Genomic DNA, 92,996 nt, shown 5'->3' with positions numbered 1-92,996 from the left:
TCCGATTGGCAGCTTAGGGGCAAACCCGAACTCGGATGCGCGGCACGACCACAGTGGACCGCAGTGGAACGCAGTGAAGGCCAGTAGGAATCGCCGTCGGTGCGAGTTCGGGTTTGCCCCTAAGCTCAGTTTTCGCACATGTGCACCCCGGCGGGGGATGTGGCCCGGTGTGGACGCTCCGGGGTGGAGGGGTCGTCGACAAGCAAAATGCGCGCAGTGTTTGAGGAAGAAGGGGTCACGCTGGTCGCGTAACCACGCACGCGTCATCTGACGGGTCGAGCCACTCCAACTCTTTGCAATCAACCCCCTCGGCTATAGCAGTCGCAGTTTCCTTCCATGCTGTGAACTCGGCTGCCAGCAGGCTGGGGTCTTCCGAAGTAATCGCTTCTCGAAGGTCACGCGCGCACGCCTCTCGGTCGTCCGGGGAAAGCGAGACCATCCACGGAAACGCTCGAGTCATTCGTTCCACGCGATCAAACAAATGCCTTCGCCTTTCGATACAGCTAGAAAAGTTCTACTACGCAAACTTATGCGGTCATCGCGCGGAAGTCGAGGGGTATCAGACATCCCGCTCACGTAATACAGCGCATAAAAACACCCCAAATGGAAACTTAAAAGTGTGCTGTGTGTCATAATTCGCAAACTGTGAACCACGACACGAATGGAGGACGCCCATGAGCTCGCTCATCCTAGTGCTCGTCGGCCTCGCGATGATGGCCGCCGGCTACCTGCTGTACTCAAAGTTCCTGGGCAAAAAGGTGTACCAACTCTCGGACGCCTACTCTACGCCCGCCCACACCATGGAAGACGGCGTGGACTACGTCCCCACCAACAAATACGTCCTGTGGGGCCACCACTTCACCTCCGTGGCGGGCGCAGCACCGATCATCGGCCCGGCCGTCGCCGTGATTTGGGGGTGGGTGCCGGCGTTCCTCTGGGTGACGCTCGGCACGATGTTCTTTGCGGGGATGCATGACATGGGGGCGCTGTGGGCGTCGCAACGCCACCGCGGGCACTCCATTGGCACACTGTCCGGCCGCTACATCGGCGCGCGCGGACGCAACCTGTTCCTCATCGTGATCTTCCTGCTGCTGCTCATGGTCAACACGGCGTTCGCGGTGGTGATTTCCAACCTGCTGATCTCCACCCCAACCGCCGTCATCCCAACCTGGGGCGCGATCCTCGTCGCCCTGCTGATCGGCCAGGCGATCTACCGCTTCAACTGGAACTTGCCGCTAGTGTCCTTCGTCGGCGTCGCCGCGCTCTACGGCCTGATGATCCTCGGCGACCGCATGCCGCTCGCCCTGCCCGAAGTCATGCTGGGTATTCCGGATCGCGGCTGGTGGATCATCTTCCTGTTCCTCTACGCCTTCATCGCCTCCCTGCTGCCGGTGTGGGTGCTGCTGCAGCCGCGTGACTACATCAACGGTCTGCAACTGTTCGTCGGGCTGATCATTCTGTACGGCTCGTTCTTCGTCGTCCGTCCAGAAGTTGTCGCCCCGACACTTCGCGACACCGTCCCCGACGGCACCCCCGGCATCTTCCCGCTCCTGTTTGTCACCATCGCCTGCGGCGCGATCTCGGGCTTCCACGGCATTGTGTCCTCGGGTACGTCGTCGAAGCAGATCGATAAGGAAACCGACGTGCGCTTCGTCGGCTACTTCGGCGCCGTCGGCGAAGGCCTGCTCGCGCTGGGCACCATCGTTGCGACGACCGCCGGCTTCAAAACCATCACCGACTGGGAAACCATCTACAGCGAATGGAACGCCGGCGGCGTCAACGCCTTCATCCAAGGCGGCGGCGCACTGATGAACGAAGGCTTGGGCATCCCGCAGTCCCTGTCCGCAACAATCTTGGCGACGATGGCCGTCCTCTTCGCCGCCACCACCATGGACTCGGGTATTCGCCTGCAGCGCTTCGTCGTCACCGAAATCGGCGACCTGATGGGCTTCAAACTCTCCGGCCTCGTCGCCACCATCATCGCGGTCGGCTGCGCACTCGGCCTGACGTTCTCCATGGGCATCGACGGCTCCGGCGGCATGCTCATCTGGCCACTGTTCGGCACCACCAACCAGCTCATGGCCGGCCTGACCTTGTCCATCGTGGCGATCATGCTGACCAAACTGCGCCGCCCCTCCTGGCCGGTGCTCGTCCCGCTGGTGTTCGTCACCGTCATGTCTCTGTGGGCTGCCGTGCTGCAGGTGCGCACGTTCTACAACTCCGGCAACTGGCTGCTACTCGTCCTCGACGTGATCATCATCTGCTGCGCGATCTGGGTCATCGTCGAAGCGTTCACGGCGATCTCGAAGGCACGCCGCGAGCCCGCAGTGGTCTGGCGTGACGACGAAACCATGCCCGGCGAACACGCTGCCGATGCTGCCGATGCTCGAGCGATTTAAAACCTTCGCGGCCGGCCTGGACGAGTTCTACAAGGCACCCTATCGTCGAGAATTTGCCCGCGCCGCCCGCGAAGAAGACGACCTGTTTACGCTGCTCGTCGCCTCCGAAACGCTTGGCATCCCCAACCCCGCCTCCTTCTACACCCTCGAGCTCATGCCATTGCTTTACGACGAATTCCACGCCTGGCACACCCGCATGGGCATGTCCCACTCCCCCTTGGACGGCGTGCGATGCTGCTAGAAACCGCACCCGTGATGTTCTTCGGCGGCAAAGGCGGCGTGGGCAAAACCACCGTGTCGGCCGCCACCGCGGTGCGCCTCGCCGAAGCTGGCCGGCGCGTGCTGCTGGTGTCCACCGACCCGGCGCACAACCTCGGCCACATCTGGTCCGTATCGCTCTCCGACACGCCCACCGAACTCGAACCTGGCTTGAGCGTCGTCGAACTCGACCCCGCCACCACCACCGAACGCCACCTCGCCGAAGTCGAGCAGTCCATGCGGGCGATGATGCCCGAGCGCATGCACCCCGAAATCCGCCGCCACCTGGACCTGTCACGCAACTCCCCAGGCATGCACGAAGCGGCGATGCTGGAACGCGTGGCGGAACTCGTGGACACGCAAGGCGTCGACCACATCATTTTCGACACCGCCCCCTCCGGCCACACCTCCCGCCTGCTCGCCCTGCCCGAGTTGATGGCGGCATACACCGGCGGGCTGATGCAACGGCGCGAACAGTCCGACAAGTTCTCCCGCGCCCTGCGTGGCCTCGGCGGCGCGGACGAGGACCCGGTGCAGCGCCGCAACCAGCAGATCCGCACCACATTGTTGCGCCGTCGCCGCAAGTTCGAGCGCCTGCGCGACATTCTCACCGACCCGGCCCGCTGCACGTTCACCATCGTGCTCACCGCCGAGCGGCTTCCGGTCCTCGAGAGCACCGAACTTTACGACGACCTCACCCAGCACCACATCCGCGTCTCCGGCCTCGTCGTCAATCGCCGCAGCCCCGCCGACACCGCTGGGGCTGGCGCTGGCTCGAGCGCTGGCGAGTTCTTGGCCGCCCGGCGCGCCGTGGAAGACGAAGCGCTGGCTCTTCTGGACGCGAAACTGCCCAACGTGCCGCGCGTGGAACTGCCGTGGCTGCCCGGGGAGATCGGCACCCGCGCCGCGCTCGCCGACATCGCCGCGCGCCTGTAGCCTCCCCGAGCCCCGCTCCGAGGAGTGGAAGGTGTCCGATTGGCAGCTTAGGGGCAAACCCGAACTCGCTTCGAAGCCCTTTTTCATCTGGCCGGCTGAGTTCGGGTTTGCTCCTAAGCTCACTTTTCGCCGTATTCCACCTCGGCGCGGGTTAGGCTCACTCGCAATATCTGCGAGCGAGAGGAGCACCCATGTGCGGTCCCGTCCCCTGCACAACCTGCGGCAAGCGGCAACGGCCGCGGGCCTAGTAGAAGCCTTCGAAGGCGCTGGCTTTCTTCGCGGTGCGCTCGAGGCGGGACTCGGTCATGGAGGCGATCTGGTCGATGATCACGCGCTCGCGCTCGGCGTCGGTGTCGGCGGCTTCGAACCAGGCACGGAACATCGTGTCCAGGGTGCCCGGGGCGCCTGCGCGCAGGTATTCGTGGACGCGGTAAATCCGGTCGCGCTGGCGGTCCTGACGCGCGAGATGGGCGGGCACATCCATGACGTAGAGCACCGCGACGGTTTTGAGCAGGCGGACTTCGGCCTCGACGTCGGGAGGAACGATGAGGCGGCCGTGCTGGCGCCCCATCAGGCCCGAACCGGCGCCCGCGCCGCCTGCACCCGAGCCCGCGCCGGCAACAGCGTCGCCCACGCCGCCCACGCCGCCCGCGCCCGCGCCCGCGCCGGCAGCAGCGTCGGTGCCTAAGTTCCCGTCGAGGGTCGCCTTGGTCACGCCGCCGATGTAGCGTCCCACCAACTGCGACGTCAGCCCCTTCAGGCGAACCCAAGAGGACAGGGTGTAGTCGAAGTCGGCGGCGGCTGCGATGGCGGGAAGGGCGCGGAGGCGGTCGGCGGCGTCGACGAGTGAGTCGGCGTCGCCACCAAAGGCGGCGGCGCCCTTCTCGGCAAGGGCGGCGAGTTCGACGAAGTCCCACAACACCTGCAGGGAGACGCGCCCGGAGACGATGCCGTCTTCGACGTCGTGGACGGAGTAGGCGATGTCGTCGGAAAAGTCCATCACCTGCGCTTCCATCGGCGGCATGTTGTCGGTGTGGCCTTCGCGCGCCCACGCAAGCACCGCTGCATCCTCGTCGTAGGCGGAGTACTTCCGGTTCAGGGTGCCGTCGGGGTTCGTGCGGGTCACGGGGTATTTCACGGCGGCATCTAAGGAGGCGCGGGTGAGGTTGAGGCCGTAAGAGTGGTCGTCGATAAGCACTTTCGGCTCAAGGCGCGACAGGATGCGCAACGTCTGCGCATTGCCCTCGAAGCCGTCGGGCGCGACCTCGTTGAGCGCGACTTCGCCGTTGTGACCGTAGGGCGGGTGGCCGATGTCGTGGGTGAGGCCGGCCATCTCGCACAGGTCGGGGTTCAGGCCGAGGCCTTCGCCGATGCCGCGCGAAATCTGGGCGACCTCCAGCGAGTGCGTCAGACGCGTGCGCGGGGTGTCACCGTCGCGCGGGCCAACAACCTGGGTCTTGTCTGCTAATCGACGAAGCGCCGCCGAATGCAGCACCCGGGCCCGGTCACGCGCAAACGCACCCCGCGAATCCGGCGCAAGCTGCGCCCCCTTCGGACCCTCGGCGGTGCGGCGTTTCGTATCGTCGGCGTTATAGGCGTACACGAAGCGCTACCCTAGTCGCATGACTAGCCGTTACCTTCGCGTCCTCGCCGTCGGCGGCATGCTGTTTCTCGCAGCGCCCGCCTCAGGTTTTGCCGAAACGCCCGCGCTTGCGCAAGGCGTGGCCACGGAAACCACCGTCCAGCCAGGGCTTTTAACCAAGCCTGTGACCGACGACGCCGGCGTGCTCACCGATGGCGAGCGCGCCGAGATTGAGCAGGCGATTCAGCAGGTCAGCCAGTCGCAGGGCAAGTCGGTGCGTGTGGTGTTCCTGCGTACCTTTGGCGACATCAGCCCGTCCGACTGGGTCGACCAGGCCGTCGCCGCGAACGGTTCCAACACCGCCGTGCTGGTGATTTCCCCCGACGAGCGCGCCTACAACGTCGGCGGTGGCGAAGAATGGACCCAGGCCGAGATCGACCGGATGAACGACGCCGCCTACGCGCAGCTAACCCAACTCAATTGGTCGCAGGCGGCGCTGAATGCGGTTGAGTCGGTAGGTGGGTCGTCGTCAAGCAACGGTGACGGCGTGGGCTGGGTCGCAGGCGGCCTCGGTGTCGCGGCACTTGCCGGCGGCGGCATGTACGCGGCGGCGCGCAAGGGTTCGCGCAAGCAGCAGGCGAAGCAGATCGCCTCTGCGAAGGCGCTCGACCCGGCGGATACTGACTCGCTCGGCCGCCTGCCCACCGCGACCCTGGAGGAGGTCGCGCGCGACGCGCTCGTCTCCGCCGACGAGTCGATTACCCAGGGCAAAGAAGAACTGAAACTGGCCACCTCCGAATTCGGCGCGGAGCGCGTCCGCCCGTTCACCTCCGCCATGAACGAGGCCACCCGCACCCTGCAGCGCGCGTTTTCCACGCACCAGAAACTTTACGACGCCATCCCCGAAACCGAACCCGAAAAACGCGCCATGCTCGTCGACATCATCTCCTCGTCAGGAAAGGCTGAACAGGCACTTCGCGACAAAACCGCTGAGTTCAACGACATGCGCGGCGTGCTCATGCGCGCACCCGACGAGGTAGACAAGATCCTCGCCCGCACCGTAGACATCCGCGCGCGCCTCGAGCCGGCCCGCGCCACCCTTGCGCAACTGCGGGAGACGCACGCGCCGGAGATGTTGTCATCGATCGTGGACAACGTCGATGTTGCGCAGGCCTCCCTCGACGAAGCCGAGAAGGCACTTACCGACGCCCGCAGCCTCGCCGCCCAGCCCGCTGGCCGCCAAGGCGCGCTGCTGGACACGCTCGCCGCGGCGTCGCACGCCGTCGAGGTCTCCGACACGAACCTCAACGCGATCGAGCACGCGGAAGAGAACATCCGGGCGGCGAAAACCAATTTGCCAGCGCTTATCGACGAAATCCGCGCCGAACTCCGCGACATCGAAGCAGTCAAGGGCGCCCGCGAGCAGGGCGCGCGTATCGACGTCGCCGCCCTGGACGCCGTCTCCGCCAAGGCCCAGCGCATGCTCGACGCGATGGGCAACCGCGCCGACACCGACCCGCTTGCCCTCTACGAGGAACTGGCGAACATGGACGCCGAAATCGACGACGCCCTCGACCGTGCCCGCGGCGTCGCCGGCGACCAAGCCCGCGCGCTGCAACTGTTGGACCAACAAATGCAGGTCTGTGCCGCGCAGATCCAGCGCGCCGAAGACCTGATCCGCTCCCGTGGCCGCATCATCGGCTCGCACGCGCGCACCTTGCTCGCCGAGGCGAAGCGCCAGCACGCCCAAGCGATCCAGCTGCGTGTGCGCGATACGCGTAAAGCTATCGACGCCGCCCGCACCGCCACCGACACCGCACGCCGCGCCGAGCAGGCCGCTAACGACGACATCCGCCGCTACCAAGCGGCCCGCAACCGCGAAACCGCCGACTCCCTGGCCAGGGCGGTGCTGTGGGGCACGCTGCTCTCCGGCGGCGGAGGCGGCGGAGGTGGCTTCGGGGGAGGCGGCGGTGGCTTTGGCGGCGGCGGAGGCTTTTCCGGCGGTCGCCCCTCCAACCGCGGCGGCACGTTCTAGGCGGCACGTTTTAGACCCGCGCGACTGGGTTGGTCGCGCGGGTCTGGAGCAGCGCTAGTAACGGGTGCGGCGCTAGATGCGGGTGCGGCGCGCGGGCGTGTCCACGAAGGTCAACGCCCACGTCATGAAAACAAGATCCTCCATGGGCAGGTCGGCTTCGACCGCAGCGTCAACACCGGCCTTGATGTCGACGTGGAGGTCGCCCGAGGCCTTCCCGCGGGTCACGGCGACGAGGGTTCCGGCGGCGTCGCGGATCTCGCGGTGCAGGCCGGTGCGGTTCAGGGTGTAGCGGCGCCCGTCGCAATCCGCGGTGTAGCGCGCCACCGTAAACCCAGCCTTGCGCAGAACATACTCCCCGCCCGTATCCGCATCGACGGCCTTAAACCGGCGCGCACTGCCGGCAGTGATGCGCAGCACGGCGCTCGGCAATGCCCCACCGACGGTGATGGTGTCGTCGGTGGCGGTGGCGCGGGTGCGGGAGTCGTCGAGAAGCGTGGCGCCCTGCCAAATCACAGCAACGCCACCACAACGATGAACAGCGACAAGAACACCAAAGTGCTGATCAGCGCGGTCGAATTGACCATCTTGCGGGCCTCAAGCACCTCGCGGGTCAACCACGCAAGGCCGGCAACCTGGGTGGGCGGCAGGTCGGTCTCGCCCTCGAACTCGAGGATCGCCTTGCGCACACCGTTATGGTCCTGGGTGAACTGGGCAACCTTCTCGCCGCTCGCATCCTCGACCACCCAGTTCTTGGAGGTCTCGGGGATAAAGGCGTAGGCGTGGCCCTCGATGACCAGGTCGATGCGCTTCGCGCGCTTCAAACTGTTCGACGTGCGCACGATCTCCTCGCCGCGGCGCGTCGCCACCGCACCCGATTCGGGGTGCGACACCAACTGCCACTCGTCGCCGCCCACAATGGCGTGGTCGTGCGAGAACACGCCCAACACCTCGGGTCCGGCCTCCGCGAGCAACTTCGGCGCGTCGCGGTCCGTGCGATCCCAGCTGACGTAGTGCATTAGCAGCCGATCAGGCGGGCGGCCAGGTAGGCCTCCAGCTCGTCGAGAGGCACGCGCTCCTGCTCCATCGTGTCGCGCTCGCGAACGGTCACAGCGTTGTCCTCAAGGGTGTCAAAGTCGTAGGTGACGCAGAACGGGGTGCCCGTCTCGTCCTGGCGACGGTAACGACGACCAATCGCACCCGAGGTGTCAAAGTCCACGTTCCAGTACTGGCGCAGCTTGGTGGCCAGCTCCTCGGCGGGGCCGGCGAGTTCCGGCTTCTTCGACAGTGGCAGCACGGCAACCTTCACCGGCGCGAGGCGACGGTCCAGGCGCAGCACGACGCGGGTGTCGGTGCCGCCCTTGGCGTTGGGTGCTTCTTCTTCATCGTAGGCGTCGATAAGAAATGCCATCATGGCGCGGCCCAGGCCAGCGGCCGGCTCGATGCAGTACGGGATCCAACGCTCCTCGTTCTGCTGGTCGTAGTACGACAGGTCCTCGCCGGACGCCTCGGAGTGGGTCTTCAGATCGTAATCCGTACGGTTGGCCACGCCTTCGAGTTCGCCCCACTTGGAGCCGGTGAAGCCGAACGCGTACTCGATGTCCACGGTGCGCTTGGAGTAGTGCGACAGCTTCTCCTGCGGGTGCTCGTACAGGCGCAGGTTCTCCGGGTTGATGCCCAGGTCGACGTACCAGTTGAAGCGGTTTTCAATCCAGTACTCGTGCCAGGTTTCGTCCTCGCCGGGTTTGACGAAGAATTCCATCTCCATTTGCTCGAACTCGCGGGTGCGGAAGATGAAGTTGCCCGGGGTGATTTCGTTGCGGAACGACTTGCCGATGTTGGCGATGCCGAACGGCGGCTTGAGGCGCGCGGACGTCATCACGTTTTTGAAGTTAACGAAGATGCCCTGCGCGGTCTCCGGGCGCAGGTAGTGCAGGCCTTCCTTGTCGTCGACGGGGCCGAGGTAGGTCTTCATCAGGCCGGAGAATTCCTTCGGCTCGGTCCAGTTGCCAGGCTGGCCGGTCTCCGGGTCGTTGATGTCGGCGAGCCCGTTTGCTGGCGGGTGGCCGTGCTTCTCCTCGTAGGCTTCGATCAGGTGGTCGGCGCGGTAGCGCTTGTTGGTGTAGAGCGACTCAACGAGCGGGTCGGTGAACACCTCGACGTGACCGGAGGCTTCCCACACGCGGGTGGGCAGGATGATAGAGGTGTCGACGCCGACGGTGTCGGGGCGGGAGGTCACCATGTGCTTCCACCACTGGCGCTTGAGATTTTCTTTCAGCTCGACGCCGAGTGGGCCGTAGTCCCACGCGGAGCGTGTTCCGCCGTAAATCTCACCTGCGGGGTACACCAAACCACGGCGTTTGCAGAGGTTGACGACGGTTTCGATCTTGGATGCGGGCATCACAATCTCCTGCGTGTAATACGGTTGCCAAAATACGTCGATCAGTCTAGCCGTTTCACTTTGCGACGACGCAGACGACCCTTTGGACATAAGTCCCACCTTTACGCCTGCTTCGAGTAAACTGTGTGACAACTGTGTAGGACTGTCGTCGAAAGGGGCCGCCCATGCGTGACGACCTTCGCTTTTCGCCGGAGGAGTTAGACCACACTGCCGCACTGATCCGAGTGCTGGATTCGGAGATGCGTCTTCGGATTTTGCTGCTGCTGCACGATTCACAGCGCGCGGTCCATGAGTTGGTGGGAATTTTGGGGAAGTCGCAGCCGCTGGTGTCGCAGCATTTGCGGGTGCTTCGCGACGAAGGCCTCGTCGCCGCCAAACGCTGCGGCCGCGAAGTCGCCTACGAACTTGCCAACCCCACCGTGATCCGGATTATCCACGCGCTCGTAGACCATGCCTGCGAGTTCTACGCGCCGGCCGCTGACACAACCCGGCGCACGTCGGTGCCGGGCCAGGACTAGCCCGAATCAGCACTAGGCAAGATCCGGCTAGGCCTCGTCCCAGCCGAGTGCCATCCCCGGCTAAGCTGGCCCGGTATGAACCGCCCACACAGCACGCGTCCGGTCCCGAAGCTTGGCCCGAGGATGACTAAGCAGCGCGCGGCGGTCGTCGATACGCTGCGTGGCTTAGACAAATTCGCCTCCGCACAGACCATCCACGAGATCCTCACCGACAACGGCGAATCCGTCGGCCTGACCACTGTCTACCGCACGCTGCAATCACTCGCGGAGGTCGACGCGGTGGACGTGCTTTACTCCCCCGAAGGCGAAACGCTCTACCGCGACTGTCTCGCCGACCACCACCACCATCACCTGCTGTGCTCCAAATGCGGGCGCAGCGAGGAAATCGAAGGCGGCCCGGTAGAAAGATGGGCCGAGGTGATGGCGAAGCACTACGGCTACGAACTCGTCGGCCACGACGCCGAAATCTACGGCGTGTGCCGCGACTGCCAGGCCAAACGCTAGCTATCGAACTTATCTACCGCGCCGCCAAAGCGCCGGTCGCGCTTCGCGTACTCCAGCACCGCGTCCCACAGGTCCTGCTTAGTAAAGTCCGGGAACAGCACGTCCTGGTACACCATCTCCGCGTAGGCCGACTGCCACAGCAGGAAGTTTGAGGTGCGCTGCTCCCCCGACGGGCGCAAGAACAGGTCCACGTCCGGCATGTCGGCGCGATACAGGTAGCGCTGGATGGTTTTTTCGTCGACGTGGCGCACGTTGTCGTCGATAAGCGCCTGCACTGCGTCGGTGAGCTCGGCGCGACCGCCATAATTCACGCACATCGCAAGGGTGAGCCCCGTGTTGTGCTTCGTGAGCTCCTCAGCGACCTCAAGCTCCTCAATCACGCTGCCCCACAGTTTCGGGCGGCGCCCACACCACACCACGCGCACGTTCTTCTCATGCAACTCGTCGCGCTGACGGCGCAGCACATCGCGGGTGAAGTTCATCAAAAAATGCACCTCGGAAGGGCTGCGCTTCCAATTCTCCGTAGAAAACGCGTACGCGGACAGCCACTCCACCCCACCAAGTTCGATGCAGGCGTCGACGGCGTCCATGAGCTTCTCCTCGCCCACCTTGTGCCCCTCGGTGCGCTTGAGGCCCCGTTGCTGCGCCCAGCGGCCGTTGCCGTCCATCACCAGTGCGATGTGTTTCGGGATGAACTTCTTGTCAATCTTCGGTGCGCCCATGGGCGTTAATTATGCCTGCTCCATGATCTTCAGACTCTTCAGCCCGGCCTCAAGGTTGTGCTGCACGTGTGCCACGGTCGCGCGGTGAATCTGCGCAACGCGTATCGACGACACCCCGTAGCCTCCCCGCAACAACCACATATCGTGCAGCGTCTCCGGATCCACATCCATCGAGCCGGTGGGCCGGCAGTTGTTACACACCGCCCCGCCGACGGTGGCGTTAAACGCCTTGTGCGGGCCTGGCGCCTGGCAGTTCGCGCAGTTAAACAGGCTTAAACCCCAGCCGGCGTGCTCGGTGGCCTTGAGCACGAACGCGTCGAGCACCAGCGTCGGATGCTGGTCGGTCTGCAGGTTGGTCAGCGCCTCCTGCACGAGCGCGAACAGTTCCGGATCACCCTGGTCGTAGGAGAGCTTCTCGGCGACCTCCATGACGGCGCAGGCGGCGGCGTAGCGGTCGAAGTCGTCGATAATGCGGGCGCCGAAGTAGGTGACGGTGTCGGCGCCGGTGATCGTCGATAAGCCTCTGCCCGGATAGACCTGCACATCCACATCCACGAACGGCTGCAGGCGCGAGCCGAAGCGGCTTTTCACCTTGCGCACGCCCTTCGCCACCCCGCGCACCAGGCCGTGGTTGCGGGTCAGCAGGACGATCACGCGATCCGCCTCACCGAAATCGTAAGTGCGCACCACAAAGGCGCGATCGCGCCACGACGGCCTAGAAGCCAAGCCGGCCCAACGCCTTCGGATCCTGCTGCCAGTTCTTCAGGATTTTCACGCGCACATCCAAGTAGATGTTCTGGCCAACCAGGTCGATGATCTGCTTGCGCGCACGGTGCACAATGCCGCTTAAGCGCCGCCCGTCCGGGCCTTCGATGATGCGCTTTTGGCCCGGGCGCTCCAGATACAGCACCGCGTAGATCATGGTGCGCTCCGGGTTGTTCGGGTCCGGGTGCATTTCGTCGATTTGGACGGCGACGGAGTGCGGGAGCTCGTCGCGAAGACCGCGCAGCGCCTCCTCACGGATCAACTCGGCGATACGCGTCTCCACATCCTCGTCCGTGGTGTGGCCCTCCGGGTAGAACCGCGGACCCTCCGGCAGATGCTCGATCAGGATGTCCAGCAGCGTGTCCGTCTGCACACCTGCGGTTGCGGAGACCGGCACGACCTCGCAGTCGGGGCCGAGCATGTCGTGCAGTTCGAGCAGGCGCTCGCCGACGGTGTCCTTGCCGGTCTTGTCCAGTTTGGTCACGATGCCCACGATCGGCGTGTTCGGCTTCGTTTTGCGGATCTCCTCGAGGATGAAGCGGTCGCCGGGTCCGATCTTCTCGTCCGCCGGCACGGTAAAGCCGATCACGTCGACGTCCGCGAACGTGTCCTTGACAATGTCGTTGAGGCGCTCGCCCAGCAGCGTGCGCGGGCGGTGAATCCCCGGCGTGTCCACCACAATGACCTGCGCGCCGTCGCGGTTGATCACGCCGCGGATCGGGTGGCGCGTGGTTTCCGGCTGGTCGGCCATGATGGCGATCTTCTCCCCCACCAGCGCGTTGGTCAGCGTGGACTTGCCGGTGTTCGGCCGCCCGACGAAGCTGACAAAGCCCGACTTGAACCCTTCCGGCGTGTTTGTGAAACCGCCGTCAGCGATCGCGTCTTCTGGCAGGTTGTCCGGGAAATCAATCATGGTGCGCATCCTACCGTTGTGGATAACTTTTTCGGTGGTGTGGGAGTTATCCACAGATTTTTTGTGGGGTCTTGTGGGGGTTGCGGTGGGTTTCTAGCGTCGGGTGCATGGATTTTTTGGAGTTTTGTCAAGCGGGCGTGGGGATGCTCGCGGGGTTTTCTCGGGAGGCCGCAGTTGCAGCTGGCTTATCGACGACACGAGCGCGCGACCTCGCCCGCGTCTTCGACACGTACTATGGCCCGACCAAGTTCACCCGCAAGCAGGCTGATGCGCTGGCGTTGGCGGAGGGGTTGCCGATCGACCAGTTGGTGCTCATCGAGAAGAAGTTGGTTGCGGTGGCGTCGGCGGCTGAGCGGTGGCGCATCCGGTTGGATCTGGTGCGGCATCGTGGTTCGTTTCGCTCGCTGTCGAAGCGCATCAGCAGGCTTATCGACGTCCCCGTGACCGCCCCCAAACCCTCCTGCCGGTTCACGCGCTCGCGTGAGGGCATGCGTACCATGACGCTGACGTACAACGAGCGCGATCTGGCCGACTTGGAGCACACGCTGCGTTCCATGATCGATGAGGTTCGGCCGGCTGCGGAGCAGATGGCCGGCTCACTGTTCCGCCTGTTGCGCGAGGGCGGCGGGGTGCCGCGCGCGGCGCTGAGGCCGATGATTTTGGTGCCGATCCAGGCCTACACCCGCATCATGGACGGCTGCGGCGACGACGTCGAACTTGTACTTACCGACGGCACCACGATGACCGGCGCCGAGTTTCTCACCCGTGAGTTCGGCGACGTGCTCGAGGTGGCCGCCTTCCACCCGCAGAAAGGTGCGGTGAACCTGTACCGGACGCAGCGGCTGGCGAATGGGAAGCAGCGGACGATGTCGAAGTTGATGTCGCCACGTTGCGCCTTCCCCGACTGCCGGCATTCCGCCGAAACCACCCAAACCCACCACATGCACGCCTGGAAGCACGGCGGGATGACCAACATGGACAACCTGGCGCAACTGTGCGCCTACCACAACGGAGTCAACGACGACGACCGGTGGCGGGCGATCCGCGGGCACATCGACAACCCGAACGGGCGCATCTGCTGGATCGCACCCAACGGGACCGAAGTGCCGACCGTGACGGGGGCGATGGAGCTGCTGTTCGACTGATCGATTCACCCGGCCCCGAAAACGCAGCAAATACAAAACCCGCCCGGGTGAGCGGGTGACGCGGTGTGCCTGAAACCGGTTAGAGGGCTTCGACCTCGAACTGGAGTTGCGGGTTGGCGTAAAACTCCTGGGCCTCGACGAGCTGGAGTTCGTTGGTCTCGGCCTCGAAGGTGAGGCGCAGCATGTCGTAGACCGAGGAGGCGGTCTTTGCCAACGCGTCCTTTGCGTCGTGGCTGCGCACGTAGTGGCCGGTAAACAGCGCTGCGGTGACGTCACCGGAGCCGTTGCGCTTAAACGGCAGGCGCGGGGTGCGCACGATCCACTTGCCGTTGTCGTCCACGGCGATCATCTCGATCGCATCCTCGGGCGTTTCGGGACGCTCCACCGAAGTCACCAGCACGGTCGACGGGCCCATCTCACGGGCCGCATCCACGGCGGCAAGGGTCGAATCCAGGTCGGTGACGTCGCGCTCGGTGAGGTAGCCCAACTCGAACTGGTTCGGCGTAATGATGTCCGCCACCGGCACGATCGTCGAGCGGAACAGCGGCGGGATCGTATCCGCCACGAAGCAGCCCGACTTCGCCGAACCCATCACCGGATCGCACGCATAGAGCGCATCCGGGTTTTCAGCCTTGATGTCGCGCACGGTGCCGACGATCACGTCGGCGATTTCCGGGGAGGCCTGGTAGCCGGTGAGGATGGCGTCGATAAGCGGGAACGCATTGCGGTCGCGGATGCCCTTGAGCACCGCCGCAACGTCGGCGGCCGGAATGATCGGCCCCTCCCACGCACCGTAACCCGTGTGATTGGAGTAGTTTACCGTGTACACCGGCCACACCTCGTGGCCGATGCGCTGCAAAGGAAAGACCGCCGCCGAGTTGCCAACATGGCCAAACGCGACGGCGGACTGGATCGAGAGAATATTGCTCATACGAGCATTTTAGAGCTCCGGCGACACCAGAATCTTCACTGCGGTCTCGTTGCGGTTAATCAGGGTGTCGAAGCCCTCGTCAACAACACCGTCGAAACCGATCTTGCCGGTGATAAACGGCTTCAGATCAATCTTGCCGGACTCCACCAACTTGATGGTCTGCGGGTGATCGTGGGCGTAGCCGATGATGCCGCGGATGGTCAGTTCCTTCATCACGAGCGCGTGGATGTCCAGCTCGGCCTTCTTCGACCAGATGGACTCGACGACCAGGGTGCCCTTGAGCTTCAGGCAGTCGATCAGCTGGTCGAGCACAACGTTGACGGAGGTGCACTCGAATGCGACGTCGACGCCCTTGCCGTCGGTGATCTTTTCGATCTCTGCCTTGAGGTCGGTTGCGCTCGGGTCGATCGCGTAGTCTGCGACACCTGCGTCGAGCGCCTTCTGGCGACGCAGCTCGGAGAGCTCGGAGACGATGACGGTCAGGCCGTATGCCTTCGCCACAGCTGCGGTGAGCACACCGATCGGGCCGGCGCCACCAATGAGGGCGACGTCGCCTTCCTTCGCCTCAGACGCAACGAACGCGTGGTGGGCGACGGACAGCGGCTCGATGAGCGCAGCCTCGTCGAGCGGAACATCGTTGGAAATCGGGTGAACCCAGCGACGCTGCACAGCGATCTTCTCGGAGAGGCCGCCGCCACCACCTGCGAGGCCGATGAAGTTCACGTCCGGGTGGAGGTTGTACGGGCCCGGCTCCTTCGGGTCGACGTCGTCCGGCAGAACGTACGGCTCGACGACAACGTGCTGGCCGACCTCGAGGTCGTCGACACCCTCGCCGAGCGCCGAAACAACGCCGGAGAACTCGTGGCCGAGGGTGATCGGCGGCTCCTCACCGGTGATGGGGTGCGGATGGCCAGGCTTCGGGCAGAAGATCGGGCCTTCGAGGTACTCGTGCAGGTCAGTGCCGCAGATGCCGCACCAGGCGACGTCGATGAGCACCTCTCCCTTGCCTGCAACCGGGGCGTCGATTTCCTCGACGCGGATGTCCTTCTGGCCGTAGTAGCGAACTGCTCGCATGGTGGAACTCCTTTCGGTTGGTTACAGGTGCTACGATACCCCGTTTTCGGGTTCCTCGCCGACGGCGACGAGGACGGTCCGGGTCTTGATACGCCCGCGTCGGTCGCGGCCGCCTTCTGCGGTGTAGCGGATGCCGTCGCGCAGGATGGAGGCGCCGGGAAGGGGCACGCGGCCGAGTTCGTACGACAGCAGGCCGGCGACGGTGTCCACATTGTCGACGACCTCCTCCGAGTACTCCAGCGTGTAGTCGAGGTGGTCGGCGAGGTAGTGCACGAGGTCGTCGAGAGGCAGGCGCGCTTGGACGCGGAAGACGCGCTCGTCGATTTCTTCGATGGGGGCTTCTTCATCCTCGTCGTATTCGTCGGTGATCTCGCCGACGATTTCTTCAAGCAGGTCTTCCATGGTGAGCAGGCCTGCGACGTTGCCGAACTCGTCGATAACCACCGCGATGTGGGTGTTCTGCTGCTGCATCGCGCGCAACAGCAGGTCGAGCGGCTTGGAGTCCGGGATGAACATCGGTTGGCGCATCAACTCGGTCAGTGGCGTGTTCGGGTCGACGGGCGCGCCGCGGTCGGTGAACATGTCTTTGAGGTAGGCGACGCCGATGATTTCGTCGACGTTTTCGCCGATGACGGGCACGCGCGAGTGGCCGGAGCGCACCATGAGTGCGGTGGCTTGGCGGGCGAGTTTTTCGCCTTCGATCCACACCATTTCGGGTCGCGGAACCATGACTTGGCGTGCGGTGGTGGAGGCGAGGTCGAAGATGTTTTGGATCATGCGGCCTTCGGTGGTTTCCACCACGCCTTTTTCTTGGGCAACTTCGACCATTTCGCGCAGTTCGATTTCGGTGGCGTATGGCCCGTTGCGGAAGTCTTCGCCTGGGTGGAACAGGTTGCCGATCCAGATGAGCAGTTTCGCCACTGGTCCGAGCACGGTGTGGAAGATGTGCAGGCCTTGGGCGGCTTTGAGCGAGATGGTGTACGGGTTACGTTTGCCGGCGGTGCGTGCGAACACGCCGATGATGGAAAATTGCAGCAGCGTGACGACGATTACCGCCACCGCAATCGCCCACGCATCTGACGCGATGACGTCCATGGCCAGCATCGCCGCTGAGACTGCCGCCATGACGTCTAAGACGGTGCGCAGCAGCACGAGGGTGTTGATGTGATTCGCGCGATTATCGACGACGCGCAGCAACGCATCTGCACCCGGCGTCTCATCCTTGACCATGCCTTCCACGCGGGCACGCGAGATGGGTGCCAGGGCGGATTCGACGGAGCCGAGCAGGCCGGAGAGCAGTAGCGCAACGACGGTGATCGTTGCGAAGGTGATGGTCAGTGTCACTCGGCGCCCTTCATCAGCTTGTCGAGCTCGTCGCGGTCAGCGGCGGACGGGAAGGCGTGTGGGCCGGTCGGCTTCGGCTGGTATGCCACCCCGCGACGGGCCAGGTCGTCGTACCAGTCGGCGAGGATCTCGTTTTGCAGCGCGAACATTTCACGCTCATCCTTCGGCTCGATGTGGTCGTAGCCGAGCAGGTGCAGCACGCCGTGGACGGTCAGCAGTGCCATTTCGTGGGCGAGGTCGTGGCCGGCCATCTCGGCCTGTTTGCGGTCGTAGGCCGGGCACAGGATGATGTCGCCGAGCATCGCAGGTCCCGGCATGTCGGCGTCGGGCCGTCCCCCACCCGGGGTGAGTTCGTCCATGGGGAAGCTCATCACGTCGGTGGGGCCGTCGAGGTCCATCCAGCGGACGTGGAGGTCGGCCATGGTGGCTTCGTCGACAAGCGTGATGGTTGCTTCGGTGTCGGGGTGGACGTCCATGGTGCGTAGGGCGTAGGAGGCGACGTCGATAAGCATTTGCTCGTTGACTTCCGCCTCGCCGGACTCGTTTAAGACTTCAATGCTCACTGCGCTGCCTCCGCTTCGCGCTCTGCTTCAATCTTCTGCTGCCGCTTTTCGTAGCGCAGCGCGTTCTGGGCATCGTGGTGGTCATAGGCGGCCACGATGCGGGAAATCAGGTGGTGGCGCACAACGTCGTCGGCGCGCATCTCCTGGAAGGAAATGTCGGGGATGTCGCTCAGGATGCGACGCGCCACGCGCAGGCCCGAAACGGTGCCGCGCGGCAGATCCACCTGAGAGGTGTCACCCGTGACCACCATCTTCGAACCAAACCCGAGGCGGGTGAGGAACATCTTCATCTGCGCCCCGGTGGTGTTCTGGGCCTCGTCGAGGATGACAAACGCGTCCGACAGGGTGCGCCCGCGCATGTAGGCCAGGGGCGCGACCTCGATGATGCCGGCTTCGATGAGTTTCGGGATGGCCTCTGGGTCCATCATGTCGCGCAGCGAGTCGTACAGCGGGCGCAGGTACGGGTCGATCTTGTCGGAAAGCGTACCGGGCAAAAAGCCGAGTTTCTCGCCGGCTTCCACGGCGGGGCGCGTCAGGATGATGCGTTTGACCTGCTTGTTCTGCAGCGCCTGCACCGCCTTCGCCACCGCAAGGTACGTCTTGCCGGAGCCGGCAGGCCCGATACCGAAGGTGATCGTGTTCTCGTCGATCGCATCCACATAGCGGCGCTGACCGGCAGTCTTCGGGCGGATAACCTTGCCGCGCCGCGCAATGATCTCCTCGCCGAGGATGTCCGCGACCGAGCCGGGGGCTTCCATCTCCATGAGTTTCACCGCCTCCACGACGGTGTCAGGGCGAAGCGGCACGCCGCGTCGCGCCATGGACTCCAGCTCCTCCACCACGCGCAGCGCGTGCGCCACGTGGGCGGCCGTGCCGCGCACCGACAAGGTGGTGCCGCGGGCGTGGAAACTCACGTCCAGATAGCGGTCCAGCAGTTGGAGGTTGTTGTCGTTGATGCCGAGAACGGATTGTGCGTACGCCGAGTCGAGTTCGACCTTGCGCGTCACCATTTCTTCCATGTGCGTTTACCCTACCAGCGGTTTGTCAGCGCGCCGATCGCGCTGAGCGCCGCGAACGCGGCCGTTGCGGTGCGCAGGACTTCGGGGCCGAGTTTCACGGCGTCCGCGCCGAGCAGTTCGAGTTCGTCTTGCCCGATGCCGCCTTCGGGGCCAACGATAAGCCAGACGTCCTCGCCGAAGGTGACCTCACGCAGCGGCACGGTGGCGTCCTCATGGAGTACAAGCGCGTGACCCTCGTTCCTCGGGTCACGGAGGAGATCGGACAACTGGTTCGTGGTCACCGGCTCGTGGATCTGCGGCACCCACGCGCGGCGCGCCTGCTTCGCGCTCGCCAGCGCTTGCGAGCGCCACTTCTCCACCTGCTTCGCCTGCTTGTTCGCCGGCCAGCGCGCAATGGTGCGGTGCGAAATCCACGGCACGATCGCATCCGCGCCGCCTTGGACAGCGAGGTCGACGGCAAGTTCCGCACGCTCGCTTTTCGGGATCGCCTGCACAACCGTCACGCGCGGCGTGGGACGCTCCACGAACTCATGCTTATCGACGACCCCCTCAACCCTTGAGGCATCCACCCGCGTGACGGTGACTTCGGCCTGGTTGCCGGCGCCGTCGAAAAGCATGATGCGCTCCCCCGGCTGGATGCGCTTAACGTGGGCGTGTTTGGCCTCGGGGCCTTCGATGATGCCGGAGGTGGGGTCGTCGCTAAGAAAATAGGGCAGGCTCATCGGCGGAAACGATCACGCATCCGGGAGAAGAAACCATCGCCGTGCTCGCCGCCCTCGGAGTGGACCTGAGGGTTTTCGGGGTGGCCGGCGCGCAGGTCTTCGAGCGCGGCGCGTTCCTCGTTGGACAGCGCGGTGGGCACGGTGACCTCGATGTGCGCGATCATGTCGCCGGCACCTTCGGCGCGCAGGCGCGGCATGCCCTCGCCGGAAAGCACGACGCGGTCGTCCGGCTGGGTGCCGGCGGGCACTTCGATGCGGGTCTCGTCGCCCGTGAGGTGTTCCACAGTGAGTTCGGTGCCCAGCGCCGCGTCATACATGGGCACAGTCAGGCGCAGGTGCAAGTCGTTGTTGTCGCGCACGAACACCGGGTGCGGCTCGACGTGCACCTCGACGTACAGGTCGCCGGCGGGACCGCCGCCGTGGCCGACCTCGCCCTGGTCCGCCATGCGGATGCGCATGCCGTTATTAATGCCGGCCGGGATGTTGACCACCAGGTCGCGGGAAGCACGCACGCGGCCGTCGCCGGCACACTGGGCGCACGGGTCGGTGATCACTTCGCCGAAGCCGTGGCACTTGGGGCACTCGCGGGTGGTCATCACATTGCCCAGGAAAGACTGCTGCATCTCCTGGACCGCGCCGTGGCCCTGGCACACGTCACAGGTGACCGGCTTAGCCCCTGACTTAGAGCCGGAGCCGTGGCACTTGTCGCACAGCACCGCCGTATCGACGGTGACGTCCTGCTTCACGCCCGTGAACGCCTCCGCGAGCGTGATCGAGGTGCGCAGGAGCGCGTCGTTGCCCGGCTGCACGCGCGAGCGCGGCTGGCGAGCACCACCACCGCCGCCGAAGAACGCCTCGAAGATATCGCCGAGGCCACCTCCGCCAAAACCGGCGCCGCCCATGCCGCCGCCGGCCTCCATCGGGTCGCCGCCACGGTCCACGATGGAACGCTTCTGCGGATCCAGCAGCACCTCTTGCGCTGCCGCGATCTCCGCGAACTTCTCGGCAGCTTCCTCGGACGGGTTCACGTCCGGGTGGTATTTGCGTGCGAGCTTGCGGTACGCCCGTTTAATTTCCTGCTCGGTGGCGTCCTTGTCCACGCCGAGGATGCCGTAGTAATCGCGAGCCATATCTTCCCTTCTATTCACCCCGCAGTGTGCGGCTGATGTAACGAGCCACGGTGGCAACCTTCTGCATGGTACCGGGGTAGTCCATGTGGGTTGGACCGACTACCCCGAGGCCGCCGAGTGCTGCATCGCCTGCCCCGTACGCTGTTGTAACAATTGAGGCGCTGGATAATTCCTCGTCTTCGTTTTCGCGGCCGATGCGCACGGAGACACGTTCGAGTTCTTGGGCGCCGGCGAGCAGTTTCAGTACGACAACTTGCTGCTCGAGGGCGTCGATGACGTCCTGGAGGCCGCCGGAGGGCACGAGCAGGTTTGAGGAGCCTGCGATGATGAGGCGGTCGGGGGCGGCGTCGACAAGTGTGGTGATGAGCACTTCGGCGGCGCGCGTGGTGGGTTCGGTCAGGTGCGGCGGGGCGCTGACCGCCACGCCGGCGAGTGAGGCGGAGGCGTCGCGCATGTTCTTGCCCACAAGTGCGTCGTTGAGGATGTCGCGAAGGATGCGCACGCCGTCGTCGCCAATTGGCGCGGCGAGATCAACGTTGCGTTGGTCGACGCGGCCGGCGTCGGTGATCAGCACGAGCAGCAGGCGCGTTGGTGTGAGTTCGACAACCTCACAGTGTTTCACGCGCGAGGCGGACAGGTTCGGCAGTTGCACCACGGCGGCTTGGTGGGTCAGTTGAGAGAGCAGTTGCACGGAGCGGCGTAGCACGTCTTCGAGGTCCACCCCGTCTTCGAGGAAGTCCAAAATCGCGTGGCGCTCGGCGGCGGACAGTGGCTTAACGTCGTGGAGCGCATCCACGAACTTGCGGTAGCCGGCCTCGGTGGGGATGCGCCCGGACGAGGCGTGCGTCTGCGAGATGTAGCCCTGCTGCTCAAGCACCGCCATGTCGTTGCGGATCGTGGCCGACGACACCCCCATGTTGTGCCGTTCCACCAGCGCTTTGGAGCCGACGGGTTCTTGGCTGGCGATGTAGTCCGCCACGATCGCCCGCAGCACCTTTTGGCGCCGCTCGTCTGCTGCGCTCATGATCGCCTCCTTACTCGGCTGCCAGGATATCGGTGATGATGCCGTCTGCAAGCAGTCTGCCGGTATCCGTCACGCGCAAGCGCTCTCCCCGCTCTAGAAGCCCCGCGCGCACATGCTTATCGACGACACCACGCGCCCGCTCCCCAACCCACTCGGCCGGAATCCCCTCACGCAGGCGAAGCCCCAGCATGATCGCCTCGGTGTGGGCCTCGTCGGGCGTGATGGTTTCGGTGTCCTGGATGGGCAGGGTGTCGTCGTGAAGCAGTTGTGCGTAGCGCTCGGGGCGCTTGACGTTGAAGAAGCGCTTCCCGTCGACGAAGCTGTGCGCGCCGGGGCCTGCGCCCCACCAATTCTGGTTGTGCCAGTAGATGAGGTTGTGGCGACACTCGCCGCCGGGTTTGGCCCAGTTGGAGACCTCGTACCAGTCGTATCCGTTGCCCTCCAGCGTTGCGGCGATGATCTCGTAGCGGTCCGCGTAGACGTCCTCTTGCGGTGCGGGCAGTTCGCCGCGGCGGATCTTGCGCGCCATGGCGGTGCCGTCTTCCACGATCAGTGAATAGGCGCTGACGTGGTCGACGCCGGTTGCAAGGATGGCATCCAGGGTGCGGCGCACATCGTCGTCGGTTTCGGTGGGCGTGCCGTAGATCATGTCCAGGTTCACGTGCTCGAAGCCTGCGGAAAGGGCCTCGCGTGCGGCGGCGACGGCGCGGCCCGGGGTGTGCTGGCGGTCTAGGACTTTCAACACCGGCGTGGAGGCGGACTGCATGCCGAGCGAGACGCGGGTAAAGCCGGCATCGCGCAGGCCCGCGAAGTAGTCGGGGCTAGTGGATTCCGGGTTGGACTCGGTGGTGATTTCCGCGCCTGCCGCAATACCGAACGTGTTGCGGATGGCGTCCAGGATGCGGCCCAGCCCGTCCGCGCCGAGCAGGGACGGGGTGCCGCCGCCGATGAACACGGTCTGGGCTTGAGGCAGCCCCCGGGCAGCCGCGAGTTCGAGTTCACGCTCGAGGGCGTCGAGGTACTGCGCGTGCGAGGAATCCACCTCGGTGGGCGTATACGTGTTGAAGTCGCAGTAGCCACAGCGCGTCGCACAAAACGGCACGTGGATGTACACGCCGAAGGAATCCATCACGGAACCCCCACCTAAGCCCCGCGCAGAGAACGCTTCGCCGCCACCTTCGCCACAATGCGGTCGATGCGGGCGCGCTCCTCCAAAAACTCCGGCGGGTTGGATCCGCGCATCGTGCGCACGAACGCCGGGTGGTCCAGGCAGACGGTTTCAATCCAGCCGATCACGGCTTCTTCGACGATCTCGCCGACGCGTGCGTACAGGTGCGGCAGCGAGACCACACCGAGTTCGCGGGCAACCATGTCAGTTTGCTCGAGCGTGAACGAGACGATCTCCTCCAAGTGCTGCACCACCAGTTCGGTGCGGCCGACGAGTGCGTCGTGCATCGTCTGCACCGAAAATGGTGCTTGCAGCGGGAAGAGGTCTTTGAGGCCGGCGGCGTCGAGAAGTTCAGGCTGCGGGATGCGCTCCTCCGGGCGCACCCCCACCGACAAGTAGCCGGCGGCGCGGCCAGACGTTAAAGCTTGGCGCAGGCCGATTAACTCGGCGACGATGCGGCGGGCGTCCTGGCGGGCGTCGTCGACAATCTCCTCGAACTCTGCCAGGCAATCTTCAGTGAGCTCACCGTCATAGTCCGCAATCGACTCGGCGACGTGCTCGATGTACTCCGCAACCTCGTCGCCGATGTTGTAAATCTCCTGGGTAAGTTCACGGTGACGCAGCACGGCTGCAGTTTTGTGCACGGCGTGAACCCCCTTAAAACGGACTGTGGAAGTGACAAAGTGGGATGCTATGTCACAGCGTGAGCCGATGAGGTTAGGCGCGCCGTTAACGCTGATACAGCTTGTCGATGTCCTCCTGGAAACGCTGGAACACCACATTGCGCTTCACCTTCATCGTCGGCGTCATCTCGTCGTGCTGCTCCGACAAGTCGCGGTCGAGGATGCGGAACTTCTTAATCGCCTCCGCACGCGAGACGGTCGCGTTTGCCATGTTCACCGCGTCTTGCACCTCGGCGCGCAACGCCGGGTCCTGCGCCAGATCCGACACCTTCTTGTTCGCCGGAATGTTGTGGTTCGCCTTCCAACGCTTCAGTTCCTCCTCGTCGAGGGTGACCAAAACGCCGACGAACGGTTTGCCGTCGCCGACCACCAACGCGTTAGAGATCAGCGGGTCCTGGCGGATAATCTCCTCCATCGGTCCCGGGGAGATGTTCTTGCCGCCGGCGGTGACGATGAGGTCCTTCTTGCGGCCGGTGATGGACACGAAGCCGTCTTCGTCGACCTCGCCAAGATCGCCGGTGTTGAACCAGCCGTCCGTGAGCGCTTCCTCGGTCGCGGCCGGGTTGCGCCAGTACTTGGAGAACACGCCGGGGCCTTTAAATTCGATCTCGCCGTCGTCGTTAATCCGCACCGAATAGCCGTTGACAGGGCGCCCGACGGTGCCGATCTTGTTGCTGTGCGCGTTGTTCACACACGCCGCAGCGCACGTTTCGGTCAGCCCGTAGCCTTCGTAGATCGGCACGCCCATGCCGCGGAAGAAGTGCGACAGGTCCGCGCTCATCGCCGACCCGCCGGTGATGCCGTACCAGACGGAACCACCCATGGCCTCCTTGATCTTGGCGTAGACCAGTTTGTCGTAGAGCTTCACCTTCGCCTTTTGCACGCGCGACGGGCCGTCCGGCGTATCCAGCGCCTTGGAGTACTCAATCGCGGCCTTTTCGGCCTCCAAGAAGACACGTTTGCCAATCGCGGAGCCATCCGCGGCCTTGTTGTAGGCACCCTCACGCACCTTTTCAAACACGCGCGGCACGCCGATGACCAGGTTGGGGCGTGCGCGCTGCAGCTCCACGGTCAACGTCGAAGTATCCGACCAGTGCGACTGGGTAGCGCCCGAAATCGTCCACGCCAGCGCCACCGCGCGCGCAAGCACGTGCGCCAGCGGCAAAAACGTCACCATGCGCTGGCCAGGGAAGGACACGGAGCCGATTTCGTTTTCCAGCAGCGCCCACGCCTGGTACGCCCAGTTACCGTGGGTGATCTCCACACCTTTGGGGCGGCCGGTGGTGCCGGAGGTATACACGATGGAGCCCAGATCGGGGTGGCGGGTGGCGGCAACGCGGTCGTCGATAAGCGACTGCTCCACCTCGCGGCCCTCAAACTTGATCTGCTCCACGGCGGCCGAGTTGAACTCGTAGATGCGCTGCAACTGCGAGGTCGAGTCGGCCATGCGCGGGGTGCCGTCCTCGCCGAGGAGGAACGGGCTCATAAGCATGGTGTGGTCGCGCGTTTCCGTGAACGCGATTTTCGCGCCGGAGTCCTCGAGGATCCACTGGATTTGGTGCATCGAGGACGACGGGTAGATTGGCACGGATGCGGCGCCGGCGGCCCAGATGGCGAAGTCGAGCAGCGCCCACTCGTAGCGCGTGCTGGACAGGATGGCCACGCGGTCGCCGGGCTCGATACCTGCGGCAATCAGCCCCTTGGCCACGTCGTAGACTTCTTGCAGGAACTCCCCTGCCGTGACCGAGATCCATTCGTAGTTGCGGGGCCGCGAGAACAGCACGAGGTGCGGGTGCTTCTCGCACATTTCGATGAGTCGGCTCAGGCACGTCTCCGTGTCGTTGAGGGTGAATCCAAGTTCCGTCGTGTGAGAAGTCGATGGCATGGTGCCCAACATTACCGACGTTTTGGCAGAATGCGGAAGCGTGACCAACGTGGAACTGCTGCACGCCCTTGCCGAGTCCTATGGCTTTGGCACCTCCTATCGCGCGACTGACGGCCGGATGGTGTCGCCGCCGCCGGAGTCGTTTGTGGCGTTGTTGCGGGCGTTGGGACTCTCGCTTGACGACGACCCCACCGACGAGGAACTCCACTTCCACCTCGATGCCCGGCGCGAACACTGGGCGACGCGCCCCTTGCCGCCGACGGTGGTGGCCACCGAGGGACACGAGAAGCACTTCAACGTGCACGTGCACGACGGGCATCCGGCGCACTGTTGGATCCGGATGGAGGATGGTTCCTCGCGGGATTGTTACCAGGATGAGAATTGGGCGCCGCCGTTTACGGCTTCAGATGGTGTGGTGTGGGGTGAGGCGACGTTCCATACGCCCGGGGATCTGCCGCCGGGCTGGCACGAGCTGCACTTGGAGTCGGACAATTTTGATGCGGTGTGCACGTTGCTCGTGGTGCCCGATTGCTTGTCGACGAACTCCCGAGTCGTCCAACACCCTGTCTGGGGTGTGATGGCGCAGTTGTATTCGGTGCGCTCTGCGTCCTCGTGGGGGTTGGGCGATTTTGGGGACCTGGCGTTGTTGGCGGAGACGGTTGCCGCGCAGGGGGCCGATTATCTGCTGATCAACCCGGTGCACGCCGCCCAGCCGGTGCCGCCGGTGGAGGATTCGCCATATTTGCCCACCTCGCGTCGGTTTATTAACCCGCTCTACATCGCGGTGGAGCAGGTGCCGGAGTTCGAGCTGGTGGATAGTGATTTGCGTGCGGCGATCGCCGAGTTGGCCGCGCCGCTGAAGGACCTGAACACTTCGCCAGCGCCACTGGATCGCAACCGTGTGTTCGCCGCGAAGTTGGCGGCGCTGCGCGAGCTGTTCTGGGCCTCGCAGGCCGATGCCGCGCGCACCCACGACTTTGAGCTGTTCTGTCTGGACGAGGGCGAGGGCCTGCGCGAGTTTGCCACCTGGTGCGCCGCGCAAGCCGCCGAGTCGGAGCATCACTCGGATCATCACTCGCGGCACGCCGGCGGCGACATCGAGGACCTCGTGCAGTTCTACATGTGGCTACAGTTCATCGCCGACGAGCAACTGCGCCTCGCCCAGGAGCGCGCGACAGCGGCCGGGATGTCGATCGGCATCATGACGGACCTTGCGGTGGGCATCCACCCTGGCGGCGCGGACGCGGCGACACTGCGCGAGGTGTTGGTGTCCGATGCGTCGGTGGGAGCTCCCCCGGACCAGTACTCGCAAAAAGGCCAAGACTGGTCGCAGCCGCCGTGGAACCCGCAGCAACTCGCCGAGTCCGGCTACGGGCCGTGGCGCGACCTGCTGCGCACAGCGCTGCGCCACAGTGGCGGCATCCGCGTCGACCACGTGCTCGGACTGTTCCGCCTGTTTTGGGTGCCACGCGCTGGCACACCCGCTGGCGGGGTGTACATGAACTACGACTTTGAGGCCATGGTGGGCACCCTCGTGTTGGAGGCGCAGCGCGCCGGGGCAGTCGTCGTCGGCGAGGACTTAGGCACGTTCGAGCCGTGGGTGCAGGACTTCCTTCGCGACAAGGGCATTTTGGGCACCTCGGTGCTGTGGTTCGAATCCATCCCGCCGGGCGTGCCGCGCCCCTCGCAGCAGTACCGCCACCTGGCGCTTACGGCTGTGGGCACGCACGACCTGCCGCCCACCGCTGGCTACCTCAAGGGTGCACACAACGAATTGCGCCATGAGCTCGGGCTTGTCGACGACCCCGTGGAGCACCTCAACGCCACCGACCGCACCTGGATCGACCAGGTGCTGTCACTCGCGAAGGAGGAAGGTGCGCTGACCTGCGCCGGGGACACTGACGCACTGATCACGGGACTGACGCGCTTCGTCGCCTCCACCCCATCGGCGATGACGTGTACGAACCTGGTGGACATGGTTGGCGACGAGCGCATTCAAAACCAGCCCGGCACCAACGGCGAGCAGTACACCAACTGGCGCATGCCACTTTGCGACGCCACCGGCACCCCCGTGCTCATCGAACACCTACCGGAGATGGAGTTGTTTAAGGCGGTGGCGGAGGCGTCGATACGCAACTAAAGCGCGCCGATCACCGCAGCAACAATGACAAGAGCGATGAGCACCCACATTGCTTGGGTCACCCGCGACTGCGGGTACTTACGCTGCGGCTTGGGCAGCTGTTGATCCTGCTTGCGCAGCTCTTCAGGGTTGGCCATGGTGCCCAAGCCTAGACCGAGCCGGTCGACGACCCAAAGCAGCACATAGGACACCGCCGCGCACGCCGGCAGCGCCAGCACCACAATCAGCGGCACCTGCAACCACGGGCTCAACCCCATTAACCAGCTCATTTAGACCGCTTTCAACGCCATCATCACGATCGGGCTCACCGCGGCAACAACCACCAAAATGCCGATAATGATCCCGATAACTTGCGACGCCGACGGGCCCGACGGCGCCTGCTCCACCGCCTTCTGCCTTGGTGCCACCGTCGGCACACTCGTCGGCGTCGCGGCACCAGACTCAAACGTCGCCTGCGCAGGCGTCCTTCGCGGCACCAAGGTCGGCGTCAACGTGATCGTGCCACCCGGCGGGTTGGTGATCGTCGTGGAGTAGCGCAGCGAATACTGGTACTCCAAAAAGTCGTCGACCTGCTCCTCCCCGTACACCGGGCCACTGTCGAGCGAACTGGCGCGCTGGAACCCAATCAACTGATGGTTATCCTCGCCCGCGACATAGTTCGCGCCCGAGATCACCCCCACCAGGCCGCGGCCCGGGATGTACACCGGCCCACCGGAGTCACCTGGCACCGGCATCTGCGGCGCGTCGAAGTACGTGGTGTTTTCAACCGTGCCGACGAACTTGCCGCACGTCGAGGCATCCGAGCGCCCGTGGGTGGAATAGCCGCGGAAGCAGATCGTGTCGGTGCTGCTGATCTTTTCCACCGGCACAACCGTCCCGCCATACGGGTTGCCGCCAACACGAACGTCTTCGAACCAGTAGATCACCGCCCAGTCGTTGGCGGACGTCTTCGGCGAATACGCCCGCGCGGGGAAGATCAACCCTGCGGGCTCGTCGATTTGTTTGCCGGCGCTATCTGCAAGGTAGACCAGCGCGCCCTGGGGGAAGTACTGCTCGTTTTGCACCACGCAGTGGGCGGCGGTGTAACTGCGACGGTGCTCGACGTCGTTGAAGCCAAGCGTGCAGGCGGTGAGGCGGTCCGAGCCTAAATTATCGACGAAAATCCGCCCACCCTGCGCCGCATTCAACGCAGGCGAAGCAGGCGCGACTGCAGGAACCACCGACGCCGCAAGCGTCGTGGCAACCACCGCAGCCGCGCACCAATGCTTCACACTTCCGCGGGACATGCCGCCAGCGTAGCGCAGGCCGTTAACCGGCTATGCCGATACGTCGGAGCCCGCCAGGCCGCGACGCTCCAGCAACGGACGCGTGTCCTTGTCGCGGCCACGGAACGCACGGTAGGCCTCGGCGTAGTCGCGCGAGGACCCCTTGGACAGGATGGTCTCGCGGAACTTCGCGCCGGTGTCGCGGTTGATGCCTTCCTGTTCGACCAACTGGTAGCCGTCGGCATCAAGTGCTTCTGCCCACAGGTAGGAGTAGTAGCCCGCCGAGTAGCCGCCGGCGAAGATGTGGTTGAACCAGGTGGAGCGGTAGCGCGGCTCGAGCCCGTCGATGTCCAGACCGACCTCGCGCAGGGCTTCTTCCTCGAAGGTTTGGATGTCGGACGGGGTGTCCTCGGTGATCGAGTGCCACGCCAGGTCGATCGCGCTGGCCGCGAGGTACTCGGCGGTGAGGAAGCCCTGGCCGAACTGACGCGAGGCCTTCAGTGCGGCGAGTTGCTCGTCGGAAATGACCTCGCCGGTGTCCACGTGGCGCGCGTAGTTGCGGGCGATCTCCGGGGCAAACGCGTAGTTTTCGTTGATTTGGGAGGGGAACTCCACCCAGTCGCGCGGCACGTTGGTGCCGGAGTTCGACGGGTAGCGCACGTCCGACAGCAGGCCGTGCAGCGCGTGGCCGAACTCGTGGAACAGGGTGGTCACTTCGTCGATAGTGAGCAGGTTTGAGGTGATCGACATGACGTTGACCACCACCGGCTTCGTGCCCGCCAGGTGCGACTGGTCCACAAAGGAGCTCATCCAGGCGCCGCCGCGTTTCGACGAACGCGCGTTGTAGTCCGTCAGCAACAACCCAATGCCAGTGCCGTCTTCTTCCTTCACCTCCCAGACGTCCACGTCGTCGCGGTAACCGTTGAGGTCCTCGCACTTTTCCACCGTGATGCCGTAGAGGAGGTTGGCGGCGTAGAACACGCCGTCGGTGAGCACCTGCTCGAGCGGGAAGTACTTGCGGATCTCCGCCTCGTCGATGCCCAGTTCCTGCTCGCGACGCTTCGCCTGCCAGTAGGGCCAGTCCGCGCCGTCGAGGTCTTCACCGGCGAGTTCGGAGGCGAGCTTGCGCTCCGCCTCGGCGTTCGCAGCGGCGGCAGGCGCCAGGTCCGCGATCAGTTGGCGGGCGGCGGCCGCGTTGCCTGCGGTCTCCTCGGCGATGACGTAGTCGGCGTGCGAATCGAAGCCGAGCAGCTTCGCGCGCTCGAGGCGCAGCTTCACCGACTCGGCGACGATGTCGGCGTTGGTGTCGCGGCCGCGGGCGCGGGAGGCGTCGAAAAGCTTGTGGCGCGCGCCCGAGTTTTCGAGTTCGGCCTGCAGGGACTGGGTGGTCGGCAGTTCGATCGGCACGACGAAGCGCTCGCCGTCCTGGTAGGCCTCGATCTGTGCCTCGGACAGGCCGTCGAGTTCTTCGCGGGTCAGTTCCACGGCGAGTTTCTTCGTATCCGCCAGCAGGTTGCGGCCGAAGAGTTCGGACAGTTCGGACAGGCGCTGGTTGATCTCCTGCAGGCGCGTCTTGCCGGCCGCGTCCAAATCGGCGCCGCGGCGTGCGAACCGGCGCTTGAGTTCGTCGTGAAGCCGCTGCGATTCCTCATCCTCCGGCGCCGTGACCTGCTTGATGCGGGAGTAGAGCTCGCTATTTTGGTAGATAGAGTCCACGTGCGCGGACAACTTGGGCACGATCCGGTCGGCGACGGCGTCGAACTCGTCGGTGGAATCGGTGCCCTGCAGGTTGAAGAACCACGCCATGACACGGTCCAGGTCCGCACCGGCGAGCTCGAAGGCCTCGACGGTGTTCTCCCAGGTTGGGGTGTCTTGGGTGGTGATGTCCGCGATTTCCTGCGCGTGGTTGACCAACGCCTGTTCAAAGGCGGGTTCCACGTGCTCAAGCCGGATTGCGGCGAAGTCCGGCAGGTTGTAGGGCAACGTCGATGGCGCAAGCAAAGGATTTGTCATGCGCGACAGTCTAATAGCTCAAATTGCCCTTGAATGTGACATTGCCAACAGTGAACTCTGCATCCCACAGGTTGCCCTGCGCGACCTCGAAGGGGAACTTCGCGTTCGTGGTGGCACCCGGGCCGAGCGGCATATCGATGCCGACGACATCCACCTGGGCCTTCTCCGCATTGGAGATATACGTGGCGTCGGTGTAAGAGGAGCCGTCGGTGCTGTAGCGCAGTTCCGGCTTCAGGGCGTCGACAGGCAGTGGCGCGTCGGACGTGTTGGTCACCGCGATAACGACCACGGTGCCCACGCCTGTCGACGACGTCCCCTGCCACTTGTACGACAACTCCATCGCCGGATCCTTGACGGACTTGCCGGTGAGCTCGTCGGTGACCTTCGGGTCGGTTTCCTCAACGTTGAAGGTGGGCTTGTCGTTGACCTTCGATTCGACGGATTCTTCGAGGTTCTGGCTGGTTTCGTCGCCAATCGGGTCTTCTTGTTGGTCCACGCAAGCTGCCAGCGGCATGGTCGTGGCCAGGATGACGGCGGCAAGCCGGGTGCTCGTGCGGATGGACATGTGCGCCTCGTTTTCTGTCGCGTAACTAGTGCTTCGCTGCACACAATACCGCGCAGGTACCCTGTGGAAATTATGCAGTCTTTGATGCGCGTCGTTCGCAGTGCTTCCGCGTTGTGGCCGTTTTATATCGCGGTTGTGGTGGTGTCGTCGATAGTCGCGGGGCTTGGGCTTATCTCCCCGTTCCTCATTCGGGAGGCAACCGACACGATCATTGCGGCGCTTGGCGACGAGCCCGTGCCCGACGCAACCCGCACCGTCGTCTGGCTCGCCATCGCGCTGTTTGTCGCAGAGGCGTCCGCTTCCATGCTGCACAACGTGTCCGGATACCTGGGCGATGTGATGGTGGCGCGCATCCGCCAGATTCTGTCTACGCGCTACTTTGCCAAGTTGCTCGCACTACCGCAGCGTTACTACGACAACCAGGTCACCGGCACGATCATCGCGCGGCTGGACCGCTCGATTGCGAACGTCACGCAGTTCATCCAATCCTTTACCAATAATTTCCTGCCGATGCTGCTGCAGGTCGTGGCCATTTTAGGCATCACGGCCTACTACTACTGGCCGCTGACGGTGCTGCTGGCGCTGCTGTTCCCGCTGTATACGTGGCTGACGGCGTTGACGTCGAAACGCTGGCAGGTTTTCGAGCAGGAAAAGAACGCCAATATCGACGAGGGCAACGGGCGTTTCGCCGAGGTCGTTGGCCAGGTGAAGGTGACCAAGTCCTACGGTGCCGAGGTGCGCGAGTTAGAAAAGTTCGGCCGCCACTACACCAACACCGTGGACATCACGCGCCCGCAGTCGCGCTGGTGGCACTCCATGGACACCGCGCGTGGCGTGGCGATGAACCTGATCTTTTTGGGGATTTACCTGATCCTGTTCACGCGCACGCTCGATGGGCATTTCACGGTTGGTGAGATGGTCATGCTCATCCAGATGGTGACCATGGCGCGCCAGCCGGTGACCATGATGAGCTGGATCGTCGATTCCGCGCAGCGCGCCATCGCCGGCTCGCGCGACTACTTCAAGGTGATGGACGAGCCGGTCGAGCCGACTGCGAACCGCCAGCTGGTGGCCGCGACGGAAGCCTCCGGCATGCCGGCGCTCGACGCAACGCAGCAGACACCGCTGAGGGTGCGCGAACCGGTCGTCGCATTCGACAACGTCACCTTTGAGTACATGCCGGGTGAGCCGGTGCTGCACGATGTGACGTTTACCGCCCGTGAGGGCGAGAAGATCGCGCTGGTTGGCGAGTCCGGCGGCGGCAAGTCCACGATTGTGAACCTGCTGCTTGGCCTCTACCCCATCACGCGTGGCCGCCTTGAGGTGTGCGGCGAGGAGATCTCGCACCTGGACGTGGAGAAGCTGCGCGCCACCACGGGTGTGGTGTTCCAGGAGGCTGCGCTGTTTTCCGGCTCGGTGTTTGAAAACATCGCCTACGGCAAGCCGGACGCGACGATGGAAGAGGTCGTTGCCGTGGCCAAGCGTGCGAACGCGCACGACTTCATCATGAAGTTCACCGATGGTTATGACACGATCATCGGCGAGCGCGGCCTGCGCCTATCCGGTGGTCAGCGCCAGCGTGTGGCGGTGGCGCGCGCGATGCTCAAGGACGCCCCGCTGTTGATCCTCGACGAGGCCACCTCCGCCCTGGACACCAAAGCCGAGCGCGCCGTCCAAGCCGGCTTGGATGAGCTCATGCGCAACCGCACCACCATCATGATCGCGCACCGCTTATCGACGATCGCCGGCGTGGACACCATCATCACCCTGCGCGACGGACGTATCGACGAGATCGGCTCGCCGGCAGATCTGGCTGTCTCTGGCGGTATTTATTCAGAGCTGTTGCGCCTGACGGCATCCTCTTCTGCTGCAGATAGGAAGCGGTTGAAGGCATTTGGCTTCGCCGCCGACGGGGGCGATGACGACGAGTACGACGAAGATGAAGACGAGGGCGCAACGGACTAAACCGAAATCACGTTCAAAAGTTCTTCAAGACCTCTAAAGTCCTGCGGATTCCTCGTATACAAATCAAGCCCTTCCGCCACAGCAGTGCTTGCGATCAAGAGATCAAACGCACGCCCTCGTGGCTTTCGCCCGGCACGGATCACTGCCCCATATACAAGGGCATAGGCTTGTGCTGCACGATCGTCGAACGGAATACACTCAACTAGTTCAGCGATTGCACGGGCCTGATTTGATCGGCGGGCACGCTCCAAAGGATCCTGCGCTGCAACAGGGCCGACAGCCAGCTCAGCGAAAGCGATAGACGAGATTGTCCACTGCTCTGGCAGTAGATTTGGATCTATTTCATCGAGATCGAAGAGCACTGATGTATCCAACAAGCCTCTGCTAGTCACGCGGATCAATTCGTTGGTCTACATACTCGTCAATATCGGCCCGGAACTTTTCAAAATCGACTTTCGGAAGCCGCTTGACCGTTGCTAACAAGTCTTCTTTTCGAGCGAATCGTGGCTTTCGTAATGGTCGCAATTCACCCACCGGTTGCGAGTTGCTCGTAATCACAAATGTCTCCCCCTCATCGAGCGCTCGCATGATACGCCCGCTTTCATTGCGCAGCTCTCGCTGGCTGATTGTCTCCGTCATGTACTGACCGTAGCACCACGCGCTACGGCATAAAAGGGTCCGCAAAGGAAAAATCTCACTACCGTAGGGCGCATGCAATTTCCCAGCCTTGAAAACCTGCAAGCCCGCGGCACGCGTAAGTGGACACAGTTCGACGCTGACGTGCTGCCGTTATTCATCGCGGAAAGCGACTTCCCCACCGCCCCGGCGGTAAAGGATGCGATTGCGGATGCGGTGGAGCGCGAGATGTTCGGCTACACCCCGGCGCCACATGCGCACCATTTGGGTGAAGCGGTAGCTGGGTTCTACGAGCACCGCTACGGCTGGCGCCCGGATGCAGCAAAGATCTTCCCGGTTGCGGACGTGGTGCGCGGCGTGATGCTGGCGATCAAGTACTTCACCGAGGGCGATGTGATCGTGCCGGTGCCGGCGTACTTCCCGTTCCTGGAAGTTGCCCAGGTTGCGGGCCGCAAGCGTGTGGATGTCTCCAGCGCAGGCGGGCTCGAACTGGATGAGGTGGACGCGGCGTTTGCCAACGGTGCCGGTAGCATCATCGTGACCAACCCGTTCAACCCGGGCGGCTACATCTTTACCGCTGATGAGTTGGATGCCGTCTGCGAGGTCGCCCGCAAGCATGGCGCGCGCGTGATTGTCGACGAAATCCACGCGCCCTTAGTCTTCGACGGCGCCCACGTCTGCGCCGCAGAGAACAACCCGGACGTGTGCATCACGGTGACGGCAACGTCGAAGGCATGGAACGTAGCGGGCTTAAAGTGCGCGCAAATGATCTTTACCAACGACGAGGACGTCCGTACGTGGAATGCGTTGTCGGGGGTAGCCAAGGACGGCGTAGGTACCCTCGGCATTGTTGCCGCGGAAGCCTGTTACACGCACGGCCGCGAGTTCCTCGACGAGGAGATTGAGCAGCTGCGGGCGAACCGGGATTGGCTCGTCGAAAACCTGCCAAAGGCGGTGCCGGGTATTGCGATGGAGGTCCCGCAGGCGACCTATTTGATGTTCCTGGATTTTAGAAACACCAAGCTTGTGGACGAAAAGCCGGCGGCGTGGCTTCGTCGTCACGCAAAAGTTGCGATGAATGAGGGCATGGACTTCGGCCCCGGCGGGGAGCATCGCGCGAGGATGAACTTTGCTACTTCCCCGGAGATTCTCCAGGAGGCGGTCCGGCGGATCGGGGACGCGATCGACGCGCTCTAACATCCCACCTACTGGAACTTAGTTCCCATCTGGCGGGCGTGTGGTTTATGCTAAGACAACTGCACACTAGCTAGAGAGGTTCTCCCAATGGGTTCCACAGCGATTTCGCAGGCAGATGGCCAGTCAACGAATGGGCGCTCCACCAGCGCAATCATCGTGACGGCGCTTGCCCTGTTCTCAATGTTCTTTGGTGCGGGAAACCTCATCTTCCCGCCGATGCTGGCCGTCCAGGCCGGTGACAACTTCTGGCCGGCACTCATCGGCTTCCTGGTCACCGCATCGCTGCTGCCGGTGCTCGCCGTCATCGCGATTGCCCTGTCCGGCTCGAACCTGCGCGACCTCGCACAGCGCGCCGGCACCGCCTTCGGCGTGGTCTTCCCGGTCCTGGCATACCTTTCCATCGGCGCGTTCTACGCACTGCCACGTACCGGTGCCGTGTCGTTTGAAACCGCGATCACTCCGCTGTTCGGCTTTGACTCGCTGGTTGCCTCGGGCATCTTCAACGTCGTGTTCTTCGGCATCGCCCTGGCGCTGTCTTGGAACCCGACCACCATCATGGAGAAGCTGGGCAAGTTCCTCACCCCGGCGCTGCTCGTCCTGCTGATCGTCATGATCTCCGTGTCCGCATTCCGCTGGAGCGCCGAGCCGGCCACCCCGCAGGAGCCGTACGACAACGGCCCGCTGACCTCCGGCCTGCTCGAGGGCTACCTGACCATGGACTCCATTGCCGCACTGGCGTTTTCCATCGTGGTGATTTCCACCCTGCGTGGCCGCGGCTTCAAGGAAGGCGCCCCGCTGGTCAGCGGCACCATCTATGCAGGTGTTGGCGCCGGTGCCATGCTTGCGCTGGTGTACGTCGGTCTTGGCGTCATTGGCCGTGTCATGCCGGGCGCATCCAACTTTGACAACGGCGCAGGCTTGCTCGCTGAAGCCTCCAACCTGACCATGGGTGGTGCTGGACAGGCAGTGTTCTCCGCCATCGTGCTGCTCGCCTGCCTGACCACTGCTGTCGGCCTGATCACCGCAACCGCCGAGTACTTCTCGGAGCAGTTCCCGGGTTCCTACCACGTGTGGGCTGTCATCTTCGCTGTCGCTTCCATGATCATGGCAACCCAGGGCCTGGACTTCGTTATGGCGATCGCTGCTCCGGTGATCGGCTTCCTGTACCCGCCGGCGATTACCCTGATTGCCCTGACGCTCATCGAGCCGGCATTCCGCGCACGTACTCGCTTCAGCTGGGCGTTCTTCCTGCCACTGTGGGTCGCCGTGGTGTGGTCCGCTATCGAGACCTTCATCTCCCTCGAGTGGGCCGCCGACGCACTGCGCCCAATCGTGCAGTGGGCACCGCTGGCCGCCGAGGGCCTCGGCTGGGTGGTCCCGGTTGTCGTGGCGTTCATCATCGGTTTGATCGTCGACTTTGCTAAACCGAAGCCAGCGATGATCCCCGGCACTATGGAGTCCGTCGAGGGTGAGGACCTCTCCGCGGAGGGCGACGCGAAGCCGGTGCTGCAGTCGTAGTCGCACCTGGCTCTCCTGCGAGGCCCCACTGTTCGCAAAACGCGTACGGTGGGGCCTTATGCGTACGCCACTTTCTCTGATCGATTTTTGCACCCGCTACCCCGACGAGTCCGTCGGCGAGGCGATGAAGCGCTCCGTTACTTTCGCGCAAAAGGCGGAAGGGTTGGGCTACGACCGGATTTGGTACGCGGAGCACCACAACATGTCGAGCATTGTGTCGTCGTCACCCGCAGTGCTCATTAGCCACATCGGCGCGAAGACCGAGCGCATCCGCCTCGGTTCGGGCGGTGTGATGCTGCCAAACCACTCCCCGTACGTGATTGCGGAGCAGTTCGGCATGCTCGAGGAGCTCTATCCCGGCCGCATCGACCTTGGCTTGGGCCGCGCGCCCGGTACTGATCAGCAGACGTTGGGCCGTGCTTTGCGACGAGACCCTGCCGCCGCCGAACGCTTCCCCGAAGACGTTCTCGAGCTGCAGGCGTGGCTGTCCAACGAGTCCCCACTGCCAGGCGTGACCGCGATGCCCGGGTTTAACACGAACGTACCGCTGATCATTCTGGGTTCGTCCATGTTCGGCGCATCCCTGGCCGCAAAGTTGGGCCTGCCGTACGCGTTCGCCTCCCACTTCGCGCCGCAACACTTGGAGCAGGCCACCACCTACTACAAGGAGAATTACCAGCCGTCGGAGCGCTACCCGGAGCCGTACTGCATCGCCGCGGTCAACGTCACGGCTGCCGATTCCGAGCAGGAGGCCGTGGAGGAAACCCGTATCGTGCACCGCAACCGGGTTCGCGCGTTCATGGGGCGGCGCGGAACGATGCTTTCGGACGACCAACTTGACGCCGTGGTCAATTCCCACCAGGGCCGCCAGATCACGGACATGCTGCGCTACACGGCGAAGGGCACCGGCGAGCAGGTTGCGGAATACCTCGAGGCCTTCCAAAAACTGGCCAATGCGGACGAGTTGATGATTTCGCTGCAGTCCGGCAGCCACGATGCAACCCTGCGCAACATGGAAATTCTTGCCGGTTCCTGGGGAAAGTAAAATTCTGGTGAACAGTGGTCTAGGATTTGGCTATACAAATCCGCTTCGACCACGAAAGAACTGACCCCCATGGCTCAATTGCCCACCGGTCCACTCCGTCGCCCACAGCAGCACGAGGAGATCGCCGATTACCTTCGCGACGAGATTTTCGCAGGCCACATCCCTGCAGGCGAATCGTTGCCAAGCGAGGTCGAGTTGTGTGAGCAGTTCAACACCTCCCGCGGACCGGTACGCCAGGCGGTAGCGACGCTGCGCGCGGAGGGCCTGCTCTCCTCGGGCCGCGGGCGTCGCTCCCTGGTGCTGTCCAATACCCGCACCGAGACGTTCGAGGAGATCCTGTCCACCACCTCGTGGCTGTACCGGATGGGCAAGAACCCGGGCGAGGTGGTCAACCGCCGCGGCATCAGCCAGGCCGACGAGACCCTCGCCGAGAAGATGCGCATCACTCCTGGCACAGACGTCTACGTGCTCGACCGGGTGCGCAGCGCCGACGACGAGCCGCTCGTGGCCGAAGTGATGTACTTCGACGCTTCGCTGACTGACGTGATTGAGACGGTGGACACCTCCGAGGATTCCATCCACCGCGAACTCATTCGCGCGGGCGCGGACTTTAACAACCTGTCGCGTTCCTTCACGGTGGAGCGCGCCGACGCGAAGCTGGCCCAGCAGCTCGGCATCGAAGAAGACGACCCGGTTGTTGTGGTTGCGCTGAAGGCCCTAACGCACAACGGTGACGTGCTCGAATACGCCGTGCACATCTTCCGCGCGGACAAAGTGTCCTTCGGATTGAACAATGTTCGGGGGCACTCGTCCCCCCTGTGGTTCCAGGTGGAATCCGACATCCACTAACCTCACAGCATGCTTTCAAGGACGCTGGTCGCAGCCACCGTTTCCCTTTCACTTGCGTTGGCTGCTTGCACCAATTCCGAGGCCCGCGATGAGGTGGTGGTTGCAGCTTCCGCAGCCCCTGCCGGCTTGGACTTCACAACAACTGGCGGTGCCGCCGCACCCCAAGCGCTCGTCGGCAATGTCTACGAAACGCTCGTGCGTATCGACGACAACGGCCAGCCCATCCCCCACCTCGCCTCCTCGTGGGACCGCGACGGCGACACATTCATCTTCCACCTACGCGACGACGTGACGTTCTCCAACGGCAAAGCGTTTACCGCCGAGGACGCCGCGTTCTCAATCGATTACGTGCAAAACGAGTGGACGAATGGGTTGAAGGCCCAGATGGCTCCGGTCGTCGATACGCACGTGCTCGACGAGCACACCTTGGCCGTCACCATCGAGGGTGACGCGGACGCGTGGCTGTGGTCCATGGCAACGCTGACCGGCGCGATGATGACCCCGGCGAGCATCGAGCGCCTGGCCACCGACCCGCTGGGAACCGGCCCATACACAGTGCAGCGCTTCGACATCGGCGAGAAGATCGTCTTCGAGGCACGCGAGGACTACTGGGACGGCTCCGTCGAGCGCAACGCCGTGATGCGTTACTTCGACGACCCGGTCTCCGCCGTCAACGCGCTGCGCGTGGGTGACGCGGACGTGGTGTGGGCGATGCAAGCCCCGCAATTGATCGAGACGCTGCCCGAGGACATCCGGGTGGAAGTGGGCACCACCAACGGCGAAGTGCTACTGAGCATGAACAACCAACGCGCCCCCTTCGACGACCCCGACATCCGCCGCGCGGTGGCGTACGCGATCGACCGCGACGCGATCAACGAGGTGGTCTACAACGGTCTGGCCACCGACACCGGCGGCGCCCCCGTCCCACCGACCGACCCATGGTTTACCGGGCACAACTACTACCCCTTCGACCCCGACAAGGCCCGCGAACTGCTCGCCGGGCGCACCCCGGAGGTCACCATCACGGTGCCCAACCTGCCGTACGCGCAGACCGCATCCGAGCTGCTCTTCTCGCAACTTCGCGACGTCGGCTTCAACATCAAACTGGAAACCGTCGAGTTCCCCGCCGTGTGGCTCAGCCAAGTGCACAAGGGCCACGACTACCAGTCCTCACTCATCGCCCACGTGGAGCCGCGCGACGCCGCCCAACTGTTCGGCAACCCGGACTACTACCTGGGCTACGACTCGCCTCAGGCTCAGCAACACTTCGCGGACGGCGACATCAAAGCCGCCATCGACCAAGTCATGGCCGACACGGCGTCGCTGACCCTGGTCAACGCGCCCAATATCGTGCTCTACGCCCCAGGCGTGAGTGGACTCAACCCCAACGTGGTCACTGACTCGCTACGGCTGAACGAGGTGACAAAATGATCCGCACCATCAGCAAACACCTGCTGCGCTTTGTGCTGCTGCTCGTCGCCGCCAGCCTGATCATCTTCACACTGCTGCGCGCAGTACCCGGCGACCCGGCTCGCATCGCACTCGGCGTGGCGGCAACCGAAGCCGACATCGCAGAATTGAACACCCGCCTCGGGCTCGACCGCTCGTTGCCGGCGCAGTATTTCGACTGGATCGGTGGCCTGATCACCGGCGACTTTGGGGTTTCGTTGTCTTCGGGCAAGGAAATCACCGAGTCCGTCATAGAGCGCGCCGGGGTGTCACTCACGCTGACGTTGCTGGCCATGGCGGTGTCGCTGCTCGTTGCGGTGCCGGCTGGTGTGTACATCGCGGGTCGACGCCGCTCCGCGGGCTCGGCGGTGGTCAGTGGCCTGTCGCAAGTGGGCATTATCGTCCCGTCGTTTCTTGTCGGTATTGCGCTGGTGGCGTTGTTTTCGGTGCGACTGGGCTGGTTGCCTGCCAATGGGTGGGGAACGCCTGCGCACGTGGTGCTGCCGGTGGCGGCGCTTTCGCTTGTGCAGGCGTCGATTCTGACCCGCTACATTGCGGCGTCGGTGCGTGAAGAGTTGGGTAAGGATTATGTGCGTACGGGGCGGTCGCAGGGGTCGTCGATACGCGCAGTGCTCTACTCGTCTGCCCTGCGCAACGCGGCACTGCCGGTGATCACGGTCGTGGGCGTGCAACTGGCGTCTTTGGTGGTTGGTGCGGTGGTCATCGAGCGCGTGTTCACGATCCCGGGGTTGGGCACAATGCTTCTCGACGCCGTAGGCAACCGCGACCTCACCACCGTCCAAACCGTGATGATGCTGGTCGTGGCCTTCACGCTGGTGGTCAACCTCATTGTGGATCTGACGTACACGGTGGTCGACCCGCGGATTCGGAGGCAAGCATGACAACACAACGCAAAATCGGCGGGCTGATCGTACTGGCCGTCGCGGCAGTTGCGCTGCTGTCGCTGGTGTGGACGCCGTTCGACCCGCTACAGGCCGACGTTCAGAACCGACTCCAGGGCACTTCGGCAGCGCACTGGATGGGCACCGACCAGTTCGGCCGCGACATCACCTCGCGCGTCATGGACGGCGCGCGCCTGACCCTGACCGTGGCTATCGGCGCCGTCGGTTTGTCGGCGCTCGTCGGTGTGCCGCTGGGCATTTGGGCCGGTATGCGCCGCGGTGCCTCCCGGTTTGTCATGGCCGGCGCCGACCTTCTGCTCGCCTTCCCCGCACTGCTGTTGGCCATCGTGTTCACCGCCGTGTTCGGTGCCTCGATTTGGATTGTTGTGCTGGCCATCGGCATCGCCGGCATCCCGGGATTCGTCCGCGTCGCCCGCGCCGGCACGCTGCAGGTGATGCAAAACGACTACATCCTGGCCGCGCGCATTGCCAAGGTGTCGGGCCCTGTGATCGCGTGGCGCCACGTCCTGCCGAATATCTGGCCGATCGTGCTCACACAGGTCTCCGTCGCCGTGGCCCTCGCCATTCTTGCGGAGGCTGGCCTGTCCTTCCTCGGCCTCGGCTCCCCCGCCCCGTACGCGTCGTGGGGCCGCATGCTGCAGGCCTCGCAGCCGTTCTTGGCCACCTCCCCGCACCTCGCACTGTGGCCGGGCCTGGCCATCGCGGTGACCGTGCTGGGATTTAACCTGCTCGGAGGCACCGATGATCGACGTTAAGCACCTCAGCATCGACGGCATTCTCCACGACATCACCTTCCACATCGCCCCCGGCGAGCGCGTGGGCATCATCGGTGAATCCGGCTCCGGCAAGTCCGTCACCGCCTTAAGCATCATGGGGCTGAGTGACCTGCCCGCGACCGGATCCATCACCGTCAACGGCACAGAGATGGTGGGCACCCGCGACCGCGTGCGCCGCCGAGTGCGCGGCAACACCGTCGCCATGGTGTTCCAAGAACCCATGACCGCACTCGACCCGCTGAAGAAGATCGGCCGGATCGTTGCCCGCGACCTGCTCCGAGACGTCGGCGTGGACCGCCCCGACGCCTACCCGCACGAACTCTCCGGCGGCCAGCGCCAGCGTGTGCTCATCGCGCTCGCGCTATCCCAGAACCCGGACGTGCTCATTTGCGACGAGCCCACCACCGCCCTCGACGCCATCGTCCAGTCCGACATCCTCGACCTGCTCGACCGCCTCGTCCGCGAGCGTGGCATGGGCCTGCTGTTCATCTCCCACGACCTGGCCGTGGTGCGCCGCATGACCGACCGGGTGCTGGTGTTTAAGGACGGGCGCATCGTCGCACCCGACTCCGACTACGCCAAAGCACTCGCCGCCGCAGCCGAGCCCGGCGCGCCCGCTGCCCCTGTCACGCTCGGCGAGCCGGTCGTCGAACTGGATGGTGTCTCGCTGCAGCGCGGCGCCACCATGGCGGTGGACAACGTCACCCTCACCGTCCGCGAGGGCGAGCGCCTGGCCATCGTGGGCGGCTCAGGCTCCGGCAAGACGTCGCTGCTCCACCTGATTGCGGGGCTGCGCCAGGCCACCTCCGGCACCGTGACGGTCGCAGGGGACGTGCAGATGGTGTTCCAGGACCCGTACTCCTCCCTTGACCCACGTATGGAGGTTGGGGCGTCGATTCGTGAGGCGGGCGTCGATAAGCAACGCTCCGACGAAATGCTCGAACGCGTCGGCCTCGCCGGCACAGGCCACCGCAAGCCCGCACAATTTTCCGGCGGGCAGCGCCAACGCATCTCTATTGCGCGCGCCGCGGCGCCTCGCCCGAGCATTTTGCTTGCCGACGAACCCGTGTCCGCCCTCGACGCCACCATCCAAGACCAAGTGCTTGACCTGCTTCGCGACACCATAGGCGCCAACACCCTCATCTTCGTCACCCATGACTTAAACGTCGCGCGTGAACTGTGCCCCACCGTTGCCGTGATGCAGTCAGGGCGCATCGTCGAGCAGGGGCCAACCGAGGAGATCTGGGCCAACCCACAGCACCCCTACACCCGAGAACTGCTCGCCGCCGTACTATAGGCACCCATGAGTGCCGCAAAAATCTGCGTGGTCGGATCCATCAACGCCGACCTCACCGTCAATGTTGACCGACACCCCACCCCAGGCGAAACGCTACTCGGCTCCGGCGGAGGCATCACCGCCGGCGGCAAGGGCGCGAACCAAGCCTGCGCCGCCGCACGCCTCGGCGCCCCCGTCGCACTGGTCGGCGCGGTAGGCACCGACTCGAACGCCATCCCGGCAACTGCACTGCTGCGCGAGGCGGGCGTCGACCTCACCCACGTCGAAGAAGTCACTGAGGTCACCGGTCTTGCCGTGATCACCGTCGCAGCCAACGGCGAAAACACCGTCCAGGTCGTCCCCGGCGCCAACGCACTGGTCGACGCCGACTTCGTCTCCCGCCACGCCGAACCCGTCGAAGCCGCCGAAGTTGTCCTGCTGCAAGGCGAAATCCCGGCCGACGGCTTCGCCCGCGCCGTCGAACTGGCAAAGGGTCGCGTGGTGATCAACCTCGCCCCCGTCGTCGACGTACCACGCGAGGCCCTGCTCGCCGCCGATCCCCTGATGGCCAACGAACACGAAGCGGGCCTGATCCTCGATCAGCTTGGTTACGATTCCACCGGCACCCCGGAGGACCTCGCACGCCGCCTGAAGGACGCGGGCTTCGCCTCCGTCGTGCTCACCCTCGGTGCAGCAGGTGCGCTCGTGGTTGAGGGCGACGCGCTGACCCACATCCCCTCCCCACAAGTCGAGGCCGTAGACACCGTCGGCGCCGGCGACTCCTTCGCAGGCGCGTTCTGTGCCCGCATCATCGAGGGCGACACGCTCGTCGAGGCCTCCACCTATGCGTGCCGCGTCGGCGCGTTCTCCGTCACCCGCCCCGGGGCACAACCGTCCTACCCGACCGCCGCCGACACCCTGCCTGGAGCGTAAACCCAAATGAGCCCTCAGATGATGCCGCGACGGTCGTCGTCGACAAGCAATAAACGCCCCATGCGCGTCCAACGCACACAAGGCGTCTACCCCGACGACATGCACCCCGGCCTCGTCCCGGGCATCAGCGTCGAAGAATCACGCCACAACTTCAGCCTGGACAAAGTCGTTTTCGGCGTGACCGCCGCAGCGATCCTTGCCTTCATCATCTGGGGCGTGACCTCCCCAGAACAGGTCGGCTCGAGCGCGTCAAGCGCACTGTCATGGGGCCTTCGCAACTTCGGCTGGCTCTTCAACATCGTGCTCGTCGCCTGCGTCATCATCATGGCAGTGCTGGCGTTCTCTCGCTTCGGCAACATCACACTGGGCAAAGACGACGAAGAACCCGAATACTCGTTCTTCTCCTGGGTCGCCATGATGTTCGCTGCAGGCATCGGCGTAGGCATCTTCTTCTTCGGCCCCTCCGAACCACTGACCATGTACCTCGACCCGCCACCGCTGACCGTCGAGGCCGAAACCGAAGAAGCACTGCACCGAGCAATCGCCCAAGCCAACTTCCACTGGGGCCTCTCCCCGTGGGCGCTCTACGCACTGGTCGGTGGCGCCATGGCCTACTCCTGCTACCGCCGCGGACGACCCACGCTTATGTCGTCGCTGTTTACCCCGGTGTTCAAGCGCTCCGGCCCTTTCGGCACCATCATCGACATCCTGGCGATCGTGGCCACCCTGTTCGGCACCGCGGCCACGCTGGGTATTTCTACCCTGCAGATCGGCGACGGCATCGCCATCATGCGCAGCGGCGACTCCGCCCCCATGGGCGTGCTGCTGACCGTCATGGGCGTGCTCACCATCGGCTTTGTTATCTCCGCCGTCTCTGGTGTGGGCAAAGGCATCCGCATCCTGTCGAATATCAACATCTCGTTGACGTCGGCGGCCATCCTGTTCATCTTCGCCACCGGGCCAACCCTGCTGCTGGTCAACCTGCTGCCGTCAGGCACCCTGGTCTACGCCGACCGCTTCTTCGACATGGCGTCGCGCTCCTTGTCCTGGGGTGAAGACACCCTCGACTTCCAGTCTGCCTGGACTGCCTTCTACTGGGCGTGGTGGATCGCCTGGGCACCGTTCGTCGGCATGTTCATCGCACGAATCTCCCGCGGACGCACTCTGCGCCAATTCGCGGTAGTGACCACGCTCGTCCCCACCGCCGTGCTCATCTGCGCGTTCACTATCTTCGGTGGCACCGCAATCACCTTCTCCCGCGAAGGCCGCGAAGACTTCGACGGCACCGCCACCCCGCAGCAAGTGCTCTTCAACATGTTCGGCGAAATGCCGCTGGCGGAAATCACCCAATACATCCTCATCGGCATCCTCGCGGTGTTCTTCATCACCTCCGCAGACTCCGCCTCCACGATCATGGGCTCCATGTCCTCTAAGGGCGACCCCGAACCGAACAAACTCGTGGTGGTGTTTTGGGGCCTGGCCATGATGGGCATCGCCGTCGTCATGCTGCTCTCCGGTGGCGAAGACGCCCTGTCCGGCCTGCAGTCGCTGACCATCCTGTCCGCAATGCCGTTCTCGGTGGTCATCCTGCTGCTGATGTACTCGTTTATCAAGGACCTCTCCACCGACCCCATGGCCATCCGCAATTCCTACGCCCGCAACGCGGTGAAATCCGCTGTCATCCGAGGCATCGAAGAATACGGCGACGACTTTGAAATCGTTGTCGAGCCCTCCGCAGCGGGCGAAGGCGCAGGTGCCGAGTTCGATTCCACGTCCAACGAATACACCGACTGGTACAGACGCACCGACGAAGAAGGCACCCCCGTCGGCTACGACTACGAAACCGGCGAATGGTCCGACGGCTACCAGGCCGAAGACGAAGACAGCACAACCGCCGAGAACGACGGCGCCGCCGAAGACAACCGCGGCTAGCTACTTCCCCGCCATGTCCAGCAGGCGGCCAAGCACCGCCTTGCCGTGGCGGCGCAGCCCGTCGTGCTGGAACTGGTCCGTCTCAAACACCTTCGCACCGATGACATCCGCAGTTTCCAGCGACAGCTCGCGCGGCACGTAGATGTCGTCGGTGTACACCGCCGCGTACGCATCGTGGCCCCCACCGAGCCCGCCATACAGGTTGTCCCAGTCATCCTTCTGCGCCAGCTGTTCTGCTGCCGCCTTGAACGGGCGTAGCTCCGGATCCTCGTCGAATTGGAACGGGAAGATGTGCTCGCCGGTGAGGTAGAACTCCTCGTCGTTAGGGCTGGCGTCCGGCGCGAACCCTGTAAGTTCGCGGGAGACCCGCTCCGCCGCCCAGTTCGTCGCCCCCGGCACCGTGCCGCCGTAGATCGACTCATGCACCGCCGCATACAGCGGCCCCCTGGCAAAACTCACGCGCTCCCCCACCGACGCCAAAAAGTCCGTGCGCAGCCTGCCGTTCGGGTGGAACGGCGCCTCAAACAACTGCGCCAGCGACGCGAACCCATCCTCGCGCCCCAACTCGATGCCGAGAGTGCGCAGGCGCCGCGCGCTCAGCCGCTCGCCGGTAGGCAGCAGTTCCTCCTCCGCCTCAAGGTGGCGGCACACCTCGCGGATCGTCCGCTCAGCCTCCGGGTACTGCTCGTTGAACTGCAGGTGGCGGTGCTTGAGCTTGGCAAAGGTCGCACGGTAGACGCTCTCTACGCCCTCGCTTATCGACGGCAACCCGCCCGTAAACAACGCCCTCCCCACACTCTCCGGGTGCACGGCCAAATAATGCGTCAGGCAGAACCCGCCAAAGGACTGGCCCAACACATCCCACTGCTTCAGCCCCATCTCCTCACGCAACGCTTCCGCGTCGGCGATGATGTCGCTGGCGCGAAGCTGGGTGAGCACGGTGTCGTCGATAAGCGAAGGCGTCGCGGAATCAACCCTGGTCGAGCGCCCCGTCCCCCGCTGATCCAACATGACCACCTGGTAGCCACGCTCGAGCGCAGTCTCCACCCACTCAAACCGCTCACGTGGCGCCGGAAACCCCGGCCCACCCTGCAGGAACAACAACGCCGGAGCGTCAGCCTCGCCGAAGACGCGGGCGAAAACGGAGAAGCCGCCACGGTTCAACACAATTTCACGCATACGGCGATTGTAGGAACCGGGGCGAGAGTTTCCACGTCAAATAGTTATGTACGACGGAATGAAGATCGAATTCCCACCAACCATCGTCAATGCGTCCCAGATGGAACGCGGACAAAACTACCTGCCTGTTAGCAAACAACGCTTCATCCACGAGCGCCACAGCCTGGAACAATGGGCAGTCCAACTCGCGGCACGACACCACCCGCACAACCAGAAATACGACGTGCCCGCAGCCGTGCGCGCCGTCGTCCACGCGTACGAACGCCCAGGCAGCGTGGTGTGCGGATTCTCCGCGCTCGCTCTCTACGGATTGCCGTATCTCGTTGAAGGCGCAGACACTACTCTGCGAGCACCCACACCCCAAAAACTCACCGCTTCCGCTATACGTCCCTCCGTCGCACGACTCCACGCCCCACACACAGAAACATGGACCCTCACCCACCGCGGTGTGCCCATCCGCGTTTCTCGACCATTACGTGCAACCGTGCAGGCTCTGCAACAAATTCGACGAGGCGAACACTCGTGGCAGACAGAGCCAATCCCCGGTGTGAGCCCAGAAATGGTCAAGGCTGTACAACTTGTCGACTGCGCCCGTCGACACCTCGGACTACAGGCGGAAGACATTCGCGCCAGCGCCCTTCGGCAAATCAATCAACGGTGGCTGTCTCGGGTGCTCGATCTGTCCCGTTCAACTGCCGATTCGCCGAAAGAAACCGAACTGCGGTTGCTCCTCCAGCCAGTGGTTCGCAACTACGGCCACACGCTCGTAGAGCAGTATCCGCTGACAGTGGGCGGCAAAGCCATTACGACCTTTGATTTTGCCATCCCCGAACTCAAGATCGGGATCATGTTCGACGGCCGACACCACTGGGAGTACGACCAACGACAGTTAGATACGTCCATCAACCTGACATCGATGCTTCATGGTTGGACGGTTCCCCGGGCGGGGTCGAAAACCATGCAGCAATGCGTCGAGGTCGTGGAGAAAACGATCCGGCAGGCGCGTCGGCGCTAGCGCGATGCAAGATGTTACAAGGCCCACGGTAGCGACCTGGGCAAAGTGTAAAACCACGCAGGCGGTACTGCGTGGTTTTACATCAAACTAGGGCGCCGAACTACTCCTCGTCGGTGGACAGCGCTGCCACGAACGCTTCCTGCGGCACGGTGACCGAACCGATGGACTTCATGCGCTTCTTACCGGCCTTCTGCTTCTCCAGCAGCTTGCGCTTACGGGAAATGTCGCCGCCGTAGCACTTCGACAGCACGTCCTTACGCAGGGCGCGGATGTTTTCACGGGCGATGATCTTCGAGCCGATCGCGGCCTGGACGGGCACCTCGAACTGCTGGCGTGGGATGAGCTCTTTGAGCTTCTTGGTCATCTTGTTGCCGTACCACTGGGCGGAGTCCTTGTGCACGATGGCGGAGAACGCATCCACAGGTTCGCCTTGGAGCAGGATGTCTACCTTGACCAGGTCGGCTTGCTGCTCGCCGGCTTCTTCGTAGTTGAGCGATGCGTAGCCCTTGGTGCGGGACTTCAGCATGTCGAAGAAGTCGAAGATGATCTCGCCGAGCGGCATGAGGTAGCGCAGCTCCACGCGGTCCTCGGAGAGGTATTCCATGTTCTTCATCTGGCCGCGCTTGGACTGGCACAGTTCCATGGTGGTGCCGACGAACTCCTGGGGCACGATGATCGTCATGTTCACGATCGGCTCGTACACCTCGGGGATTTTACCGCCGGGCCAGTCGGACGGGTTGTGCACCATTTGTTCGGTGCCGTCTTCGGCGATCACGCGGTAGGTGACCGACGGCGCGGTGGAGATGAGGTCCAGGTCGAATTCGCGCTCGAGGCGGGTGCGGGTGATCTCCATGTGGAGCAGGCCCAAGAAACCGCAGCGGAAACCGAAGCCGAGGGCGACGGAGGTTTCGGGCTCCCAGGTGAGGGAGGCGTCGTTCAGCTGCAGCTTCTCCAGCGATTCGCGCAAGGCCGGGAAGTCCTCCTGGGAGACTGGGAACAGGCCCGAGTACACCATCGGCTTCACTTCCTCAAAACCTTCTAAAGGTTGCGAAGCACCCTTGGAAGCCCAGGTGACGGTGTCACCGACGCGGGTCTCGCGCACGTCCTTCACGCCGGTGATCACGTAGCCGACCTCGCCCGGGCCAAGCCCCTTGGTCTTCTTCATCGTGGGTGAGACCACGCCGATTTCTAGGATCTCGAGCGTGGTGCCGGTGTTCATCATCTGCACCTTCTGGTTCGGCTCGAGGCGGCCGTCCATCATGCGCACATAGGTGACAACGCCGCGGTAGGTGTCGTAGACGGAGTCGAAAATCAGGGCGCGGGCCGGCGCCTCTGCGCCGTGCTCGGACTCCGGAGCCGGGATCAGCTCAACGACGCGGTCGAGCAGTTCCGGCACGCCCTCGCCCGTCTTGCCGGACACGCGCAGCACGTCTTCCGGTTCGCAGCCGATGATGTTGGCGATCTCGAGTGCGTACTTTTCCGGGTCGGCTGCCGGCAGGTCGATCTTGTTCAGGACCGGGATGATTTCCAGGTCGTTGTCGATGGCCATGTAGAGATTGGCCAGGGTTTGGGCTTCGATGCCTTGGGCTGCGTCGACAAGCAAAATTGCGCCCTCGCACGCGTCGAGGGAGCGGGCGACCTCGTAGGAAAAGTCCACGTGGCCTGGGGTGTCGATCATCTGCAACACCATCTCTTCACCCGCGTGCGCGCCGGTCTTGGGCACCCACGGCAAGCGAACGTTTTGGGCCTTGATGGTGATGCCGCGTTCGCGCTCGATGTCCATGTTGTCGAGGTACTGGTCGCGCATCTCACGCTCGTCCACCACGTTGGACAGCTGCAAAATGCGGTCTGCCAGCGTGGACTTACCATGGTCGATGTGGGCGATAATGCAGAAGTTACGGATGCGGGCGGGGTCCGTGAACGTATTTTCCGCGAAGTTCGTCGATTTGGCAGCCATAATTGCTTCATCTTACGTGTCGCGCGACGCGCTAACGTGTGGGCATGCCAACTGAGTTTCACAGAGCTGGTTTAACGCACCGATTGCGCGAGGCTGCGTGGTGGCGTCCGCTCGTCGAGTTCGTGGTGCTTGCTGTGTGCCTTGTGGCGTTCACGATGGCGATGGCGGTGCCGATCGGCCTTGCCGCTGGGTTCTACGGGCTGGGCGATCTTTTCGACGAAACCTCCTCCGACCCGCTTGCCTCCCTGGTGCAGGTGCTTTTTATTGCTGCCTGGTTGCCTGCGCCGTTTATCGCCGCGCGGGTACTCGGCCGCAAACCTGGTGCGCTCTCCAGCATCGAGGGGCACTTCCGCTGGGGCGTTGCTGGGCGCGCGTTCGTGGTGGTCGGCGCGATCTACGGGGCGCAGGTGCTTCTCGACGCCCTCCTGTTCGGGACCGGCGACCTTTCGCTGAGTCCTCGCGAATGGATGCTGCTCGCCGCCTTTGTCGTCGTCGTCCCGCTGCAGGCCGCGGCCGAGGAGTACGTCTTCCGCGCGAGCCTGCCGCAGATCCTCGGCCAGTGGATCTCACCTGGCTGGATTTGCTACGGACTGCCCGCCGCCGTGTTCGTGGCGTTGCACTTGTACAACTGGATCGGCCTGCTCGACATCGCCATTTTCGCCCTGTGCGCCGCACTGCTGACCTGGCGCACCCGCGGGGTGGAGGCGGCCGTAGTTTTGCACGCGGTGTCCAACACCATCGTGTTTTCCTACGGCACGCTGGGATTGACTGATCCAGGCGAAACAGAAATCACCCTGCCCCAAACGGCCGTCTCCGCGTTGCTCACCATCGGAACGACCGCGCTACTCATGTGGGTGCTGCGCGACGTAGGGAAACATTCGCAGCAAAAAGTGGTTGTTCCATCCCCCGCGAAGGCTTAGAGTGGCCAGTGACCATAAACCGGAGGTGAAACCGTGGCGTTTGAGCGCTTTAAGCGAAAGAGGAAACCCGTCCTCGACCACGGTTTTACGCTGTTTGGTGATCGACTGACATCCCAGATCCAGCAACGCCGTGGTCGTGCCCCGCAAGTCTCGGTGCGCCCCACCGACTCCGTGTGTCGCAGCATCTACTACGCCCCGGACATGGACGGCACCGCCGAACCAGGCGAGGTTGTCTGGGTCACCGTCCCTTCACATCCGCCGCGGCAGCGCTCGATCCTGATCGTGGGCCGCGAGCGCCACGACGTGCTGGGGTTGCTGATCTCCCCCGAGCGGGAACACGAAAACGATGAGCGGTGGTTTGAAATCGGGCCGGGCGATTGGGAATCCTCCGGCCAGCCATGCTGGGTGCGTTTGGATAAGACTCTGGTCGTGCCGGAATCAGATGTGGAACGTCGCGGCACCACCGTCCCGCCACGCCGCTTCCAGCGGGTGGCCAACACGCTGCGCGAACGCTTCAACTGGTCGTAACTCCAACAGTTTGGTTTGTGCAGTTCACACTGTTATTCTTTCGGGGTTGTTCGCATCCGGCGCTCAATAGGGTGTGCGGTGCTACGCGGACAGGACCTTGGGTTCGCGTTTGATACCCAAAGCACTGCACGCAATGCCCTGCCAGATGCCGCGACATGTACATGTTCGATTGAGAAACCAAGAGGTATTTCACGATGGCAAACATCAAGCAGCAGAAGAAGCGCGTTCTCACCAACGAGAAGCGTCGTCAGCGCAACAAGTCCTTCCGTTCCGCTACCCGCACGGAGATCCGTAAGTTCCGTGAGGCTGTGGAGTCCGGCGACAAGGCTGCCGCTGAGGCACAGCTGCGCGTTGCTTCCCGCAAGCTGGATAAGGCTGTGACCAAGGGCGTCTTCCACCGCAACTCTGCGGCGAACAAGAAGTCCAACATGGCTCGCGCCCTGAACAAGATGGACTAATTGCCGTTGTTCACAGGTTGATCCCGCCCAGGTTTATTCGGGGCGGGATTTACTTGTTTCTAACGCCGCGTGCGGCCCGACAAAAGAGGAACTTCCGTGAAAATTAAAAAGCGTGCGGTTGCGGCCGCGCTGACGTTTAGCCTGATGGCATCCCCTGCAATCGCTCCAGAGGCGAAGGCTGCAGACCCGTCCGTTTCGGCATCCGTGGATGCAGCTGAGCTCGTTTCGGCATTGTCGAAACTCCTTCCGATGAATAACCCGCAGGTCAAGCAGGCGCTTGGCGTGTTGACGTTGATCATCGCCGGTATTTTGGTAGCGGTGCCGATGGCGGAAGCGGGGTCGTCGATACGCAATGGCGCCGTGGGCGACAAGGCTCCGGGCAAGCACACGCGCCGCATCGTGGTGGATGGCACCTCGCGCTCCTACGATGTGGTCCTGCCGTCGAACTACTCCGAGGGCGTCGCCTACCCGGTGATTCTTGGTTTTGGTGGCTGGCAGCACACCGCGAGCCAGACGCGTGACTACCAGAAGTTCGAGACCGCAATCGACAACACGATTGTGATCTACGCGCAGGGTGTTGACAACGCGTGGGCTGGCGCGCCGTATGCCCGCACGTCGCTGAATGAGGACATCGCCTACACGCGCGCCATTATCGACGAAGCCGCGACCCAGTACGGCGCCGACCCGAACCGTGTCGTCGCAGCCGGCCTGTCCAACGGCGGCGGGTTTGCGGCCGCACTTGCCTGCCACGCCCCCGACACCGTCAAGGCGGTCGCCTCCGTCGCTGGTGCGTTTTACAACCCGACCGTGACCGGCTGTACCTCCGGATCGGTGCCCACGCTGATCATGCACGGCACCAACGACAACGTTGTGGGATACAACGGCGGTATCCGGCACGGTGCGTTCTACGAGTCGGTGGATAGCGTCATGCGCACCATGGCCTCGAAGAACAAGTGCTTGGGCACGACCACCCGTTCGCGCTCCGGCAACGTGACCACGTTTGAGGCGCAGGGCTGCGACGCGGCCACGCGCGTGGAGCGCATCGAGGGTGGCATCCACACCTGGTTCACCGACCCGAGCGCAACCGCCCACACGGTGCGCTTCCTCCTGCCCTACCTGTAAACGGCGAGCCGTTTACAGGGCGGTTAGAGCGCCAGCGCCCCGCGCACGATCAAGGTCAGGCCGACGATAACGAAGAACGCGCCTGCACCGATGTCGATGTAGGGGCCGGCGCTCAGGAACTTGCGCCGCACCCGCTGGGTAGAGATCACCTGGACGAAGACGGCGAACAGGACGAAGGAGCTCAGCCACAGCGCAAACGTCACGATGAGGGCGGTGCTCAGGCTGGGGCTGGGCGGCAGCAGTGGGGCGATCATGGCGGACAGCGCGATGACGATCTTGGGGTTGGCGAGGTTCGTTGCTAAGCCACGCATGTATGCAGAGCGCACCGTGCCGAGCCGCTGCTCCGCCTCTTCGAGGGTCATTGGTGGGTTGTGCCGATCCGCGAGACCACCACGAACGTTGCTCGCACCCATCGCGATCAGCACTGCACCACCCACCAGTTGGACGTAGGTCAGCGCGTCTGGGAACGCGTTGAGCAGCGCCGCAGCGCCAAAGACAGTGAGCGCGCACCACATGAGCACGCCAGTTTGGATGCCGATGGCGGTTGCCCACCCGTGGCGGCGCGAGCGCGTCGCTGTGCGGGTAATCAGCACCACGTCGGGACCTGGCGCGGCGGCACCGATGACGTTGAGGCCGATGATGACGGCGAGATCTCCCGGCGCGATCATACAAGCTCCGCGATGCGTCGCACGGCGTTTTCCAGGGCGAACTCGGCGTCGCCGCCTTGGCCTTTCACCTCTGCGTCGAGGTCAGCCACGATGATCACCGCTTCGGACACCGCTCGGCCAGACCAGTGGCGCGCCACCTGCATGGTTTTCTTGGCCACGTACGGGTGCATGCCTACGGTGCGTGCGATCTGGTCGGGGTTGCCGCGCACGCCGTAAAGTTTCGCGATGTCGCCGACTTTGTGGGCGAGCGCTGCGGCGATGGTGGCCGGTTTGACGCCCAGTTGAAGCGCCCGGCGCGTCGATGCGAGTGCGCGGTCGGCGCGGCCGGCGACCATTTGGTCGGCGATGTCAAAGCCTGCGACCTCCGCGACGCCAACGTAGTATTCGCGCACTGCGGCGACGGTGATTTCCCCGTCGGTGTCGGCGACAAGCTGGCTAACGGCGGAGGCGAGTTCGCGCAGGTCTGAGCCGACGGATTCCAAGAGTGCGGCAACCACATCGGGGGTAGGGCGCACGCCGTGGGAGCGGAACTCTTCGGTGACCCAGGTGCGACGTTGGCCGTCGTTAAGCGGATTGGCCTCGTGCACATCGGCGAGTTTTTTGAACTTGGGCACCAGCGATTTCTGCCGCCCACCACCGGTGTGCTGGATGATGATCACGATGCCGGGCGCAGGATCCACGCACGCTTTCAGCAGTACCTCGGTGGGTTCTTTGCCTGCGAGTTCTGCGTGTTTGACCAGTACGACGCGGTCTTCGGCGAACAGTGACGGGCTGGTTGCCATGGCGATTTCGCCTTCGGTGACGTCGCCTGCGCGCAGGGTGGTCACTTCGATGCCGTCGCCAGCGTCGGCAATGATCTTTTTTGTGGCACGCTCGGCGAGGAATTCGTCTTCGCCTAAGACAAGGTGCACGGGGTTGAGCATGACGACCATCTTAAAACTCTCGCCGCGGCAGCACTTGGGTGCCATCCGGGTAGATGGCAACGTTGCCGTCGCGGTTGGGAAAGATCACGGGGATGCCCTGGTCAGTGACCACGGGTCTTCGGTGGGGGCGGCCCTTTTCAAGCACGACAACAAGCTGCGTGCCCGGCGGAATGGGCAGGGCATCTTCTTGCTTTTCGACGACATGAGCACGCAACCTGCCCACATCCACCGGCGTGCCCGCCGGCGCCTGCGACAGGACCACACCAAACCCGCACACAAGCGCCGCCGCCAGAGTGGTCTTCGGGTATCCGGCAAACAAGCCCGCGAGGAACCATCCGTAGACAACCACGACGACGATGGGTTCCGTCTCTACCGTGGCACCGGGAAACCGTGCACCGTTTTCTGCAACCACACGCACCCAATAGGCCATGGGTTCCACCACCCACAGCACAGGTGTAGCCAACCCGCCGTGGATGAGGCTGAGCAGCACCGCCGCAAGGCCGAGGACGGTCACCGGGCCGGTCACCGGTGCGACGATGACGTTTGCCACCACAGAGACTAAAGAAGCCCGGCCGGCCATCATGGCGACAATCGGCATCGTCGCTACGTCGGCGGCAACCGCAACGGCAAGTGCACGCACGAGAATGTCGGGCCAGCCCGTGGCAGCAAGGACGCGGTACAACAGCGGAAACAGCGCGACGATGCCCGCGGTCGCCGCTACCGAGAGCGCGAACCCGTAATGCACCGCCAGGTCTGAGTCCACCAGCACTAGGCCGATCACCGATAAACACAGCGCGTGGATCGGCTCGGACTGGCGTGAAGCCAACACTGCAGTCAACCCCACCAACCCAGACACGGAAGCGCGCAGCACGCTCGGCTCGGGTCCGACCAGCGAGGCGTAGAGCAACAGCGCCGCAGCCGACGCCACGATACGGCCCCGCAGCCCCAAGCCCACTGCCGCTGCGGCAATCGCTGCGAACGTGGTCACGATTGCCACGTTCGCACCAGAGACTGCTGACAGGTGCGAGAGGCCAGTGTCGATGTAATCCTGCTGTTCTTGGCTGGTTTGCAACGAGACGTCCCCGAGCACCATGCCCGGGATCAGCCCTTGGGCGGACTCCCCCACGGTGGCCTGGACAACGCCGGCAAACGTTTCCCGGGTGTGCTGTGCAAACGCAGCCAACCCCTGCGGTGGGGCGACCACCTCAACTGACCCGTTGACCGCGATCGGGTTGATCCCAGCCATCTCCGATTCCTTCACCACGCCGCGCACAACCACCTGGGCGCCGGACACGGCAGTGTCCGGCACTTCATCGACAAACACGGGCGTCAGCGTCGGGTTGCCGTCTACCTGCACGCCGACGATGAACCCGCCGGTGCTCGTCTGCTTCGGCGCGCCCGATACCCGGCCCACGAACTGACCCGCGGGCTCCCACGCCCGCGCAATGCGCAGTCGCACCCCGGTGGTCACGACGGCGGCCGCACCCATCCCCGCAATGAACACCGCCTGCCCGTAGGCGCGCAGCACCACAGCACCGATAACGGCCACCAGCACCACAACCACCGCAATGCCCACTCCGAGGGTGATCGCCACCGCAGCCGCTGCCCACACCACCAGCGCCGCCGGGACAAGCCTGATCTCCCCCACTTACCCCACGCCCCCGTCTATAAGCCAACCTGGTCGCGCATTGCCGCAAGTTTCGCCGGTCCAATTCCTTTCACGTCAGTCAACGCATCTACCGACGCAAACGGCCCGTTTGCCTCACGGTGCGCCACGATCGCGGCTGCGGTTGACGGGCCGACTCCGGTAATCGTCGTCAATTCCTGCACCGATGCGGAGTTGATCGACACCACCCCACCCGCCGAAGCGCCAGCAGCGCCAGCACCGCCACCGGAATCCGTAGCGGCCGGTGGGGCGTGTTGGGAGCGGACGTGGATCTGTTGGCCGTCGACAAGCAACTGCGCATGATTGATCGAGATCAAGTCCGCATCCGGCAATGGCCGGGCCGTCTGCAGCGCATCCGCGACCCGTGCACCCTGGTTCAACGTGATCAGGCCCGGGTTTTCCACCTCACCAACAACAGAGACCACCACGGTGCCTGTGACCTCGGTGGGAGAGGCGACCTGTTCCCACGCAACGCCCTCATCATCCACGGGGCCGGATCGGGTCACCGCCCATCCGCCGACGGCGAGCAGCACTGCACCGGCGGCGGCCGCAGCTTGTTTCACAGGGATGCGCACCCGCGGCTCTGGGTAGCGCACCGTCAGGAGGTCTTCTTCCCCGGTGGGCCGGGTGAGCTCCTTGAGTCGTTCAGTGGCGTTCACACCAAAAACGCTATAAACCCCCGGCGCACTCGCCAAGGGGTCAGAAAAAATCTGTGGATAACCCGCCATCTACGGGCGACGAAAACAACAGTTATCCACAATTACGAGATGAGAACACCACCGACAGGCCTATTGCCCCTTCGCCGGTATGCATCGCGATCACCTTCACCAGCGGCTCGACCATGACCCGTGAGCCTTCCGGAAGTGTTTCGCGCAGCAGGTCCGCGAGTTGCTCGGCGGCGTCCGGCGCGTCCGCGTGCTGCACTGCGGCGAAAACGGGCTCGTCGCACGCGCGCTCTTCTACCAACTCGGTGAGTTTGGCAAACGCCTTCGACTGTGTGCGAGTCTTGCCCGCGAGTTCGAGCTTGCCTTCCCTGATGTGCAGGATCGGCTTGTTTGCCAGCAGCGCAGCCGAGAGCATCGCGGTGCCGGCAGGCAGGCGGCCGGACTTGCGCAAATCGTCGAGTTGGTGCAGGTACAACCACGTTTCGGAGCGCGCGATGGTGGACTTCGCCATCGCTTCGCACTCGTCTAACGTGCCGCCTTCCGCCGCAACAGTCGCGGCTGCCATCGCTGCGGCGCCGATCGCCATGCCCGCGGAGTGCGTCTCCACGACACGGACCGTGCCTGGGAACACCGCAGAGGCGGCCACCGCAGCCGACCAGGTGGACGAGAACGTCTTAGCAAGGTGGAGGGCGATCACACCGTCGTCGCCACCACGCTCGAGCTGGCGGGCATAACAGGCGGCAAGTTCCAGCGACGACAACCCGGACGAGGACTCCCCTTCTGCGTCCTCGACACGGTGCAGGTCAACGACGCAGATATCGAGTTCCTCCACGACCTCCTGCGGCAACCCCGCGGAGGAATCCACCACGACGCGAACACCCATTAGTTACGGCCTCGGTTCCAGGCTTCGATGTACCACTGGGTCTTGGTGTCGTCGTCAATGCACGGCATTGCCACCAGCCGTGACGTGTTCGCGTTACCGAGCCCCTTGAACAGCGGATACTGAGACACCTGCAGGCCAAGCAGCGTGGCGGTCAGCGCGGCGATCGTGCCACCGTGCGCGACAAGCAAAACGGCGGCGTTGTCCCACTCGTCGTGATCCCGCATGAGTTCCATGACCACTTCGCGGGAACGTTGCGCAACGTCGATGCGGCTTTCGCCCTCCGGCGGCGCCCAGGTCGGGTCGGTGCGCCACAGTGCACGAGCCCCATCATGCGCGGTGTCCACTTCCTCGTGCGTCTTGCCTTGCCACTGGCCGAGGTGGGTCTCGCGCAGACGCTTATCGACGACTACCTCAAGGCCCAAATCCGCCGCCACCACATCAGCCGTCACCTTCGCCCGCATCAGGTCGGAGGACACGATCTTGTTAATACCCAAGTGCCGTAGGTCCTCTGCCGCAGCGTGCGCCTGGGCGCGTCCGCGCTCGGACAGTTCAGTATCCAGCTGGCCCTGCATGCGGCGGGTTGCGTTATAGAGCGTCTCGCCGTGACGCAGCAAAATCAGTCGGCGCTGCATGGGTCTTAGTACTCGTCGTCCGCGGCTTCGGGTCCCTCACCTGCCAGGGGAAGGTCCTCGATGGTCTGGGCTTTGCGCAGGTCGGCTTCGTCGCCAAACGCTGCGGGACGCTCGTACGGTTCGAGCCCCTCGACCTCAATGGCCGGGCAGTCTGCGTACAGGCGGTCCAGGCCGTAGAACTCGCGCTCGGCTTCGCGCTGGATATGGACCACGAAGTTGCCGTAGTCAAGCAACACCCAGCGGTTTTCGCGGTTGCCCTCACGGCGCTTCGGTTCAACACCCAGGTCGGTCAGGTCGCCTTCGACCTCTTCAACAATGGCGGCAACCTGGCGTTCGTTATCTGCAGAGACGATGACGAACACGTCGGTGATCGCCATGACGTTAGACACGTCGATAACAGCGATATTGGTGCCGAGCTTCTCGTCGGCGGCCTTCGCGGCTACCTTGGCGCGGTCAATGGAGATCTGCGGGGCAGTCAAGTGGCAATCCTTATTCAGGTCATGGACAAATCAACTGGGCCATTGTCCCACGTATGACCGCAACATTTCCAGTTCAGGGGTCGCGCCTAGGGTGCGTAGAGCGAATTCTTCGCGATGTACTGCACCACACCCTCCGGCACCAGGTACCAAACCGGGCGCCCGTTGGAGGCGCGCTCGCGGCAATCGGTCGAAGAAATCGCCATGGCGGGAATCTCCACGAGGTGCACGCGTTCCTGGATATCCGCAGGCAGCATGTCTTCGCGCAACTCGTAGCCGGGGCGCGTCACGCCGACGAATTCGGCGAGTTCAAACATTTCTTCCCAGTCGTGCCAGGACATGATCGACGCCAACGCGTCCGCGCCCGTGATAAAGAACAGGGCCTCGTCCGGGAATTGTTTTCGTAGGTCCCGCAGGGTGTCAATCGTGTAGGTGGGTCCCCCGCGGTCGATATCCACCCTTGAAACGGAGAAGCGCGGGTTGGACGCGGTGGCCACCACGGTCATCAGATAGCGGTCTTCCGCCGGACTGATGTGCCGGTCGGCCTTCTGCCACGGCTGGCCGGTGGGTACGAAGATGACCTCGTCGAGGTTGAAGCGATCCGCCACCTCACTCGCGGCAACGAGGTGGCCGTGGTGGATCGGGTCGAACGTGCCACCCATCACCCCGATGCGCCGGGCGTTGTCCAGCGATGCCGCGTAGTGCTCAGCCATTGGGTGTTTACCTCAGTCCTGGCAGTGGCTGGATGTTAATCGACTCAATAAACAGCAAAGACATGCCGATGACGCCTGCGACCAGCGCGCCGAGAATACCCAGCACCGTGCCGATAATCACCGGACGATTCGACTCGTCAGCCCACTTTGCCTTGTTGGAGCTGCCCGGCTGGGACACGGTCTCCGTGACACAGATCTGCTCGCCCTTGCTGTTGGTCACCGGGACGGGGTTGCCGCCCTCCTCATCAACTTTCCACTGGCACGTCTCCTTGACGGTTTTCGTTTCCTCGGTCTTGCGCACAAACTCTGCGGCCGAGGCAACAGTAGGCGTCGCGCCAGCCAACAACGCGGCAGCGACAGTAGCGGAAATGATGCGGTTCATTAGCGGTAGCGTACCTGATCAACAAATCGGCCGAAAGCATCCGAGACTTGGTTGTCCCAGCGCGATGGCCAACGGAAGTAACGCGCGTGGTTGCCACCAGTTGGCTGGGATGCCTGCAGCGTCTGAATGGACAGGTCACACACGGAGTCCTGCGGCAAGCAGTAGTTCACGCGGTTCGGGGTCGCCCCTGCGGTCTTGGTGTTAAACGGCAAGAAGCCAAGCATGCCTCCGGCACCACCTGCTGGCACGCCGACGGTGGACCAATCCCCCGCCGCCGTGTTCGGGTTGCCAAAGTAGACCACACCCGCCAACTGGCCACGGCGTGCCAGTTCGCGCTCGTGCTCAAGCAGAATCATCGCGCCTTGCGAGTAGCCGGACAGGATGTACTTCGGGCGGCAACCACTGCGATGCTCGTAGTCATTGACCATCTGCATCACACCGGTGCGTCCGATCTGGACCGAATCCACGAACTCTGTGGCTACTCGCCTTGCCATCATCCACACCGGGTTGGCGTACTGCAGCGCAAGAGCCAGTGCCTGCAGGATGGTGCTTGGTACGGCAACCGACGGTACGTCGTATTCGGGGAACGTCGCCGGGTAGTAGCGCGGCTCCAGGCCGATGACCTCGACGTCCTTCATCAGCGAGTTACCGCCGTGGGTGGCTGCGTAGCGACGCTCCGCATGCTGCAGGAACGCACGAATCGTCTCACCCTCCCAACCGTTGGAGGTCCACGGCGCAGCCCACGAATACTTCGTGCGGTAAATCTGCGTGTTCTGGCCCGAGCCGCGGGCAGCGATGACGGCGACCGCCGGACAGCGCGTCTGCGCGTCTGCTTCGGGGGTCGGTGCGACGGGGCTCAACGTTGCGGTCACAGCCGTCGCAATAGCCGTGGCAAACAGCGCAAACTTGGCGCGAATGGAGGTCCGGGATTTTAGCACGCCGATAGACTAGCGCACCTGGCCATTACCTTCCAGAATCCACTTCGTGGTGGTCAGCTCCGGTAACGCCATGGGTCCGCGTGCGTGAAGCTTCTGTGTAGAGATGCCGATCTCTGCACCCATGCCGTATTGCTCCCCATCCGTGAATGCGGTCGAGGCGTTGAGGACGACGGCGGCGGAGTCGACGGCGGCAGCAAATCGTCGCAAAGCATCTGCGTCTTGGGCTGCGATCGCATCCGTGTGGCCGCTGGAGTAACGCGCGATGTGCGTGGTCGCACCATCGACGCCGTCAACGATGGCGCTTGCGATGTCCATGCTGAGGTATTCCTCGGCGAAGTCCTCCTCCGTTGCGGGTTCTACGGTGGCACCGAACGCAGCATGCTTATCGACGTCACCATGCACCACCACACCAGCCTCCTGCAGCGTCGCGATGATGGTGTGTTTGTCGGTCTCGGACAGGTGGGCGTCGATAAGCACCGTCTCTGTCGAGTTGCACACGCTGACCCGGCGCGTCTTGCCGTTGAGCAGCATCGCGATCGCCTTGTCCAGATCTGCGGACGCGTCGATGTAGAAGTGACAGTTGCCAGTGCCGGTCTCGATGGTGGGCACGATCGCGCCGGTCACCACCGCGTTGATCAAACGTGCGCTGCCGCGCGGGATGACCACGTCCACCAGCCCGCGGGCGGTGATGAGATCCTGGACAGAATCGTGGCTCTCGCACGGCAGGAGCTGCACCGCCTCACGCGGCAGGTCGTTGCCTGCGAGGACGTCCTGCAGCACTGCGACGAGCGCCTCGTTGGAGTGGCGTGCCGTCTTGGAGCCACGAAGCAGGGCCACGTTGCCCGACTTCAGCGCCAGACCGAACGCATCGACGGTGACGTTCGGGCGTGCCTCGTAAACCATGCCCATCACGCCGAGCGGGACGCGCACCTTCTTCATCTGAATCCCGTTGGGCAGCGTACGTCCGGTAAGCACCTCGCCCACCGGATCCTGCAGGCCCGCAACCTGGCGCAGCCCCCCGGCGATGCCGTCGATGCGTTCCTCGTCGAGCGCCAGCCGGTCCAACACCGACTCCGCCAGCCCGTTCGCGCGACCCTCTTCGATGTCGCGCGCGTTGGCTTGAAGGATTTCACCTGCGCGCTCGGCCAGTGCCTCCGCTGCCGCCAACAGCACCGCATCCTTCGCCGGTGTCGGCAGCGCCGCAATCGTCGGGGCAACATCCTTGGCACGCTGTGCTTTCTGCAGTACCTCGTCGCGTCCGGCTTGGCGTTGCTGATCAGTCTGTTGGGCAGTCATGCGGCAATCGTAGCGTTAATGCAACTGCCAAGGTCTTGACACCGACAGTGGGCTGGCGCACCATTTTTTTCATGTCCGACAAGCACACGCCCGAGCCTGAAAACGTAAAACGATCAGAAGCCTTAGCGCGACTTACCAAACTTCCCCGGGTGGACACCGGGCAAGAATCCGTCGCAGACGCGGTGCGCGCAGAGCGGGACTCTGCTGCACTGACGTAGTGGTGATCTAGTACCCCGCCTCGACGTCAACCTCGGTCGACATCTTCTCCCCCGCTTCGAAGAGGTCCCAGTTCTTCAACGCCAGCGCCCCGATGCGGCGTTCCATGTACCGCGGGATATTCGCGGTGTGCGGCGTGATCACACAGTTGTCCAGGTCCCACAGCTTGTGGTCCGCCGGCAGCGGCTCCGGCTCCGTCACGTCAAGGCCCGCACCGCGGAGCTTGCCGTTGACCAATGCGTCGGTGAGCGCGTCCGTATCAATCAGCGGACCGCGCCCAACATTGACGACGACCGCCGTGTCCTTCATCTGCTCAATCCTCTGCGCATTCACCATGTGGCGGGTCTCCTCCGTCAACGGGGTAAGCAGGACAAAGTAATCGTGATCAGCCCAGACCCCGTCAGCGTCCTTCATAGCGACGGTCCGGTCCGCGCCGTCCACCGGGTTGCCCGAGCGGTTCACGGCGGTGATCTCCATTCCGAACGGCTCCAGGAACCGAATCAAGGTCTTACCGATCCCACCAGCACCAATCAGGGCGAGCTTCTTGTTATCGAAGAGGTACTCCTTCTCTTTGAACAGCTGTGTGTTGTTCCACTCGCGGTCCACAGCCTTCATGCGGTGCTCGACAGCCAGCAGGAGGGCGAGGGTGGATTCGGCCACGGTGTCGTCGTAAAGCCCACCCGCATTAGCAAAGCGCACGCCATTGGCCGCATGTTCAGCCAGGATGCCAGCCTCCAGCAAACCCTCGATGCCGGCGTACTGGATCTGCACGACCTTCACGCTGTCGGGCAGCTCATCTGGGAAATCCTTCGGACCGCCGCCGAACAGTACCAAGTCCGGGTTGTCCTCGAGGGCAACGTACTGGTGCCCCTGCGCCTCCAGCGCGGCGATGGGCTCGTCTTTGGGCTTGGGCAAATACGTGAACTTCATGCCTGCCCAGAGTACGGAAAATCTCCGCGGAGAGCACCAATGGAAGCAGCACATGTGCAGTGAAAATTGTAGGTAGCTGGAAGACAACAAACTCCCCTGACATTTCCATCAGAAAGCAGTCAACTAAACTTTCAAAATCCTGTACGGTTTTTCATGCCCCCGCCCGCGCTAGAAGGCTTGCCAATGACATCTCCGCTCTCCCCCGCTCTCGTGATCTACTTGATGGACCAGGGACACCGCCAAGTAGATATTGCCCGCGAGTACGGCGTTTCCCGTCAATACATCCACCACCTTGCGAAACAAGGTGGCTACAATCCTCCGACCACAATCGTTCAAGAGAACTTGCCTTGGGACGTCGACCCCGCTTTCGCAAGGAATTCAACCTTTATTGCTTTCCGACTCATTGGCCACAATATGGTCGCGCCCGGAAAGCTGACTGAAGAGTCTCGTGAACGTGCCAACGGACTCTTAAAACGTCTTCGTCAATTCGATGTGGTCGTCGATTACGATCCGTCATATCCACCTGTCATTGGCCTGACCAGCCTGCCAGGTTTCGCCTACCTGCCGCGCACTGCAGAAGACGAGAATTTCGTAATGAAGATCAAACCCGGAACCCGCGTCACCCCGCTGGGCGACAAGATCTGGCGGATGCCTGACGAGCCGATTATCTAACCCCTACAACCGCGACGCGTAGTTGCTCAGGTAGTCCGCGTGGACGACTGGGCGACGCTGCTGTTCGGGCAACTCGTCGGAGTGGCGACCCAGCATCCCGGCAAGTTCGGCGGCGTCGTACGCCACTTCCCCGCGGCCGATAGCTTCTGAATCCGGCCCGAGGATCTCCACGATGTCGCCAGCGTGGAACTCGCCTTCAATCCCGGTGATCCCCACCGCGAGCAGGCTCGTGCCGCCACGTGTTACGGCTTCAACCGCACCGTTGTCCAGGCGCAGCACACCTTCCGCGTCTGCCGCGTAGAGCGCCCAGAACTTCCATGCCGACAGTTTCCGGCCTGGTCGTGTGTGGAACACGGTACCCACCTGGGCGTGGTCGAGTGCGGCGTCGATGTTCTCCGTTGCAGTGAGCAGCACCGGCACGCCGCCGCGCGCCGCCAGGCGAGCCGCCGACACCTTCGCAGCCATGCCGCCAGTGCCGAAAACGCCGCCGTCGCCGGCTTGGACGGCTTCGAGGTCCTTGCCGGTTCGGACTTCGTCGATACGCACTGCCCCAGGCTCAGCCGGGTTGCGGTCATAGAGCGCATCCACGTCGGAGAGCAACACCAGCGCGTCCGCGGCGATCAGCGTAGCGACGATCGCCGACAATCGGTCATTATCACCAAACCGCATCTCAGAGGTGGCAACCGTGTCGTTTTCGTTGACGATCGGCACCGCACCCATCTGACGCAGCCGCTCGAGTGTGCGCTGCGCGTTGCGGGCGCGCTCACGCGAACCGGCATCGGACTGGGTCAGCAACACCTGGCCAGTCGTCCGGTCGTAGCGCGCAAACGAGGCGCCCCACACCTGAGCCAGGTGAATCTGGCCGACCGAGGCTGCGGCCTGCTTCGTCGCCAAATCACGCGGGCGCGTCTTCAACCCGAGCGGGACCATGCCGGCGGCGATCGCACCGGAGGACACGACAACCACGTCGGTACCGCGGGCGATGCGTCCTTCGATGGCGTCGACGATGCGGTCGATTTTTGCTGGGGATACCTGCCCGGTGTCGTCGACAAGTGAACTGGTGCCCAGCTTCACCACAATGCGACGTGCGGACGCGATCTGGCTGCGAAGATCCGACATCCCTATCCCTGCCAGCGCTCGCGATCGGCCTCTTCGCCGGTGCCGTAGTCGTACTCGTCGATCAGGCCACGACGAGCCTGCGATGCACGCTTGCGCTCTGCCGAGGACACACGGTCGGTGCCACCAAGACGCGCGTCCTGGCCACGGCCGGCAAGGGTCGGGTCGCCACCGATCGATGGCTCCCAGTCGAAGGAGATCTCACCAATCGTGACCGTATCGCCCTCTTCCGCGCCGAGCTTGCGCAGCATTTCCTCCACGCCAGCTTTGTTCAGACGGTCAGAGAGGTAGCCGATGGCCTCGTCGTTTTCAAAGTCGGTCTGGCGGATCCAACGCTCCGCCTTCTCACCGGTAACCAGCCAACCCTCCGGGTACATCGGGTCGCGGGTGACCTCGATGCCGCCACGGTTGGAACGACCCACCGCGCGCGGACGGATCACCTCAGCCTCAGCGGTGCGCTCCGGCTTCGGGCGTGCCTTGCGCGCCTTCTTCACAATCTCCCACATCGCCCACTTCAGCTCATCAAGACCCTCGCGGGTCGCGGTGGAAATCATGTAGATCGGCCAGCCGAACTTCTCCTCGATGTCGTCCTTGAGGAACTCCGCGAGCTCCTTAGCCTCCGGCACGTCCATCTTGTTCAGCACCACAATGCGGGGACGCTCGCGCAGATCGCCCAGGCCGGTGTCCATATCCAACGCCTCGGCGTAGGTATCCAATTCGTGCTCCAGCGCCTCGATGTCAGAGATCGGGTCGCGCCCCGGCTCCATCGTGGCCACATCCACGATGTGGGCCAGCACGGCGGTGCGCTCGATGTGACGCAGGAAGTCCAGACCAAGCCCCTTGCCCTGGCTTGCCCCCGGAATCAGCCCGGGCACATCGGCGATGGTGAACGTATCATGGCCAACGTTGACCACACCCAGGTTCGGCGCGAGCGTGGTAAAGGGGTAGTCCGCAATTTTCGGCTTTGCCGCGGAGAGCACTGCAATTAACGACGACTTCCCCGCCGACGGGAAACCCACCAGGCCCACATCAGCCATGGACTTCAGTTCCAGGATCAGGTCCAGCGCTTGGCCCGGTTCACCCTTGAGCGCGAAGCCCGGTGCCTTGCGCTTGGCGGTAGCCAGCGCAGCATTGCCCAGCCCACCGAAACCGCCTTCTGCGGCGATGAAGCGGGTTCCAGGCACGGTGAGGTCTGCGAGCACCTCGCCCTCTTCGCTGCGCACAACGGTGCCGACCGGCACCTCGAGCACGAGATCCTCGCCGCGTGCACCGTTGCGCCAATCACCCGCGCCGTTGCCACCACGCTTCGCCTTCACGTGTGGGCGGTATTGAAAGTCCAGCAGGGTGTGCACCTGCGTGGAGACTTCCAAGATGATGTCACCGCCGTGGCCGCCGTTGCCACCGTCCGGTCCGCCGAGGGGTTTGAACTTTTCGCGGTGGACGGACACACAGCCGTGGCCACCATCGCCGGCTTGGAGGTGCAGGGTGGCACGGTCAACGAATTGAGCCATGGTTGTTTTCCGCCTTTCTGTAACACGGACGATGATATGCAAAAAGCGCCGCAAGCCCGAATGCACGGGACCTGCGGCGCCGAAGCGTTACACGCGCTTACGCGGTTGCGGTGTTTTCCTCAACAACGCCTGCTGCCTCAGCCTGCTCGAGGACCTCGGAAGCAACACCCTGGCCGTCAGCCGGGATGATGTTGACGATGCGACGCTTGCGCTTGATGCCGAACTGCACGGAGCCGGAGGCCAGTGCGAACAGCGTGTCGTCGCCACCACGGCCGACGTTGTCGCCCGGGTGGAACTTGGTGCCGCGCTGGCGGACGATGATCTCGCCGGCCTTGACCTGCTGGCCACCGAAGCGCTTCACGCCGAGGCGCTTCGACTCAGAGTCACGACCGTTCGAGGAGCTGGATGCACCCTTCTTGGTTGCCATAGTTCAATCTCTCCTAGTTGGTTACTTGATGCCAGTGATCTTGACGGTGGTCAGCGGCTGGCGGTGACCCTGACGGACCTTGTAGCCGGTCTTGTTCTTGTACTTCAGAATCTTGACCTTCTTGCCCTTGCCCTGCTCAACGATCTCCGCGGAGACCTTTGCCTTGGACAGAGCGTCGGCACCGGAGGTGACGTTTGCGCCATCAACGAGAAGGACCGGGGTGAGTTCGACCTTGTCGCCTGCTTCACCCTCAAGCTTCTCGACCTTGACGAGGTCGCCTTCGGCAACCTTGTACTGCTTGCCGCCGGTCTTGACGATCGCGTACATAGAGGGTTACCCCTTATCTCTACTCGCCCAACCTCGGCATGCAACGAGGTCGGAATGGAACAACTTAAGCGTTTTAGGGCCTAACGTGGCCAGCCGTGCCCGCATGCAAAGGCAACGAGGCGGCACGCCCCAAAACAGCGACTGCCAAAGACTACACCGCCCCTACGCGTTACTCCAAACCGCGCCCGCCACCACGTCGGGTAGCACGGCGGCGGCCGCGTCGTGCAGCAGGCGCTTGTCGACGAGTCTCCTTCTTCACCGGCTTGTCCTCCGGATCCGCTGCGACGTGCTGACGCACCGGCGCAGAGGTTGCCGACTTGCGGACAACACGACGGCGACCACGACGGTTCGTCTTCGTCGTCACCTGCACGGTTGCCCCTGCTTCTGCGCTCCTCGATTTACGAGACGCACTGCGCTTCGGGGTCTTTTCTTCCTGCTGTACCTGCTGTTCCTGCTGCGCTTGCGACTCCTGCTCGAAGTCTTCCCGGCGCGGCCTGTGATCGGATCGGGAGTTGCCGCGCGTGCGACGCTTGCGGCGCGGCGAGGCCTCGAACTCCTCAACCGCTTCCTCGTACGTCTGGGTCGGCTTCTCTGGCTGCGCCGGCTTGTCGGACCGCTCGCCGCGCTCCGGGGTGGTGTCGCTGTCACGCTGCCCATCACGCTGCTCAGTGCGCTGCTCACCACGCTGCGGGGCGTCGGAGCGGCCGCGGCCACGGCTGCCGCCACGGCGGCCACGACGGCGGGTCTGGCGCGGCTTCTCTTCGCCAGCCGACTCTTCAGTCGGCTCCTCAGCGGAGCCGTTTACAGATTTGTCAGAGGAGAAGATGGAGTCGAGCAGTTCGTCCATGTGGTCGTCGTCAAGCGGCTGCTTCTGCTGCGGCTTGCGCTGAGGCTGCTTCGACTCGCGCGACTTGCGAGCAGGGCGGTCGGGCTTCCTCTCCTCGGCCTCGACGGGGTCCTCGGTGAGCACAACACCGCGGCCATCACAGCACTCGCACGGCTTGGAGAACGTCTCCAGCAGGCCGGTGCCCAGGCGTTTGCGAGTCAACTGCACCAGGCCCAGCGAGGTCACCTCAGAGACCTGGTGGCGGGTGCGGTCGCGGCCCAGCGCCTCGTTGAGACGGCGCAGCACGAGGTCCTGGTTTTCCGGCAGGATCATGTCGATGAAGTCGATGATGATCATGCCGCCAATGTCACGCAGACGAATCTGACGCACGATCTCCTCAGCCGCCTCGAGGTTGTTCGAGGTGACCGTCTCCTCCAGCGAGCCACCAGAGCCGGTGAACTTGCCGGTGTTGACGTCGATCACCGTCATCGCCTCAGTGCGGTCAATGACCAACGTGCCGCCCGACGGCAGCCACACGGTGCGCGACAGTGCCTTGGAGATCTGTTCGTCGACACGGTATTCCTCGAACGCGTCCTTGCCCTCGTGGGCACCCCGGTCGAACTTCTCCAACCGATCCAGCAGATCCGGCGCAACCGACTGCACGTACGCGTGCACGGTGTTCCAGGGCTTCCGGCCATCCACAATCAGGGAGGTGAAGTCCTCGTTGAACAGGTCGCGCACAACCTTGACCAGCAGGTTCGGCTCTTCGTAGAGGGTCACCGGCTTGGCACCCTTGGAGTTTTTCTCCTCCTCGGCACGTTTTTGGATCGAGGTCCACTGGTTGTGCAGACGGTTCACGTCCGCAGCAATCGCTTCCTCGCTGACGCCCTCTGCGGCGGTGCGGATGATGGCACCGCCCTTGCCCGGCACCACGTCCGCAAGGATCTGCTTGAGACGCTTGCGCTCCGGGGTGGGCAGCTTGCGGGAAATACCAGCGCTGCGCCCGCCCGGGACGTAGACCAGGTAGCGGCCTGCCAGCGAGATCTGGGTGCTCAACCGCGCACCTTTGTGCCCGATCGGGTCCTTGGTTACCTGCACCAGTACTTGGTCGCCGGACTTCAGCGCTTGCTCGATGCGGCGCGAACGCCCACCGAGGCCGGCAGACTTCCAATCCACCTCGCTGGCGTAGAGCACACCGTTGCGGCCCTGCCCGATGTCGATGAAGGCAGCTTCCATACTCGGCAGCACGTTTTGCACACGCCCCAGGTAGATGCTGCCAATCATCGAGGCCTGCGCATCGGAGGTAACAAAGTGCTCGACGAGCATGCCGTCTTCAAGCACACCAACCTGCGTGATCCGCCCCTGCCCGTCGTGGCGCTCCCGTTCACGCACGACCATGTGGCGCTCGACCGATTCGCGGCGCGCCAAGAACTCCGCCTGGCTCACAATGCGGGAGCGCTTGCGGTGTTCCTCGCGGCGCTCCGAGCGACGACGGCGCTGCGCCTCCAGACGAGACGACCCCTTGATCGCCACAGGCTCGTCGATCTCGCTGTGCGTATCGACGACACCCTCACCCGAATCCTCTACCTGGCCATCTTCGAGTGGCTCGTCTACCTGCTGCTTCTGTGAGGCGGTGTCCTCGGCCGGCTTCGCCTTGCGGGTGGCGCGGCGGCGTTCCGAACGCGTCGGTGCCTTAAACAGCGGCGCGTGGGTCGCGGGGATGCGATCCTCTTCCGGATCCTCCTGCGGCGCCGGGGTGATCTCGGGCTCGATATCGGTGAGCGGTTCCTCGGCCGGTTCCTCCGCTGGTTCTTCGGCAGGCTCCTCGGCCGGTTCTTCAGCCGTCTGCAGTTCCGCCTCGACCTTTTCTTCGATCTGGTGGATCTCGTTTTCCACGTCCTTGCGCACGCGGTTACGGATCTTCTCATCCGCCTCTTTATCGCGCTCAGGGTCGGATGTGGTGCTGGCACCTGCCGCCAAGGCGTCGAGAAGCATGTCTGCTTCCGCCTTGGTCAGCGTGGACTGCGCAACCTTCACCAGACCTAAGTCTGCGAGTGCGACAACCAAGTCCTTCGATGGGACATCAAGCATTTTCGCCAGGTTGAACACCCTGGTCTTTTCCGACAGCGCCGAGCGGTCAAAATCGGCGAAACGGTTTGATTTATTTTTAGCCAAAGCGGCACGCTCCAGTGTTCCTGCCGTGGCCAACCGTCATGTCCGGGCGCCGGCAAGACTACCGAGCAGCCGCGCGGAACATCGTGTGCCACGGGTATGCAAAAGTTTCTCAGCTCCGAGTCATCCTTGCTCGTCGCCTGAGACTCATTCTTGCACAACTTTCGTGCCACAGATACGCGACGCTACTGCTCGGCGACACGCAGGAGATCAATCACCGCAGAAACCGGGGCGTCGCGGTGGTTTTCGGTCACCGCAGCACCGACGGCTACCTGGACAACACGGGTGGAGTTCAGACCGTCCACACCATGCTGTTCCATCATTTTGGTGACCATGCCCTTGAGCTCCTCAAGACCAGCGGAGGAAAACGCCTGCACTTCGCCCGGCTCGCGTTCGGAATCAACGAAAGCATAGACCGTCTGGCGTACGCGCTCTGCTTGTGCGCACGAGATGACATTGACAACCGCTTCAGCGAACTGCACAGGGTCCTTCAGGTCGACGCTGCCCCCCATGATCTCGTGGAACACCTTACGGCGGGACTCAAAAAGCTGATCCAGGCATGTGACCACGAGCTTTTCGCGCGTGGAATAGTAGTAACCGATCGACCCGACCGGCACTTTTGCTTCGGCGGCCACCTGCCGGTGGGTCACGCCGCGGAGCCCCTCGTTGAGCAGCAATTCAGTTGCTGCGTGAAGAATTGCTGCGCGCTTTTCAATCGCGCGCGCCTGCTCGGACCGTGATGACGTTGCCATCTACCCTCCATCGCATCGTGTAGACATGCGATTTCTTTAAATCCAATAAAAGCCGTAGAAAATCATAGAGTTTCGCTTCGTAGAAACGAAAACGGCACCTGCGCCCCTCACACGGGGCACGGTGCCGGGAAGCGGACTTACCGCTTAGAGGTTCGGGAACCAGATAGCGATCTCGCGCTCAGCGGACTCCGGAGAGTCAGAGCCGTGCACGACGTTCTCACCAACGGTCAGGGCGAAGTCGCCGCGAATGGTGCCAGGGGTTGCCTTGGACACCGGGTCAGTGCCGCCAGCGAGCTGACGCCACGCCTCGATGGCGCGCTCGCCCTCGACGATGCCAGCCACCAGCGGAGCGGAGGTGATGAAGTCGACCAGATCGCCGAAGAACGGCTTGTCCTTGTGCTCTGCGTAGTGCTTCTCAGCGGTCTCGCGGTCAGCGGTGCGCAGGTCGAGCTCGACGAGCTTCAGGCCCTTGCGCTCGATGCGGGAAATGATTTCGCCGACGTGGCCGTTTGCCACGCCGTCCGGCTTGATCAGGATCAGAGTACGTTCAGTCATGGCTCGCAATCTTACCCAACCCGACACGTGTTGCACGTCTTGGCTATGCCGTAGTCTTGCCCCCATGTGTCACCGCAGCCCACTTCCGGATATTGATCTACCGGGGACAACCCTGTTCGCGTCTGTCTTTGCGGCGGATGAAGAGGCGCTGCCGGATACCCCCGCAATTACGGAGATCGACACTGGCCGCACAGTCACGTACCCGCAGTTGCGTGCGTTGGCGCTCGGCACTGCGGCCTCGCTCGCCGCGCGCGGCGTGGGCCCGGGCAGCGTCGTCGAGCTGCGCATGCCGAACTCCATCAACTTCGCCGCGGGCCTCCTCGGCGCATCCGCGACTGGCGCACGTGTGTGCGTCATTGGGCATTCGCTTATCGACGACGAAGCGAACCACCTCGCAACCCTCGCCCACACCACCGACCGCGTCACCGCCGAGGACATCCGCCCCGGCGAGTTCGAACCCGTCGGAAGCGCTGACGACGTTGCGGTGATTCCGTTTTCCTCCGGCACCACAGGCCTGCCGAAAGGCGTGGAGCTAACCCACGTCGCGATCACCGCCAACGCCGCCCAGTTCAACGCAGCACTGGCTGCAAGCGGAATCGTCCGGGGCGGTGGCGTGATCGCCCCCCTGCCGTTTTCACACATCTATGGGCTCAACACACTGCTGTTGTCGTCGCTGACCGCACGCCGACACGTCACCACCGCGGCCCGCTTCAACCTTGCAGAGTTCACCGCTGCCCACCGCGGCCACGCAATCGATGTGTCCTACATCGCTCCCCCGCTTGCACTCGCGTTGTCCAACCACCCCACCCCTGAAGATTTCGCCACCACCCGTTTTTTGGTGTGCGGCGCGGCATCGCTGGATACGAACCTGGCGCGCAAAGTCGAGCGCCACATCGGCGTTGAAATCCTCCAAGGCTACGGCACGACCGAATCCGCACCCGTGACCCACGTCGGCATCTCCGGCAAGTCCGATCCGGGCACGATCGGGTTCGCCATCCCCAACACCGAGTTCCGCCTCAGCCAGGACAACGAACTCCTCGTGCGCGGGCCTCAACTCATGCGTGGCTACTTGGACAACCCGGCTGCCACCGCAAACGCCATCCGGGACGGTTGGCTGCACACCGGCGACATCGCCCGGATCAACGAGGATGAAACGGTCACCATCATCGACCGCGCCAAGGACGTGTTCAAGTACCACGGGTTCCAAATCGCCCCCGCAGAACTCGAAGCGCTCCTGCTCACCCACCCGGACATCGACGACGTGGCCGTCACAGGCCACCGCCGAACGGTAGACGGGGTGGTTGAGGAGGTGCCACGGGCGTTCGTCGTCACGCAACAAGCGCTGAGCGACAACGCCATCATGGCTTGGGTCGCCAAGCGCGTCACCCCCTACAAAAAAGTGCGCATGGTCACTTTCGTCGATGCGATCCCCCGAAGCGCAGCAGGCAAAATCCTGCGGCGCGAACTTACGTCCCCAGGTGCTGAGTAACCAGGTAACCGTGACGCATGCGCTGAATCATCTCCGAGCGCATTTGAATGATGAAGTACCACACGATGCCGAAGATCACGCCCACAGCGGTCACCGACCAGTGGATGAAAAAGCCAAAAATTAGTGGAACCTGCAACGCCAGGTCGATCCACAGGGCGCCGGGCTTGCGCTGAAACGCAGCCATCACCACGTGCGCCAGACCAACAACGGTGATGTAGACCCAGTTAAACGTGGTCCAGTGCTCGCCCTCATCTACCTTAAGGATCACCGTGAGGATGAGCAGGATCGTGATCGCTTCCATGATCAACGTGCCGGACAGAACACCGGTAAGCCCAGCCATCGGATCCTTCACCGGAGCGTGACCGGGCCCAAGTGGGCCCATTTCCTGCTGCGTCTGCTTTCTCGCCATGGTGGTAATCGTAGCCAGACCTAGCTGGCATCCATAACCTGCGCCCGGCGCGGCGCCGCTGCAAGGTAGACAATGAACGGCAGCGCGAGAACGAACAACCCCACGGTGCCAATCGTCGCTCGAGGACCTTCCGGGATGACCTGCAGCACGGTAAACAGCCACGCGAGCGCCGACAAAATGTACACGTTCAGGGTTTTGCGCAGCAGGTGGTTGACGTCGCGGTCTACCTTCACCGACTCGTTAATGCTCGGCACACCAAGTTGTCCGCGCAGTTTCGACGGAATACCAATGACCGCATCGAGTGGCTCGATGACGCTGATGTGAGAGTTCTGGCGGAAACGGGCGTCGTCGACAATCGCCATCGCACGCGCCGCAATCGTCCGGTCGCCGTAGCGCAGCCGCACAATATCCGAATCCTCGATGCCCAACGACTGCATCGAATCCGCGGTGAGGCGCACCACTGCGCGGGACTCGTCCATGTCGTTCGGTCGAGCGACCCGCATTACGTAGGTTCGCGAACCGAGGAGTTTCCTCGCGGTCCAGTACCACGACCTGCGCAGCGGGTTCTTGCGCGCCGTGGAGCGTTCGTTGTCCCCGAACACCGACGTGCCCTCCCCTTCGATCATCGGCACGACCATGATGTCGAAGAATTTCGCCGCGCGAAGGGCCCTATTGATTTGGATGCGGTCCGGGTAGGCGAGATCGTCGCTCCGCTCGCGCGGCCAAACACCCCTGTCCTTGTAGTGGGTGTCAATGAGCGCGTGGTGCTCTGGCGGGATAGCGTCGCGATGCGCCTTTGTGATGTCCATCGGCGGGTGCAGACGCAACAGGATGCGCTGATAACGAGAAATCTTGATGGTGCCGTCGGAGTATTCGCCTTCTGGGAACGTCTCGATCTCGTCGCGGGTGACAACGAACGAGCACCTGGTAAACGGGCATACCACCCGGTAGTGCTCCGCTTCCGGCAGCCGGGCGCGGACTGACTCGCTGATCACGATCGAACTATCGCCCGCCTTGTCCGCGCGCTGTTTCACGTTGGTGGAAAACACCTCCGCGTGCACAGGCTGAACCGACGCGACACCGTCAGGCACGGCACGGAGGATGCGTGCGGTTGCAGATGCCTCCTCGCCCGCACCACCCTTGATCAACTGCACCGCGGTGGTGCCGTCCAACAGCGCCGGGTGGAAATCGCTGAGCCCCTCCCAGCCCGGCCAGTCGCGGCCGATGACCAGTGAGTTCACCGGGTAGGTTGCCACACTGGCTTTCTTCCCGCTGAGCCGCACCTCACGGGCCGGCAGGTACATCTCGGTCATAGCTGCTCCAGATATTCAACGACTGCTGCTGCGACGTCGATTCCGGTGGTCTCCGTAAGGGACGCAAACTGGGCGTTCGAGTTCACCTCGCCTACCAGGGGTTCTTGCGCGTCGAGGAAGTCCACCGAGCCGACATCCAGCCCAAGCGCTGTCATCGCGGCGCGCGCAACGTCGACGTATTCGGCCGGGGGATCCCAGGCTTCCGCACGCCCACCACCTGTGATGTTGGCGCGGAAATCTCCACCTTGGCCAAAGCGCCGCATCGCTGCGACGGGTGTGTCGCCCACCATGTAGATCCGCGCGTCGCGGCCGTGCGAGCCAGCGACGTACTCCTCCACAATCACCGGTGAGGGGTACGCCTCACGCAGCACGTCGATGAGCTCGTCGCGGCTTTTTACAAGAAACACCCCGCTGCCCCACGACCCGACGGCATGTTTCGCCACCGCCGGAAACCCCAGGGAGTGTTCGACGGCGGCGAGAAACTCGCTGTTCGCCCATTCCTCCGCCTCGAGGTTGCGGTACACCAGCGGCGCGGTGATCGTTTTCGGGTGCGCGATCCCCGCCCGAGTCAGCGCCGCATGCGTGTACGCCTTGTTGTCGCACAGCGCAATGCTTTGCGACGAATTCACGCACCTGACCCCGAACGCCTCCAACTGCGCAACCGCGGCGACATCCTTATCCATGATGAAGGCCACCTCGGGAAGGTCCTCCAAATGAGTAACTGCGTAGTCGGTGGTCACACGCTCAATCTGGCCGTGTGATGCCCCGATGATCTGGTCGAACTGCCACTCAAACTTGTCCCAGTGCAGCCATCGGTTGGTCACCAGCCAGGTCGGTTTCACGCCAATTCCTCCGCAAAGCGCTGCACGATGCGCGTCAACGCAGCGAGCATGTGTTCGCGCGGCCCCTCGTCGAGCGCAGCACTGTTCATCTCCACCTGCACGTACGGAATGTTGGTACGCGCCGCGACGTCGGAGGACACGCGGTGAAGTCCCATTGCGGGAAAGATTTCGTCGACAAGCACGGGCACCCCGCACGCGTTGAACTCGGCGACCACAATGTCGCGCACCCGCCAATCGTCGTGGATGTTGCGCCCGCGACCGGTTCCCAGGATTACCTGATCGGGCCGGTCCGGGTTCATCTGGTGCAAGTCGATGCCCGCAACGATCCCACGCTGCTCGACCTCGCGCACCGCGACGTCCCGGAACGGACTGTGCTCGTCCGAGTTCGGATCCGCCTTATCCGCGTCGGTCTTGATCAACGCTGTAGCACCTGCGTGCTCGTGGAGTTGCTCCGCGAGCCAACGGGTCGCGGGCTCCGCAAGCTTGATCTTGCCGTCGCGCTGCTGCTCAACGGCGTGCGGCGCCGTAACAATCACAGGCGCCGTGCCAGGCAACAGCAGGTGCGCGGTCACTGCACACCCCGCGACGAACGCAGGTAGGTGCGCGCCTGACCTGCGGTGGCAACGGAGCCGGTGATGAGCACACCGACGCCTTCGGGGCCTTCCTCCTCGGCCAACTCGATGGCGAGTTCGATCGCCGAGGGCAGGTTGTCGTCGACACGCACACGCTCATCGCCGAAGACCTCGTAGGCGATCTCCGCCAACTCGTAAGCGTCCATCGCGCGCGGGTCGGTGTTCTGGGTGATCACCACATCCGCGAGCACCGGCTCGAGCGCTGCCAGCATCGCGCGAGCATCCTTGTCCGCGAAGATGGACACCACGCCGATAACGGACTGGTAGTTGAAGTCGCGCTGCATCGCTTCGGCGAGCGTGGCCGCACCGTGGGGGTTGTGGGCGGCGTCGATGAGCACCACCGGATCACCCAGCACTCGCTCCACGCGCGCAGGCACCTTCACCTCCGCGAAGCCCTGGCGCACCGAATCCATATCCAACGGGTGCTCGCGGGACACGCCGAAGAAACTCTCCACCGCAGCCAGCGCCACCGAAGCGTTCTCTGCCTGGTGTGCGCCGGAAAGCGGCAAGAAAATGTCGTCGTAGACTCCGCCAAGGCCCTGCAGCGACAGTTGCTGGCCGCCGACGGCGACGGAGGAGTCGTCGATAGTAAAGTCGTGGCCCTGTCGCGCCACCGCAGCGCCGGTTTCCACCGCGCGCTCCAGGATGACCTGCATCGCCTCCGGCTCCTGCTCAGCAACGATGGCGATGTTTTCCGCCGGTCCGTAGCCGTCGCGCTCCCGGGCCTTGATAATGCCTGCCTTGTGCGTGGCGATCTCCTCGATCGTCTCGCCGAGGAAACGCTGGTGGTCGATACCGATCGGGGTGATGACGGACACGTCCGCCTCCACCACGTTCGTCGCATCCCAGGTGCCGCCCATGCCGACCTCGACGATCGCAACATCCACGGGTGCGTCCGCAAACGCCGCGTACGCAATGCCGACAAGCAGCTCGAAACGGCTCATCTCCGCCTCGCCGCGCTCGCGGAAGTGCGCGTCCACCATGTCCACGTACGGCTCAATGTCGCGCCAGACATCCACGAAACGGGTCTGGGAAATTTCCTCCCCGTCGATGAGGATGCACTCGGTGACACGCTCCAACTCAGGCGAGGTGAACAACCCCGTGCGACGGTTCAGCGCGCGAAGGATCGACTCCGCCATACGCGCCGTCGACGTCTTGCCGTTCGTGCCCGCCACGTGAATGACGTTGAAGGACTGCTGGGGCGTGCCCAGCAGATCCATCAGCATCGCAATGCGATCCAGCGACGGGTTCGGGTCGTTCGCCGCCGCACGCGCATCCAACTTGGCAACCACCGTGTCAAAGTCCGGGTGGTCCCCCTCCGGCGCCAAGCTGGGCGCGGGCTCGTCGCTGTCCGCATCGGCGGCATCCGCGCCACTTTCGGCCGACATGTCGGCCAGGTTGAGCGTGATGCCGTGATCGGTCATCTCCAGGTGGCCGAAGTCGGTGTCACGGCCGGATTCGAGGTCGGCGATGTCGATGCCCTCGAGGGCGTCGTCGCCAAGCTGTGCTCGAAGTGCCTCGTACGCTGCCCGCGCTTCCGGGTCGAACGACTTATCCGCCATTACTTCAGCGCCTCAAGACGAGCCGTGACGCGCTCAAACTCTTCCTGTGCGACCTTCTGACGCGCCTTGATCTTCTCGACGACCTGCGCCGGCGCATTAGCCAAGAACTGCTCATTGGCGAGCTGCCCGCCAGTGGTGTCGAGCTCCTTCTGCGCCGCCGCAAGCTCCTTTTCCAGGCGCTTGCGCTCCGCAGCGACATCGACGGTGTCGGAAGTATCCAACGCGACGTCCAGGTTGACCTTGCTCAGGCGCATCTCAATGCTTGCCGAGGCCTCAAAGTCATCCTCCGGCGCCGTCACCTTCGCAATCTGGCGCACCATTGCCTCCTGGCCCACCAGATCAGCCGAAGCGAAGTCCAGGCGAGCCGGCACCTTCTGCGACGGCTTCACACCCTGATCAGAGCGGAAACGACGCAGCTCGGTGATCAGCTTGATCGAATCTTCGATGCGACGGCGAGCGTCCTCGTCAGTCGCGGCACCACCGTTGGTGTCCTCTGCGGTCGGCCACGGCGCGAGCGTCACCGTCTCGCCGCCAGTCAGCGCCTTCCACAGCACCTCGGTGATAAACGGCATCGTCGGGTGCAGCAGACGCAGCACAACGTCGATCACACGGCCAAGCACAACCTTGGTGTTCTCGCCACGGTCCTTCTCTTCCGACGAGGCGTCAGCCTCGTCCCGCGGGATCTGGGTCTTGGCGATCTCCAGGTACCAGTCACACAGCTCATCCCACGCGAAGTGGTAGAGCGCCTCGTTAGCCTTGGCAAACTGGTAATCGTCCAGGTAGGCGTCCACCTTGGCGCGGACTTCCTCGGCGCGATCCAGGATCCAACGGTCAGCGTCGGTTAGCACCTCGCGTGCAGGCAACGCGTCCACGCGCGCGCCGTTCATGAGCGCGAACTTGGTAGCGTTAAACAGCTTGGTGGCAAAGTTGCGGGCGGCGGTTGCGTGGTCGTCGCCAATCGGCAGGTCCACACCCGGGTTCGCACCACGAGCCAGGGCGAAGCGCAGCGCATCTGCACCGTACTGCTTCACCCAATCCATCGGGTCGATGCCGTTGCCCAAGGACTTCGACATCTTGCGGCCCTTCTCGTCGCGCACCAGGCCGTGCAGGTACAGGTGCTCGAACGGGATCTGCGGGCGGCCATCCTTGCCTTCGCCCAGGATCTCCGGGGTGGTCTGGCCTGCGAAGGTGCCGAACATCATCATGCGGGCAACCCAGAAGAACAAGATGTCGTAGGCGGTAACCAACACGGTGGTTGGGAAGAACTTCTCCAGATCCGGAGTCTTGTCCGGCCAACCCATCGTGGAAAACGGCCACAGCGCCGACGAGAACCAGGTATCCAAAACGTCCGGATCCTGCTCGTAGCCAGCCGGCGGCTGCTCGTCCGGGCCGACGCAGACCACGTCGCGCTCGCCGTTGTCGTCCTCCGGGCCGTACCAGATCGGGATGCGGTGGCCCCACCACAACTGGCGCGAAATGGTCCAGTCGTGCATGTTGTCCACCCAGTCGAAGTAGCGCTTCTCCATCGACTCCGGGTGAAGCTTGGTGTCGCCTTCGCGCACGGCATCGCCGGACATCTTGGCCAGCTCGTCGACCTTGACAAACCATTGCAGGGACAGGCGCGGCTCGATCGGCTCACCGGAACGCTCCGAGTGGCCCACGGAGTGGACGTACGGGCGCACTTCCTTGACAATGCGGCCCTGCTCAGCCAGCGTCTCGCGCACGGCGACGCGGGCTTCTTCGCGGCTCATGCCGTCAAACTTGGTGCCGGTATCAGCGATGCGGCCCTTTTCGTCCATGATGATCGGCATCTCAAGGTCGTGGCGCAGACCCATCTCGTAGTCGTTCGGGTCGTGCGCCGGGGTGATCTTCACCGCACCGGTGCCGAGTTCCATGTCCACGTAGTCGTCGGCAATGACCTTGACCTGCATGCCTTCGCGCAGTGGGTGCTCGAAGACTTCGCCGATGAGGTGGGAGTAGCGCTCGTCGTCAGGGTGAACGGCGATGGCGACGTCGCCCAGCATCGTCTCCACACGCGTCGTGGCAACGATCAGGTGCGGTTGGTCGTCGTCAAGCGAGCCGTAGCGAATGGAGACGAACTCGCCCTCGACATCCTTGTACACGACCTCAATGTCGGACACAGCAGTCTCCAGCACCGGCGACCAGTTGACCAGGCGGTAATCGCGGTAGACCAGGCCGCGGTCGTAGAGCTGCTTAAAGATGGTCTGGACGGCGCGCGACAGGCCCTCGTCCAGCGTGAAGCGCTCGCGGGACCAGTCGACGGAATCGCCGATCGCACGCATCTGCGAGGTGATCGTGCCACCGTACTGTTCCTTCCACTCCCACACCCGGTCAATGAACTCTTCACGGCCGTAGTCGTAGCGGTCCTTGCCTTCTTCGGCCTTGAGCTTCGCCTCGACCTTGGTCTGGGTGGCGATGCCTGCGTGGTCCATGCCCGGCAGCCACAGCACCTCGTAGCCCTGCATGCGCTTGCGGCGCACCAGGGAGTCCATCAGCGTGTGGTCGAGCGCATGGCCCATGTGCAGCTGACCCGTCACGTTCGGCGGCGGCAGCACGATGGAGTACGCAGGCTTGTCAGAGTGGGCGTCGGCAGTGAAATAGCCTGCCTTGACCCAGCCTTCGTAGAGGTCGCGTTCGTGGTCGCTGGGCTCCCACGACGTCGGCAGCGCGTCAGTGCGGTTCAGATTTTTGTCAGTCACGCGACCTATCTTAACGAGCTACCTAGAACAGCTTGTCGGCGATCGCCGCCTCGTCCTTCAAGGCGGTGATGTTGGCGTCGATACGAGCCCGCTGATCGTCGCTGAGCTCCAGCTTTTCGACGACCTCCCACGCACCGTTTTCACCCGTCACCGGGAAGCCGAACACAAGCCCTTCGTCCACGCCGTACTGGCCCGTCGACGGCAACGCAGCCGTCGTCCACTTGCCAGCCGTGCCCTGTACCCAGTCGCGCATGTGATCCACCGACGCCGACGCTGCAGACGCCGCCGAGGACTTACCGCGCACCTCGATGATCTCCGCGCCGCGCTTGGCCACGCGCGGGATGAACTCGTCGGTATACCAGGCGCGATCCACCTCAACCGGGTTGCCGTCCACCGTGGCGTAGGTGATGTCCGGGAACTGCGTATCCGAGTGGTTACCCCACACTGTCAGGTGCTCAATGGCAGTCGAGGACACCCCGAGCTGCTGCGAGAGCATCGACAGCGCACGGTTGTGGTCCAAACGCATCAGCGCGTTGAAGCGATCCGCTGGCACATCCGGCGCCGCCTTGTTCGCAATGTAGGCATTCGTGTTCGCCGGGTTGCCGACCACCAGCACGCGGACGTCATCCGCAGCACCGTTGTTGATCGCCTGCCCCTGTCCGATGAAAATCTTGCCGTTTGCAGCCAGCATGTCCGCGCGCGACTCGCCCTTGCCGCGCGGCTTCGCCCCCACCAGGAACGCCGCCTGCGCACCGTCGAATGCCTTGTTTGCGTCGTCGGTCACCGTGATCTTGTTCAGAAGCGGCAGCGCCGAGTCGTTGAGCTCCATTGCCGTGCCCTCAGCCGCACGCACCGCCTCCGGGATCTCCAGCAGCGTCAGGTTCACCGGACGATCGGGGCCGAAGACGTCGCCTGCTGCCACGCGCCACAGCAACGAGTACGCAATGTTGCCTGCTGCGCCGGTAACAACGACGTTTGCGGGGGTCTGGGACATGATGAGGCCTCCTCTTTCTGTTTCTGTTTCCCCTTCAACCTACCCCCACAGGGGGCAACATTGGCCGGTACTGCGCCACTGATCTGCCAAGTGGTGCACGATGAGAGGAAGCAAAGAAGCGTATCGACGACCCCACCACACCGAACCACACCGAACCACACCGAAAGGGAGCCCACGGACATGGCCGACACCGCCGCACCCGAGACTGCCACCTCCCCTTCCCCCGGTGCTGTCGTCGATGCCGCGATTGTCGCGTTTGCCCACAACGGTTACGACGACGTCAAACTCAACGCGCTTGCACGCACCACGGGCATGAGCAAGCGCATGATCCACTACCACTTTGGTAACAAGCGCGGCTTGTACCTCGCAGCGCTCAAGGTGGCAAGTGCTCGCATCACCCCGCCTCAGGACATCGCCACCCGCTCCTACGCCGCCCCCGTCGAGGGGATGCGCCGCTACATCGACGCCCTCTACCACGCGTTTTTGGACCACCCCGACGGTGTGCGCCTCGTCCTGCGTGAAAACCTCGACCCCGTCGCCGCCGAAGAAGACGCCGCAGCGCTTGTCAGCGAGAACGAAGTACTCCTCCACGTTGAACGTCTGTTGCTCGCAGGCCAAGACGCGGGAGCATTCCGCCCCGGTATCTCCGCTGTCGATCTGCTCACGCTGGTCGCATCGCTGTGTTTCTTCCGCGTGGGCAACAGCCTGACCGCACTGAGCGTCAGCGACGTGGACTTTGCAAGCCGCCGCAACGTCGACGGCATGCGCCGCATGGTCATCGACACCGTGCTGACGTTCCTCACGTCCAACATCCCCTACTCCGGCTACGAGTCCTACCTCGAACCCACCCCCACTGCGGAAGAAGAAACCGCCGACGTCTACAGCGACGACGGCGGCCTAGTCTAAGCGAACTGCGTTACGCGGAGCGCTGCTTTTCTTCTTCAATGAACTTCGGTTCGCCCTCCCCGCGAGCGGCTGCCTCATCCAGCACAACCTCAGCGACGCCGTCACGGTCCGGCAACTCGTACATCACCGGAACGAGCAGTTCCTCCATGATCGCACGCAGGCCACGAGCACCGGTCTTGCGCTCCGCCGCCTTGTCCGCGATCACACCGAGCGCCTCGTCGGTCACCGTCAGTTCCGCGCCGTCCATCGCGAACAGGCGCTTGTACTGCTTCACCAACGAGTTCTTCGGCTCCGTAAGCACGCGCTTCATCGAGTCGCGATCCAGATCATCGACGTGCGCGATGATCGGCAAACGGCCAATGAACTCGGGGATCAGGCCGAACTTCACCAGATCGCCCGGCTGCACCTGCGCCATCATGTTCGCCTCGTCGCGCTCCGACTTCGAATCGATCTCCGCCCCGAAGCCGATACCCTTCTTGCCCACGCGCTCCGCGATCACCTTGTCCAGGCCAGCGAACGCGCCGGCCACGATGAACAGGATGTTCGACGTGTCCATCTGGATGAACTCCTGGTTTGGGTGCTTACGTCCACCCTGTGGTGGCACGGACGCAACCGTGCCCTCCAGGATCTTCAGCAGCGCCTGCTGCACGCCCTCACCCGAAACGTCGCGGGTAATCGACGGGTTTTCGGACTTGCGGGAAATCTTGTCCACCTCGTCGACGTAAATGATGCCGTGCTGCGCACGATTCACATCGAAGTCTGCCGCCTGCAGTAACTTCAGCAGAATGTTCTCCACGTCCTCGCCGACATAGCCAGCCTCGGTCAGGCTGGTGGCATCCGCGATCGCAAACGGCACATTCAACATGCGCGCCAGCGTCTGCGCGAGATAGGTCTTGCCAGAACCCGTCGGGCCAAGCAGCAAGATGTTGGACTTGGAAATCTCCACTTCCTCGTCCTTCGCACGGGCCGAAAGGTTCGACTCCTCCGCCTTAATGCGCTTGTAGTGGTTGTACACAGCCACAGCAAGCGTGCGCTTGGCCGCATCCTGGCCGATCACATACTCGTCCAGAAACGCAGTGATCTCCGAAGGGCGCGGCAAACGCTCTCCTGATTCCTCCTGGCGTTCTGCGCCGGCGAGCTCCTCTTCGATGATCTCGTTGCACAGCTCGATGCATTCGTCGCAAATGTAGACGCCTCCGCCCGCAATCAGTTTGCGGACCTGCTGCTGGCTTTTGCCGCAGAAAGAGCACTTCAGAAGGCTAGCGCTGTCATGCGTAGTGGCCATATGCGCGTATCTACTCCCGTTCCCTCGCCGAAATCTTCCCCAAGTCTAGTGGGTGCTGAACCCCACACCCTACAACGCACGACGACACATCCCTGTTCCCGTCCCACGCACCCAAAACGCAGTGGGACTAAACTAAGCGCATTGTCCTCGGAACGATCAGCTAGCCTAGACACATTCTTTGATGTGTCTGAAAGGAAATCCGTACCCGTGAAACGCAGCCGCGCACTTGCCACCATCGCCGCAGCGCTCATCGCCGTCCCGGCGCTTTCCGCCTGCGGCGGCTCGGACGACGAGGCACGCATTGCTGAACCGGTGCTGGATTTCCCCCAAACCAGCACAACAGCCACCCCAACCCCGACGACCACCACCTCCGAGGAAGACGACGAGACCACAACCTCCTCGTCCACAACCACGAAGAGCTCCTCGAGCTCCTCGTCGAAGACGTCCACCACGACGAAGTCGTCCACCAAGTCCAGCAGCAGTCGCCGCAGCTCGAGCGGATCCGGCAACTCCGGCGGTTCCGCACGCGAGCCAGAGGTCGCTCCCGCACCGGACGAGCCGGGGGCAGCCTGCGCATGGCCCGCACAAGGCTCGCAGGGCGCCAGCGACGAATACAGCACCTTCTGCGACCGTGAATGGGCCCGCACCGTCACACCAGACGGTCAGGACTACTACTGGGTCGCACGGGGCAACGGTTGGGCGTCTGTAGACCCACAAAACACCGCAGACGGCGTGTGCTGGTCGCGCGGCGACTTCGAGGGCGCACCAGAAGCCATCCGTAACGCAGTGAAGTTCTGCGACGACGCAGCGCCGACCTCCGCCGACGTCGTGGAAACCCCAACCGAACAGTAGGTGGTTGTGGTGCGACGCCGGTGAGGGTGTCGTCGTAAAGCTAAAAAGCGCCCTTACGGGCGCCTTTCTTTTTAGCCGTTGAGCTTGCGGTAGTCGAAGACCTGGTCGATGATCCCGTACTCCACGGCTTCCTCAGCGGTGAGGATCTTGTCGCGGTCGGTATCAATACGAACCTGCTCTGGCGTACGGCCCGTGTGGTGCGACAGCGTGTTCTCCATGAGACGACGCATACGGTCGATCTCAGCCGCCTGGATCTCCAGGTCCGACACCTGACCCTGGGTGCCCTGGGTAGCCGGCTGGTGGATCAGCACACGCGAGTTCGGCAGCGCCGCACGCTTACCCGGCGCACCGGCAGCCAGGATGACTGCGGCGGCGGATGCAGCCTGGCCGAGGCACACCGTCTGCACGTCGGGGCGCACGTACTGCATCGTGTCGTAAATCGCCATCAACGCGGTAAACGAACCACCCGGGGAGTTGATGTACATCGTGATGTCACGGTCCGGATCCTGGGACTCCAGGACCAGCAGCTGGGCCATGATGTCGTTCGCCGACGTGTCATCAACCTGGGTGCCAAGGAACACAATGCGCTCCTCAAACAGCTTGCCGTACGGATCAATCTGCTTCGTGCCGAAGCTGGTCTCCTCCAGGAACTGCGGCAGCACGTAGCGGGAGCTGGGCATTTGGAAAGTCATAGTAAAAGTCTCCTCTTCTCGTTGCTTGCCTTAGTCGCCAATCGCGTGCTCGCCAGCCATGGCGGCATTCTCGATGACGTGGTCCACGATGCCGTATTCCTTGGCCTCCATCGCGGTAAACCAACGGTCACGGTCCGAATCCTTCGTGATCTGTTCGAAGGTCTGGCCGGTGTGCTCTGCGATAAGTTCAGCCATCTCACGCTTCGTCGCGGCAAACTGCTCAGCCTGGATCGCAATATCAGCAGCAGTGCCGCCAACACCTGCGGAAGGCTGGTGCATCATGATGCGTGCGTGCGGCAGCGCGTAACGCTTGCCCTTCGTGCCGCCAGACAGCAGGAACTGGCCCATGGAAGCAGCCAGACCCATGCCGTAGGTAGCGATGTCGCACGGGGAGTACTTCATCGTGTCGTAAATCGCCATACCTGCGGTCACCGAACCGCCCGGCGAGTTGATGTAAAGACTGATGTCGCGCGTCGGATCCTCAGCCGACAGCAGCAGAATCTGGGCGCAAAGCTTGTTGGCAATCTCATCATCCACCTGCTGACCCAGGAAAATAATGCGCTCCCGCAGGAGGCGCTCGTACACCGAGTCTCCCAGGTTCATACCTTGAGTCGGGGAAGTCATAACAGATGCTCCTTCGCTAGTTTGTCGTGTAACGCCACCACCCTACTCGCGCACGGGAGGTAGCTAAACCTTGTTCGCTACCGGCGTACGGGCAACTCTTATCGACGACCCCACGCCCACAACAAAAACGGCCGGGAGCGAACACACGCTCCCGGCCACTCAAAGATTAACGGAGTTTACTGCTCCTCAGCAGCCTCGTCCTCTTCCTCGATCTCACCGAAGTAATCGTTCGGGTCAACCTTGTTGCCAGCCTCATCCTTCACCGAGGTGCGAGAGATAGCGGCGGCGAGGGCCTTGCCGCGACGCACGTCGGAGAACAGGTTCGCGATCTGGCCGGACTGCTGCAGCTGAGCCACGAACTGGTTCGGGTCCATGCCGTAGGACTGTGCGGTGAACAGGATGTGGTCGGTGAGCTCCTGCTGGGAAACCTCCGGCTGCTCTTCCTCTGCAACAGCGTCGAGGAACAGCTGGGTGCGCACGGACTCTTCAGCCTGCTTGCGGGACTCCTTGTCAAACTCTTCGCGGGTCGTGCCCTGAGCCTCAAGCAGCTGCGCCAGTGCGTTCTCGTCGTGAGCCATCTGGCCGAGCAGCTGGTGAAGCTGGTTGTGCACCTGCTCGTCGACGATCGACTCCGGCAGCGCGAACTCAACCTGGGCGAGGGCAGCCTTGAGGACCTCGTCGCGAATGTCAGCAGCCTGCTTCGCCTTCGCGTTCTCCTCAACCTGCTCGCGGGTGGACTCACGCAGCTCGTCGACGGTGTCGAACTCGGACGCCATCTGGACGAACTCGTCGTCAAGATCCGGAAGCTTGCGCTCCTTGGTCTGCTGGACGTGGACCTTGACGGTCGCCTTCTTGCCCTTGTTCTCGCCGTACTGGATCTCGGTTTCGAACTCGTTGTCCTCGCCGGTCTTCATGCCACGCAGAGCGGTGTCCAGACCCTTCATCAGGTCGTCGGCGCCGACGCGGTAGGTCAGGCCCTCAGCGGAAGCGTCGTCGAGCTTCTCGCCGTCGATAGAAGCCTCAAGGTCGATGACCGCAAAGTCGTCGGTCTTCATCTTGCGCTTGGTGTCCTTGAGCTCACCGAAACGCTCGCGCAGGGAGTCGAGCTCGGCGTCAACAGCCTCGTCGTCAACCTTGAGCTCCGGAACAGTGACCTCAATCTTGGAGAAGTCCGGCACCTCAATCTCCGGACGAACGTCGATCTCAGCGGTGAACTCGACAACGTCGTTGTCCTCGATCTTGGTGACCTCAATCTCCGGCTGGCCCAGCGGGTTCAGGTCGTTCTCTGCCAGAGCCTGCTCGTAGCGGGTCGGCAGCATGTCGTTGACAACCTGCTCCAGGATCGGACCGCGGCCGAAACGAGCGTCGATCAGCTGGCGCGGAGCCTTGCCTCGACGGAAGCCCGGAATGTTGACCTGCTGGGAGATCGCCTTGTATGCCTGGTCGATCTCCTGGCCAAGCTCGTCGAACGGCACGCTGACGTTGAGCTTAACGCGGGTGTCGCTGAGCTTTTCGACGTTAGTCTTCACGGGTTTCTCCTGTACTTGTTTCCATCAACGAGTTTCAGTGCTTATAAGTGGCGGGCCCGTACAAAACGGGCCCGCCTTTGTCGGGGCGACAGGATTTGAACCTGCGACCCCCTGCTCCCAAAGCAGGTGCGCTACCAAACTGCGCCACGCCCCGTAGGCGGCAAAACCGCCACGGTATGAACCGAATCAGTAACCACTCAAGCGGTTCAGGTTGATCATTGTAGCGGGCGTTTATTCCAGGGTCACATCGGGGCATAAGAAAACCGGTTCTGCATGCAGAACCGGTGGTCAAACGTGGAGGGAATGACGGGAATCGAACCCGCGTCTTCAGCTTGGAAGGCTGAGGTATTAGCCACTATACGACATTCCCATGCGTAGAAACGCTGCCTTAACGGCTGCCCGGAACTTTAGCGCAGGTTCACCCGTTGAACCAAACAACAACGAATTTTAGGAGAAGCCATGCTCGGTCTGTTGCTCATCGTTTTCGCCATTGGCGCGTTGATCATGCTGCCCACGATGGGTGGCGGGGGTCGTCGTCAAGTGCAATCGCGCCAGCAGGCACAGATTTCTTTCGACGACGCCTACGCCGACGCCAAGCGATGGACCGACCGCCTCGGCTCGCAGGTGCTGAACCTCTCCGGCAACGACGCCGCCTCCACCCAGGCCATGGCCGACGCCTCCGAGCGCTTCAACGCAGCAAGCGCAGGTCTTGCCGACGCCCGCACGCCAAAGCAGGCCATGCTCGCCCGCGAATCCGCGCTCGAGGGCCTGCACTACGTCAACGCCGCGCGCGAAATCATGGGGCTTCCCGCCGGTCCTGCGCTGCCAGAGTTGGAAGGCCAGCGCCAGGCAGGCCGCGTGACTGAACAGCGCAGCGTGCGCCAAGAAGACGGCACCGTTGTTACCGCATCGCCCGTAGCCACCGAGGCGACCCCGCACTACTACCCCGGCGGAGCCGTCGCAGGCCGCCCCGTTCCTGCTGGCTGGTATTCCACCGCCTGGTGGGCCCCAGCAATGATGACGGGCATGTGGGCTGCGTCGTCGATGATGTTCTACTCCACCATGTTCGCCGGCATGTCCGGCGCTGCCGCACCCGAAGCGTTTGAGGCTGGCGGTCTCGGCGACGCTGCTGGCGCCGAAGGCATGGGCGACATGGGAGATATGGGTGACATGGGTGACATGGGCGGTGGCGATTTCGGCGGAGACATGGGTGACTTCGGCGGCGGCTTCGACTTCGGAGGATTCGACTTTTAGGCGTGCGCTAGACTGCGCACGATTGCCTACCCCCTACCTATAAGGAGTGGCCGTGCGTATTGCCGTGCTGCTGAAAGAGGTGCCGGACACCTACAGCGACCGCGAAATGAACCTGGAGACCGGTCTGACCGACCGCTCCGGCGACGTTGTTGCCGACGAAGTTGGAGAACGCGCCGTCGAAGCAGCGCTACGCATCGCGGAAGCACTTAACGACGACACCGTGGTCGAAATCCTCAGCGTCGGCCCCGAAACGTCTGCCGACTCGATCCGCCGCGGCATCGCCATGGGCGCCACCGAGGCCTACATCGTTTCCGACGACGCCTTGACCGGCGCAGACGTCACCCTCACCGCCGAGGTGCTTGCGGCGTTGATTCGCAAGAACGGTTACGACCTCGTCGTCACGGGCAACATGTCCTCCGACGGTGGCACCGGCGTCGTCGCCCCCATGATCGCCGAACACCTGAACTGGCCCGCGCTGACCAACTTGACGGAACTGACCGTAGATGGAGCAAACGTCACCGCCACGCAGGCCTCCGACGGGGCGGTCGTCGAACTGCGCGCCGACCTTCCAGCCGTCGTCGCTGTTGCCGACGAGTTCGCCGACCCCCGCTACCCCAACTTCAAGGGGCTCATGGCGGCGAAGAAGAAGGAACTCAACACGCTCACGCTCGCCGATCTGGACATCGACGCGGAAGATTTCACCCACCCGCGCGCCATCATGGTCGCCATTGACAAGCGCCCGGCCCGCGAGCGCGGCGAAATCATCGACGCCAACTCCACCGCCGCCGCGAAACTCGTCGACTTCCTCGAATCCAAAAACCTCATCTAAGGAGCACCAATGACTGAAATTCTCGTTGTCCCGGACCGCTCCCACGACGGCAGCCTCGACCCCCACGCCGCCGAACTCATCGGCGCCGCCTCCGCGATCGGCACCCCCGTCGTTCTTATTGACGACCGCACCCACGCCGACGCCCTCAGCACCCTCGGCGCGGCCACGGTGCTGGTTTCCGACGCCCCACTTGTCGACGCCACCACCACCGCCCTCACCACCCTCAACCCCGCCGCCGTGTTGTTTTCCCACACCGTGCGCGGGCGCGAAACCGCCGGCCGTGTAGCCGTGCGCGCAGGCAAGGCGCTGTTGACCGACGCGGTGGCGGTTCGTCGAGACGCAGAAGGCATCGTCACCGACCACCAGAACTTCGGCGGCGCCTACACCGCAACCGCCGCCGCCACCCACTCGGCGCCGGTGATCACCGTGCGCCCCGGTGCCGTGGAAACCCGCGCCGCTGCCGTCGCAACGCCTGAGGTGCGCGACCTCGACGTCGAGCACTCCGGCGCACGTACCGCCGAGGTGGTCTCCGTCACGCCGGTCGAGCGCACCTCCACCCGCCCCGACCTGCTCACCGCAGACAAGGTCGTCGCCGGTGGCGTCTCGCTCGGCGACGCCGACATGTTCGAAGAACTCGTCGGCGGGCTCGCGGACACCCTCGGCGCCGCCGTCGGCGCCACCCGCTCCGCCGTCGACGAAGACCAAGTCGCCTACGAAGCCCAAATCGGCCAAACCGGCGTGCTGGTCAGCCCGAAGCTCTACATCGGCATCGGCATCTCCGGCGCCGTCCAACACCTGGTGGGCATGCAAACCGCCGACACCATCGTCGCCATCAACAATGACGAGGATGCCCCCATCTTCGACATCGCCGACTTCGGCATCATCGGCGACCTCTTCGACGTCGTCCCACAGATCATCTCCGAGATCGAGGCTCGTAAGTAATGCCCCAACTCCGACGCGGCCTGCCCCGTGTTCCCGGCGGCGAACCATGGCCCCCGCTAATCGACGACCCCACCACCCCGACCACCTGCGCACCCGCTGAGCCTGTCGCGGCGCCTGCCACTGTGTCTGCTTCCTCGCCGACCACCGGTTTGCGCCAGGGCCTACCTCGTACCCCGGGTGGTGAACCCTGGCCACCGGCCACCGCCGTCGCTGCCTTCGCAGGCGCTGCGGGCGCTGCTGCGGCTCCGTCCACAGCGACACCGAGCGAGCCTGGCGCTGCTGCGACTAGCACGGCTGACGCAGCTGATCAGGCCACAGCTCCAGCTGCAACCCCCGCAAACACCGTCGAAGTTCCCCTGCGCCGTGGTCTCCCCCGCGTCGCAGGCGGCGAAGCCTGGCCACCCGCCGGTACTGTCCACGTGCCCGCACCAGCCGAGCCCGAGGTCGCACCGGCACCGGAACCGGAACCTGCAGCCGAAGCAGCCCCCGCTGCTGCAACAACCGCCGACGCCACGCCCACGCCCACGCCCGAGCCCGACCCGGCTCCGGCAGCGCCGGCGCCGGTGGAGGTGCCGGGGCGTGAGGTCGTCGATAAGCGATGGCTCATTCCATCCCTCGTACTGGTCATCGCAGCATTCGTCGGCGCACGCTGGTTCATCGGCACCGACACCGGCGCAGACTTCGTCGCACGTTACGACGGAATGCAGCCACTACCCGACAACGCACCCGTCGGCTTCCCCGCCTGGCTCAACTGGGCCCACTTCTTCAACATGTTCCTCATGGCGCTCATCATCAAGACTGGTCTCGACGTGCGCAGAGAGAAGCGGCCGGCGGGCTACTGGACGTCGAAACGCAACGGCAAAAAGATTTCCTTGACCCAATGGCTGCACCAAACCCTCGACATCGCATGGGTCGCACTCGGCGTAGTGTTCTACATCCTGCTGTTTGCCACCGGCCAATGGGTCCGCATCGTGCCAACCAGCATCGACGTCATCCCCAACGCCATCTCCGCAGGACTGCAATACCTCGCACTCGACTGGCCCGACGAACACGGCTGGGTCCACTACAACGCGCTGCAAGAACTCGCGTACTTCACCACCGTATTCATCGCCTCCCCACTCGCGATCGCATCCGGCTTCCGCATGAGCTCCATGTGGCCGAAAACGTGGAACGGGGTGCCCGTCGCGTGGGCACGCGCCGTGCACTTCCCCACCATGATCTACTTCCTCATCTTCATGGTCATCCACGTCTTCCTCGTTGCGACGACCGGCCTACGCGCCAACCTCAACGCCATGTTCGCCGCCCAAGACTCCACCTCCTGGACCGGCACGCTCGTGTTCCTCGGCGCCGTAGCCGTCACCGCGCTCGGATGGTTCCTCGCCCGCGGATCCTTCGCCGCACCGCTCGCGAAACTGACCGGCAAAGTGACCAAACGCTAAAAGTCAAGACCCAACAAAATCTGTGGATAACTTTCCGGCATGAGTCGGTGGGTTATCCACAGATTTTTTGTTGGGCCTTGTCGGTTGTTAGGCGGTTGCTTAGCGTTCATGCCATGGCATTTGTAGACCTTCTCGGCTTCCGGCTTACGGACATCGCCGACTTCGACCGCGACACAGCCCTTGCTGCCGGGCTGAACCCGTCGCGCATCCGAGAATGGTCACGCGTACACGACGTCTACTACGGGGCAACGAAATTCACGCGGAAACAATCCGACGCACGCCACATGGCAGCAGACACACCCTTGGATCAGTTGTGTTTGATTGAACGCAAACTCGCCATTGTCGACGACGCCGCGAAGCGTTGGCGGTTGCGCTTTACCTTGTTGCAGTTCGATGGCCGCTTCGATGCGCTGTCGCGCTATGCCGATCGGGTTATTGATGCGAAGAAACCCGCACCTGAAAAGCAAGTGCGTTTCTCTAAGGCGCGTGAGGGGATGGCAACGCTGCACTTGACGCATTCGGCGCGCAACATTGCCGATATTGAGCACACGCTGCGTG

Annotated in this window: 89 protein-coding genes, 2 tRNA genes and 1 pseudogene; 34 read left to right on the top strand and 58 right to left on the bottom strand. The window is 63.5% G+C overall.

Annotated features, from left to right (window positions below; translation table 11 throughout):
• Window positions 1-674 precede the first annotated feature (674 nt).
• From HMPREF3048_RS10465 to HMPREF3048_RS10455, 3 genes are read left to right on the top strand one after another with little or no spacing between them, the layout of a single operon-like run.
• Entirely contained in the window at window positions 675-2,399 is a 1,725-nt protein-coding gene (locus HMPREF3048_RS10465; RefSeq protein WP_070772141.1) for a carbon starvation CstA family protein, read from the top strand.
• Window positions 2,383-2,640, top strand: coding sequence for a cory-CC-star protein (locus tag HMPREF3048_RS10460; protein WP_070482853.1), 258 nt, complete (start codon window positions 2,383-2,385; stop codon window positions 2,638-2,640). The genes HMPREF3048_RS10465 and HMPREF3048_RS10460 overlap by 17 nt, the downstream gene beginning before the upstream one ends.
• Window positions 2,631-3,593, top strand: coding sequence for an ArsA family ATPase (locus tag HMPREF3048_RS10455; protein ID WP_070772139.1), 963 nt, complete (start codon window positions 2,631-2,633; stop codon window positions 3,591-3,593). The genes HMPREF3048_RS10460 and HMPREF3048_RS10455 overlap by 10 nt, the downstream gene beginning before the upstream one ends.
• Window positions 3,594-3,837: 244 nt before the next feature.
• Here HMPREF3048_RS10455 and HMPREF3048_RS10450 read toward each other — a convergent pair whose 3' ends face one another.
• Entirely contained in the window at window positions 3,838-5,196 is a 1,359-nt protein-coding gene (locus tag HMPREF3048_RS10450) for a deoxyguanosinetriphosphate triphosphohydrolase (protein WP_070772137.1), read from the bottom strand.
• Between the two features lie 19 nt (window positions 5,197-5,215).
• Here HMPREF3048_RS10450 and HMPREF3048_RS10445 point away from each other — a divergent pair, with 19 nt between their 5' ends.
• A complete protein-coding gene (locus tag HMPREF3048_RS10445; protein ID WP_070772135.1) occupies window positions 5,216-7,210 on the top strand; it encodes a TPM domain-containing protein in 1,995 nt (664 codons plus the stop codon).
• A gap of 72 nt (window positions 7,211-7,282) precedes the next feature.
• Here HMPREF3048_RS10445 and HMPREF3048_RS10440 read toward each other — a convergent pair whose 3' ends face one another.
• Genes HMPREF3048_RS10440 through HMPREF3048_RS10430 form a run of 3 tightly spaced genes read right to left on the bottom strand, consistent with a single transcriptional unit; the run spans window position 7,283 to window position 9,608 of the window.
• Window positions 7,283-7,723 (bottom strand): hypothetical protein, encoded by a 441-nt coding sequence (locus HMPREF3048_RS10440; protein ID WP_070772133.1) that lies wholly within the window; start codon window positions 7,721-7,723, stop codon window positions 7,283-7,285.
• On the bottom strand, window positions 7,720-8,226 hold the full coding sequence (locus HMPREF3048_RS10435) for a hypothetical protein (protein WP_070772131.1): 507 nt from the start codon (window positions 8,224-8,226) through the stop codon (window positions 7,720-7,722). The genes HMPREF3048_RS10440 and HMPREF3048_RS10435 overlap by 4 nt, the downstream gene beginning before the upstream one ends.
• Entirely contained in the window at window positions 8,226-9,608 is a 1,383-nt protein-coding gene (locus HMPREF3048_RS10430; protein ID WP_070421399.1) for a glycine--tRNA ligase, read from the bottom strand. Before HMPREF3048_RS10430 ends, HMPREF3048_RS10435 begins: the two co-directional genes overlap by 1 nt.
• A 164-nt stretch (window positions 9,609-9,772) precedes the next feature.
• On the opposite strand from HMPREF3048_RS10430, the gene HMPREF3048_RS10425 reads away from it, so the two are divergent.
• Complete coding sequence (locus HMPREF3048_RS10425; protein ID WP_070453541.1) at window positions 9,773-10,126, top strand: ArsR/SmtB family transcription factor; 354 nt, start codon at window positions 9,773-9,775, stop codon at window positions 10,124-10,126.
• 75 nt (window positions 10,127-10,201) lie between these two features.
• Complete coding sequence (locus HMPREF3048_RS10420; RefSeq protein ID WP_070772129.1) at window positions 10,202-10,630, top strand: Fur family transcriptional regulator; 429 nt, start codon at window positions 10,202-10,204, stop codon at window positions 10,628-10,630.
• Here the strand turns inward: HMPREF3048_RS10420 and HMPREF3048_RS10415 are convergent.
• From HMPREF3048_RS10415 to era, 3 genes are read right to left on the bottom strand one after another with little or no spacing between them, the layout of a single operon-like run.
• On the bottom strand, window positions 10,627-11,352 hold the full coding sequence (locus tag HMPREF3048_RS10415) for an isoprenyl transferase (RefSeq protein WP_070569577.1): 726 nt from the start codon (window positions 11,350-11,352) through the stop codon (window positions 10,627-10,629). The two genes, HMPREF3048_RS10420 and HMPREF3048_RS10415, sit on opposite strands and share 4 nt — an antisense overlap.
• A gap of 9 nt (window positions 11,353-11,361) precedes the next feature.
• A complete protein-coding gene (recO, locus tag HMPREF3048_RS10410) occupies window positions 11,362-12,078 on the bottom strand; it encodes a DNA repair protein RecO (RefSeq protein WP_070772127.1) in 717 nt (238 codons plus the stop codon).
• Complete coding sequence (gene era / locus HMPREF3048_RS10405) at window positions 12,068-13,030, bottom strand: GTPase Era (RefSeq protein ID WP_210398437.1); 963 nt, start codon at window positions 13,028-13,030, stop codon at window positions 12,068-12,070. Before era ends, recO begins: the two co-directional genes overlap by 11 nt.
• A 107-nt stretch (window positions 13,031-13,137) precedes the next feature.
• Here era and HMPREF3048_RS10400 point away from each other — a divergent pair, with 107 nt between their 5' ends.
• A complete protein-coding gene (locus HMPREF3048_RS10400; RefSeq protein ID WP_070772122.1) occupies window positions 13,138-14,175 on the top strand; it encodes an HNH endonuclease signature motif containing protein in 1,038 nt (345 codons plus the stop codon).
• 79 nt (window positions 14,176-14,254) lie between these two features.
• Here the strand turns inward: HMPREF3048_RS10400 and pdxY are convergent, their stop codons facing one another.
• The 11 genes from pdxY to HMPREF3048_RS10345 all read right to left on the bottom strand — a co-directional run bounded on the left by pdxY (window position 14,255) and on the right by HMPREF3048_RS10345 (window position 25,718).
• Complete coding sequence (gene pdxY, locus HMPREF3048_RS10395; protein ID WP_070772120.1) at window positions 14,255-15,106, bottom strand: pyridoxal kinase PdxY; 852 nt, start codon at window positions 15,104-15,106, stop codon at window positions 14,255-14,257.
• 9 nt (window positions 15,107-15,115) lie between these two features.
• A complete protein-coding gene (locus HMPREF3048_RS10390; RefSeq protein WP_070453562.1) occupies window positions 15,116-16,180 on the bottom strand; it encodes a 2,3-butanediol dehydrogenase in 1,065 nt (354 codons plus the stop codon).
• A gap of 30 nt (window positions 16,181-16,210) precedes the next feature.
• Window positions 16,211-17,524 carry a hemolysin family protein gene (locus HMPREF3048_RS10385; protein WP_070453566.1) on the bottom strand — a complete coding sequence of 438 codons (1,314 nt, stop codon included), beginning with the start codon at window positions 17,522-17,524 and terminating at the stop codon, window positions 16,211-16,213.
• Window positions 17,521-18,087: an rRNA maturation RNase YbeY gene (gene ybeY / locus HMPREF3048_RS10380; RefSeq protein ID WP_070453569.1), complete on the bottom strand. Its 567-nt coding sequence runs from the start codon at window positions 18,085-18,087 to the stop codon at window positions 17,521-17,523. Before ybeY ends, HMPREF3048_RS10385 begins: the two co-directional genes overlap by 4 nt.
• Window positions 18,084-19,106: a PhoH family protein gene (locus tag HMPREF3048_RS10375; RefSeq protein ID WP_070421347.1), complete on the bottom strand. Its 1,023-nt coding sequence runs from the start codon at window positions 19,104-19,106 to the stop codon at window positions 18,084-18,086. The genes ybeY and HMPREF3048_RS10375 overlap by 4 nt, the downstream gene beginning before the upstream one ends.
• A gap of 11 nt (window positions 19,107-19,117) precedes the next feature.
• Complete coding sequence (locus tag HMPREF3048_RS10370) at window positions 19,118-19,828, bottom strand: 16S rRNA (uracil(1498)-N(3))-methyltransferase (protein ID WP_070772118.1); 711 nt, start codon at window positions 19,826-19,828, stop codon at window positions 19,118-19,120.
• Window positions 19,825-20,958 carry a molecular chaperone DnaJ gene (gene dnaJ / locus HMPREF3048_RS10365; RefSeq protein WP_070772117.1) on the bottom strand — a complete coding sequence of 378 codons (1,134 nt, stop codon included), beginning with the start codon at window positions 20,956-20,958 and terminating at the stop codon, window positions 19,825-19,827. Before dnaJ ends, HMPREF3048_RS10370 begins: the two co-directional genes overlap by 4 nt.
• A 10-nt stretch (window positions 20,959-20,968) precedes the next feature.
• The gene (gene hrcA / locus HMPREF3048_RS10360; RefSeq protein ID WP_070421398.1) at window positions 20,969-21,985 is read right to left on the bottom strand and encodes a heat-inducible transcriptional repressor HrcA; all 1,017 of its coding nucleotides are present in this window, start codon (window positions 21,983-21,985) and stop codon (window positions 20,969-20,971) included.
• A 7-nt stretch (window positions 21,986-21,992) separates the two neighbouring features.
• Window positions 21,993-23,111: a radical SAM family heme chaperone HemW gene (hemW, locus tag HMPREF3048_RS10355; RefSeq protein ID WP_168167354.1), complete on the bottom strand. Its 1,119-nt coding sequence runs from the start codon at window positions 23,109-23,111 to the stop codon at window positions 21,993-21,995.
• A gap of 14 nt (window positions 23,112-23,125) precedes the next feature.
• Window positions 23,126-23,794, bottom strand: a complete 669-nt coding sequence (locus tag HMPREF3048_RS10350) for a hypothetical protein (RefSeq protein ID WP_070772113.1) — start codon at window positions 23,792-23,794, stop codon at window positions 23,126-23,128.
• Between the two features lie 85 nt (window positions 23,795-23,879).
• A complete protein-coding gene (locus HMPREF3048_RS10345) occupies window positions 23,880-25,718 on the bottom strand; it encodes an AMP-dependent synthetase/ligase (RefSeq protein WP_083316869.1) in 1,839 nt (612 codons plus the stop codon).
• On the opposite strand from HMPREF3048_RS10345, the gene malQ reads away from it, so the two are divergent.
• Window positions 25,717-27,858: a 4-alpha-glucanotransferase gene (malQ, locus tag HMPREF3048_RS10340; protein ID WP_371326170.1), complete on the top strand. Its 2,142-nt coding sequence runs from the start codon at window positions 25,717-25,719 to the stop codon at window positions 27,856-27,858. The two genes, HMPREF3048_RS10345 and malQ, sit on opposite strands and share 2 nt — an antisense overlap.
• Here the strand turns inward: malQ and HMPREF3048_RS10335 are convergent.
• The 4 genes from HMPREF3048_RS10335 to HMPREF3048_RS10320 are packed head-to-tail and all read right to left on the bottom strand — an operon-like array spanning window position 27,855 to window position 31,701.
• A complete protein-coding gene (locus HMPREF3048_RS10335; protein WP_070772110.1) occupies window positions 27,855-28,127 on the bottom strand; it encodes a hypothetical protein in 273 nt (90 codons plus the stop codon). The genes malQ and HMPREF3048_RS10335 overlap by 4 nt on opposite strands.
• Window positions 28,128-29,144: a trypsin-like serine protease gene (locus HMPREF3048_RS10330; protein WP_070772107.1), complete on the bottom strand. Its 1,017-nt coding sequence runs from the start codon at window positions 29,142-29,144 to the stop codon at window positions 28,128-28,130.
• 30 nt (window positions 29,145-29,174) lie between these two features.
• Window positions 29,175-31,136, bottom strand: a complete 1,962-nt coding sequence (locus tag HMPREF3048_RS10325) for a M3 family metallopeptidase (protein WP_070772105.1) — start codon at window positions 31,134-31,136, stop codon at window positions 29,175-29,177.
• Between the two features lie 10 nt (window positions 31,137-31,146).
• Window positions 31,147-31,701: a hypothetical protein gene (locus HMPREF3048_RS10320; RefSeq protein WP_070484906.1), complete on the bottom strand. Its 555-nt coding sequence runs from the start codon at window positions 31,699-31,701 to the stop codon at window positions 31,147-31,149.
• A 72-nt stretch (window positions 31,702-31,773) separates the two neighbouring features.
• On the opposite strand from HMPREF3048_RS10320, the gene HMPREF3048_RS10315 reads away from it, so the two are divergent.
• Window positions 31,774-33,666 carry an ABC transporter ATP-binding protein gene (locus HMPREF3048_RS10315; RefSeq protein WP_070772103.1) on the top strand — a complete coding sequence of 631 codons (1,893 nt, stop codon included), beginning with the start codon at window positions 31,774-31,776 and terminating at the stop codon, window positions 33,664-33,666.
• Here the strand turns inward: HMPREF3048_RS10315 and HMPREF3048_RS11880 are convergent.
• A complete protein-coding gene (locus HMPREF3048_RS11880) occupies window positions 33,663-34,058 on the bottom strand; it encodes a type II toxin-antitoxin system VapC family toxin (RefSeq protein ID WP_336621406.1) in 396 nt (131 codons plus the stop codon). The genes HMPREF3048_RS10315 and HMPREF3048_RS11880 overlap by 4 nt on opposite strands.
• A complete protein-coding gene (locus HMPREF3048_RS10310; protein WP_070772102.1) occupies window positions 34,051-34,305 on the bottom strand; it encodes a type II toxin-antitoxin system Phd/YefM family antitoxin in 255 nt (84 codons plus the stop codon). The genes HMPREF3048_RS11880 and HMPREF3048_RS10310 overlap by 8 nt, the downstream gene beginning before the upstream one ends.
• A 72-nt stretch (window positions 34,306-34,377) precedes the next feature.
• Here HMPREF3048_RS10310 and HMPREF3048_RS10305 point away from each other — a divergent pair, with 72 nt between their 5' ends.
• The 10 genes from HMPREF3048_RS10305 to HMPREF3048_RS10260 all read left to right on the top strand — a co-directional run bounded on the left by HMPREF3048_RS10305 (window position 34,378) and on the right by HMPREF3048_RS10260 (window position 46,200).
• Window positions 34,378-35,499, top strand: coding sequence for a MalY/PatB family protein (locus HMPREF3048_RS10305; protein WP_070772100.1), 1,122 nt, complete (start codon window positions 34,378-34,380; stop codon window positions 35,497-35,499).
• Window positions 35,500-35,586: 87 nt separating this feature from the next.
• A complete protein-coding gene (gene brnQ, locus HMPREF3048_RS10300) occupies window positions 35,587-37,017 on the top strand; it encodes a branched-chain amino acid transport system II carrier protein (RefSeq protein ID WP_070772099.1) in 1,431 nt (476 codons plus the stop codon).
• A 58-nt stretch (window positions 37,018-37,075) separates the two neighbouring features.
• Window positions 37,076-38,062, top strand: coding sequence for an LLM class flavin-dependent oxidoreductase (locus HMPREF3048_RS10295; protein WP_070772096.1), 987 nt, complete (start codon window positions 37,076-37,078; stop codon window positions 38,060-38,062).
• 69 nt (window positions 38,063-38,131) lie between these two features.
• The gene (locus HMPREF3048_RS10290; protein WP_070772094.1) at window positions 38,132-38,911 is read left to right on the top strand and encodes a GntR family transcriptional regulator; all 780 of its coding nucleotides are present in this window, start codon (window positions 38,132-38,134) and stop codon (window positions 38,909-38,911) included.
• Window positions 38,912-38,920: 9 nt separating this feature from the next.
• Window positions 38,921-40,342 (top strand): ABC transporter substrate-binding protein, encoded by a 1,422-nt coding sequence (locus HMPREF3048_RS10285; protein WP_083316868.1) that lies wholly within the window; start codon window positions 38,921-38,923, stop codon window positions 40,340-40,342.
• Window positions 40,339-41,262: an ABC transporter permease gene (locus HMPREF3048_RS10280; protein WP_070772092.1), complete on the top strand. Its 924-nt coding sequence runs from the start codon at window positions 40,339-40,341 to the stop codon at window positions 41,260-41,262. Before HMPREF3048_RS10285 ends, HMPREF3048_RS10280 begins: the two co-directional genes overlap by 4 nt.
• A complete protein-coding gene (locus HMPREF3048_RS10275; protein ID WP_070772090.1) occupies window positions 41,259-42,038 on the top strand; it encodes an ABC transporter permease in 780 nt (259 codons plus the stop codon). Before HMPREF3048_RS10280 ends, HMPREF3048_RS10275 begins: the two co-directional genes overlap by 4 nt.
• Window positions 42,025-43,356, top strand: a complete 1,332-nt coding sequence (locus HMPREF3048_RS10270; protein ID WP_070772089.1) for an ATP-binding cassette domain-containing protein — start codon at window positions 42,025-42,027, stop codon at window positions 43,354-43,356. The genes HMPREF3048_RS10275 and HMPREF3048_RS10270 overlap by 14 nt, the downstream gene beginning before the upstream one ends.
• A 6-nt stretch (window positions 43,357-43,362) precedes the next feature.
• Window positions 43,363-44,268 carry a ribokinase gene (locus HMPREF3048_RS10265; RefSeq protein WP_070421329.1) on the top strand — a complete coding sequence of 302 codons (906 nt, stop codon included), beginning with the start codon at window positions 43,363-43,365 and terminating at the stop codon, window positions 44,266-44,268.
• A 21-nt stretch (window positions 44,269-44,289) separates the two neighbouring features.
• Window positions 44,290-46,200, top strand: coding sequence for a BCCT family transporter (locus HMPREF3048_RS10260; RefSeq protein ID WP_083316874.1), 1,911 nt, complete (start codon window positions 44,290-44,292; stop codon window positions 46,198-46,200).
• Here HMPREF3048_RS10260 and HMPREF3048_RS10255 read toward each other — a convergent pair whose 3' ends face one another.
• Entirely contained in the window at window positions 46,201-47,379 is a 1,179-nt protein-coding gene (locus HMPREF3048_RS10255) for an alpha/beta fold hydrolase (protein WP_070772087.1), read from the bottom strand.
• Window positions 47,380-47,437: 58 nt separating this feature from the next.
• On the opposite strand from HMPREF3048_RS10255, the gene HMPREF3048_RS12185 reads away from it, so the two are divergent.
• The gene (locus HMPREF3048_RS12185) at window positions 47,438-48,394 is read left to right on the top strand and encodes a hypothetical protein (protein WP_141758909.1); all 957 of its coding nucleotides are present in this window, start codon (window positions 47,438-47,440) and stop codon (window positions 48,392-48,394) included.
• 100 nt (window positions 48,395-48,494) lie between these two features.
• On the opposite strand, the gene lepA is transcribed toward HMPREF3048_RS12185, so the two are convergent.
• Window positions 48,495-50,351, bottom strand: a complete 1,857-nt coding sequence (gene lepA / locus HMPREF3048_RS10240; RefSeq protein WP_070484894.1) for a translation elongation factor 4 — start codon at window positions 50,349-50,351, stop codon at window positions 48,495-48,497.
• A 44-nt stretch (window positions 50,352-50,395) separates the two neighbouring features.
• Here lepA and HMPREF3048_RS10235 point away from each other — a divergent pair, with 44 nt between their 5' ends.
• The 4 genes from HMPREF3048_RS10235 to HMPREF3048_RS10220 all read left to right on the top strand — a co-directional run bounded on the left by HMPREF3048_RS10235 (window position 50,396) and on the right by HMPREF3048_RS10220 (window position 53,379).
• Complete coding sequence (locus HMPREF3048_RS10235; protein WP_141758908.1) at window positions 50,396-51,271, top strand: CPBP family intramembrane glutamic endopeptidase; 876 nt, start codon at window positions 50,396-50,398, stop codon at window positions 51,269-51,271.
• 33 nt (window positions 51,272-51,304) lie between these two features.
• Window positions 51,305-51,799, top strand: a complete 495-nt coding sequence (locus tag HMPREF3048_RS10230) for a type II toxin-antitoxin system PemK/MazF family toxin (RefSeq protein WP_070421325.1) — start codon at window positions 51,305-51,307, stop codon at window positions 51,797-51,799.
• 194 nt (window positions 51,800-51,993) lie between these two features.
• Window positions 51,994-52,257 (top strand): 30S ribosomal protein S20, encoded by a 264-nt coding sequence (gene rpsT / locus HMPREF3048_RS10225; protein WP_070421324.1) that lies wholly within the window; start codon window positions 51,994-51,996, stop codon window positions 52,255-52,257.
• Between the two features lie 96 nt (window positions 52,258-52,353).
• Window positions 52,354-53,379 (top strand): CE1 family esterase, encoded by a 1,026-nt coding sequence (locus HMPREF3048_RS10220; RefSeq protein WP_141758907.1) that lies wholly within the window; start codon window positions 52,354-52,356, stop codon window positions 53,377-53,379.
• Between the two features lie 23 nt (window positions 53,380-53,402).
• On the opposite strand, the gene HMPREF3048_RS10215 is transcribed toward HMPREF3048_RS10220, so the two are convergent.
• The 11 genes from HMPREF3048_RS10215 to HMPREF3048_RS10165 all read right to left on the bottom strand — a co-directional run bounded on the left by HMPREF3048_RS10215 (window position 53,403) and on the right by HMPREF3048_RS10165 (window position 62,621).
• Complete coding sequence (locus HMPREF3048_RS10215) at window positions 53,403-54,047, bottom strand: LysE family translocator (RefSeq protein WP_070421323.1); 645 nt, start codon at window positions 54,045-54,047, stop codon at window positions 53,403-53,405.
• Window positions 54,044-54,979, bottom strand: a complete 936-nt coding sequence (gene holA / locus HMPREF3048_RS10210) for a DNA polymerase III subunit delta (protein WP_070614020.1) — start codon at window positions 54,977-54,979, stop codon at window positions 54,044-54,046. The genes HMPREF3048_RS10215 and holA overlap by 4 nt, the downstream gene beginning before the upstream one ends.
• A gap of 1 nt (window position 54,980) precedes the next feature.
• A complete protein-coding gene (locus HMPREF3048_RS10205; protein WP_070772081.1) occupies window positions 54,981-56,618 on the bottom strand; it encodes a ComEC/Rec2 family competence protein in 1,638 nt (545 codons plus the stop codon).
• A gap of 17 nt (window positions 56,619-56,635) precedes the next feature.
• Window positions 56,636-57,295 carry a ComEA family DNA-binding protein gene (locus HMPREF3048_RS10200; RefSeq protein WP_070484890.1) on the bottom strand — a complete coding sequence of 220 codons (660 nt, stop codon included), beginning with the start codon at window positions 57,293-57,295 and terminating at the stop codon, window positions 56,636-56,638.
• Window positions 57,296-57,386: 91 nt separating this feature from the next.
• Window positions 57,387-58,184 (bottom strand): DegV family protein, encoded by a 798-nt coding sequence (locus tag HMPREF3048_RS10195; protein WP_070772080.1) that lies wholly within the window; start codon window positions 58,182-58,184, stop codon window positions 57,387-57,389.
• A complete protein-coding gene (locus HMPREF3048_RS10190) occupies window positions 58,184-58,816 on the bottom strand; it encodes a histidine phosphatase family protein (protein WP_070772078.1) in 633 nt (210 codons plus the stop codon). Before HMPREF3048_RS10190 ends, HMPREF3048_RS10195 begins: the two co-directional genes overlap by 1 nt.
• A gap of 5 nt (window positions 58,817-58,821) precedes the next feature.
• Window positions 58,822-59,295: a ribosome silencing factor gene (gene rsfS, locus HMPREF3048_RS10185; RefSeq protein WP_070421317.1), complete on the bottom strand. Its 474-nt coding sequence runs from the start codon at window positions 59,293-59,295 to the stop codon at window positions 58,822-58,824.
• Between the two features lie 86 nt (window positions 59,296-59,381).
• Entirely contained in the window at window positions 59,382-60,005 is a 624-nt protein-coding gene (gene nadD, locus HMPREF3048_RS10180; RefSeq protein ID WP_070772075.1) for a nicotinate-nucleotide adenylyltransferase, read from the bottom strand.
• A gap of 7 nt (window positions 60,006-60,012) precedes the next feature.
• Window positions 60,013-60,387, bottom strand: a complete 375-nt coding sequence (locus HMPREF3048_RS10175) for a hypothetical protein (RefSeq protein ID WP_070421315.1) — start codon at window positions 60,385-60,387, stop codon at window positions 60,013-60,015.
• Window positions 60,387-61,325, bottom strand: coding sequence for a cutinase family protein (locus HMPREF3048_RS10170; RefSeq protein WP_083279295.1), 939 nt, complete (start codon window positions 61,323-61,325; stop codon window positions 60,387-60,389). The genes HMPREF3048_RS10175 and HMPREF3048_RS10170 overlap by 1 nt, the downstream gene beginning before the upstream one ends.
• A gap of 9 nt (window positions 61,326-61,334) precedes the next feature.
• Window positions 61,335-62,621: a glutamate-5-semialdehyde dehydrogenase gene (locus HMPREF3048_RS10165; protein WP_070772073.1), complete on the bottom strand. Its 1,287-nt coding sequence runs from the start codon at window positions 62,619-62,621 to the stop codon at window positions 61,335-61,337.
• Window positions 62,622-62,692: 71 nt separating this feature from the next.
• Here HMPREF3048_RS10165 and HMPREF3048_RS12350 point away from each other — a divergent pair, with 71 nt between their 5' ends.
• Complete coding sequence (locus HMPREF3048_RS12350) at window positions 62,693-62,839, top strand: hypothetical protein (protein WP_167615734.1); 147 nt, start codon at window positions 62,693-62,695, stop codon at window positions 62,837-62,839.
• Window positions 62,840-62,846: 7 nt separating this feature from the next.
• On the opposite strand, the gene HMPREF3048_RS10160 is transcribed toward HMPREF3048_RS12350, so the two are convergent.
• A complete protein-coding gene (locus tag HMPREF3048_RS10160) occupies window positions 62,847-63,767 on the bottom strand; it encodes a D-isomer specific 2-hydroxyacid dehydrogenase family protein (protein WP_070772072.1) in 921 nt (306 codons plus the stop codon).
• 183 nt (window positions 63,768-63,950) lie between these two features.
• Here HMPREF3048_RS10160 and HMPREF3048_RS10155 point away from each other — a divergent pair, with 183 nt between their 5' ends.
• Entirely contained in the window at window positions 63,951-64,439 is a 489-nt protein-coding gene (locus HMPREF3048_RS10155; RefSeq protein ID WP_070772070.1) for a helix-turn-helix domain-containing protein, read from the top strand.
• A gap of 3 nt (window positions 64,440-64,442) precedes the next feature.
• Here the strand turns inward: HMPREF3048_RS10155 and proB are convergent, their stop codons facing one another.
• The 7 genes from proB to ndk all read right to left on the bottom strand — a co-directional run bounded on the left by proB (window position 64,443) and on the right by ndk (window position 72,125).
• Window positions 64,443-65,558 (bottom strand): glutamate 5-kinase, encoded by a 1,116-nt coding sequence (proB, locus tag HMPREF3048_RS10150; RefSeq protein ID WP_070772068.1) that lies wholly within the window; start codon window positions 65,556-65,558, stop codon window positions 64,443-64,445.
• 2 nt (window positions 65,559-65,560) lie between these two features.
• Window positions 65,561-67,066 (bottom strand): GTPase ObgE, encoded by a 1,506-nt coding sequence (gene obgE, locus HMPREF3048_RS10145; protein ID WP_070453657.1) that lies wholly within the window; start codon window positions 67,064-67,066, stop codon window positions 65,561-65,563.
• A 97-nt stretch (window positions 67,067-67,163) separates the two neighbouring features.
• Window positions 67,164-67,493, bottom strand: coding sequence for a 50S ribosomal protein L27 (gene rpmA, locus HMPREF3048_RS10140; protein WP_070421309.1), 330 nt, complete (start codon window positions 67,491-67,493; stop codon window positions 67,164-67,166).
• A 21-nt stretch (window positions 67,494-67,514) separates the two neighbouring features.
• On the bottom strand, window positions 67,515-67,820 hold the full coding sequence (gene rplU / locus HMPREF3048_RS10135) for a 50S ribosomal protein L21 (RefSeq protein ID WP_070421308.1): 306 nt from the start codon (window positions 67,818-67,820) through the stop codon (window positions 67,515-67,517).
• A gap of 169 nt (window positions 67,821-67,989) precedes the next feature.
• Window positions 67,990-70,821 (bottom strand): translation initiation factor IF-2 N-terminal domain-containing protein, encoded by a 2,832-nt coding sequence (locus HMPREF3048_RS10130; protein ID WP_083316866.1) that lies wholly within the window; start codon window positions 70,819-70,821, stop codon window positions 67,990-67,992.
• A gap of 182 nt (window positions 70,822-71,003) precedes the next feature.
• Complete coding sequence (locus HMPREF3048_RS10125) at window positions 71,004-71,570, bottom strand: TetR/AcrR family transcriptional regulator (protein ID WP_070421307.1); 567 nt, start codon at window positions 71,568-71,570, stop codon at window positions 71,004-71,006.
• A 144-nt stretch (window positions 71,571-71,714) separates the two neighbouring features.
• On the bottom strand, window positions 71,715-72,125 hold the full coding sequence (gene ndk, locus HMPREF3048_RS10120) for a nucleoside-diphosphate kinase (protein ID WP_070421306.1): 411 nt from the start codon (window positions 72,123-72,125) through the stop codon (window positions 71,715-71,717).
• Between the two features lie 64 nt (window positions 72,126-72,189).
• Here ndk and HMPREF3048_RS10115 point away from each other — a divergent pair, with 64 nt between their 5' ends.
• On the top strand, window positions 72,190-73,614 hold the full coding sequence (locus HMPREF3048_RS10115; RefSeq protein ID WP_070772066.1) for an AMP-binding protein: 1,425 nt from the start codon (window positions 72,190-72,192) through the stop codon (window positions 73,612-73,614).
• Here HMPREF3048_RS10115 and HMPREF3048_RS10110 read toward each other — a convergent pair.
• From HMPREF3048_RS10110 to HMPREF3048_RS10080, 7 genes are read right to left on the bottom strand one after another with little or no spacing between them, the layout of a single operon-like run.
• Complete coding sequence (locus HMPREF3048_RS10110) at window positions 73,592-74,023, bottom strand: DUF4233 domain-containing protein (protein ID WP_070421304.1); 432 nt, start codon at window positions 74,021-74,023, stop codon at window positions 73,592-73,594. The genes HMPREF3048_RS10115 and HMPREF3048_RS10110 overlap by 23 nt on opposite strands.
• Window positions 74,024-74,043: 20 nt before the next feature.
• A complete protein-coding gene (locus HMPREF3048_RS10105; protein WP_070772064.1) occupies window positions 74,044-75,336 on the bottom strand; it encodes a hypothetical protein in 1,293 nt (430 codons plus the stop codon).
• Window positions 75,333-76,178 carry an ATP-grasp domain-containing protein gene (locus HMPREF3048_RS10100; protein WP_070772062.1) on the bottom strand — a complete coding sequence of 282 codons (846 nt, stop codon included), beginning with the start codon at window positions 76,176-76,178 and terminating at the stop codon, window positions 75,333-75,335. Before HMPREF3048_RS10100 ends, HMPREF3048_RS10105 begins: the two co-directional genes overlap by 4 nt.
• Window positions 76,175-76,750, bottom strand: coding sequence for a hypothetical protein (locus HMPREF3048_RS10095; protein WP_070421301.1), 576 nt, complete (start codon window positions 76,748-76,750; stop codon window positions 76,175-76,177). Before HMPREF3048_RS10095 ends, HMPREF3048_RS10100 begins: the two co-directional genes overlap by 4 nt.
• A complete protein-coding gene (locus tag HMPREF3048_RS10090; RefSeq protein WP_070772059.1) occupies window positions 76,747-78,372 on the bottom strand; it encodes a bifunctional folylpolyglutamate synthase/dihydrofolate synthase in 1,626 nt (541 codons plus the stop codon). The genes HMPREF3048_RS10095 and HMPREF3048_RS10090 overlap by 4 nt, the downstream gene beginning before the upstream one ends.
• Window positions 78,372-81,092 carry a valine--tRNA ligase gene (locus HMPREF3048_RS10085; protein ID WP_070772057.1) on the bottom strand — a complete coding sequence of 907 codons (2,721 nt, stop codon included), beginning with the start codon at window positions 81,090-81,092 and terminating at the stop codon, window positions 78,372-78,374. The genes HMPREF3048_RS10090 and HMPREF3048_RS10085 overlap by 1 nt, the downstream gene beginning before the upstream one ends.
• 22 nt (window positions 81,093-81,114) lie before the next feature.
• The gene (locus HMPREF3048_RS10080) at window positions 81,115-82,086 is read right to left on the bottom strand and encodes a malate dehydrogenase (RefSeq protein WP_070421298.1); all 972 of its coding nucleotides are present in this window, start codon (window positions 82,084-82,086) and stop codon (window positions 81,115-81,117) included.
• Window positions 82,087-82,266: 180 nt separating this feature from the next.
• Between HMPREF3048_RS10080 and HMPREF3048_RS10075 the strand changes: the two genes are divergently transcribed.
• Window positions 82,267-82,992, top strand: coding sequence for a TetR/AcrR family transcriptional regulator (locus HMPREF3048_RS10075; protein ID WP_070453686.1), 726 nt, complete (start codon window positions 82,267-82,269; stop codon window positions 82,990-82,992).
• A 10-nt stretch (window positions 82,993-83,002) separates the two neighbouring features.
• Here the strand turns inward: HMPREF3048_RS10075 and clpX are convergent, their stop codons facing one another.
• Complete coding sequence (clpX, locus tag HMPREF3048_RS10070) at window positions 83,003-84,277, bottom strand: ATP-dependent Clp protease ATP-binding subunit ClpX (protein ID WP_070772056.1); 1,275 nt, start codon at window positions 84,275-84,277, stop codon at window positions 83,003-83,005.
• 207 nt (window positions 84,278-84,484) lie between these two features.
• On the opposite strand from clpX, the gene HMPREF3048_RS10065 reads away from it, so the two are divergent.
• Window positions 84,485-85,129, top strand: a complete 645-nt coding sequence (locus tag HMPREF3048_RS10065; RefSeq protein ID WP_070421295.1) for a hypothetical protein — start codon at window positions 84,485-84,487, stop codon at window positions 85,127-85,129.
• Window positions 85,130-85,200: 71 nt separating this feature from the next.
• Here the strand turns inward: HMPREF3048_RS10065 and HMPREF3048_RS10060 are convergent, their stop codons facing one another.
• The 5 genes from HMPREF3048_RS10060 to HMPREF3048_RS10040 form a co-directional block, all read right to left on the bottom strand.
• Entirely contained in the window at window positions 85,201-85,821 is a 621-nt protein-coding gene (locus tag HMPREF3048_RS10060; protein WP_070421294.1) for an ATP-dependent Clp protease proteolytic subunit, read from the bottom strand.
• A gap of 30 nt (window positions 85,822-85,851) precedes the next feature.
• Window positions 85,852-86,445 carry an ATP-dependent Clp protease proteolytic subunit gene (locus HMPREF3048_RS10055; protein WP_070421293.1) on the bottom strand — a complete coding sequence of 198 codons (594 nt, stop codon included), beginning with the start codon at window positions 86,443-86,445 and terminating at the stop codon, window positions 85,852-85,854.
• Window positions 86,446-86,621: 176 nt separating this feature from the next.
• The gene (gene tig, locus HMPREF3048_RS10050) at window positions 86,622-87,974 is read right to left on the bottom strand and encodes a trigger factor (protein WP_070614056.1); all 1,353 of its coding nucleotides are present in this window, start codon (window positions 87,972-87,974) and stop codon (window positions 86,622-86,624) included.
• An 80-nt stretch (window positions 87,975-88,054) separates the two neighbouring features.
• Window positions 88,055-88,128 (bottom strand) — tRNA-Pro (locus HMPREF3048_RS10045).
• Between the two features lie 141 nt (window positions 88,129-88,269).
• Window positions 88,270-88,344, bottom strand: a tRNA-Gly gene (locus HMPREF3048_RS10040).
• A gap of 89 nt (window positions 88,345-88,433) precedes the next feature.
• Here HMPREF3048_RS10040 and HMPREF3048_RS10035 point away from each other — a divergent pair.
• From HMPREF3048_RS10035 to HMPREF3048_RS12345, 5 genes and pseudogenes are all read left to right on the top strand, one after another.
• Window positions 88,434-89,228 (top strand): hypothetical protein, encoded by a 795-nt coding sequence (locus HMPREF3048_RS10035; protein ID WP_070772054.1) that lies wholly within the window; start codon window positions 88,434-88,436, stop codon window positions 89,226-89,228.
• Window positions 89,229-89,280: 52 nt separating this feature from the next.
• The gene (locus tag HMPREF3048_RS10030) at window positions 89,281-90,057 is read left to right on the top strand and encodes an electron transfer flavoprotein subunit beta/FixA family protein (protein WP_070772173.1); all 777 of its coding nucleotides are present in this window, start codon (window positions 89,281-89,283) and stop codon (window positions 90,055-90,057) included.
• Window positions 90,058-90,066: 9 nt separating this feature from the next.
• Window positions 90,067-90,999: an electron transfer flavoprotein subunit alpha/FixB family protein gene (locus HMPREF3048_RS10025; RefSeq protein WP_070772052.1), complete on the top strand. Its 933-nt coding sequence runs from the start codon at window positions 90,067-90,069 to the stop codon at window positions 90,997-90,999.
• Window positions 90,999-92,438: a cytochrome b/b6 domain-containing protein gene (locus tag HMPREF3048_RS10020; RefSeq protein WP_083316865.1), complete on the top strand. Its 1,440-nt coding sequence runs from the start codon at window positions 90,999-91,001 to the stop codon at window positions 92,436-92,438. The genes HMPREF3048_RS10025 and HMPREF3048_RS10020 overlap by 1 nt, the downstream gene beginning before the upstream one ends.
• A gap of 113 nt (window positions 92,439-92,551) precedes the next feature.
• Window positions 92,552-92,996 (top strand): annotated as a pseudogene (locus HMPREF3048_RS12345) (hypothetical protein); the annotation flags it as partial.

Origin of the sequence: Corynebacterium sp. HMSC075D04 (genome assembly GCF_001815635.1) — a bacterium.
GTDB lineage: Bacteria > Actinomycetota > Actinomycetes > Mycobacteriales > Mycobacteriaceae > Corynebacterium > Corynebacterium coyleae.
This window is presented reverse-complemented; position numbering and strand designations above follow the sequence as displayed.

Coding starts and splice junctions, on each gene's coding strand:
- HMPREF3048_RS10465 (WP_070772141.1), top strand. CDS start 675: ATGAGCTCGCTCATCCTAGTGCTCGTCGGCCTCGCGATGATGGCCGCC.
- HMPREF3048_RS10460 (WP_070482853.1), top strand. CDS start 2,383: ATGCTCGAGCGATTTAAAACCTTCGCGGCCGGCCTGGACGAGTTCTAC.
- HMPREF3048_RS10455 (WP_070772139.1), top strand. CDS start 2,631: ATGCTGCTAGAAACCGCACCCGTGATGTTCTTCGGCGGCAAAGGCGGC.
- HMPREF3048_RS10445 (WP_070772135.1), top strand. CDS start 5,216: ATGACTAGCCGTTACCTTCGCGTCCTCGCCGTCGGCGGCATGCTGTTT.
- HMPREF3048_RS10435 (WP_070772131.1), bottom strand. CDS start 8,226: ATGCACTACGTCAGCTGGGATCGCACGGACCGCGACGCGCCGAAGTTG.
- HMPREF3048_RS10430 (WP_070421399.1), bottom strand. CDS start 9,608: ATGCCCGCATCCAAGATCGAAACCGTCGTCAACCTCTGCAAACGCCGT.
- HMPREF3048_RS10425 (WP_070453541.1), top strand. CDS start 9,773: ATGCGTGACGACCTTCGCTTTTCGCCGGAGGAGTTAGACCACACTGCC.
- HMPREF3048_RS10420 (WP_070772129.1), top strand. CDS start 10,202: ATGAACCGCCCACACAGCACGCGTCCGGTCCCGAAGCTTGGCCCGAGG.
- HMPREF3048_RS10415 (WP_070569577.1), bottom strand. CDS start 11,352: ATGGGCGCACCGAAGATTGACAAGAAGTTCATCCCGAAACACATCGCA.
- era (WP_210398437.1), bottom strand. CDS start 13,030: ATGATTGATTTCCCGGACAACCTGCCAGAAGACGCGATCGCTGACGGC.
- HMPREF3048_RS10400 (WP_070772122.1), top strand. CDS start 13,138: ATGGATTTTTTGGAGTTTTGTCAAGCGGGCGTGGGGATGCTCGCGGGG.
- pdxY (WP_070772120.1), bottom strand. CDS start 15,106: ATGAGCAATATTCTCTCGATCCAGTCCGCCGTCGCGTTTGGCCATGTT.
- HMPREF3048_RS10390 (WP_070453562.1), bottom strand. CDS start 16,180: ATGCGAGCAGTTCGCTACTACGGCCAGAAGGACATCCGCGTCGAGGAA.
- HMPREF3048_RS10375 (WP_070421347.1), bottom strand. CDS start 19,106: ATGGAAGAAATGGTGACGCGCAAGGTCGAACTCGACTCGGCGTACGCA.
- HMPREF3048_RS10370 (WP_070772118.1), bottom strand. CDS start 19,828: ATGAGCCTGCCCTATTTTCTTAGCGACGACCCCACCTCCGGCATCATC.
- dnaJ (WP_070772117.1), bottom strand. CDS start 20,958: ATGGCTCGCGATTACTACGGCATCCTCGGCGTGGACAAGGACGCCACC.
- hemW (WP_168167354.1), bottom strand. CDS start 23,111: ATGGATTCCTTCGGCGTGTACATCCACGTGCCGTTTTGTGCGACGCGC.
- malQ (WP_371326170.1), top strand. CDS start 25,717: ATGGTGCCCAACATTACCGACGTTTTGGCAGAATGCGGAAGCGTGACC.
- HMPREF3048_RS10345 (WP_083316869.1), bottom strand. CDS start 25,718: ATGCCATCGACTTCTCACACGACGGAACTTGGATTCACCCTCAACGAC.
- HMPREF3048_RS10335 (WP_070772110.1), bottom strand. CDS start 28,127: ATGAGCTGGTTAATGGGGTTGAGCCCGTGGTTGCAGGTGCCGCTGATT.
- HMPREF3048_RS10330 (WP_070772107.1), bottom strand. CDS start 29,144: ATGTCCCGCGGAAGTGTGAAGCATTGGTGCGCGGCTGCGGTGGTTGCC.
- HMPREF3048_RS10325 (WP_070772105.1), bottom strand. CDS start 31,136: ATGACAAATCCTTTGCTTGCGCCATCGACGTTGCCCTACAACCTGCCG.
- HMPREF3048_RS10320 (WP_070484906.1), bottom strand. CDS start 31,701: ATGTCCATCCGCACGAGCACCCGGCTTGCCGCCGTCATCCTGGCCACG.
- HMPREF3048_RS10315 (WP_070772103.1), top strand. CDS start 31,774: ATGCAGTCTTTGATGCGCGTCGTTCGCAGTGCTTCCGCGTTGTGGCCG.
- HMPREF3048_RS10310 (WP_070772102.1), bottom strand. CDS start 34,305: ATGACGGAGACAATCAGCCAGCGAGAGCTGCGCAATGAAAGCGGGCGT.
- HMPREF3048_RS10305 (WP_070772100.1), top strand. CDS start 34,378: ATGCAATTTCCCAGCCTTGAAAACCTGCAAGCCCGCGGCACGCGTAAG.
- brnQ (WP_070772099.1), top strand. CDS start 35,587: ATGGGTTCCACAGCGATTTCGCAGGCAGATGGCCAGTCAACGAATGGG.
- HMPREF3048_RS10295 (WP_070772096.1), top strand. CDS start 37,076: ATGCGTACGCCACTTTCTCTGATCGATTTTTGCACCCGCTACCCCGAC.
- HMPREF3048_RS10290 (WP_070772094.1), top strand. CDS start 38,132: ATGGCTCAATTGCCCACCGGTCCACTCCGTCGCCCACAGCAGCACGAG.
- HMPREF3048_RS10285 (WP_083316868.1), top strand. CDS start 38,921: ATGCTTTCAAGGACGCTGGTCGCAGCCACCGTTTCCCTTTCACTTGCG.
- HMPREF3048_RS10280 (WP_070772092.1), top strand. CDS start 40,339: ATGATCCGCACCATCAGCAAACACCTGCTGCGCTTTGTGCTGCTGCTC.
- HMPREF3048_RS10275 (WP_070772090.1), top strand. CDS start 41,259: ATGACAACACAACGCAAAATCGGCGGGCTGATCGTACTGGCCGTCGCG.
- HMPREF3048_RS10270 (WP_070772089.1), top strand. CDS start 42,025: ATGATCGACGTTAAGCACCTCAGCATCGACGGCATTCTCCACGACATC.
- HMPREF3048_RS10265 (WP_070421329.1), top strand. CDS start 43,363: ATGAGTGCCGCAAAAATCTGCGTGGTCGGATCCATCAACGCCGACCTC.
- HMPREF3048_RS10260 (WP_083316874.1), top strand. CDS start 44,290: ATGCCGCGACGGTCGTCGTCGACAAGCAATAAACGCCCCATGCGCGTC.
- HMPREF3048_RS10255 (WP_070772087.1), bottom strand. CDS start 47,379: ATGCGTGAAATTGTGTTGAACCGTGGCGGCTTCTCCGTTTTCGCCCGC.
- HMPREF3048_RS12185 (WP_141758909.1), top strand. CDS start 47,438: ATGAAGATCGAATTCCCACCAACCATCGTCAATGCGTCCCAGATGGAA.
- lepA (WP_070484894.1), bottom strand. CDS start 50,351: ATGGCTGCCAAATCGACGAACTTCGCGGAAAATACGTTCACGGACCCC.
- HMPREF3048_RS10235 (WP_141758908.1), top strand. CDS start 50,396: ATGCCAACTGAGTTTCACAGAGCTGGTTTAACGCACCGATTGCGCGAG.
- rpsT (WP_070421324.1), top strand. CDS start 51,994: ATGGCAAACATCAAGCAGCAGAAGAAGCGCGTTCTCACCAACGAGAAG.
- HMPREF3048_RS10215 (WP_070421323.1), bottom strand. CDS start 54,047: ATGATCGCGCCGGGAGATCTCGCCGTCATCATCGGCCTCAACGTCATC.
- holA (WP_070614020.1), bottom strand. CDS start 54,979: ATGGTCGTCATGCTCAACCCCGTGCACCTTGTCTTAGGCGAAGACGAA.
- HMPREF3048_RS10195 (WP_070772080.1), bottom strand. CDS start 58,184: ATGGGTGTTCGCGTCGTGGTGGATTCCTCCGCGGGGTTGCCGCAGGAG.
- HMPREF3048_RS10190 (WP_070772078.1), bottom strand. CDS start 58,816: ATGCAGCGCCGACTGATTTTGCTGCGTCACGGCGAGACGCTCTATAAC.
- nadD (WP_070772075.1), bottom strand. CDS start 60,005: ATGGCTGAGCACTACGCGGCATCGCTGGACAACGCCCGGCGCATCGGG.
- HMPREF3048_RS10175 (WP_070421315.1), bottom strand. CDS start 60,387: ATGAACCGCATCATTTCCGCTACTGTCGCTGCCGCGTTGTTGGCTGGC.
- HMPREF3048_RS10165 (WP_070772073.1), bottom strand. CDS start 62,621: ATGACTGCCCAACAGACTGATCAGCAACGCCAAGCCGGACGCGACGAG.
- HMPREF3048_RS12350 (WP_167615734.1), top strand. CDS start 62,693: ATGTCCGACAAGCACACGCCCGAGCCTGAAAACGTAAAACGATCAGAA.
- HMPREF3048_RS10160 (WP_070772072.1), bottom strand. CDS start 63,767: ATGAAGTTCACGTATTTGCCCAAGCCCAAAGACGAGCCCATCGCCGCG.
- HMPREF3048_RS10155 (WP_070772070.1), top strand. CDS start 63,951: ATGACATCTCCGCTCTCCCCCGCTCTCGTGATCTACTTGATGGACCAG.
- proB (WP_070772068.1), bottom strand. CDS start 65,558: ATGTCGGATCTTCGCAGCCAGATCGCGTCCGCACGTCGCATTGTGGTG.
- obgE (WP_070453657.1), bottom strand. CDS start 67,066: ATGGCTCAATTCGTTGACCGTGCCACCCTGCACCTCCAAGCCGGCGAT.
- rpmA (WP_070421309.1), bottom strand. CDS start 67,493: ATGGCAACCAAGAAGGGTGCATCCAGCTCCTCGAACGGTCGTGACTCT.
- rplU (WP_070421308.1), bottom strand. CDS start 67,820: ATGTACGCGATCGTCAAGACCGGCGGCAAGCAGTACAAGGTTGCCGAA.
- HMPREF3048_RS10125 (WP_070421307.1), bottom strand. CDS start 71,570: ATGGCAACGTCATCACGGTCCGAGCAGGCGCGCGCGATTGAAAAGCGC.
- ndk (WP_070421306.1), bottom strand. CDS start 72,125: ATGACTGAACGTACTCTGATCCTGATCAAGCCGGACGGCGTGGCAAAC.
- HMPREF3048_RS10115 (WP_070772066.1), top strand. CDS start 72,190: ATGTGTCACCGCAGCCCACTTCCGGATATTGATCTACCGGGGACAACC.
- HMPREF3048_RS10110 (WP_070421304.1), bottom strand. CDS start 74,023: ATGGCGAGAAAGCAGACGCAGCAGGAAATGGGCCCACTTGGGCCCGGT.
- HMPREF3048_RS10105 (WP_070772064.1), bottom strand. CDS start 75,336: ATGACCGAGATGTACCTGCCGGCCCGTGAGGTGCGGCTCAGCGGGAAG.
- HMPREF3048_RS10090 (WP_070772059.1), bottom strand. CDS start 78,372: ATGGCGGATAAGTCGTTCGACCCGGAAGCGCGGGCAGCGTACGAGGCA.
- HMPREF3048_RS10080 (WP_070421298.1), bottom strand. CDS start 82,086: ATGTCCCAGACCCCCGCAAACGTCGTTGTTACCGGCGCAGCAGGCAAC.
- HMPREF3048_RS10075 (WP_070453686.1), top strand. CDS start 82,267: ATGGCCGACACCGCCGCACCCGAGACTGCCACCTCCCCTTCCCCCGGT.
- clpX (WP_070772056.1), bottom strand. CDS start 84,277: ATGGCCACTACGCATGACAGCGCTAGCCTTCTGAAGTGCTCTTTCTGC.
- HMPREF3048_RS10060 (WP_070421294.1), bottom strand. CDS start 85,821: ATGACTTTCCAAATGCCCAGCTCCCGCTACGTGCTGCCGCAGTTCCTG.
- HMPREF3048_RS10055 (WP_070421293.1), bottom strand. CDS start 86,445: ATGACTTCCCCGACTCAAGGTATGAACCTGGGAGACTCGGTGTACGAG.
- HMPREF3048_RS10035 (WP_070772054.1), top strand. CDS start 88,434: ATGCTCGGTCTGTTGCTCATCGTTTTCGCCATTGGCGCGTTGATCATG.
- HMPREF3048_RS10025 (WP_070772052.1), top strand. CDS start 90,067: ATGACTGAAATTCTCGTTGTCCCGGACCGCTCCCACGACGGCAGCCTC.
- HMPREF3048_RS10020 (WP_083316865.1), top strand. CDS start 90,999: ATGCCCCAACTCCGACGCGGCCTGCCCCGTGTTCCCGGCGGCGAACCA.